This window comes from Robertkochia flava, assembly GCF_020166515.1.
Lineage (GTDB): Bacteria > Bacteroidota > Bacteroidia > Flavobacteriales > Flavobacteriaceae > Robertkochia > Robertkochia flava.
Map to the genome: position 1 here is coordinate 115,344 of NZ_JAINZT010000004.1, position 115,343 is coordinate 230,686.

Below are 115,343 nucleotides of genomic sequence, written 5' to 3' on the forward strand. Positions count from 1 at the left end.
GACATACGCATATAAGCCAGGGGAAAGATATTGATGGTAATAAAAGATTTCTAGGGGTGCCTTCCATAGCCCTGGATTACAATTATTATATCAATGAACGGTGGTCTGTGGGATGGCACAATGATTTTATTAATGAAAACTTTATTGTAGAACGGCATCTCGGTGGTAGTGAAGAAGGGAAGGAGCTCGAGCGGGAACGTCCTATTACCACATTGGCCATGGTTGGCTACGAATTTTTCGGACACTTTATATTTAATGCTGGTCTGGGAGGTGAATTTGCCAAGGGAGAGAATTTTTTTGTTACCCGCATCGGGTTTGAAGCCGCCTGGCATTTCAATGACCCCAGCTGGGAATTTGTTACCGGGATCAATTATGATATCATGTGGGATGCCTATGATACACTGAACTTTACTGCGGGGGTTGCCAAGCGATTTTGATATAAAAAAAGGGAGCTTTTAAGGCTCCCTTTTTTACGTCTTTACCATACTTTCCGGGCCAGGTCGGCATCCGATTTGACAATATAGGATTCGTATTCCTCCCACAGGGCCTGCGCCTTCTCCTGGTCACCGGCAATCTTAGACATGGAGGATAACCATTTCACGTCCTCGGGGCTGGTTTTCCAGTTCATTCCTTCAATTCCGTCTTTCATGTGCCATACAAATACCATATCGTATTCGCCGCTGCTCATTTCCATGACCATGGCCGGACCAGGTACTCCCGCATCTGCTCCTGCTTTCATAAAGTAATTTTCAATGATCTCTTTGGCCCTGTTTATTTTTCCGGGAGCGAAATCCACCTTGACGACCCAGTACCATTGAGGATTCTCATATTTTTCAGCTTTTATATCTTCCTGGGCATAGGCTCCGGAATATGCAAAGCACAGGCATACCATTGTGATGATTATCGTTTTCATGCGTGTGTGATTTAATTTTGGTTCTTGATTAGATTACATTTTGCGTCCCATATTGGAGGAAGAAGCGCGAAGGCATTTACGGTATTGGGCCATGATCTCCTCCGCCTTTTCAGGACTTCCGGCCAACTCATTCATGGCGTTTCTCCATTTGATCTGGTTCGGGCTGGTTTGCCAGTTCAGGCCTTCCACCCCGTCCTGCATTTTCCATACGATGAGCATATCGTATTCTCCGGCAGCCAGTGAGATCTCCATTACCGGGGTAGGAGTGCCGGCCTGGGCAGATGCTTTTTTGAAATAATTGTTGATAATGTCCCTGGCCTCACCCATCATTCCCGGATGGTAGTCTACATACACAAAACTGTACCATTCAGGATTGTCGTACTTTTTAGCTTCCTGGGCTTCGGCATTAGAAAATAAGAGCACAGTGAACAGGGCGGTTAATACTAAGCTTAATGATTTCATTGTTTCTGTAAATTGGTTTGTGATTAGAAATATTTTAAGCTATTAACCAGAAAGAGGTTGTTAAATTTACAAATAAAATACTATTAATCAGTAATTTACGACAGGCAATGTGAGGTGTTTTTATTGGAGAATTGCGGGTGTAAATGAAAAAGGAGGCCTTATGACCTCCTTGCTGCATCCTTTGTACAGAAATTATTCTTTAATGACCCGGAAGCCTGTAGTGGAACTGTTCCATTTCTTTTCGGCCATTTTATCGGCATGGTCATAGGCACTGAACCCAACCGACTTTCCGTCCTGGGTGTGTTCAGCAACATTGCCTCCAAGGTCATAGATCAGGGCATTGCCTATAGCTACAGCTTTAAACTCGCCAACGGGTTGGATCAAATTAAGATCCCGGGCCTTTATCCCTGCCAATAGCGTTTCTGCATCTTCAGGAGTCGGGTCGTATCCTGCCCACCAGGCAAGAGTATTTTCTTTTGGTGCCACCTGAAGTGCTTTTTTCCTAAGGGCTGAGGCTTCCCCTGCATTTGGCAGGCGGTAGATATCCCCGGTAAGGTCAGAAAGCCAGTTAAGATATGCTGTCGCATCCTCCATGCTGCATACAACAGGATGGTTTTCGGTTCCAGCTTTATAAGAGTGGCCGGGCCGGAAGGCTCCAAACTGGGCGTTGGTTACCTCAAAGACCCCAATGGCGATGCTGTCCTTTTTTACGGTAGTTACCTGTGGAATCAGCTTGTCGTTATGGGTAGTCCCCCAAAGTCCGCCAACGTGCTCTAACTTTGCCTTAGCAAGTAGCAAGGCTGCAGGGCTGTCTTCTTTCACGGCAGGGTTTTCTTCCGGAACTTTTTCGAAGAGATACGTATCTATCCAACGCAGCTCTTCTTTCATTTTTCGCAATTGGTGAGTGATCTTTGCCAGGCCGTGCCGCTGCCCCGGAAACCAAAGAAACCGGACAGGAGCCTGACCTATCTGTTGAAGCGCCCGATAATACTCCCACCCCTGGTCTCTGGGTACGGCACGGTCTTCACTTCCATGAAAGATAATGGTGGGTGTTTTTACCTTTTCCATTTCAAACAGGGGAGATTTCAGGATGTAGTTCTCATTATAGGTGTTCCCGTTGGTATTATCCCAGGGCGCACCACCGAAATAACTCTGGTCGAAACTGACGCCAAAACGACAGGTCCCGAAATCGGAAGTCCAGTTCACGTCCCCGGCCCCGGCAGCGGCTACCTTGAACATATCAGGGTACCTCACGGTAAGCATGGTCGTGAGGATAGCTCCGTTAGACCACCCCATGGTGCCAAGTTTATCCATATCGATCATTCCCTTTTCATTCAGGAATTCTATACCCTTGGTGATATCTGCGAGCTCCGGTTCATAGTAATTTCCTTTGATCGCTTCCACATACTCCAGGCCATGGTTGGCTGAGCCCTGGTAATTGGGCTTTAACACGAAGGCACCACGCTGTGCCAGAATATTGGGATAGGTACTCCAGCGTTCGCTCCAGGAATCGGTGTCTTCCCCGGCAGGTCCGCCATGGATGGAGAGGATAAGGGGATATTGCTTCCCGGATTCGTAGTTCGCAGGGTAATAAAGGATCCCCGTTACTTCCACATCGTTATACCCTTTCCAGGAGATGACTTCGCTTCGGGTCCGGGGTTTAGCCTTTAAATTCTCGTTAAGGCTAACGATCTCCTTTTCATCCCGGAAATCGGATCCTTTTAAGGTAGCTGAGTAGTATCTCGGCAGTTCGGAGGCGGTAGAATGGTTGTACACCACCCGTGTTCCGCTATGATCTGTTGCGAGAATATCCACATGGTCGTTTTTATCACCCAGGTCGATGGTACGTTTTTCCCATTGGTTGCCCTTTTTCCTGTACCAGGCCAGGGTGTATGCCGTACGGTTCGCCAAAGAGGCGATTACACCATCCCCGGTGATCTCGTACCCTCTTCCAAGACCATTGCTCCAGTCAAGGTCCACCTTGACGGCGTTTCCTTCTGGAAGGGAGGCGTAATAAAGTTCCTGTATGCCGGCACCGTTCCATTCGGGATCACTGGCATGGGATGAGGTAAAATAAAATCCTTTGGAATCCTGTTCAAACCGGAAGGAACCGGAAGGGAATTCCAGGTCTTCCAATATTTTTTTAGAAGCTCCTGTTTCCAGGTTCACCAGGTAGTACTCCGGATCCTGTCTGGCATCTGCCGCAAAACTGATGCCCACGGCCTGGGTGTACACCATCCATTTTCCATCCGGCGACACGGTAAAGGAAGTAACCGGTTTGGTGTTGGCAGTAAGCCTGGAAACCGACTTATCTTCGAGATTTAGGCTATACACCTTATCGGCCTTCCATCTCACAGTGTCTTCTACTACCAGCACGTCGTCTTTGGTTTTTTCTTCCTCAAGCTCGGTGAGGGTCTTACCATCGTCAGAAAGGAAGAACAGGGTATGCTCATCTTTCCATTGGATTGCAGAGGCATTGCTGTGAAAGGTGTGCACTTTTTCCGGTTCTCCTCCCATCAGGTCGAGTTTCCAGAGCACCTTGCCTTTATCTCTTGAAGAGAGGAAGTACAAATAGCGGTTATCCCTGGAGAATAAGGCAGAATGGTCATTCTCATCTGCGTTGGTGAGCTGCACCGTAACCGGTTTTCCGTTTTCTTCTTTATCCAGGTAGGTAAGATAAAGATCGGTTACAAATTTGTCTTTTTCCGGATCTTTCAACGCCCTTCGTTTGCTCCATACGATCTTATTGCCATCGTAGGAGAATTGGACATTGGTCATGTATTCGGTGAAGATCACATCCTCAGGAGTCCATTTTTCCGGGTTTTTAATGATCTCCTGGGCACGGGAAATGTACAGCCCTGTAAGCAGTAGCGCTGAAAGAAGAAGTAGTTGTTTCATGGGTGTTGAAATAGGTTTGCTCAAATTTTTCTTACAAAACTCTAAGATAATCTTTTCTTTGGGTTCTGCCCTCCTTCGCTAAATCTTAGGAGGATGAAAAGGTTATGGGGTGACAAGGGTGACAAAGGTGACAGGGGTGACAAGGGTTACTGGGAAACAGTTTGACCACTATCAATAAGGTCAGGCATTCTATTCGTCTGCTAAAGGGGTTTACCACTTTACGACTTCACTCCTTTACAATTTTACTCATCCCTCATTTTTAAATATTCACATATTCAAAAGCAGCATTCGGATCGTCTCTGAGGTCCAGGGTGGTTTCGTTTAGCAGAATGCCGTGTTCCAGGAAGGCTTTCAGGTTGGTCAGCCAAAAGGTCCACCCGTTACTGCAACCGCAATAGATCTTCATTTTACTTTCCTCATCTGTTGGAATTCCGCTTTGTTTCAGGATCAGGAGTGTTCCGGTCTCTTTAGGGTGAAGGGAGATGTCCAGAAGATTATCGCCTGCAAAGGAAAACTGAAGGTGGTCTTTTTCGTTGGCCGCCCTGATCACTCCCTTTTCCTCTCCGTCCCAGTTGTGCCACATCCAGAGGTATTCATCGCCCTCCTGTACCGGAGTCTGATGATTGATCCTCTTTCCTGCCCGGATGAAATCGGAAGCCCTGAGAAACCAAGAGGTCAGTCCATCCTCGGTAGACCAGCACCAATACAATTTTTCTACGGGGACTTTAATAAAGATCTTCCTGGTGAAATGATCGAAGCTGAGCGTATTCATAAATGGTTTGGTTGATGTTCTTTAAGTTACGAATTTGTTCTTAATTTCTATACAACTAATTATGTACCCTGATCGCAATGGGGCAGGGATGTTATACTTAAGATTATATCGATCTATCACTGAAATAAGGAGAGTTAAAAAGTTGCGTTCCTTCCGGCATTCAGGAGCGGGGAGCTGATCTTCTACAGATGAAATTTTCATTTTTCAGGAGTATTTAGCGAATACCCGGGTCCATGTCCCGGAACCATTCCCATCTCTTATGGACCCCTCTTTTACCAAAGGGATTACTGCAATAGGGATTCTATCTTTACCTGCAGCGGAAATCAGAAGGGTGAAACTTAATATTCCTGCGTTTTAGCAGTTCATCCATTATGGGCTGGCCTTCCTGATTTTTTTGTCAGCAATATATAGGAGAGATTAGTGTGTCTCAAAGATTTCCACATGGCCATCTATTAAAAAATAAGTACTATTTTTAGCCCAGCCCGAAATCGATGTGCGCATCAGTGAGGTCCTTAATATCCTTTTTTCTCGCTCATTCTTAAGGGTTTGTTGTAGCCAGTAATAAGGCAATTATAGATCATTTGAAATAATCCGGTAATGGTTATTGATAGTTATTATGAATTGATATTGTTGATGGGAGCTGTTTTATCCTTTCTCTTATCAATGTATCTGATATTTTATCCGGGCAAATTTTTTCCCAATAGAATTCTTGGAGTGCTTGTACTGTCATGGTCTGTTACTGTATTTGTTTTTATTTTACATACCACTGTCTTTTATGAGCGCTACCCTCATCTATATGCCCTACTGGACGTATTTACCCTGATGTTTTTCCCCTTGATGTATCTTTATCTGAGAAACTATCTGTACCGCGATATCAGGCATCCCAGGTTACAATACCTGCATTTTATCCCGGCCCTGTTGTACCTGATCATGCTGTCACCCTTTTTTTTTCAATCAGCAGGTGAGAAGCTGGAGATGATGAAGAACGGTTTTCCATCGTGGTACCTGAATGTACAATTAAGCTTTAATCTGGTAATTATATTACAGGGTATATTTTACAGTATATTTTGTTTGCGAACCATTCACCAGTTTAAATATTTTCGAAAAAACCATCTTTCCCCCTTTCAGCTTTCCACCCTGAAGTGGCTGCAACTTTTTGTTCTGATCAATATATTTCTTTGGATGGTAGGAACCACCGGAGCCATCCTTGAGATCGCCGGCATTAAATTGTTTTTGGATCTCTTTAAGGTGTTTTATTCCGGGTTAACCCTTTTCACGATCGTTCTGGGAATCTTTACCATTAAAAGACCAGAGTTGTTTTCTGAACCGGAAGACCTTAAAAAATTGGTGTCCGTGAGCAGGCCAACTGGTCAACGGGATATTTCCGAACAGAATATGAAGGATTATGAGGTGATCTCTGCTTTAATAGAAAGGGAAAAGCCATATCTTAAGAACGATCTCAAAATGCAGGATCTCGTCGAATCTACAGGAATTACCTACCGCAGGATTTCTGAGGTATTCAATAAGAATTTTAATAAAAGCTTTTATGAAGTGATGAATGAATACCGGTTAAATGAGGCAAAAATCCTGATGCAGGAGGGCTTTCATAAAAATCATACCCTGAGTTACCTTGCCGAAAAAGCAGGGTTTAATTCCAAAACCACCTTTAACAGGATCTTTAAAAAGTTTACCGGAATTACCCCAACCGACTACATAAAAGATCTGGACGATACGTCCGTTTAGAAGTATTCATTTTTTTTTTTGCTGTTATTCAAAAGCTCCCAATTTCATGCCCGTCCTGCATTGATTGATCAGCCTCATTCGAATCTTCCCTTTCACATGGGTGTTTTTTAAATACAAGGGGACATGTAGGCTGCTCTTATCGTTTCAGAGGTTTTTTGGTTTCGTTGGCAGATTTAATTCCCGATGATTTCCTTTTTTTACCGACTGCAACATCTGCAGGTTGATCCTTCAATCCGCTCCCTTTCTTATTGTCTTTTTCGCAAGTTTAATTCCCCGCTTTTATAAACTGATGCTTTTTAGAGGTCTCAGGAGTGGTTTTACCATCTTTCATAGGTGAAACCTTAATAGTCTTTTATTCAGGCTCTTATATGGGTGGTGCCATTAGTGGTATAGTGCCAATACATGCATTGACACACCAAATAGGGCAGTGAAACTTCACTTTAATCTCATATCTGTAATTATGCCACCATTAACCTAAATATGTGTTATCAAAAATTAATTAATTATGAAAATTAGATTTTTACCCACTTTAGTGCTGGCCTCCATGCTATCCTTGACCGGATGTATGAAGGGAGATATTGATGACCTGCAGAACCAGATTGATGATCTTACTTCAAAGGTCGATGAACTGGAGGCTACCCAACAGGAGGCTTTGCTCAAGGCGATTGCAGAATTAGAAAATAAATTGTCTTCGCTCAACTCCGATCTGGTAGCCGAGTTGGAATTGATCGAGCAGGAAATCGCAAATAATGCTGATGCCGTTTTTTACGGTAATGTATTGACTGAGGAAGATTATGCAGCCTTAGAAGCGCAGGGAGCAACGATCATTACCGGTAAGGTTATGGTTACTCAGGATGCACATGTACAAGCGCTTTCCAATGTGAAACTCATCGGAAAAAATCTCGAAATCAATGGAGGAATGGACATCACCTTTGATGCCCTTCAAAGTATTGGAGAGCATCTTCACATTAGTGGTTTAGTTAACGGTGCAGTAGTCAATCTTTCCAGGCTTTCCTCTGTAGGCGGGGATGTTGAGATTACACATAATGGCGGACTCACTTCTCTATCGGCAGATGAGCTTGTATTAGTAGGAGGGGCCTTACATACAGAAATGAACCCGGAGGTGACTTCGATGTCCTTTATGAAGCTCGACCAGGTAGGGTCGCTGTATATCAACGGATATTGGAATGCAGATCCCGAAGAAGTAGGGATTGGGGTGATGACCCGGCTGGAGCTATCTTCCTCAGATGTTAAAGGTAATGTGGACCTTTCCTATATCGGAGCTGTAGATAATATTTCCCTGGGAAATATTGGAGGTAGCTTTAAAGGTATCTACAACAAGATTGCAGGAATAAGCCTGGAGAGTACCAAAATACCGGGTGATTTTATTTTGGAGTTTAATCCCGGACTAACCACTGTGGATGCAGGTGCCCTGGAACGTATTGAAGGGAAGCTTAGCATAAGATTTAACGATAACAGCATCTATTGGTCAGCAACCGAGAAATCGGGACTATCAGCAATGCCGGCATTCCCGGCCCTGCAATATATTGGAGGCGATGTCGAGCTTTCGAACAATTCTGCCATGAAAACCATGGAAGCCTTTAATGCGGTGACGGAAGTGGCTGGAGACTATATTACTATTGGTTACAACGGTTCAGATATGGACTATGTGAATGTTTTTAATGCCTTGGTGGAAACAGGGGCGTCCCAGTTCAGTAATGCCGACGTGTCTATACACGCAAAAACGAATTGGTTCAAAGGTTTTGAGGCTTTACCAATCGCGAAGCACGTAAGGCTGGAGATATTGCTGCCTACGGAAGAAGGCGGTGGAGGTATTGGTCCGTTTGCTGTTAATGGGATCGCCCGGGTTGATGGGTTTGATGCTATGACAGAATTGTCAACCCTTACCATGCTTATTCAGGAGGTTACGGAATTTAATGCCTTCGGTGCCTTGAATAACTTCCAGAACTATCAAACGTATTTAAGGGTTTATATGCCGAATGATGAAAATGTTGGCTTGTGCTCTATGCGACCCATCCTGGAAAAAGTTAAGAACGGAGATTTCGATCTTACGTATAATGAGAATCGAAAGGCTTTCTTTTCTCATAATTGGTCAGAAATGGACAGGGATTTAGCGATCGATCAACTATTGGCCCCTTGTGGAATATAAATTCAACCAAACCTGGTTAAACAGGTTTCCCGGCACCCATCTGAAAAGGGTGTCGGGGAATTTATAAGATACCCTGCCTGGAATCAGGCAGATTCCGGCTAGCAAAGCCCACTGACTGAATAAATTTCACAATTACTACAGACTAATTCCTACTTAAATAATGAAAAGACAATTACACTGCCTTTTAGTGTTTCTGTTCTTGGGTGTATCGTATCTCCACGCCCAATCCCTAACAATTGAAGGCCATGTTAAAGACGATAATGGAGGGGCGCTACCCGGAGTAAATATTGTAATGGAAGGAGGTAACCAATGGGCGGTTACCGACATGGACGGCTATTACTCCATAGAGGTGCCCGATGGAAATGTGAAGTTAGTCTTTTCTTATATAGGCATGCAAACCCATGTGGAAGCGGTTAACAACAGAACCCTTGTCGATGTTGTTCTTACGGAAAGTTTTGAAGAGCTCGAATCTGTGATCGTGGTCGCCTATGGAACCTCTACCAAGGAGGCCTATACCGGAGCAGCTTCGGTGGTCGAGAACGAGGTGATCGAAAACCGGCCCGTATCCTCTTTCGAGAAATCCCTTCAGGGAACTACTCCCGGGTTAATGGTTTCCAGCAGTTCTGGTCAGCCCGGAGCAAGCGCTACCGTGAGAATTCGGGGTATTGGTTCTCTAAGTGCCAGCAGTGCTCCGCTTTATGTGCTTGATGGGATACCCATGTCCGGGTCTGTTACCGATATCAACCCGAATGATATTGAAAGCGTTACCGTGCTTAAAGATGCAGCAGCCTCCTCCCTGTATGGTTCCAGAGCAGCCAATGGGGTTATTCTCATTAACACGAAAACCGGTAAAGCGGGCTCTACAAGAATCAGTCTCACCAGCCAGCTGGGAGTCTCTGAACGTATTTCAGACGGATATGCTCTTATGAATTCCACCCAGTTTTATGAGCACACCTGGATGGGCTTATACAACCAGGCCCTGATAAACGGCGCTTCCAATGATGACGCCAGGGCTTACGCCCATGCCAATGTCCGGGAATTTGTGGGATATAACCCTTTCGGTGTCGAAAACCCGTTGGATACCAATGGAAAACTCATTAGCGGGACCCAGGTCCTCACCAATACCGACTGGCGGGATCAAGTATACAAAACCGGGATCACTCAGAATGTTAACCTCAATGTATCTGGTGGATCCGACCTTACTAAAGTATTTATGTCACTGGGGTATTTCAGGGATTCGGGGATTACCCTTGGTTCAGATTTTACCCGGTTGACCAATAAGATTAATGTTTCGCATAAGATCAATCATTTTCTGGAAGTAGGCCTTAATACACATCTTTCCTACTCAAAAACCAATGCACCCCCGAGCGGTTCCGGAGGAGCCAACCCGGTCCGGTCTGCAGAGGTGATCAATGCTGCCTCCCCCGTCTACAATGAATTTGGAGAATTTGAATGGGGCAATAAGGCCGTTTTTGACTTTAACCCGGTGGGACTGGCCGAATTGGATAAATACCGCTATGAGACCAAAAGAGCAGTGGTGAATGCCTTTTTTAATTTTAAGTTATCTCCTTCTTTCAACTTCAGAACTACCGCAGGTATTGATAACAGTCTGAACAGCGGGTTGAATTACTACAATCCGGAGCACGGAAACGGAGCTGGTGTAAATGGACGTACAACAACCTCCAATACCGATAACCTCGGGTGGAACATCTCCAATATTCTAACCTATTCCAAAAGAAGAGATCGCTCTTATTTTGAAGTATTATTAGGCCAGGAAGCCCTGGGCCAGGATTTCGCTTTGTTATCTGCCGGAGTAACCGATTTCGCAGTACCAAATCACCCCGAATTGGTATGGGGGGCAAAACCAGAGCAGCCGGCAAGTTTTGTTTCCTCATGGAATATGGTTTCCTACCTGTCGCAAATAAAATTTGATTACGACGATCGCTATTTTCTTTCCACCAGTGCCCGGGCAGATGGTAGCTCCCGGTTTGGGAGAAATAATAAATACGGGCTCTTCTATTCCTTTGGGTTGGGCTGGCAAATAACCAGGGAGCAGTGGATGCCGGAATTAGCCTGGTTAAACAATGCCAAACTTCGGTTGAGTTACGGGACCTCCGGGAATAATAATATCGGGAATTACGCATCATTAGGCCTTTATGGAAGTGGGGCCAATTACGGTGGGTACCCGGGGTTAACCCCCATCCAACTGGCTAATGAAGACCTGAGCTGGGAGAAGATCCAAAGTTTCAATGCAGGTTTTGAATTGCACCTCTTCTCCAGGTTGAACGCTTCTTTTGAGTTCTATAACAGAAATTCTGATGGCTTGTTGTTTGCAAAACCGCTATCTGCAGGATTAGGGTTTGGATCCGTGTTAACCAATCTTGGTGCTATGCGCAATACAGGATTTGAGGCAGCCCTTAACTACACCTTATTTGATTCTGAAACCTCTGTAAGTACATTGGGTTTTAATATTTCGGGGAATACCAATGAAATCCTGGAATTAACCACCGAAAGGATCCCTACAGGAACCAAACTTCTGGAGGTAGGCGGTAGTATTTATCAGTTTTATATGCGGGAGTGGGCCGGAGTCAATCCCGAAAATGGCAGGCCCATGTGGTATGTAAATGCCGAATCGGACGATCGCGATACAACAACCCTTCCCGATACGGCATATGAAGACCCCCTGGGTAGTGGGAAAATGGTGACCAGTGCTTACCGGGATGCCGAAAGAAAGCGATTGGGAACGGCCTTGCCTAAAGTTTTCGGTGGATTGAACTATTCCTATCAATATAAAAATTTGGAAATCGCCATGTATGCTTTTTACAGTCTGGGAGGAAAGGTGTACAACAATGATTATGCGACCAATATGCACGATGGTACCCAGCCGGGAAGTAATCTTGCCGTGGATGCACTAGATGCCTGGACCCCCAATAACCGGTATACGGATGTGCCCCGCTACAGTATCAATAATATGGACGAATCGAACCAAATGTCATCCCGGTTTATTGAAGATGCTTCCTACCTGCGACTTAAAAATATTTCAGTGTCCTATCATTTTCCCGATAAATGGACGAGTGCGCTGCACCTGAGTAGCTTTAAGGCATTTCTATCCGCAGAAAACCTCTTTACACTAACAAACTATAAAGGGTTTGACCCTGAAATAGCGATTAACGGAACAACGAGTAATACCATTCCCGGAACCCGGGTAGTTACCATAGGATTAAAGCTGGATTTATAGATAAATGAAACTGTTAGCAATGAAAAGAACAATAATTAACCTGTGTCTAACAGCATTCTTTAGTGTGTGCTTGACAGGGTGCAGCAATGATTTTTTAGACCTGGAACCCACAGATTCCCTTTTAGAAGATGAGGTGTTTGAATCTTATGTAACGGCCAGTTCGGCCCTTATTGGAGTATACGACCAATTAGGGAGCCCGGTTTTTGAAGGATTGTACAATCCCATCATGGGTGATATCATGGGAGAGGATCTCATGATTAATTCTGTAGATAACTGGAATTGGTTTGTCGAGGTCTACCAGATGAATATGCTGCCCAATTATTCCTACGTGGATAACCCCTGGAGGGCAGGATATAAACTCATTTACGATACGAATAAGATCATCGATAATGCCGCGTTTATTCCCGATGCCACTGCTGAAGAAGCAGACAGGCTGGAAGGAGAAGCCCGGGTGCTCAGGGCTTATGCCATGCTCAGATTGGCCCGTATGTATAGCCCTGCATACAGCAAAGATCCGGACGCGCCATCGATCCTGCTGAATACCGATTCGGAAACCACCGAAAATGCATTTGAAAGAGCGTCCCTCAGGGAGGTTTATGCGCAGATAGAAAGCGATCTGCTTATTGCTGTAAATCAACTGAGCGAACAGGGGGATAAAGGATTTTTTGATAAGAGGTCGGCCAGGGCTGTTCTCGCCAGGGTATATCTCGATATGCAGCAATGGGATAAAGCCAGGGATATGGCTAAGCTGGCTTATAAAGGATTGTCGCTGATGACCATCGGGCAGATGTACGAAGGTTTTCACACCCGCAATGCAGAAACCATATTTGCTATTGCCTACACCAGGGAAGATAACAATGTCTATTTGTCGCTCCCATCTTTCTACTGGCCGGTAGGAGGGTATAGTTCGATGCGGGCAAATAATGATTTTGTCAATATTTTTTCTAATGCCGATGCCAGGAAAAACTTCTTTTTAAGGATCGATGAGATCGATCCTGATCGGCACCTCATTGTCAAATTTGGTCACAATGCCCAGGTGGGTAATGCCGAGCGTATCAGTATTCGTGCGGCAGAAATGTTACTGATCGAAGCCGAGTGTGAAACCGAACTGGGAAATTTCACTGCCGCACAGGATGCATTATACCTGGTGCAAAGAAGGTCGAATCCGGGGGTGTTAAAATCGGTTGCAACCGGTCAGGAACTCCTGGAAGAAGTACTGCTGGAACGCAGAAAGGAACTGTTCGGAGAAGGATTCCGATGGTATGATATCAAGCGACGACAATTACCATTTGTGCGTACCGGCGATCATTGGGCCGTGCTGTCATTTATGGCATCAGACCCGGATTACTACCGACTGACATTCCCGATACCCCAATCGGAAATTGATGCCAATGAGGCACTGGATAATTCAGATCAGAATACCGGGTATTAAACAACAGGTACAATGAAAAATTATAAGATGATATTCAATAATCGGAAAGGTGAAGCAATCACAGCTGTCATACTGTTACTTTTCGTCTCCTTTTTCCAGGCGTGTTCCCCTGACGATGAGGAAGTGCAGAAACTAAATCCAAATGCAGGGCCAGGGTTTGAAAACATTGAAAACGATGGGTACGGGGTGCAGTTAAATGCCGTTCCCGTAAAGCCGCCCCTGGTGGGAACCTGGCGGATCTATATTGGAGAGAATGGACGATTTGAGGATATTCATGATCCCCGGACCATGTTTTATGGAGAACCGGGAGAATCCTATCAGCTCGGCTGGGAGGTAAGCGAAGGCGATCGTTATGAAGCCGCGACGATTACAGTATCCTTTAAAGCCATGAACCCTGTAATTATTTCTCCTGCAAAAGAAACTGATACCCTTAAAAACAATATTTCCTACTATCTCGAAGCGGAAGCACCTAAATTCGGCGCTACCGGGAAATGGGAGATCGTTAACAGCATTGGCGGGCGTATTGAAAATCAGGAGCACCATAAGGCGGAGTTTATTGGAGAAGAAAAGTCCAATTACAGCCTGAGGTGGACACTTTCTTATGGGTCAAAAAAGGTTTCAGAAGAAGTCTCTTTCATCACAGATGTGCTTAGAGCGGATGCCGGACCCGACCGGCTGGATATTAAAACGGCTAAATACGAAGCAGATAAATTTTACGGACTGGAGGCCTACCTCCCGGCGGGAGCCACCGGAGAATGGACCCTCCTTGAGAATAATGCGTCCGGATACATATATAATTCGGACAACCCCAATACCCTGATACGGGGAGTGGCCGACTCGATCTACAGTCTTTTATGGAAAGTCGATGTAGATGGGCATGCCGCAACCGATACTGTTAAGATCAGGTTCAGGGGCAAGTGGGGTATGTTCAAGGATCCGCGCGATAACCAGGTTTACCGCTTTACAGAAATTAACGGATTGGAGTGGATGGCCGATAATTATAATTATGCCGCTGCCCCCGGTAATGGTTCCTGGTATTACGGGCACGCTTATCGTGCAATTATTGGCGACGGATACGCCCTGGAAACCCAAGAAGACCGAAAACGTTATGGGCGACTTTACACCTATCATACAGCCCGGGATTTTGCCCCTGAAGGATGGCGACTGCCCACAGGGGAAGAGTACCAGGCACTCATCGTTTCACAAGGGGGCGCGCTCTATGCCAAACCTAAGCTCATTACAGGTGGTGAAACCGGACTCGAGATTAATTATCCCGGGTACCTGGAATTCTCCAGTTCTCAGGATCCTGCCTTTCGCAATGTGTTTACAGAACAGGATGGAACCGGCATGTTCTGGACTATGGATTATTACGAAGCTAACAACACGGCCCTTGGGCTTCTTATCAGGGACTCGCAATACGACGCAAATGTTGTAGTGATTGCAGGGTCGTTTTACGCCTTGCCTGTAAGATATGTCAGGGAAGTACAGAAATGATTTGGATACACACCGACCGGGGAATAAAAAATATACATATGAAGATCTTTAAAATAATCATAGCTCTTTTGTTTGGTATACTGCAACTCACAGCAGTATATGCACAGCAAGGAAAAGTTTCATCAGATGAATCGGTAAAAGGAAAGATCCGGATGAAAATAAAACCTGGAGCCCTCAAGTCTGCTCCCGGTTTAAAAATTAATACCGGGAAGGATAACGCGAAAAAAATTGGATTACAAAGGGTGGATGAGGCCAGTGCATCTGTGGGTATTAACCGCATTAAACGGGTGTTTCCTTTCTCTCCTAAATTTGAAGCCAGGCACAGAAAATATGGTCTCCATCTCTGGTATGAGGTTGAATTTGACAGTACGAGGAATGCCGAAGATATTATCAGGGAATATAAAAAAGTTACTGAGGTCGAAATCGTAAAACCCGTTTACAAAAAAAACAGGATCGATGGCCATCGCAAACCGGTTGTATTTAAAGGAAACCCTGAAGAAAAAAACCTGGCGGCAGTGTCATTGGATTACGCCACTGTAAATGATCCGCTGTTAAAGGATCAATGGCACTATAAAAATGATGGCAGGTTTGGTGAAAATGGATCCGATATACAATTGGATCTGGCCTGGGAATCACAAACCGGAAATTCCGAGATCATCGTGGCAGTGGTCGATACGGGGATAGACTTTGCCCATGAAGACCTTAAAGATAATATGTGGATCAACGAGGCTGAACTCTATGGGGAAGACGATGTGGATGATGACCAGAATGGATATGTGGATGATATTTACGGTGCCAATTTTGCAGTTCCCGGGGCCATCTTCCCGGAGGCACATGGAACACACGTCGCCGGAACCGTTGGTGCCGTAAACAATAATGGTTTGGGCGTTGCCGGGGTTGCCGGTGGCGATGGTACCGGTAATGGAGTAAGACTGATGTCTACACAGGTATTTGACAACCGAAACAATGGCGGAGGGAATTTCGCTGAAGCCATTGTATACGGAGCAGATAATGGGGCGGTTATTTCCCAAAATTCCTGGGGTTATAACCTGGATAACTTTTACGAGCCCGAAGTTCTTGACGCCATTCGGTATTTTGTGGCAGAAGCGGGTCAGTACCCCGGCAGTCCGATGAAGGGTGGGATCGTGTTTTTTGCCAGCGGGAATAACGGACTGGATACCATGAGGTACCCGGGAGCCTTTGAAGAGGTGGTCGCCGTAACGTCAACCGGGCCTGAAGGTTTTCCTGCGCCCTACGCCAATCATGGCGATTGGGTGGATATTGCAGCTCCTGGTGGAGATGAGGTGAATTACGGGGAAGAAGGTGGAGTATTAAGCACACTTCCCGGGAATCAATACGGTTATATGCAGGGAACCTCCATGGCATGTCCCCATGTTTCCGGGGTGGCTGCCCTGATCCTGGCTAAGTTTGGTGGAGAGAACTTTACTCCCGAAGACCTGAAACGAATTCTGCTGAATTCAACCAACCCTTTTATTTTTCAGCATAACAATAAATATGGAAAGGGGATTTTAAGTGCCGGTAAGGCCCTGGTCGATGATAACAGGATTCCTCCGGATGCCATCACAGACCTGGATGCCGGTGCTGTGTTTCACAATGAAGTGAGACTAACCTGGACCGTACCTCATGATGAGGATGGGTTTAGCCCCAGTGGCTATTACCTCGCGGTTGGAGAAGCCCCGATAACCGCATCGAATTTTGACAATAATCCGAGATATTTTATTTCAAACACCTTGGAGGAAGGCCAGACGATGAGCCTTAGTATTGGGGGCCTGATCAAGGAAACCGGGTATTGGTTTGCGGTTAAATCGGCCGATCAATTCGAGAATATATCGGAGATCTCCAATGTTCTTGGGGTAAGAACAACTTCCGAACCTCATTTTATGGCCTCTACCCGGAGTATCGAGGTTACTGTTAACACGGCCGAGAACCCTCTTGCCCAGGTTCCGGTTTCATTTTCAAATATATCTGAAGGGATCATTTACTGGGAAACCCTGGTATCGAATGAAACCTATTTCCGTGAGCCGGAACCGGTATCAGAAGCTACCGCTTCAGTAATGCATACGAAACCCGGCACGGTTGAAACAACAGTTGCCAGTGCTTCTGAAACCACTTTTGACGCTATTCGCTATGTGGATGCAGAAAACATTTCCACAGAAACCTTGTCGACCAACAAACACTGGGAAAATGATGCGACCGAATTCGTAGCCGGGTTATCCTATGAAAACCAAAACCCACCGGCCATTCTTGCGGGAACCGGAAATACGAACTCCGGACTAATCTTCGGAACCCGTTTTGATGTGCCTTATGATTATTCTTTTAACCTGACCCACCTGGAAGTGGCGCTGTTTCCCGAAACCAGTGAACACCCTATAACCATTGAGATCAAGAAGGGATCCAGGAAGGATATAATGCAGGCGGAAACAGTGTACATGCAGGAATACTATCCGGATACCATTAATCAGTTAAAGTATTACAGAATTCCTCTTTACCAGCCGCAAAAGTTCCAGGACAACGAGTCATTCTGGGTAGTGTTGCATTTTCCCAAGGAAATGCAGAATCCTATGCTGCTGCAATACGGCGGAGGAGCATATAACGAGCGCTTCATGTACTCCAAGGATAACGGCCGAACATTTAATCAGGCCTTAACCTTGTTATTCCAGCCCTTAACGCCCATGTGGAGAGCATTGAGCACGGGCGAGAACGGATCCTTTGTCTTTCTGGACCCCAATAAAGGAGAGATACCGTCAGAGACGGCACAGGATGTCAATATTACGGTAGATGCCAACAGTCTTACCAATGGGAATCACCTGGCCTCGGTAGGTATTTTAACCAATGATATTCATAAACCCATTGTAAATATAGAACTCAAGGTAAAAGTAGAAGGGCAGCAACCGGAAATAGATAATTCCAAAGTTTTTGAATTGGATGCGATTGCCAATGTCAATAATAACCTTGAGTTGGACATGGAAAATTCAGGTCTTGCCAGTTTGGAGGTGTATGGGTATACCATCGAGTCAACAGGAGTTGCAGAGACCTATACGGATACCCTTACTGTTGGCCCGGGCCAAACGGGTAAAGCGAACTTCGGGTATACCCCGTTAACCACGGGCATCCTTAATGAAAAGATCATGCTCCATACCAATCTCGGACCACTGCCTTTTTCGCTGCGCATTATAAGTTTAAAGGAGCCCTCAGCAGAGCTTAGCATTTTGGTCGATACGTTGAATGTTACCTATGGTTCTAAGGCAGATCTGGCACTTGTATTGGGGAATGGTGCTGACGGGGCACCCCTGGAATTTGACCTGGAGCATTATAGTCTTGTGAACAAAAATGCCCGCCTGCTGCCCGAAAAACTGAATTATACCATGACGACCTCGGATTCCCTCGGTGGGCCCGATCCCGGTTCATGGGATGATATAACAGGCTTTGGGACCTCCTTGACAAAGCAAGAGCTGGAGGAGGGCATTTCTCTGGGCCTTAAGTTTCCCTTCTTTAATGAATTGCTGGAGGAGGTGAAAATTTCCAGCCTTGGCCGTGTCATTCTATACTCCTATCCTGCAATGGTACCTGTGAGGATAGACAGGGAACCGCTTAACGTGAAAACAATTACCTATCATAGTTTTGGGAACCGGATGGTAATGACCATTCACTGTGACGTGATGGGGTCCAAGAATCAGGCATACGGACCCACTGGAAATACGGTGACTTACCAGGTGGTTCTTTTCCGGGATGGTACTGTAGAATACCGGTATAAGGATGTTGAATATATTACTGCGGAAAAAGACGTGGAAGTTTTTTTCCAGGGACTGGAAACAGCAGACCGGTATGCCTTTAGTGAATTTGGAGCAGAGGGAACCTTGAAGAATGGATTGGTGATTCGGTTTAGCCCGAAACGCAGTATTTCCATGATCACTGAAGCCGGTGAGCTTAACGGAGTGGTGATTCCAGGTAGTTCCAGAACGGTAGCGCTGAAAGCCGACCCTGCTGCATTCGGGTTTACAGCGGGTAACTATGAGAACGAAGTCCTGGTTTATACCAATACGGGTACTGCACTGTCGCGAATTCCGGTCTTTATAAATGTATCAGGAACTCCTGAGATCGAGGTGGCCGATAATTTAACCTATACAGATTCGGTCTTAGTAGGTGCATCTTCCACGGGTTATATACGAATCTCAAACTCCGGTGCTGCCCCGGTAAATTTGACGGCTGTCAATAGCAATAATCCTGTATTCTCTCCGGATAGCATGCGTTTTCCATTGGAGGTGCCGGCCCTGTCCAACCTGATGATTCCTGTTCACTTTACTCCGGAAGTAACGGGTGAAGATAGTGGGGTTATAGAGCTGTATTTTGACAATGGCGTAACTGAACAGGTAGCTCTTAAGGCCCAAGCGGGGAGGGATGTAACCTTTAGTCATGACCTGTCACTTCCCGTTGTGGTTAACCTCCGGGGAGGTGAATCCACCACGGTACCTTTTAACATTTCAAATACCGGAGCAAATATCGATTTGGATTATGTTTTTAAAAACAGCCTTCTGGGCTCTGTAACAGAAACAGATAGTGTCAGCGCCATTGGAATAAATAACAAGAACGCCATGCAAACCTATGGCTATACCAAGAAGGTAAGTGACTCTTCCGGAGTGTTCCATAAGTGGGATGCCCTGGATATGGATAAAGGCAAATTGAAACTGGAACCCGGAGCATATACCAGACTGGAGTTGCCCTTTGATTTTCCCTTTTACGGAGCGTATTATTCAACCGTTTGGATTTCTGTGAACGGCTATATTTCGGTTGCTGAGCCCCGTAATGAACCGATAAATCCGGAATTTGAGACCGGGGATGAATTTAATGGCATCATAGCGCCTTTCTGGACACAGTTAAAACTTCAGGCGAATGGAGATGGCTTGAATTACCGGCTGGAAGAGGAAAGCCTTGTGGTACAGTGGACCGGGTTAACAAGTCAGAATTCAAGTATGAACCCCGGGCTCGTTACTTTTCAAATGGAAATACGCTCAGATGGCACCATCAAATTCCATTATTTCGATATAGAAGGATGGGGTGGATTGTTAAAATACGGGATAAAAAGCCCGGATGGCACTGAATTTTTGGATGATCCAAAAACCATGATCATGACCTGGGCAAAAATCAAAGACCGTACTTCCCTGATTATTAACCCTCCGTCTCATGGAAAATTACCCGCCGGTAAACAGAGCGTATTTAATTTGAAATTGAATGCCGGGAATATGTATTATCCCGGAAGTTACCGGGATACCATTACTATGGTTACCAATAGTATAAGCCAGAAACAGTTGGAAATACCCGTAGAGGTGCATGTATCCGGAAGCCCGGTTATGGCAGTATCCGACTCCCTGGTTTGGGAAGAGGTAATTTTCAGGGAAAACCTGAAGTTAAAAAGAGAATTGGTTTTAACGAATAAGGGGTATGCTCCCTTGTCAGTAGAGAATATTAACTATGAAGGACTGGAAGGACTTGTACTTTACGATAAGGAAGGCAACAGGTTGGTAAGAAGCAGCTCAGGAGAATTGTTGGAGCCTATAGATTTGGATCCGTGGGAGCAAAGAGTGCTGCTGGTTGAAATTCCCGTATCAGAAAAACAAGACCAAATTGGATACATCACTTATTCAGGGAATTTTGGTACTGCACAATCAGTGGTTCAGGCAAAAATTGCAGATTCCCCGGTGTTTTTCTGGGATGCGCAGGACCAGGAATATGAGGTAGTAAGTACAGAAAAGAAAGTGTATTCCTTTACTGTTGAGAATCAATCTGAAACCGGGCTCGATTTCCAGCTGATTCCTGCAGCGATCCCTGTCATTGAGCAAACTCCGGGTAAAGTGCATATTTCTGATCAAATCGGGAATTACGATTTCCAGGATCGTGTAACGGTAGATTCCCTGGCCCTAGAACAAAAGCAGGTAGGAGACGGAGTGTTCACCCCTTTTGCGGTGGGAGCCAACGTGGCCTTTTCCAATAAGTTTACGGCACCTGAGGGTGGTTTTAATCTAACCCATATTAAGACCTACTCTTACCTTGACAGAATAGAGGAGATCGTTACCATTATGGTCTATGTGGGTGGTGCGCTTCCTCAGGACGGGCAAAAGGTGTACGAACAAGAATTTGTGATCGATAAAAAGGTCGATGAGCAATGGATCTATTTCCCGCTGGAGGAACCGTTCTTTATTCCCGAAGGAGAGTCTTTCTTCGTGATCATGACCCACCCTGTAAGCAATAAATACTTAGGTTTTGACTTCTCAGATGATGTAGAGATCTTACAAAACTGTTTTTCCGGGGTGCTCCAGGGGGAAGAAACGTATTACTGGTATCCCGGGTATACCCAGGGAGAAAGAATGGTCTGGAAAATAAGACCTCTTACGGCATCCGGAAAAAATCAGTGGTTAACCCTGGATACAGAGCAGGCAAAGCTCTCCGGAAATACCAGTGTCGCGGTAAATGCCGTGATCGATCCCGGCATTGCCGGTAAAGGAACACACAGTGCCAAAATCCTCATGCGCTCCAATGACTTGAACCGGGCTCGGGATGAAGTGAACATCACCATTCATGTTAACGGAGCCCCGGAATTTGAATATTATCCAAATATTTATGCGGATACGCTGGGCGTGGTTGAAACCGAAACCAAGGTGTTTAATTACCTGTTTAATGATCCTGAAGGCGATAAAATGACGGCTTAGGCTACAGCTGAAGTGCCTGGGTTAGCCTATGCATTTCGGCAAACAGGGAACAATACGGCTCAACTCGAGCTAAAACCCGGGTATGAAAGTGAAGGCTATTACCGCATACCGGTGGTGGTTTCCGATGCAGTTGGCAATAAATCTGTAGATACCGTTGTGGTAGCCGTGGCCGATAAGAACAGGCAACCCCAATTTAATCTCAGCTATGAAACGATCACCCTCAACCTGGCCGACTCCACAGAAACGTTTACCATAGATCCTTTCGATATGTTCTCTGATCCGGACGGTGATAACCTCCAGATCCTGGCAGGGAACTATACTCCTGAGATCGTAGATATGGCCATAGGAAGTGCTTTCATAGATCTCCACCCGTTGAAGGTAGGGGCAGGGCAGTTAGTATTTGGTGCTGACGATGGAAAGGAAAATGGATTTGTACTGCACCTGGTTTATGTAAACGTGATTAACGATGCAAAAAGTGCCGAGGGCGTTCCGGATGGAAATATGCCTGATCTCCCCGGAGAAATAGAGGTGCCCGCCCTATTTTATCCCAATCCTGTAAAAAATAATACGGCGAAATTATATTACAAATTAGAGGAAAGGGCTGATGTGAGTATTATGCTGTACAACTTCAGTGCCCAGTTGATCTACAGCAATACAATTGCACAGGTACCTCCCGGGGATCATACCGAACAAATAACGCTGGCAAATGCAACTCCCGGGTTTTATATATGCGTTTTAAAAGTCCGGGGGAAACCCGACCAAAGCTTTAAAATTATTGTCCAGTAATTTGATTAGTTGAGTTAATCAATTTGAAAACTCCGGGGTTTTAACAGTTCCCCGGGGCTTTTCTAAGCAAGCATACCTGTGCTTACACCTTTGAGAAGGTATAGCTGTGGATTAAATAAGGAAGATGAATTATGGTATGGAGAAGATTTGATCAAAAATGAAGATAGAAAAAGAACAGTCGGTTACGCCAGGTGTAACAGCCAGGGAGGGATTTCTCATTATCAGTGGGGTGGCAACGTATCATACCGGCTCGGCAAAGGTAAAAGGAGAGTTGTTGCTCACCTCAGAGGCCTTATTGTTTAAAATGCCCGGTAAGAAGCAACCCTTATTGTTGCTCACTGAAATTGATAAGGTCAAATTCTCCAGGAATGTTTTTTTTATCAAGAACGGATTTGTTCTTTTTACAGAAGATACGGTACATAAATTCCATATCAGGTATCCAAAAGACTGGGTTGAATTAATAGAATATCTCTTTGTAAAGCAATCCAATACAATGCAATAGCCTTCAGTTTCTTTTTAAAGCCCGTCTCCTGGCATTCCGACATGATCTCCACGATACCCTGACGGCAGCTATAGGATTGTGAAAAATAGGTTCTGGAATCCATAGCGATGTTTACATGATGTCCTCGATCGGCTCATGATTTTCTTTCTGACCTGCTGAACACTTTTTTTGGGCATTTGTCGAATAATAAACTCAGGGCAATAGGGCTGTAATATATTTATAGTCAGTAAAGTAGTACGCGCCCTGTGCGCAGGTACTTTTTTGGAAGGGAGTACAGGTCCATTAAGGGGATCCTTAATATGGAAGACCGGTTCAACTTCCACACGCTTTAAACCTAACCCCAGGTTCTTACCTCTATCCTTCTTGTCGGGTGTGTTAGTTTCAAATAAAATTCAGGAAGTGAATCGACTGAATTTTACTCGATGCTGATGTTGTATTCATGTTACGGTTTAATAATCCAAATACCAATGAGCAGGAAAATATCCAGAGAATTCTACCTTATATGTTGCATCATATTCTGGAATTCGATGGAAATAAAGGCGCAACAATTCGCCGGCGATAACCAGTGGGTGGCTCCTGAAGGAGTTTTCACCCTGGTGGCTACTGCAGGACAGGAATACTCACAGTTTTACCTTGTGGGAGCTTTAATCCAGGAATGGGAGCTCAATTTCCAGTTTACTCATTATTACGACGATCCCCGCGAACAGTCTTCTGCCTATACTGCAAGCTCCATTTACCTCAAACGCAGGATCTGGCAAAATGATCGGGAAACGGCTGGTTATGGAATCTTTGGTGGTACTGGTTTGATCCCCCAGCACCTGGACCGGGGAGAGGTGACCCAAAGTTTTGAATCCTGGTTCGTTATGGGTATTGCCACCTACAGCTTTTTTAAGGATCAATTGCTTTGGGACTTTTTACCCGGGGCCACAGTGAATTTTAATCATAAGGATTCTGATAACACGGCATGGGGCTTCACCTATAGTTCCAGGGCTGCCTTATATGGTGTCATTCCCCATTCAGCCATCGTGGCTGAGGTATTTGGTACTTCAGGAGAGGCGTATGCCCCTGTAAGTTACAGGGCAGGTATACGCTGGGAAAGTCAACATTGGATCATTGCCGGAACCTATTCAAGCGCTTTTGATAATTCCTTCGGCGTCGGATTTGAAATTGGGATCATGTACCTGACCCCACCGTTGTACGGAAAAAAACGAAATAAGCAAGCGTCAGATTAATCTATTATATATCTCTGAATAGTGCAGGATAACATAGGGGGTATAGGAGTACTTCAAGATTCCAGTTTATCCTTTATTATCCTCATTTAATCCATAAACCACTGTTTAACAGTTAGTTAGTATTAATATTTTTATACATTTGAATCTTAAGTCTTTACCCGATTCATTGTTATAACAAGTGTTCAATAAAAATAATTTTCAATAATTTCTTAAAAGGCTGTTCGGGGGAAAGTGCTCTCTACAACCAGATGATACCTCTTTAATTAATCAGAATCTCAAAAGCAACGTGAATTTATATCATTGTGGCAGAGTTTTTAATTCAATAAAAAAAATGAATAGAATCACGATTAAATTTAAGGTGTTTCTAATCTTATTTATTTGCGGTCTCATGGCCTTTGGTCAGGAGGAACAAACGTCGACCTTGATCAGAAATGCCAACGTTTTTGACGGGGTTAATGAAAAATTGCAGCAAGGAGTTGATGTACGCATTGAAGGGCATCTGATTAAGGAGATTGGAAAGAACCTGTCAGCGGGAAGTCAGACCACCGTCATCGATGCCGGAGGTAAAACGCTGATCCCGGGTTTAATCGATGTTCACTGGCATACCACCTACGCCTATACTCCGGCAACTGTTCTTTTAGCCAACCAGGGGGATATGCCTGAGGTGGCTATTCGGAGTATGACCGGGGCATTGGAGACCTTATTACGAGGGTTTACAACTGTAAGAGATCCGGGAGGGAATCCTTTTGCCATCAAAAAACTGATCGATGCCGGGGAATATCCGGGGCATCGGATCCTGCCCTCCGGTCCTTTTATGAGTCCAACCACCGGGCATGCAGATCACTACGGGATCCTGGAAACCCCAAGGGATAAACGTACCATGAACTATTGGGAAAAGAATATGATGTCTATGACTTCAGATGGGGTGGCTGAAGTCCGGTTAAGGACTCGTGATATCCTTAAATACGGAGCTACCCAGATCAAGATCACCACCGGAGGGGGGGTGTCTTCCGAATTTGATCCCCTGGATGTTAGCGAATATTCGGTAGACGAGATCAAGGCCGTTGTTGAAGAGGCCACCAATTACAATACCTATGTATTGTCGCATGTGATGACCGACAGGGGTGTCCGCACTTCTGTTGAAGCAGGAGTCATGTGTATTGAACATGGATTTTTCGCATCCGAGGAAACCCTGAAGCTGATGAAGGAAAAAGGGGCCTGGCTTAGCCCGCAGCCCATGAAGGAGGAAGATATGAACTGGACCAACCCCGTTAGTGCAGCCAAATATAAGCAGGTAGTCGACGCCGTGGATCAGTTGTATCCGAAAGCCAAGAAAATAGGAGTAAATATCGCCTTTGGCACCGATCAGCTTATGGATGCCTCAAAGGCCAAACAGCAAAGTGAATACCTGGTACGCCTTGGAGAATGGTTTACACCCTACGAGGTTTTAAAAATTGCGACCTCAGAAAATGCCCGGTTATTGGAAATGAGCGGGCCGCGCCATCCTTACCAGGATGGGCCACTCGGAGTAGTTAAAGAAGGCGCCTATGCCGATATGATTCTAGTAGATGGAAACCCCCTGGAGAACCTGGAATTGGTGGGAGATCCCGAAAAGACCTTTGTGGTGATCATGAAGGATGGAAAAATTTATAAAAATACCCTGGAATAATACACACTTAAAAATCAAATACAAATGAAAGTAATTAAAGTTTTAACCGTTCTGGCCCTACTCCTGCTTGTTCAAACCGGGTTTGGCCAGGAAGAGCAATCCTCCGTCTTAATTAAGAATGCGAATGTTTTTGATGGCGTGAATGAAAAACTGCAGCAAGGTGTGGATGTGCTCATTGAAGGTAATCTGGTCAAGCAGATCGGAAAGAATCTGTCTGCCGGAAGCGATGCCGTTGTAATTGATGCCGGCGGGAAAACCCTTATTCCGGGACTTATCGATATGCATTGGCACATGGCCCTGGCAGAACTACCGATGACCTTTGTGCTATCCGGAGATGCCTTTGAAGTCGGGATCCGCAGTACGCTTGCTTCTCCCAAGACCCTCATGCGGGGCTTTACCACAGTTCGGGATATGGGCGGAAGTGTTTTTAGTTTGAAGAAGCTTATAGACGAGGGATTGGTCGTCGGACCGCGCATATTGCCTTCCGGCCCCATGATCAGTCAGACCGGGGGGCATTTTGACTACCGCCTGATTAATCAAATTCCGGATAAGGAGGGTAATATGAATTACTGGGGAGAAGTTGGTATGACCGCTATAGCCGATGGGGTTCCGGAGGTACGCAAAAGAGCACGTGAAGCGTTTATGTTGGGAGCAACTCAGATCAAAATTGCCGGGGGTGGAGGTGTGGCCTCCAGCTATGACCCGATCGATGTACGCCAGTATTCTTTGGAGGAAATGCAGGCTATTGTAGACGTTGCCAACAGTTACAACAGCTATGTAGGGGCGCATATCTTTACGGATGATGCCATACAAATGGCTGTAAAGGCTGGCGTTAAGAGTATAGAACACGGGATGCTTATGGGCCGGGAAACCCTGCAGATGATGAAGGATAACGATGTATGGTTAAGTACCCAGCCCGTATTGAATGATGAGGATGCGGATAAGTTCCCCAACCCGGAGTCCAACAGGAAATTTGCCGAGGTTACAAAAGGAACCGATAATGTTTACACCCTGGCTAAAGAAGTTGGAGTAAAGATGGCCTTTGGAACAGACTTATTTATGGGTGCGGAAAATGCGGCTAAGCAAGGGAAACTACTCGCTAAGTTAACGCGTTGGTTCACTCCTTTTGAAGCCTTAAGGATGGCTACCTCAGAAAATGCTAAACTGTTGGAATTGTCAGGCCCACGCCATCCTTACCGGGAAGGCGCCCTGGGTGTGGTCATGGAGGGTGCTTATGCCGATATGATCCTAGTAGACGGGAATCCACTGGAAAATCTTGACCTGGTGGCTGATCCGGAAAAGAACTTTGTGGTGATCATGAAAGATGGAAAAATTTATAAGAATACCCTGAAATAATGTTTTGTTATAAAAATCAAGTACAAATGAAAGCAATTAAAGTTATAGCAGTTCTGGCACTGTTTGTGTTTGCCCAAACCGGGTTCAGCCAGGAAGAAAAGTCATCAACGCTGATCAGGAACGTCAATGTTTTTGATGGGGTGAATGAGAAATTACAGCAAGGAGTAGATGTGCTCATCGAAGGAAATTTGATTAAAGAGATCGGAAAAAATCTGTCAGCCGGAAGCGATGCCGTTGTAATTAACGGGGGTGGAAAGACCGTTATTCCTGGACTGATCGATGCCCATTGGCACACGACTTACGCCTATACTCCGGCACCGGTTCTTTTTCTGAATCAGGGCGATATGGCCGAGGTAGCCATACGTAGTATGACCGGGGCCGAACAAACCTTATTGCGCGGATTTACTACCGTTCGCGATCCCGGTGGAAATCCATTTGCCATTAAAAAGCTGATCGATGCCGGAGAATACCCAGGGCATCGTATACTTCCCTCCGGCCCATTTATGAGCCCAACCGCGGGGCATGCCGATTATTACGGAAGAAGCGAGGTACCCAGGGATAAATCCTATACGAATTATTGGGAGCAAAATATGATGGCCATGACCTCAGACGGTGTAGACGAAGTGAGGTTGAGAACCCGAGACATTTTAAAAATGGGAGCTACCCAGATAAAGATCACTACGGGTGGTGGAGTAGCCTCAGAATTTGATCCCCTGGATGTGAGTGAGTACTCCGTTGATGAAATAAAAGCGGTGGTAGAGGAGGCGACCAACTACAACACCTATGTAACTTCCCATGTTTACACAGATCGTGGTGTACGTACCTCTATAGAATCCGGTGTGAAATGCATCGAACACGGGTTTTTTGTAACTGAGGAAACCCTGAAATTAATGAAAGAAAAAGGCGACTGGCTTTCCTTACAGCCCGTTTTTGCAGAAGACATGACATGGGATAACCCTGTAAGTCAGGCCAAATTCGAAGGAATTGTAAAGGCAATTGATAAGGTGTTTCCACTGGTTAAAAAAATGGGAGTGAATCTTGCTGTAGGAACAGACCATCTTTTTGGCCCCACTACAGCCCTCCAGCAAAACGAATATGTGGTGCGATTAGGGAAATGGTTTACACCCTATGAAGCGCTTAAGATATACACCTCCGAAAATGCCCGGTTATTGGAAATGAGCGGGCCTCGTCATCCGTACCAGGATGGCCCGCTTGGGGTGGTGAAAGAAGGGGCTTATGCGGATCTGATTATCGTAGATGGGAACCCGCTGGAAAAACTCGACCTGGTGGCCGATCCCGAAAAGAACTTTGTGGTGATCATGAAAGATGGAAAAATTTATAAAAATACCCTTACCGGAACGGAATAAAATGAAAGCAGCAAGAAAAGCGATATCACTTCTTGGGGCATGTACCCTGATTCTGCTGACAGGTTGTAACCAAAAGCAGGAATCCACTACCCGGGAAGAGCAACCTGCACAAACGGTTGATCTGGACGATTTTACCTCTAAACAGATGAGAGGGGTAGAGCAGGTCTCCATTGAGGTGGATCTGGATGGAGCTGTAGACCGCTTATCTAAAGCTGTACAATTTAAAACCATTTCCAACCAGGATCGGAATGACTTTGATACCAAGGCTTTTGAAGATTATCATAGTTTTCTGGAAAAAGCCTATCCTAATGTACATAAAACCCTTAAAAAAGAGCTTATAGGAGATCCTCGTCCGTACAGCCTACTATACACCTGGGAAGGAAAAGATTCAAGTCTTGAACCGGCCCTTTTTTACGCCCACCAGGATGTGGTGCCGGTACCGGAAGATTCCAGGGACCAGTGGAAGCACGATCCTTTTTCGGGAGCAGTGGTTGATGGTTATATATGGGGTCGTGGGGTATTGGATGATAAGAACCAGATCCATGGTATTCTTGAAGCGGCCGAAATGAAAATAAAGGAAGGCTGGCAGCCCTCCCGTACTATTTATTTCGTGTTCGGTCAGGATGAGGAAGTTGGCGGTGCAGAAGGCGCGAAAAAAGTGGCGGATGTTCTTGAGGAACGAGGTATCAAAAGATTTGCCTACGTGATGGATGAATCGGCACCCATTACCCCTGGAATTTTCCCCGGTATTGAAGAAAATACGGCTCTGATAGGCATTGCTCAAAAGGGTTATTTAAGCCTGGAACTGGCTATAAACGGGGTTGGTGGCCACTCCTCGCAGCCTCCGGAAGAATCGAATATAGGTATTCTCGCTGAAGCCATTACGAAACTTGAAGACGCCCAGTTTCCCTACAGGATTCATCCCGCTGTTCGTTCCCAGTACCGGTATATGGGGCCGGAACTGGACAAGGAACTCCAGCCCGTATATGCAGCAGTAGCCTTCGGAAAGGATGATGAAATAACAGCCCTGGAGCAGAAGTTTATTGAAGAAATGGCAGGCAACCAGCTCACCCGGGCCATGCTTCATACCACGATTGCAGTGACCATGTTCAATGCCGGTATAAAAGATAATGTACTCCCCCCTAAGGCAACTGCGGTGGTAAACTTCAGGCCCATGCCCGGAGACACTCCCGAGAAGATCATCGAACATGTGAAAAAGGCCATAGATGACGACCGGATCACTGTAAAGGATATCTCTGCCTCCACGCCGGCAACCAATATTGCAGATCCGAATAGCGAGGCCTATAAAATACTCGAAAAAACCATTCGGCAGATCTGGGGGAACGACCTGCTCGTATCTCCCTTTTTTGTGATCGGAGGGTCAGATTCCAAACATTTTCAGGCCCGGTCGTTCGCACCGGATGTTTTCACCATTACCACTATTCAATTGGAAAATACCGAGGAATTCAAAGGTTTTCATGGGGTAAACGAGCGCATTTTGGTAGAGGAATACGGAAAGACCATAAGTTTCTTTTATCAGATCCTTGATAACCTGGAAGAATTAAAAAGCTAAAATATTTACAACATGAAAATCATATAGGCAAAACAAGGAAAGTCACTGTCAAAACTCAAAAGGTGGTTTGAACCATGGGAAGTGTTGAAAATGGCAACCAGTACCAATTACGAGCTTTTCAAAATGTGTGGCCCCAGAGATCCGTATCCCGGTGAGAACGGAGTCGTCAAATAGGGTGCGTTGGCAGATTTACTTTTAGTTGACGGTAATCCACTGAAAAATTTGGATTTGATAGCTGATCCAGAGAAGAATTTTGTGGTGATCATCAAAGATGGAAAAGTCTATAAAAACACTTTAAAGCAATAACAAAAAAGCAAAACATCATATCATGAGGTTAAGGATTCGTCTAATTTTAGTTCCAATTGCACTCTTTATGAATTTCGTTGCTCTTGGCCAGGAAGCAGAAAGGGTATCCATTGCCTTGAAAGATGTTTCCGAAGGCCTGGTAGGTTATATAGGGGTTGCAGCACAGGATATGAATACCGGTAAGCAGGTTTTTCTCAATGGGGATGAGCCGTTTCCAATGGCCAGTACCTACAAGATAGCGATTGCCGTGACTTTACTTAATAAAGTTGAATCGGGGGAACTCAAACTTACAGATATGATCGAGGTCCAAGATGAAGAATGGGTGTTGTCCGATATCATCGCGTCTAATTTCATACACCAGGGTGTTTCCTTGTCTTTGGCCAACATCATGGAGGTGATGATAACACATAGCGATAATACGGCCACCAATGTAGCCCTGAGACTGGCGGGCGGTCCTGATGCCGTCAACAAACACGTTGAGCAATTGGGTATTAAAGGAATGCATATCGACCGCACTACCAGTGACTATTCCCGTGATTTCTATGGTCAGGAACCTGGTCGTGAGAATATGGCTGAGGCGATAAAAAATCTGAGCGCTAACCCTGGCCTGGCCAATGATCCTCAACCGGAGTTTGAAGCAGATGCCAAGGATAAGTCTACACCCAGGGCCATGTTAAATCTTTTAACCTTCATTTATGAAGGTAAAGGCATGAATAAAGAAAATACTGCTTTTCTGCTTGGGGTCATGTCCCGCACAGTTACCGGAGCGAAACGCCTGCGTGGCTTACTCCCTGCTAATACCCCGGTAGCACATAAAACGGGCACACTGGGCGGTATTTCCAACGATGTAGGATTCATAACCCTGCCAGACGGGCACAGCTTTGCTATTGTGGTGTTTACCCGTGGCAGTGACACGCCTCTGGCTGATCGGGATCGTGCCATAGCTGAAGTATCGCGGACCTTGTATGACTATTTTCTACTGATGCCTGATTAGAAATGAAATAAATATGGAAAACGCCAACACACTGAAATTTTCAATCCGTTTATTGCACCGGAGACATGTTGTATGTTTTCTTCTGACTATTCTTGTTTCACTATCTTCAAATGCTCAGCAGTATGATATAGCCATCCTGAATGGCCGGGTGATGGATCCGGAAACCAATTTAGATACCATTCGAAATGTAGGTGTTCTGGACGGAAAAATCGCTTTGATTACAGAGGAGTCTATTTCCGGGAAAGAAACTATAGATGCCACTGGGCATGTTGTCTGTCCTAATTTTATCGATACCCATGGCCATAATGTGATAACCCCCTTTGGGCAGAAACTTCATCTGCGAAATGGGGTTACCACACCCCTTGAACTTGAGATGGGAGTGCTTCCTGTTGATTCATGGTATGACAGCTGGGAAGGTAAAGCTCAGACGAATTACGGTGCTGCATCGGGCTTGCAGGGGGCCCGCGAAATGGTGCTGAATCCAGAATACAAAACCATTAACGGGGCTACCCTTAATGATTTTCAATTTGCTGGAGACACGCATTTTTCAAAGGCGGTTGTACAAGAAGTGGCAACCGACGACCAGGTGAAAAAAATTCTGGATTTGGTCGAGGAAGGTCTTAAGCAAGGGGGGCTTGGGGTAGGATACACCCCTGGCTATATGGAATTTTCAGCAAGATCTGAAGAAGGTATTGGTGCGCAGAAACTCGCAGGCAAGTACGGTAGATTTGTCGCGATGCACGGGCGCTTTTCCGGGCAGCAACCCCCAAAAGACGGGTTACTTGGTACGTTGCAGCAGCTCGGTGCCGCTTCGGCTTATGGCGGGGGTCTTATCGTACAGCACCTGACCGCGCAAACCCTGGGAGAAACAAAGGAAGCCTTAGACCTCATAGATGCAGCATTGGAAAAAGGCATTCCCATTGTTGCCGAGATCTATGCCTATACCTTTGGTCAGACCATGGTAGCTGCCGATTACCTCAAGCCCGATAACTATCAGTACAGCATGGGACGTGACTATGGTGACATCGTGGAGATCGCTACGCAGAAACCACTTACTAAGGAACGGTATGAGGAGTTGGTGAAAAACAATCCTTTTCAGCTGGTGACATTTGAGAATGCAACCCAGGAAGATCTATACATGGCACTGGCACATCCTTCGACCATTATCGCTTCCGACTCCGCTCCCTATACAGTCATGTCTGATAAATCTACAGCTTATGATTGGGATACTCCCTACGAAGCCGTGGCTGGCCATCCCAGAGGGGCCGGTACCAACGCACGTATATTAAGATTGGTGCGCGAAGAAACCCTCATGCCACTGATGCTGGCGATATCTAAAATGACCTATATGCCAGCGAAATATCTCGAAGAGAATGGAGTTGCGCAAATGGCCAATAAGGACCGTATACAGGTCGGTATGGACGCAGACATTACCATCTTTAATCCGGAAACGGTAAAAGACAATGCGACACCTAACGCCAGTGCCCTGCCCTCCACTGGAATCCCTTATGTTATTGTTAACGGAATTATTGTAGTAAAAGACTCGAAAGTATTGGAAGGTGTATATCCCGGTCAGGCTATACGTAACCGGGTCATTAATTAATTATGTAACAAATTTATTATGAAAACACTCACACAGTTTATTGATACGAAAATCCTCCCGGGGTTTTTCCTACTTTGTCTATTCATTATGGTATTGCTAACAAGCTGTGGAGATGGAGATAAGTCAAATAATTCAACCACCGCCGGGGAGTTTTCTCCCGATACAGCATTTGACCTTGTGATACTGAATGGCCGTGTAATGGACCCGGAAACAAATATGGATACCATTCGAAACGTAGGTGTTCTGGACGGGAAAATCGCCTTGATTACAGCGGAATCTATTTCCGGGAAAGAAATCATTGACGCGACCGGACATGTGGTGGCTCCCGGATTTATTGATTTCCATAATCATATAGCAAATACCCCTTTTGGTCAGCGACTGGCCTTACGAGACGGTGTGACCACTCCTTTGGATATGGAAGGTGGGGGATACCCGATCGATATGTGGTATAATGCCCTGGAAGGGCGTTCGCAAACCAACTATGGTGCTACAGTTTCTACCGCTGGAATACGGGAAAAGATCGCAAACCCTGATTACAACACCAATTCCGGTTCCTTTGTTAAAGATGTTACAAATCCGGACACCAAAAGTAATCCCGATCTTCAGTTTGCAACTATTTTACCTACTGCCGAGCAGTTGGAACAAATGAGACAAATGTTTACTGAAGGTGTAGAACAGGGAGGTCTTGGTATAGGCGCTTTGCCAGGATATATGACCAATGGGACCACAAGTCAGGAAACGATCATGTGGCAGGAGGTGGCTGGAAAGCATGGCCTGGCTACCTACATTCATGGTCGGTTCTCCAGCCAAATGCCACCGACAACCGGTATTCTTGGAACCCAGGAATTTTTGGCCAATGTGGCTGTTTACGGGGGTGGTTTATTTGTTCACCATGTGCATCAGCAAACCCTGGATCTCACGCCGGCTGTTTTAGATTTTATCGAAGATGCCCAGGAACAAGGGCTAAAGGTGCTTGCAGAGATCTACCCCTACTACCAGGGTCAAACCATTGTATCAGCTGATTACTTAACGCCGGAAACCTATCAGCGCAACATGGGACGTGACTACGGTGATCTGTTGGAAATTTCTAACATGCAGCCATTGACCAAAGAACGATACGACAAAATGGTAAAAACTAGCCCCCAAGACCAGGTTATTTTCGGAGGAATCACCGAAGAAGGGATGCTTAGTGCATTAGCCGACCCGAGAACGGTAGTGGGAAGTGATGCGCCGCCGATGGTCATTCCCGCAACTGGGAAGTCAGCCATGGATTTTGATGTGCCCTTCGAATCGGTATCGGGGCACCCCCGGGCTGCCGGTACCCATGGTAAGGTATTGAAGCTAGTACGCGAAAAAGACCTGATGCCCTTGATGCGGGCCATTTCAAAAATGACCATCATGCAGGCAAAGTGGCTGGAAGAAAATGGTGTGAAAATGATGTCACAAAAAGGCAGGCTTCAGGTCGGGAAAGATGCAGATATAACGGTCTTTAATCCGGAAACGGTGACTGATAATTCCACATTTGAGCAGGGTGCATTGCCGTCAACAGGCATACCCTATGTAGTGGTCAATGGTGTCGTAGTGGTCAAAGATTCAAAGGTACTTAAGGATGTCTATCCCGGCAGACCCATAAAAAATGATGTGGTAAACAACAATCCATAATGATTTTAAAATTTGGAATGATAAATTTCGGAGTCATTGATTGCATTTATACCCTGATTGATTCCATTAACTGGATGTGAACAAAAAAGCGATGACTTTTACAAAATTTATAACATATAGCGTTCTCATAGTTGCTGTCTGATTTGTGACAGCGCTAAAGGAGCGTCACCAAAGAACCCCTGGGGCCTTAGTGGAAATTTCACTTCGTAGTTCCATTATCAATGAATAGCACCGCTTTTGAAATAGACCCTAAATCACATGAAAAACGCTTCTGCCAACTTTATCGTTGAAAATGGTATCCCGAGGGAAAACCTCGACCTGATGGCAGATCCTGAAAGGAATTATATGGTGATACTGAAAGATGGAAAAATAATACTAACTAAAAACCAAAACCTATGAAGAGGCCTGGGAATATTTTCTTTAATTCTTTGAAAACCTGTAAGGTTCGTGATAAGAAGGATGAATCTATCAATTTTAACCAAACGGGATTAAGCTGGATAAAAAAGAACTCGTTCTGGTGGTTGGCTGTACTATGCGTATTGTTCATCAGCACTGGCGTCACTGCCCAGGAGACAGAGCGCCAGGAGATCGAAGAGAAAAGCGCGGATGATCTGGCACGGGAACTTGCAAACCCGAATACTACCCTGGGTACCATGGCTTTCCCTATAGATTATATTCATTATAGTGGGGACCTTCCCGGTGCGGGTAGTAGAAATGGATTATTGATGAACTTTCAACCCAGCCTTCCTATTCCCTTATCCAGCAGTGTAAATCTTTTTGTCAGGCCGCTGATCCCCCTATACCTGTCCCAACCTACCTTCGGTCCGGAAGGATTTGAACAATCCGGGGTGAATCTGGGGAATATTAGTGCTGACGTTGCTGTGGGTAAGACATGGCCTTCTAAAATTATTGGAATTGTCGGGGTATTTGGCAGCTTTAGAACCGCCAGTGATGAAAGGTTACGCTCAAATTACACCATGCTCGGACCGGAGGCCATGGTGGCGAAAATTTTTGATTGGGGTGTGGTTGGATTGATGCTTAATCATTCCTGGAGCTTAAATAGTAAAGATCCTGATGTGTTGAATACCACGACACTTCCCGATAACTTGTGGACGAATACTACCGGCAGGGAAACAGCGAGTATCACGGCAGGACAATATTTCTATGTGTATAACCTGAGGAATGCCTGGCAGATAACAGGGCAACCTACTTTTTCCTACAATCATAACGCTGCAAAAGGAAATAAATTGACGTTTCCAATTGGAACAGGAGTAAATAAAGTGGTGAGATTTGGAAAGCTACCGGTGAAGTTAAGTCTCCAATACTGGTATTATATCGCTTCTCCGGATAATTTCGGACCCCAACATCAGGTAAGGTTCCAAATAGCGCCGGTGGTACCACTGCCCTGGTGATAAATATTGATTTGAGGTTCTTTCATTTTCATGTGAATATGGAACCGGATTAGATGATAAATTTTTTAATTCCATGATCAGAAATGATAAAGACATGTACAATTTAATCCTATCTAAATGCTTTAAGAAGGGTCTAAAGGCATTGACAAATTTTTATTCTGTAACGAAATCCTGGTACACGGTACTTCTTTTTTTTGGATTGGTTACAGCGGGATATACCCAGGAGCAATATTCAAAATTGAGAACTTCTCCGGAAGACAGTTTGGGTATTGCCGATTTTCCGGGAGCCCTTGAGATTCCCAATACAGGATTATACATAAAATTTGGCGGGTATTTTCGAATGGATGCAATCTATGACTTTAACGGATCCGGAAGCCGGAATCAATTACTGATGAGCCAGATCGCAGTCGATGGTACCCCGGAGGCGGCAAAAGGCCCCTTCTTTAACTTCCACGTCAGGGAGACCCGTTTTAACCTGGATCTGCGACGGAAAACACAGTCGGGAAGACCCTTAAAAGTGTTTATTGAATTCGACTTTTTTGACGAATCCCTTCCAGCGGGGGTGCCCCGCCTCAGGCATGCTTTTATCAAATACGGGAAGTGGACCCTGGGGCAAACCTGGACCAACCTTTCTGATCTCAGGATTTTTCCCTTTATAATGGATTTTTCGTCAGGAGATGCCCTTTTCGGGGGGCGGGCCGTACAGATCCGTTTTGAAGATGAACTGTCACCGCACTTTAATTTCGGACTTGCCCTTGAGATGCCGGGATTAAGTGGTATTGCCGATCTCTACCAGCTGGGAGGGGAAACCATGCCGGTGCTTCCCATTTTTTCAGCCCGGATCACTAACGAGCGTGAGGATGGGATGATCATCGCAGGTGGACAAATCCAGCAGTTGCGATGGGATGGCCTGGACCAGGGGCCGGATGCCCGGGGGATAGGTTGGGGAGTGGTGTTTAACGGACGACAGAAAATTACAGATCGTCTCTTTGCAACCTGGCATAGTTCGTATAACTACGGCCTGGTGAATCAAATTCTCATCTTTGGAGGTACCGACGAAAATGCCGTCTTGCTGCCTTCAGGCGAACTGGATATTCAGGATGCCATCACCACGGCTGTTGGAGCGGGGTACCAGATCAATTCCTGGTTAAGTACCAATATTGCTTATGCCTATTTGAAGAGAGGGAATTTGGATTTCAGGCCGGAAGAAACGCTAAAAACCGGCGGTATGGGACATTTTAATTTTATCTGGAAGATAGATAAGAATGCCCTGGGGGGCATTGAGTATGCCTGGGGAAAAATCAGAAACATTAGTGAAGCCTCCGGGAATGCCTCCAGAATTCAGGCCATGGTTAAATATACTTTTTAAGAATCATCTGGGGTTTGTTGGTGTTGCAAGGTCGTAAAAGGCTAATGATGATTTTGAACCCCATCTGATTAAGTGGTTAAGGTACAGATTTTAAAGGGGGGTATATTTAATGGATTGAAGAGGTATTGATTCCGTTTATCGGCAATATTATATAACCCGGGAATTAGTTTGTAATTTTTTTAGTCCCCGATAAAAAGTGATAAATAAATTTTTGTGATCAATGAGAATTTCAGTTTTGCCAAATGTATTGGTTATAGCAGTTTTTTTGTGTATACATCTAACTGAAGCCCGGGCACAGGAAACCACCCAGCCTGAGAAAGATACTATAAACCTCGACCAAAAAATCGTTCCCCATGGGGATATTCGGGAAAAAAAGAGACTTTCTACCGGAGAAGAGTTAACGAATGCTGATTTTCCCGGATCCTGGCCCATGTTCGGAACAGATTCCAGGATGAAGATCGGCGGTTACGTCAAAACCGATGTAATCTATGATATCAATGGTTCAACCGATGATACACAGTTTTTAATGTCTACCATTCCGGTAAGGGGAGAACCCGAATATGGCAATGAAGGATACATTAATCTTATGGCCCAGGAAACCCGGTTTAATATAGATGTAAGAAATGATAAGGGCAGTAAGATTCCTTTAAATCTTTTTATTGAGGGAGATTTCTTCTCTGAAGGGAACCGATTCAGGCTACGACATGCCTATGTGGTGGTTGGAGATTTTATCATCGGCCAAACATGGACAACCCTTTCTTTTTTAGAAGCATTGCCATTTATAATCGATTTTGCCTCCGGGGATGCATTATTTGGCGGAAGAAGCGCTCAGATCCGATATCAAAAGCAATTGAGTAAACATCTTAAATTGGCCTTGGGTATAGAGAAGTTGAGCTTTCTCGGAGTAGATAATCCAAATGATTTACCCGGTAAGGCCTCTGCCCAATTGCCCTTATTTGCCACGCGATTAGACTATAGCTGGGGTAACGGAATTTTGTTCTTAGGTTCCAGTATTGGTCAAATCCGTTGGGATGGTGGGGCTGGTGGTCCTCGTTCCAATACAGCACAATTGTCATTTGTTATTGCAGGACGGCAATATTTGGGTGAGAATTCTTATGTTACCTGGAATTTGAGTAAGAGTAAGGGAGGGGGTGAAAATATTATGGCTTTTGCAGGGAGCCAGGCCAATGCGGTACTTACTGCAGATGGAAAACTTGAAACTATGCCGGCTACTTCTATTCTATTCGGGGCGATGCACAAATGGTCTCCGAAATGGTCCTCAAATTTTTCCTATGCCTATGGCTGGCTGGATGTGCCGGAAACCCGGGAAGGCTTCGCTTTGCAGGATGGAGGGATTGCGCACCTGAACTTAATTTACAGGTATTCCAAAAATATTTCTGCCGGTGTGGAGTTTATCTACGGAGAACAACGTACTTCCAATGAAGCCTATGGAAATGCAAGAAGGGTGCAGATGATGATGAAGTTTGAGCTTTAGACTGTGCCATCCAGGGGGCTTCTCAGCTACGCTTAAAGACTTCAACTAAAGAAAATACGATGGATAACAGGGAATGTCAAAAGCTTAAGGCATGTTATTCACCTTGATCGAATTTTTTATCGTCTCATATACCTTATTCTCCATATGGTAGATAACAGACTTCCATTTAGACCAGTATAAACCAATAAAAAGTAAATACAAGGCATCACCAATGTATTCAATGGAGAAAAATTCTAAGGTCATTCGACCAAAATAGAAGCGAAAAGCAATTAATAACAAGGTTATTAAAAGATCAATGGTTCTGCGCTGTAATTTCAATGTATTCGTGCTTTGATCAACTTTTACGGAATAGATGAAGCGATATCCTTTCCCAAGGAAAACACCCAGGAAAAGAAAGAGAATATAATACAAGGGGGTCATATACCTGTAAGCATCGTATAAAACGATCAGGGCCATGATCAGGATCAGGATTCTCAGGGTAATATCCAGTCGCTGAATTTTTTTGTCGGCAATACTTTTTAAGACGGATCTTTTTTTACTCATGATAAAAAGTTGACAGGTTCATATGTAAATCAGCAGCTGTACCCTTATCTTAAAAATACGAATAATTACCTCATAGAAGAAAGATTTGTAATTTACATAAATTGCAGATTAACAGTTAAATACGATTAATCTTTAAAAGGCTGAATTTTGGAAATCATCTGTTTAATTGCCTATGTACTGCTGCTGGTCTATACAGTACTCAGGATCCTGCTGGATACCGATTCTACCCCCAAAACCCTTGCCTACCTGTTGTTGGTTTTTCTTATTCCCGGCATTGGCATCATTGTTTATTTCGCTTTCGGAATTAATTACCGGCACCGAAAGACAGATTCCAGGGCGTATGAGGCGCAGCGTGCTATCGATACCGATTTTTTAAAGGAGATTGATGACACTACTTTGGAGTTATTGGAATCGCACCGAAATCTTATAGGCCATTTTGAACCGTTGGTTCATTTTCTCCGTGGTTTGGGGCAGGAATTTCTGGCTCCTGTGCGGTTAAGCCTGCTGGTGAACGGAGAAGAAAAATTTCCGGAAGTTCTGAGAGTGCTCGAAAAAGCGGAATATTTCATACATATGGAATATTATGCCTGGGAAAACGATGTTCGGGGGAACCAGATCAAGGAGGTGCTTTTAAATAAAGTTAAGGAAGGAGTGAAAATAAGGGTGCTCTATGATGACTTCGCCAGCAGCAAGATCAAAAAGAACATCGTAAGGGAATTGGAAAAGGCCGGGGTTCTCATCCATCCGAAGATCAGGGTAAAGCTCAGGCAATTTGCCAACCGCCTTAATCATAGGGATCACCGAAAAATTATTATTGTAGACGGTAAAGCAGGCTTTGTAGGGGGGATCAATATATCAGACCGGTATGATAATTCGATCGATACGGGGCTTTACTGGCGGGATACCCACGTTAAAGTCGAAGGTGCACTGGTGAATAGTCTGCAAAGGCATTTTATTGTTAGCTGGAATAGCAGTGCGCCTGAAGGATTATCTTTTAGTGAGGTATTATTCCCCGGGATAAAGACCGATTCTCAGTACGGTATTGCAACGGTCGGTCAAATGGTTGCCGGAGGCCCGATATACCCTGTGTCTAATATTATGCTCAGCTATATGCGAATTTTTACCCTGGCAAGGGAACGCTTATACATTACCAACCCCTATTTTATACCTAATGAAAGTATTATCAATGCCTTATGTCAGGCTGCTATTTCCGGGGTGGATGTACGGATCATGGTTCCCGAAAAATCGGATTCGGCTATTGTCGGGGCTGCTTCCCGCTATTATTTTAAAGAATTATTAAATGCAGGAGTGCGTATTTTTCTTTATAAAAAAGGATTTGTTCACGCCAAGACCGTCGTCGCCGATACAGGATTAAGTGTGGTGGGGACGGCAAACATGGATATTCGCAGTTTCGACCTGAATTTTGAAATAATGTCGGTGCTCTACGGGAAGGAATTTGCGCTGCAAATGGAAACGATGTTTTTGAATGATCTTGAAGATTGTTCTGAGGTCATCCCCGAAGAGTGGTACTCGATGGGAATCGGTAAAAGACTGGTATATGCCGTAGCCAGGTTAATTTCCGCATTTCTCTAAAGACATTACATCTTTTAAAGCTTATTCCGAGCTCTTAATGTGGCCACACATCATTGAATATTTTCTCATGTGGGAGGTAGCATGCCTGTCATTTCCTGAAATGATCATCATGGTAACCCCATTGGTATGTACCCGGGAGAGTCAGGTTTAGTCAGCTCAATTTGCCATAGGAAACAAACTGCCTGGAATATATGTTTAAAGGGTACGTAAGTCCGTATTAAAGATCGGGGAGCCGACATCCGGGATGTTACAGGGGGTGGAAGATTGCAATCCTGATCTAAATGATTTTTTAAAAAGCCAGTGTCATGAATCCCATGTTCACATGATCTATCAAAAGAAGTCTTATTGGGTTTAATTAGAGTTTTCAGTAATCTGTTATACCCACTTTCTGAACAGTAATGAAAGCGATGCATGCCAATGGTTTAAAATTTATTAGAATACCGCATTGCTTTGCTATATGGTTAAAGAGGGTTAATTGACTGATAATAAATATTTAACAGGAGATACAGGGGGGGGCTGTGAATTTTTAACTAGCTTTACATGGATACCCTAACTATTACCTGTTATTTATGGATTGATGAAATTTTTATAAACTTAAAATCAGTAAAAAAATGGGAGTGAATTATCAGGTAAACATGGCAGGGTTCGACATTTCAAGAGCCTACAGACAATTTCAAAGGGCCGACAAGGCTTTCTGGAAGGAACACGACGGAACTGCGGAAAGGCATCTTAAAAAGGCGCTCGAGTTATTGGCTACAGCATATGACCATATGGTAAAAGCGGAAGAAGATGCTATTGTCAAGGCAGGTAATGAAATCGGGAAAGGAAATGATGAACTCGACAAATGTATTAATGCCCTGGCTAATGGTAAAGAAGACCACGCAGAAACCCAATATGAGAAGGCCTTAGAACACTATAGTAAAGCTCTGGATTTGGTTGAATAAGGGCTTAATAAGTGTGTTTTAAATAAAAAAGAACAGCTTTAATTATTGTTTAAAAGTTAATAAGACCTGTCAGGACAAAATGTTGATGAGCGTTTTGTTCTGACGGGTTTTTTTAATGAATTGTTTAGAGCAACGAGTACGCGTTTTTCTATATCCATGGAAGGTAAAGGCAAAAGCAGTTTCAGATGAATTTATACTTACCAAATTGGAACCTCAAAGGGGGTATTGGGGAAAGTATCATCATGGCCATTATTAATGGAAAGGACATTGCTTCTCAAATGGGAGGTGTGCTTTTTTAGAATTCTGAAGATGTTGACGCGGTTACCCGGGAAAAGCCCTCTTCCCTACGTACCTGAACTTCACATTAGAAACTAAAAAAAGGGGGCCTCAGGCCCCCTTTGAAAATTATAGCTGTTGTGCTGCAATACGGTCGTAGAGTTGTCTGCCTAATTCCGAAAGGAAGGGAATACCCACTTCGTCGTACTCGTATTTATTGTCGTTGTAGATGCCATCTTCATTGACGTGGATGGTGGCAGTAAGAATAAACTCAACTTCGTTCTTTTCATCTCTTATATAGGAACAATCGGTGAGGTAGCCATAGGCATAACCTACTTTATTGTAGATCTTTATGTGCTCCGGGATGGGATCTTTACGGTCTCCAAACATAAAGAATTTTACATAGCTGTCGTAGTATTCTTCCCTGTCATAACCCTGGGTATAGGGAGGCGCATGCATGGCGTTGAGCACAAAATCCCGGTCTTCCGGGGTAAGGGCAAAGGCTTCTTCCTCCGGGAAATTTTCCGGGAAGATCACCCGTTTCATCAGGTTATGAAGACTTTGAACAGGAAGGTAGTTTTTCCGGGAAAAATCCATAGGTTCCATGATCAGGCTATCTCCGTCATAATATCCCTTTCCTTTCATGACCTTCTCTATTTCCAGGGGTGTTACAGGAGAACTGGTGGTGCCCGGCCATTCGGCTACCGTGCTGTCATTTAAATAAAAGATCAGCGGCCTGGTCCGGAGTTCATCTGCATTATCGGTAGAAAGCCGGTGCGCAATACGTGCAGGGCCGATGTATTTTTGTTCAAGTTGATTATTGATATAGTCCTTTCCGAGGAATTCAAATAACCGGTTATACGCCTCATTGTCACTCACGGCAAAGATCTTGCTTACCTCTGCTCTTAATGTGGTTTCCACACTGTCTCCTTCAACAAAGAAACGGGAGGTGCTATTTATGCTATCGTTATTCGCGATCTTTTCCAGGGCGAGCAGGGCTATGGGGAACTTTACCGAGCTGGCAGGGTAAAAATATTGGTTGGATTGAACCTGGAAGGAATCGTCCTTAAAAATCACGGAATCGCCTTTGCGTTCAATTTGCGAAAAAAGGATTTGTACTTCGTAGGCTTCGGGATCCTTCATGACCTGCCGGATCTGTGGAGCATCTACCGACAAAGCCGACGCCAAAGCAGATTGATCTTCGGTGCGTTTACACGAAAAGCTTAAAGGCAGCAACAGGAGCAGTGCTGCCCTGAAAGATAGAGTCATATAGTAAAAAATTTAAGTTGGTAAGATGGATGTATTCATGAAACAGCAGCCGTTTATTTTCCGGAGCCTTTGGCCTGGTAATCGGCCCATTTGGTATGAAGGAAAATGTCATCGCCAAAGTAACGGGCAATTTGAAGAAATTCATCGGCTTCCCTGTACCCGGGTACAGGAGATAACAATTCCTGTTTTTCATTCATAAAGACTTCCGAGGGATAACTGAGCCTTCCCTGGAGCAGGGCATATGCCAGTTCGTGAAAACCTCTTTTTCCCTGGGCCTGAAAAGTGAAAACCTTCTCCTTGTATTCGACCGCTTCCCTGGATTCGGCATCGAATTTTACCATATAAAAGTTTTCATTCATATAGGCAGCTACCTCAGGATCGCTGAAGGTGGTGGCATCCATTTTTTTACACCATCCGCACCAGTCTGTATAGACGTCAACAAAGATCTTTTTGGGTTTACTATCGGTGGTTGACCTTTCAATGGCTTCTTCCCAGCTCATCCAGGATATCTCCTGGGCCTGAATGCCAAAGGTGAGGAATACAAAGACGACGGTGATTACATATGGTAATTTCATGTGGGGTAATTTTTGCTAAAGATAATAAAAAAGGAAATGGCCCCGAAGGGCCATTGTATACTGGTGAGGTATGTTATTTTTGTGCGGAAGCTTCCACTTTCTTCTTAACCGTAAAGTCCACCTGAACCTGGTTCCTGAGCAGGTCTTCAAAACGTTCCCGTTTCCTGATCAGATGGGCTTTGCCATTGTACCATAATACCTCTGCAGGCCGGTACCTCGAATTGTAGTTGCTCGCCATGGAGAAGCAATAGGCTCCGGCATTGCGGAAACACAGCAGATCGCCTTCGTTGATCTCTGCGATTCTGCGATTATTGGCAAAGGTGTCGGTTTCACAGATATAACCAACCACCGAATAAAAGCGCTCTTTTCCCTCCGGATTCGAGAGATTAAATATATGATGGTAGGAATTGTAGAACATCGGACGGATCAGGTGATTGAATCCTGAGTCTACCTGGGCGAACACGGTGGAGGTGGTTTGTTTTACCACGTTAACCTTGGTAATAAAATACCCGGCTTCACTCACTAGGAACTTGCCCGGTTCGAATGCCAGGGTTAATTCTTTTCCGGTTTCCTTGCAAAAGGCATTGAACTTTTCAGTGAGCTTGGTACCCAGTTCCTCGATATCTGTTTCAATGTCGTTGGGTTTGTAGGGAACCTTGAATCCGCTTCCGAAATCCAGAAATTCCAGGTTGTCAAAATGTTTGGCCGTATCGAAAAGGATCTCTGAGGCATAAAGGAAAACTTCGATATCCAGGATGTCACTTCCTGTGTGCATGTGAATGCCGTTAATGTGCATCCCTGTGTTCTCTACAATGCGCAGCAGGTGAGGCATCTGATGGATGCTGATCCCGAATTTGGAATCGATATGTCCTACCGAGATGTTTGCATTTCCTCCAGCCATGACGTGTGGATTGATCCGAATACACACGGGTACTTTCGGGTGTTTACTTCCGAATTGCTCAAGGATGGAAAGGTTGTCAATATTGATCTGTACCCCTTTTTTAGCTACCATCTCAATTTCCTCCATGGATACCCCGTTTGGAGTGTAAATGATGGAATCCGGTGAAAACCCGGCCAACAGCCCCATCTCCACCTCCTGTATGGAAACCGTGTCCAGTCCGCTTCCCAGGGAATTCATGAGTTTGAGAATGGAAATATTGGAAAGGGCCTTGGCAGCATAGTTCAAACGCAGTTTGGATACTCCGCTAAAGGCGCTGGTTAATCGGTGATATTGAGATGCTATCTTGTCTGCATCATAAACGTAAACAGGGCTTCCGTGCTCCTGAGCAATGTTGAGTAAATCGCTGTTATTCATTTTTGAACTATTATCTTGACGCTAAAATAGTATGGTTAAATGAGCTTTTGAAAAAATATTTTCAATAACATAATAATAAAACAAATTGTTACAAATACAACAATTTGAAGACTGTATATCATGAGTTTTATTGTTAGCTTTGTAAGTATCAGATTATGAATGATATACTCCCTCTTTTTCCGTTGCAGATCGTAGTTTTTCCCGAAGACCGGCTGCCTTTGCATGTATTTGAAGATCGCTACCGGGAGCTCGTCAGGGATTGCCGTGACGGGAAAGGCACTTTTGGGATCCCTACCTATATTGACGGGGGGTTGGGGTTCGGGAGTGAGGTCACTATAGACAGCGTGGTTAAGGAGTACGATACCGGGAAGTTCGATATTATTTGCGAAGCGACCCGGGCATTTCGAATCCTTGAATTTCACAATCCTCAACCCGGAAAATTATATTCAGGAGGTGTGGTGGAGTACCTGGACAATATTGAGGATGGGCAGGACAGTCAGCGTCAGCGGGTAGTGCGCTTAATTCGCACTTTGTATAAGGAGATCGGGGTGAGTTACAAGGTGGTTCCTGCATCCAGGTTCAGGTCATTTCAATACGCCCACAAGGTCGGATTTAATCTCAAGGAAGAATACCAAATGCTTCAGATGACCAGTGAGGCCGAGCGCTTGCTCTATCTGGAAACCCACCTCGAGCGTATTCTCCCCATCATAAGACAGGTCAATTCCACTAAAAAGCTCATAGGAATGAACGGGCATTTCAGGAATTACGATCCTTTGGATTTCAAGGATTTTAAGCTGCATTGATCTGAGATAGGTTAGAAGACGGGGTGCAGTTTGCTCATTACCCGTGTAGCGGGGTAATCAGGTGTCGGGTAACAGTGTGATTTTTAGAAGCCAATGGTCCCCGATCTTTCACTATACTTTAAATTATTCTTTCCCTGTACGCATTCAGGAATGCAGACGGCAACTGCATGGGGGTAGATCCACATGAGCGGGAAAATTCGCAGGTGCATTCAAGTGCTGGGAAACCGTCTTTTCCGTTCAGACCAGGATGACGTTTCAGTCTATTATCCTTCTTCGTTCTTCATTCTTTTCTCCCGCTAATATGAATCAGGAAATAATTGGTATTATAAACTTGCTTTTGTTACTTTTGTTTCCGCTTAAAATTTACAAGAAATCGTTATGAATTTACACGAATATCAAGGAAAAGAAATTTTAGCAAGTTTCGGAGTTCGCATACAGCGTGGAATCGTGGCAGGGAATGCCAAGGATGCTGTGGCGGCTGCCAAGCAACTTACCGAAGAAACCGGTACCGGATGGCACGTGATCAAAGCACAGATCCATGCAGGAGGCCGTGGTAAAGGTGGTGGAGTGAAACTGGCTAAAAATCTTCAGGAGGTTGAACAGATCGCAGATACTATCATAGGAATGGACCTGGTAACCCCGCAAACTTCCAAAGAAGGGAAGCGCGTACACCAGGTGTTGGTTGCCGAGGATGTGTATTACCCGGGAGACAGTGAGCCATCTGAGTTTTATATGTCTGTGCTTCTCGACAGAAGCAAGGGCAGAAACATGATCATGTATTCAACCGAAGGAGGAATGGATATCGAGGAGGTTGCCGAGAAAACCCCTCACCTGATCTTCCACGAGGAAGTAGACCCTTCCATCGGGTTAATGCCATTCCAGGCGAGAAGGATCGCTTTTAATCTTGGTCTTAGCGGTAACGCGTTCAAGGAGATGGTGAAATTCGTGACAGCTTTATACAAGGCTTATGAGTCTTCTGATTCTTCACTTTTTGAGATCAACCCGGTACTGAAGACTTCAGACGATAAGATCCTGGCTGTCGATGCAAAAGTGACCCTTGACGACAACGCGCTTTACCGTCATAAGAACTATGCCGAGATGCGTGACCTCAGGGAGGAAGATCCTATTGAGGTAGAGGCCAAAGAAGCCGGGCTTAACTTTGTGAACCTGGACGGAAACGTAGGGTGTATGGTAAACGGTGCAGGTCTTGCCATGGCGACCATGGACCTGATCAAAATGGCAGGAGGAGAACCTGCGAACTTCCTTGATGTTGGAGGTACAGCAGATGCCAGACGTGTGGAAACGGCTTTCCGCATCATCCTGAAAGATCCTAACGTAAAGGCCATCCTTGTGAACATCTTCGGAGGTATCGTAAGATGTGACCGTGTAGCCCAGGGTATCGTTGATGCCTATAAGAACATGGGGGATGCCATCCAGGTGCCTATTATTGTTCGTCTTCAGGGAACCAACGCTGAGATCGCTAAAGAACTTATCGATAATTCCGGGCTTGCAGTGCATTCTGCTATCGAGTTCCAGGAGGCTGCAGATAAAGTTCAGGAGGTATTGAAATAAATCCTTTTACATATATAATAAAACCCGGCTAATGGCCGGGTTTTTTTGTTAAGCCAACATCAAGAGGGACGTCCTGAAATGGCAAGGGTTAACCTAAGTTTAAGAGGACTCCCTTTGGTTTTACTACAACTTTCCTAAGCTTTCACGGTTTTTTTGTTCGATGGAATCCGGAGCATTCGCTGCGAGGTCTCTCATGATAAAACCAGGTCTGCTATCCTTTAGCTTTACGTCTTCCGGAGCTTGCAGGATGCCATGATTCGCCAATGGATAAAATCGCTGTATTAAGACGGGGTTAAATCGGGTTATCAGATGGTTAAACCTGTGTTTTGCAGTTGGATAGGTGTTCGTTAAGATCGTAGATTTGAACTGTAATTAAAATCATCAATCATCAAAAAACGAACATTATGAAAATTTACAAAATTGTATTCGCCGCTGTGTTGTTGTTCAGTACCGTGTCTGTTTTCGCTGAAACCGGGAAACCAGATCCGGTAAAGGGCCAGGCTGTGACGGAGATCACCTCCTTTTTGAAAAATCCGGCCATTTCGGCGCATGGAGAGGATATGCTGGCTCAGGTATATCTGATGCTAAACAGGGAGGGCGAGATCGTCGTGCTTCAGGTGGAGGCAGAAAATGAGCTTATGGAGGCCTATATCAAGAATCGGCTGAACTATAAGAAATTACAATCGAAGGAATTGTTGCCCGGCAGGGAATATGTGGTTCCTGTCCGGATCAAGGCTTCTGTTTGATTCTGTTAGTTAGTGAGTGGGATTGGCCCGGGACTTTGTTCCGGGCTTTTCTATTTTCCGGGTTTCTTATCCATGGGGCCCCGCATATGAATGATCAGCCCGTTAAGAAAATTACGCAGTACCTGGTCTCCGCATTTCATGTATTTGGGATGGTCTTCCTTTCGGAAAAAATTATTGATCTCTCCCTTGGATATGTTAAAGTCGACGAGCTTAAGTATCTCGACGAAATCCGTATCCCTCAATTTGAGTGCAACCCTCAGTTTTTTAAGAACATCATTATTTGTCATGATCGGTAATTTAATTTTTTTAAAATGAGCCTGGTTATCCCTTCATGGGGTATTTCTCCACATGGCCAGGACCGTAATCCCGGTGCAAGTTACTTAATTTCTTAGCGACAGGATTTGTCCCTTGTGATTTAAAAATGCTTAGCGATCCTGATCCGGGTTTTGCCCGGTCATCCATAGTATGGCTTTCGGGAATTCCCTGCTCCAGAAGGCTTCATTGTGTTTGGCATCTATGCGTATTTCACTGTACAGTTGCTCTGTGTCGAAACCCCGGGATCTGAGGAGTTCCGTCATTCGTTCAAGATCGGTAACAGCACTGCCGGGTTCCAGAGCTCCAGTGGCCATGTAGATCTTACTATCTGCCGGAGCCTCCGTGTTCTCGGTTAACCCGAATATCTTTTCTGAATACCAGTAGCTGGGAGAAAAAATGATGGCTTTCGAGAATACCTCGGGATAAGTAAAGAGCATATAATGAGAGATGAGTCCGCCAAGAGAGCTGCCTGCAATAATGGTGTTTTCCCTGTCTGGCAGCGCCGGATATCGGCGCTCTATCTCTGGCTTGAGTGTGTTCACGATGATTTCGCTATACAATTTTCCATTCCCACCTTTGTACTCAGGGTGGCTGTAAGGGGTGAGCTCATCAATGCGTTTCTCATTGCCGTGTTCGATACCTACGATGATATATTCCAGGTTCAGGCTGTCTATGGTCTCATCTACTTCCCACTCTCCTGCATAGGATAATTCCTTAAAGAACAGATTCTGCGCATCGTGCATATAGATCACCGGATATTTCTTTCCGGGGTCGTTGGTTGTTTCGGGGATGAGGATCCAGATGTTCTTTTGGGTGTTTAATTCAGGCGCTTCGATGCTAATCTTCTCTATGTTAGGGGCTTGCGTATAAGAAAGGATTGGTGCCAAAAGAAGTATAAACCATAGTTTTTTGTAAGAAAAAGCATCCATTTGTCGATATTATTTTAAAAATCCTGCTCAAATATCTAATTTTTATTTTCAATGTTGAGGTTATGCACAGTAAAGAGGAAAAATTAAGTCTTCTCTCCGATCTTATCGATCTGGTTCGGTCAGACCATGCGGTTAATGAACGCGAGTATCGTTTTATCCGGGCAGTAGCCAGGCAGATGCATGTGGAAGAGGAAGAGCTTGGTAAACTTTTCTCCTCTCAGCGTCCGCGTTTTGTGGTACCGGTTACTGAACCGGAGCGTATCCTGCATTTTCAACGCTTATTATTGGTTATGAATATCGACCGGGGTAAAAATGCCAATGAGATATATGCATTAAAGGATGTGAGTCTGCGGATGGGACTCAATCCGGTTGCCGTTGATCAGGTTTTGCGGGTTATGGATTCCTATCCCGACAGGATCGTTCCTCCTAAGGTCATGATCGAAATTTTCCGGGTACATTACAATTAACTTCCTGATCCCGTTCCTGCAGCCATCAAAACCGCTAACAAGGGAATAAAAAGCAGCAGTATCAATTCTGTGCGAACAATGAGAATTACGGAGCGAGGTACCGGGGTAATCTCATCATTTTTCAATGATTTCTTTTGCTTTTGATAAAAGATGGTAGGGTAAATGGAGAGGATCCCTACAATAATGAACAATGCGATCTTCATTAAGAAAACGGTGTTTCCGTTGTAATATTCCGAGGGCTTTCCCACCCCGAACCACAGGGTCAGCCCAAAGGCGACAACCAGGATGGCTGAGATCCCATATACCAGGTCGGTGAAGCTGATCTGTCGAATGGCCTTTCCGGACATCTCCCTGCCGATCATAAATTGCTGGGCGATGACACAGCCCACCATGATAATGAGGAATAAAAGATGGAGGTAACGGAACAGGAGGTAGGTGTTCATAAGCGGTTAGGATTTACATCAGGTTAAAAAAGTATTGGCTAGATTTTTTATGACTTCGAGATCTTTCGGGTTCTCAATACTGGATTCTGCATCTTCTAAAAGGGTTTTCGCCTCCGATCGGATACAGTCCTTATAGTGTTCTTCTGCTTGTGTTTGAAACAACAGGTATTTTAGCATAAGAAATAACTTCTGCATGATGCTTACGTCGTGTTTGCAGTAGAGTCTCAGGGAGGCCATCACGTTATACAGCAGGTTGCTGAAGGAGACCGTTGTAAGTTTTATTTGTGGCTGATCATCCTTAAAGAGAAAATTCTGGTCTTCCTTTTTCATTCGGATAGCAAATAGTTCCGTGAGGTAATCAATGGCATTCAGTGCTGTCCCGGGATCGTTTATTCCCGGTGACATGGCTTTAACGGCAATTTCGGTGATTTGCTTAAAGGCCAGGACATAGTTGTCTTCCAGCAATTCATTCTTCGAATATAAGATGCTGTTGCGAATGGTTTTCAGGCTTTCTTCTTCCAGTGGATTTTCACTGCGCAACAAGGGGATGCCCTTTAGTACAAAGCTGCCCTTTGGGACAATGATCTCAAGGCGGGTCTCCTGTTTTTCGGCTATGGTCAGTAGAGACTCCGACATGATGTCCTGGTAATAGCCGGTTTTGTTCGCGTGGTATTCGTGCCATTGCGCCGTATCCGGGAATTCAGCGTGCTTTTCCGACTCAGAGATCAGTTCGTTTAATCGCTTTTTAGAAGTTTTATGAATGGTGTCCAGAATAGTATTTACCTGGATGGATTGAGAAATGGAATGGATGAAATAGACAAACACTCCAAGGCAAATAATGGTCAGGATAATGGCTACCAGGATGGGAAATCCGGGAGTGCGGTCCTTGGTTCCTGACGTCTCTATGGATATGAGCATAAAAATGCAGTAAATAAGACTGGCCAGGAAGGTGCCCAGCACCAATTGATGTTTGCGGTTGGAGATCAATCCCGGAAGTAACCTGGGAGAGAAATTGTTCGAGGCCTGGTTCAAAAGGATCATTACCATGGAAAAACTGAAAACCATCAGGGAGATCAGTCCGCTGATGAACGTGCTGAGTATCGTTCTTGCGGTTTGCGCATCTTCAATGATCAGGATGGGCACGGCCTTTTCCAGGTAGGCAGAAATACCGAATTGTTCCAGGTAAAGTACGATAAAGGTGAGCAGAAATCCCAGCAGGGATATCAGGGTGGGGTAGAAAGCGATCTTACTTTCAAGATTATTCAGGAAATGAACAAGTTTGTTATAAAGTAATTTCATTTGCGATCATCCGGCTAAAGCCCTGTTAAGTTACATAATTAGTTGACGTATATCACATGCCTGTACGGTTTTTAATAATCGACTGACTTTTCTTCAATAGTAAAGATAGTGACATTTTGACGCTATAATGTAGTTTCGTTATGTCAAAGTGGCATTTACACCGTGATGGAATCAAATTTGCTTTTTTAGGAGTGAGAGCAATTAAAAACGGATGTTAAACCTAAAAACACACCATATTATGAACATGATCAGAAGAAACCCAAGTGCGTTACCTTCATTATTTGAAGAATTCTTTAAACCCGATTGGTTTGGAGGTATGGAAGGTATGAATACGAATGTTCCTGCAGTGAACATTTTGGAAAAAGAAACCGGATTTGAACTGGAGTTAGCTGCTCCGGGATTGAAGAAGGAAGATTTTAATATTGAAGTCGATAAAAATGTGCTGACCATTTCCAATGAACAGCAAGCAGAGCGATCAGACGAAGATAAGGACAGGAAGTACAGCAGACGTGAATTCTATTTTTCTTCTTTCCGCAGATCTTTTAATCTTCCCGAAACCGTAAACAGTGATGCGATCAAGGCGGCATATAATGATGGAATTCTCAGAATTGAAATTCCCAAAAAAGAAGAAGCACTTCCAAAGCCAAAACGCATGATCCAAATTGGATAAGAGCACGTATAGTTAAGTTCTAATTAGTTTGAGTTAGTTAGTTAATGAAAAACGCCTCCGGTTGGAGGCGTTTTTTTATTCGGATATGCGTTCCTGCAGGGTTTTGATCTCGTCTCTCAGTTTTGCAGCTTCCATGAAATCCAGGTCCTTGGCAGCTTTTTCCATCGCCTTTCTTTTTTCCCGAACCAGTTTCTCGAGCTGTTCCTTATTCATATAATCCACCTCGGGCTCGGCGGCTTTCCGGGCAGCCTCTTTCTCCTGTTGATAGGTGGCAATGGAATTTTTTGCCAGGGCGCTGTCCAGGTTTTTCTTCAGTGCCTGTGGGGTGATTCCGTGTTCTTTATTATAATTCATTTGTTTCTCCCTGCGGTAGTTGGTCTCCTCAATGGTCTTCTGCATGCTGTCCGTGATCTTGTCGGCATACATGATGGCCATCCCGTTTACATTTCTTGCGGCCCGACCTACGGTCTGGGTGAGGGAGCGGTTACTCCTTAAAAACCCTTCCTTGTCGGCATCCAGGATGGCGACCAGGGATACTTCAGGGAGGTCAAGGCCTTCCCTGAGCAGGTTAACCCCGATAAGTACATCGAAAAGTCCTCTGCGGAGGTCCTGCATGATCTCCACGCGTTCCAGGGTGTCTACATCCGAATGGATATAACGACATCGGATCTGTATCCTGGTGAGGTACTTGGTGAGCTCTTCGGCCATGCGTTTGGTGAGGGTGGTCACCAGGGTGCGTTCATCCTTTTCAACCCGCTGTTGGATCTCTTCGATAAGATCGTCGATCTGGTGTTTGCTGGGGCGCACCTCGATCACGGGATCCAGCAGGCCCGTGGGCCGGATCACCTGTTCCACGTAAACCCCGCCGCTGTGCTCCAGTTCATAATCTGCGGGGGTGGCACTTACATAGATCACCTGGTTTTGAAGGGCCTCGAATTCTTCAAATTTCAGCGGGCGGTTATCCATGGCTGCGGGCAAGCGAAAACCGTATTCCACGAGGTTTTCTTTCCGGCTTCGGTCGCCTCCGTACATGGCATGGACCTGGGGTATGGTTACGTGACTCTCGTCCACCACCATCAGGTAATCGTCGGGAAAATAATCCAGCAAGCAGAAAGGTCGCGTGCCGGGAGCCCTGCCGTCGAGATATCGGGAATAGTTCTCAATTCCCGAACAATAGCCTAATTCCCGTATCATCTCCAGGTCAAAATTAGTCCGCTCCTCCAGCCTTTTGGCTTCCAGGGGTTTTCCGATCTCCTTAAAATAATCGATCTGCTTCACCAGGTCATCCTGAATCTCTCTGATCGCGTTTTGAAGTACTTCCGGGGAGGTCACGAACATGTTGGCAGGGTAGATGTTCAGACGTTCATATTTTTCGAGTACCTTATTGGTGTTGGGGTCAAAGGCTTCGATCTCTTCGATCTCATCCCCGAAGAAATGGATGCGAAAGGCATCATCTGCATAGCCCGGGTAAATGTCCACAACATCGCCCTTTACCCTGAAATTCCCATGGTTGAATTCTGCCGTGGTTCGCGAGTAAAGGCTTTGCACAAGGCGGTGCAAAAGCTTGGTTCTGGAGATCACCTGGTCCCTTTCCAGTGAGATCACGTTCTTCTGGAATTCAATGGGGTTACCAATACCGTAAAGGCAGGAGACAGAAGCGACCACGATCACATCCCTTCTTCCTGATAGCAAAGAGGAAGTGGTACTTAGCCGGAGTTTTTCGATCTCCTCGTTGATGGACAGGTCTTTTTCAATATAGGTCCCTGTGACGGGGATATAGGCTTCCGGCTGGTAGTAATCATAGTAGGAAACAAAATATTCCACAGCATTATCCGGGAAGAACTGCTTGAATTCAGAATAGAGCTGGGCCGCCAGGGTCTTGTTGTGTGCAAGCACCAGGGTAGGGCGCTGCACGGTTTCCACAACATTGGCTACGGTAAAGGTTTTTCCCGAACCGGTAACCCCGAGCAGGGTCTGGTATTGATCCCCGGCCTCGATCCCTGCGGCAAGTTGCCTGATCGCTTCAGGCTGATCGCCCGTGGGGTTATATTCTGATCTGATCTTGAATCGCATAGTGCAAATCTAACAAAACTACGCGCGCTCAGGAATTAAGGAGATCTTAAATTCCTTATCGCCTGAGGGAGAAATGTCCCTTTCTTTCCGTGCCGTCTTCAAAGACCGCCCTGTACCAGTAATCGGAGGGGACCAGGGGGCTTCCGTTGAATTCTCCGTTCCATCCCGGATGAAGCGCATCCATACGGATCAGTAGTTTTCCATAACGGTCGAAAATAGTAACGTTTAAAAGTTCAGGTTGGGAGGCTCCGATGATCAGCGGTTTCCAAAGGTCGTTTATACCGTCGCCGTTTGGTGTGAAAAAAGCAGGGAATGCAATGGGATTTAGGTCAAAGGGAATGATACCGCAGGCGAGATCTTCCTTAATGTAAAGGGTGTAGCTGTCCTGCTCCGGTACGGTAAAGCTGGTACTGGGTGTGAAGGGGCCTCCGGGAGCATTGATCGCAAAGGTGTAATCTCCGGTGCCATTTACCGTAAAATCGATGGTGATTCCGGCAGGCGTTTCTGAAAAGTTTACAGCCGTGAGTTCCGGAACATCGGTAAATACGACCTCAATAGACTGGCTGCCGGTACATACCAGGGGAGGCGTTTCCAGGTCTACGGTATCGGTAACCTCCAGCAGATAACTTCCCGTTTCCTCAATGGAAAAATCCGGAGCCTCGCTGAGCAGTTCAACTCCCGTTCCCGTGATCGAATACCAGGCATACGAATACCCGGGAATGGGGTCCTGAATAAGCCGCAGGGGCTGTTTGCCGCAAACACCAACGGTGTCTGGAATGTCAAGTTGTGGATTCAGGTTAACCATTACGCCGGTTACAGGGTCTGTGTAAGGGCCGCACCCGGCTGAGGTGGCAAATGACTCGGTTATGCAACCGGTAGCCTCGCCTGCTTCATTGAAAGGGGTAATGGTTACGTAGATCGTGCTGTTGGGTAAGAAATCAAGAACACTTGCACTGGGGCTGTAGTACACGGCATTGTCCAGGATGTCAGAAATACCGGGGGTATATCCCATACTCACAATATAACCCGAGGCTTCGGGTACTTCTTCCCAATTGACCCTGGTGGTAAGCGGTACATTGGTGTCTCCGTCTGCAGGTGCGAGTAATAGCGTACATGCCGGAACCGGACGGCTTGAGCGGGTAGTAAAGAAGGTCTCTGTGCAACCTGAAGAGGTTCCAAGGGAGTTGTAAGGGGTGATACGCACATAAACCGCCGTTTCTGCAGGCAGGGGGCTGGTAATGGTATACCTGGTGGTGTTTCCCGCATCTTCCATATCGAGGTAATCGTTTCCGCCTGGCGTACTTCCGGCGGATATAAAATATCCGGATGCCCCATAGGCATAATCCCACTCGAGGGTGGGAGTGCGGCTAACGTCTATAGCACCGTTTGCGGGGGAGTTAAGCTGGGTGCAGTCAGGAGGGTCGGATACCGGAATGGTGGTGAACGTCTGGGGTGGACAGGTGTTTACGGCCTGGTTGAAATAAAAGGGGGAGATGGTGACATAGATGGTGGTTTGCGGAGGCAGCCCCGAAGCCAGGGTATAGGAAGTTACCGCCCCGACCATTTCATTGTCCAGGATATCATTGATTCCCGGACGGGTGCTTATGCTTAACAAGTACCCGTTCACGCCCTGAACCTCCGTCCAGGAAATGATGGCGTCAAGGCGTACATCGGTCGCCCCGTTTAAAGGTGTGATCAGGGTAGGGCATTCCAACTGCGCGTATCCCGGCAGAAAGATGAGAAGCAGGAGGATGGTCGGTAACCTGTTCAAAAGCAAAGGGTTAGTTTTGCTTCAATTTAACCATTTTAACAGGAATGCCCTATTTCCCCCGATGAATTATCACAGGGTGAGGATGATGTTCGGATGTACTGTGGATATGACTTTACAGGTCTCTTTTTTTAAGCAGCCAGTAGGAGGCATAGACAAATACGGCTGTCCAGGCCAGGACGATAATGATCTCAAAAAAATGTACTCCGTAGTCCTTGTTGAATTCTTCCCCAAGCTGATTGGCGACCGATTTTACCGCTCCCATCCGGGTAGCAGGTTCCTTGATAAGACTGCTCATGGCTTCCAACGGCAGAAACTGATGAACTGCATTGGCTACAGACTTATTGGTTTGCCAAAGCAGAAGTCCGTAAAACAGGCCTTCAAATGCCTGCCATAACACCAGGAAACCCAGGGCAAAGGCCGAACGTTTCACCAGGATGCCGAGAAAAAGGCAAAAGGAGAAGAATCCCAGAAGCTTCACAAAGAAGGCGATCAGGTATTCCAGATCAGAAAAAATGATCCCGATCTCGTTGTAATCAGAGAAGACAAGTCCGAGAATCAGGGAGACCACAAAAACAAATACCGTAGAGATCAGTGCAAAAACGATTACGGTCAGGAATTTACTCAAAACAAACTCCTTCTTGCTCAGTCCGTCGATCAGGTTTTGTTTAATGGTCTTATTGCTGTATTCGTTAGACATCATGGAAACGATAACAATCGCCAGGAACAGTTTGAACCAGGCGGTAAAGTAGGTGTTAAAGTGCCAGATATAAGGGAAGTTGAAAATACCCTGGTCGGCCAGGTGAAACTCAATGGGCCCGATATCAAATTTAATCGCTGCAATAAGGGCTATAGAGGTGAGCAGGAAAAAGTAAGAGATGATGAGGATCTTGCTGGAACGGTTGTTCCAGAGTTTTATGGCTTCTATTTCGAGGAGTCGTATCATGATTTGTTTCCGGTGGATTTTAATTACTGGTTGTTGGTAAGGGTAAGGAATTGTTCTTCAAGGCTTTCTTTTCGTTTCACCAGGTGAGAAAGTACAAGCCCTTTTTCGAAAATCATTTTGTTCAGTTCCGAGGCTTCCATGGGTTCGTTGAGGAAGGCAGTGATCATTCCGTTGTTCTGAACGATACGATTAAATGCGGGGTGATCCTGCAGCAGCGATAACAATGCTTCCTGCTTGCTGCTGCTCAACTGGAAGTATCCATGGCTGGCGATCATCTCGTCAACTCTTCCGGAATACAGTTTTTCTCCTTTCCGGAGAATAACCACGTGAGAACAGACTTTTTCCACCTCATCCAAAAGGTGAGAGGCCAGAAGAATCGTAGTACCCCTGGAAGCAATTTCCTTGATCAGTTCCCTGATCTGGTGAATTCCCTGTGGGTCCAGTCCGTTGGTAGGTTCGTCCAGGATGAGGATCTCCGGGTCATTAAGCAGGGCAGAGGCGATGGCCAGACGTTGCTTCATCCCGAGGGAGTACGTCCTGAACTTGTCGTCCTTACGGTCCAGCAATCCTACAAGCTCAAGTTTTTCCCAGATCTTACTGGTGGGAACTTCCTTGATTTTGCATACCAGTTTCAGGTTCTGCTCGGCAGTCATATAAGGATAAAAGTTGGGGCGCTCAATAATGGCCCCCACCTTTTTTAAAGCTTCGTGGGTAGAAACGGTGCCGTCAAACCAGTAGAATTCTCCACTGGTTTTATTCACCACGTTCAGCACAATGCCCAGGGTGGTGGATTTCCCGCTCCCATTGGGGCCAAGAATACCATAGACATTTCCTTTTTCAATGGTGAAAGACAGATCTTTGACCGCGGTCAGGGGGCCAAATTTTTTAGTTAGATTATTTATGGTTAGTATAGTGCTCAAAGTACAAAGGGTATTGTTTGGTTCTGTTAATTCGACGAGGAACAATTCGTTTTGTTACAATATAAGTTAAATTAGAGAAAATTAAAGGTAGGAAGATGAGTCAGAAACTGATGTCAAAGAAAAAACCCAGCTATCCGGTGAATGAGATGCTCCTGGGGTATCTGGAGCGGTATAACCGGACCACCAAAATCCCTATTTTCTATGACGATCTCCTTCGTTTTTCCGGTGCGGTGGTGGTGTATGATGAGAATGATAAGGATACCCTGTGGATCCGGGTGTATTATTCCGAATTCGAACGCCCCGAGATCGATTACAACCTGAAAAAGGTGTATACCCTGATTTTCTCTGATGGAAATGAAGAGGTGTTTCAATACCTGAATATTGATGCTATCGACTTTTGCACCTTTGGGAATTCCAAACCTTTCCGGATAAAGATCCGGAATATTCTCAACGACAACTATACCTACCTCTATGTAAAAAAAGCAGATGCCTCCCGGGTATACGGGCTGGAGCTGGAACACATCCTTTCTCCTAACCGGATCAATTTTGCGGTATACAAGGATACGCTTATCGAAGAGCATATTTCCGGAATACCCGGAGATGAGTTTATTAAGGAGGCGCTTCCCAATTGCACGGACATTCAAAAAAGCCAGATCGCTAAAGAGTTTGTAAAGTTCAATGAGCGATGTATGATCCGGTTATTGGGAGATATGAGGTCCTATAATTACGTGATTATTCCCATGCACGATTTCGACAATGTGATCTTTCGCATCCGGGCCATTGATTTTGACCAGCAATCCTATGAGGGGAATTTTAAGGTGTACAAGCCCCAGTTTTTCAAGGAGAATTACAGTATGGTGAAAATGGTGGAGGAGAAATTAAAGCCGGCTTCCATAGAGCAATACAGGAAAGAGGAGCGGTCGGTTATTGCCAAAAGGATCATTACCTCTAAAAAACGGCTTCGCGCCCTGATGCGCTGCATGATCAAGGACCGGATCAGTCCTCCCGATCATCTCGAAGAGCTCAAAATGCAGCTTTATGAATATACCCTGGATATGAAATTCAAAAGGTGCAGAACAATGGGGCAGGTGGTGCGCACTGCCCTGGATTTTGTAAAACGCAACTATGAGGACGTAAGTATGAACCGGTTTATTCAGGGATAGGTATGTATTATTTTTACTACATTTAGAAAAAAATATCGCATGAAAAATACGATCATCCTGCTTCTTTTATGCCTTGGTTGGGCAGTACATGCCCAATCGCCCGAACAGGTCGTCGCCAGTTATATTCAGGCTATAGGCGGAAAGGAAAATCTTAAGAAGGTGAAGACCATCACTGCCGATATCGAGGTGGTGTCAAACGGTCTTGCTATGGATGGGCGAATTGCATATAGCTTTCCCGATAAACAATATACCGAAATGATTGTAAGGGGAGAAAAGATCATTACCGTTGTTAACGGTGATAAAGGGTGGATGGTGAATCCCATGACCGGGTCGTCCAATGCCTTTCCGATGTCGGAGCAACAGATCCAGTCGACGCGGAGATCGCCCTCTGCAGACCATTTGCTGGACCCCTCCGGCTACAGCCTGGAAGATCTGGGAGAAAGACAGGTAAAAGGAAAGAATTACAGGGTGCTTAAAGTGATCTTTAGTGGCGGGACACAATCCCGGCAGAACAGGTATTTTAATCCGGAAACCAAGCTCATAGATTATGTGGAGATGGATTCGCCGGCAGGGGGTAGTATCTTAATGGCTTATAAGGAATATACAGAGGTGAACGGGATGCGATTTCCGGGATTAATCCTGAGTTATACAGGTAGTGATATGGACTCTCCTTCGATGTCGATGCGAATGAAAAACATGAAGGTAAATGCCCCGGTGGATGCAGGGCTATTTGAAAAACCCTGATATCAGAAAGAAAATATAAAGGCTGTCCGCAAGGACAGCCTTTTTTTATGGTTAACTCTTTTGTTCCTTGTTGAAATAGACCAGGTAATAATACATTTGCTTCTCTTCATCCCATCCTTTTTCCACAAACTTATTTGCTGATTCGGGGTTGATAAAGTCCATTTTGATCTGAATGTTGGTGTCGAGCTGTATCACATTCTTGATCTTTTTCCTGGCGTCTGAAACGGCCTTGTTGGCGATCGGGAAGTTACTCACATCCTCGATGCTGTATTTGGGGCCTTTTTCGGTTTTGTAGTTTTTGAATTCCGGGATCAGGTTCGGGTTCTCCATCACCTCGTTCAGGAAGTTCGTCTCCTCGAATTCGTCATTGCTGGCAAAGTGATTCACTGCCCGGTTCAGAAACATGACCTCCTCCTTCTTATCTTCAGCCGGAAGAACCACGTCTTTGGCAAAGTCCTGGCAAAATTTCAGATACTTCTTGGTGTAGTAGTTCTCATCGGTAGTGGCTTCTACCTGCAGGAACTTTTCCAGCCAGTATTTGGTGTCGTACTTATTGCTGTCTACAGAGAGGATCTTGAATCCGTTTTCCTGGTCTTTGTTAAGGATGATGGCACCCTTGTCCAGCTTGTTGACATTGATCCCCTGCCTGATGATGATCTCCAGGTTATTTCCTTCTTCCTCAAATTCGAGGAAATCGTGTTTTAATTCTGATTTGAAGATACCGACAGCATCCGTTTTTTCGTTGTCCAATACCACATCCCTGAGGTAGCAAACATACAATTCCCCGCTTTTTATATGCGGATGATTGGATTGCTCGAACAGGTGGGTCGCTATTCGCTTGGAATTGGCATGTGCCGAAGACGGATCGTTAAAGATGGCGGAGCAGATCTTATAAAGCTCATTGAATTCGACATCCACCTCATTGGCAAAATGAAGGTAGTTTTCCTCCTTTTCCCGAAAAGGTTTAAAGAAATACTCCTTCAGGATGGCAGTGATCTCATCATTAAGGCGATAGGGTTCTTCTGAATAAAAAACCTGTTCACTTTTACTTTTATTTCCAATCTTATGAATGGATAGGTTCTCTATATGGGTAGGATATAGGTTTATCATAGCGTTATTCAGATAAATTTAAGGCTGTTGCCTCCGGTTATGGTTAGTTCCAGTTTTCGTCAAAATCAAAGTCTCCGTAATCATCTGATCCCAGTTCGAATCCGTTGTCTTCAAAGTCGGGATTTCCGGTGAACTCCGATTCAAAAGATTTGGTGGGAGGACTGTCAGGCAGTTGTCCGTGGGCAAACATAAGGTTGGGATATGGATTCCCATCGATTTTCTCTGAAATATCGGCCAGTTCCACATAAAAGGTCCACATACTGAGAAAATCATAAACATAGATCAGGTTTCTGCGGTCTGCGTTCAGGATATCCTCCAGTCGTACCTCACTCATTAGTCTGACCCTGTCTTCACCCTCGCTCATGTCGAACAGGGCGATCTCTTCTCCTTGTTCCCACTCTTCATTACTGATATAAAAGGAAGCCATTTCTGTTCCGTCAAACCCGAAGGATTGCGCGATGGAATTGTGAAAGTCTTCCATGGAGCTGCCGGATTCGACCTCCAGGTCTCTGAAAACATCCTCTTCGGCATCCAGTATAATTCTGAACTTATAGATCATTCTAAAAATAGTTTTTTGGGCAGGCAAGTTACAAAGATTTGCGCTGTTTTTTAGCTGATATCGATTCTAAAACCAGGTAGAACTGTATTCCGAACAGCACCGATGCCAGGACCAGGTGTATCGGCTGACTTCCAAAAGGAAAATCGGCGTAATACATGGCCATTCCGCTTGCGATCTCCAGGACGAGGAGGATAAGTACCCATTTGATTTTAACGAAATGCAGCCTGAACTTCCGGTTCAGGTAAAAAAGGTACAAATTGATGGCGAGTACGGCGATAGAGAAGCTCCGGTGCACATAAAAATTCAGTTTCGGATGCTCCAGCCAGCTGTTTTTTGCGAGGTCGCCCAGGAGTTTAGCCTGTTCATCGATAAATTGTCTTACCTGTGTTCCCAGGATAACCTGGATCAGGGTAAGTGCCAGAGCCGCCCACAGCAAATAATGGAAGGGCTTATGGTAGGACTGAACAGCCCCCGGGGGTTTCAGTAAATGGAGAATCCTGAGGATAAAGGCTACAATAATGAGCGCCATAACCATGTGCAGGGTGATGCGAACCGGCGCCAGAACGGAGTACACCACAGTGGCTCCAAGCCAGGCCTGGAATCCCATGCCGAATACCGTTAGCCAGCTTAAAAGGGTTACCTGCTTGTTTCTTTTCCACCACCCCAGAGACCAGAAGGCCATGAGTAAGGTGGCCAGTCCTGCAAGTGCACCCAGGAGCCTGTTGATGTATTCCACCCAGGTATGGGAAGCGTTAAAAATAGCGTAATCATGCCTGGTGTATACCTCCCAGTTGTTCGGGTCAAAATTATTTTCGGTAGTGAAATCCCGGGTCGCAGTAAGCAGGCGCTCCTCGCGGATGATCACCTGGCCTTTTTTAAAATCCCTTCCGGGCTCCCACAGCAATTGCGACTCCTGGGTAGGGGGGATGTAGTACCCGAAACACTTGGGCCAGTCGGGGCAGCCCATCCCGCTTCCGGTCATCCGTACTACTGCCCCGGCAATAATAACGAGGTAAACCAGTACCAGAGATGCCTTGGCGATGCTTCTGAGATTTAACTTCATAGCTGTATTTTTTAAATGTAAGGGAAGGGTGCAGCATTCACTTGCCTGCCGAACCTCGCTTATTTTTTATCCTGATTTTCTTTTGGAGTTAGTCCGAGCTTTTTGCCCTTTTCGATCATAAAGGCCCTGGCCGCTTCATATTCGTTGGGGATCTCCCCCTCAAGGATGGCCTCTTTTATCGCATCTTTAATGATCCCGATCTCTTTGGAAGGCCGAAGGTCAAAAAAATCCATGATCTCCTGTCCGTCTACCGGCGGTTGAAAATTCCGGACATGATCCCGTTCCTCCACTTCCCTGATTTTATCCCTGACAATCCTGAAATTATTGTGATATTTTTTATAGCGCCTGGGATTCTTGGTGGTAATATCTGCTTCACAGAGCGTCATGAGATCTTCAATATGGTCTCCGGCATCGAAGATCAGCCTTCTCACGGCAGAGTCGGTAACCAGGTCCTGGGCCAGGACAATGGGCCTTGAACTCAGCAGCACCATTTTCTGAACGAATTTCATCTTTTCATTCAATGGGAGCCGCAACCTCCTGAATAACCGGGACACCATTTTAGAGCCTACAAATTCATGGCCGTGAAAGGTCCAGCCGATCTCTTTGTCGAATCGTTTTGTCGGCGCCTTTCCTATATCGTGTAACAGGGCTGCCCAGCGCAGCCAGAGGTCGTCCGTATTCTCCGAAATATTGTCCACCACTTCCAGGGTGTGCCAGAAGTTGTCCTTGTGTCGTTGTCCTTCTTTCTCCTCGATGCCACTAAGATTAGTGAGCTCCGGGAGGATCATTTCCAGAAGTCCGGTTTTATAGAGCAGGGAGAAACCGATGGAAGGCTTGTCGCTGAGCAGGATCTTGTTGAGTTCATCAACGATTCTTTCCCTGCTGATAATTTTTAATCGCTTTCGGTTTCTCCTGATCGCTTCGAACGATTCTTTTTCAATCCGGAAATTGAGTTGGGATGCGAACCGGATGGCCCTTAGCATGCGCAAGGGGTCGTCCGAATAGGTCAGGTCGGGATCCAGTGGGGTGCGGATGATCTTGTGCCTGAGGTCTTCCCGGCCGTTAAAGGGATCGAGAAGTTCTCCGTAATTTTCCTTCTTCAGGGAGAGAGCAAGAGCGTTTATGGTAAAATCCCTCCTGTTCTGGTCATCTTCCAGGCTGCCATCTTCCACAACAGGTTTACGGCTGTCAAAATGATAACTCTCTTTTCTGGCGCCCACGAATTCAAGTTCCAGGTCATCAGTTTTAATCATGGCCGTGCCAAAATTTTTAAAAACAGAAACCTTTGGTTGCTCCTTCAGGGCCTTGGCAACGCCTTTAGCGAGGGCAATGCCACTGCCTACCGCTACAATGTCGATATCTTTTGGTGTCCCTCTTTCCAGAAGAAAGTCCCGGACAAACCCTCCGATAACGTAGCTTTCCACACCCATTTCCCCGGCCACCGCGGCGATGGTTTCAAAAACGGGATTCTCTATGGCATTTTTGTAATTCATGTACCCTTTGAAAAATTATTGAGCAGGTCGGGTAATGGATACCCGGGTTGTTGTTATCGGTACGGGCCCTAGCGGCGTATGATCTTTACCAATCCGTTATTGCTGAGCTTGATAATGCTGGAGGGACGACCGTTTTTCTTTTCGCGGTGCAAATTTACTATATAGTCCACACCTTTAAAAATTTCAGGATCTATTTCTGCAAAGGTTCCGGGAGTAGGGGTTCCGCTGAAATTAGCGGAAGTGGATACGAGGGGTCTTTTGAACCGGCTGATCAGGCGTTGACAAAATTCATCTGAAGCGACCCGAATGGCCAGGGAGTTGTCTTCATGGATCAGGTTTGGAGCCACATTCATGGGCTGGTCATAGATGATCGTAACGGGTTTATCGCTGTACTCGATCAGGTCATAGGCCGGTTCAGGCACTTCGTAAACAAAGCGTTCCAGCATCCTGGTATTGGCCACCAGGCAGATCAAAGCCTTGCGGTCCGGTCTTTTTTTCAGGTCATATACCTTTTGAACTGCCGCCTCATTAGTGGCGTCGCAGCCAATGCCCCATAGTGTATCGGTGGGGTAAAGGATCAATCCCCCTTTGTTAAGTACGTCCAGGCATTTCTCGATCTCTTCTTTCATCCTTACAGGTCGAGATAGTTAAACACCTTTTCGGCAAAAGTATCATTGATCTCCCGGCATTCGTCAAGAACCCCGGAGTATGCAGTGGCCTCTGAAAGTTTTTCCCGGAAATTATCCAGGGTCGCAATAGGGGTCTTGTATTTAAAGTCGTAGAATTTAGAGGTAGTGGGGATGGAAACCACTTTTTTACCTAACAGGATAGACCAGTACATGCCGTGATAGCTGTCGGTAACCACGGTGTCGCAGGATTTTATGAAAGCGATAACCTCTTCAAAGGGGTCCTGGTTGGTTTTATAAGGAAGCGACTTTACCTTTTCCATTACGCCGGGACGCTGGAGGTTTTTTTTGTGCAGCAGGATCCCGAATTCATTATCGATCGGTTCTGCTTTATCAAAGATCCCGTGTTTGCAGCTTACGCAGGGCACCCATTCATTGTTCATGCTGAAATCCCTGGTGCCAAAGAGGCCGAAATGATCAGGAGAAACATTGTAATGGCTTACTTTTTTTGTGTTCAGGGCATTGTGGCCGGCCCCCCAAACCACCGTCTTTTTCCCCCGGGCCTTCAGCGATTCGAACAACCGCATCTGCTTGTGAAATGCAGAAAGGTTGAGCAAACCACCACCGCCGATGATCAGCGACCTGCGGATCACTAAATCGGCCCATTCTTGCCTTAAGGTGTCATCTTTGGACTGATATTGAAAGATATCCAGCACCTTGTCCTTCAGGGGCTCGTAGTAATGATGGGGAGCACAGTAAAAATCGCCCGCATTATATGGGTCGTAGCGGTGTATGTTGATCACATCATCATTGAGAAGTTCGGTAGCCTTACGAACTTTCCTGATGGTGGTATATCTAACGATTTTTCTTTTAAGGAACCCTGGTTTATCCTTCATGTTTTTTAATTTAACGGCTCTGGAGCTTGCTCCAAAGCTAATACAAAAAAATATATTATATTTGCCGCCCCAATCAACTGGTTTGTAGTAAGTTAATACAAAGCAACATGAACAAGATCTCGACAACGCTGTTAATCTCTACATATAATTGGCCGGAGGCCTTATCCATCGTTCTTAAAAGCGTGCTCAGCCAGACGGTAATACCGGATGAGGTGATCATCGCTGATGATGGTTCCGATGAAAGAACCCGCAATGTGATCGATGGGTTTCGCAAGGATTTTCCGATAGACCTGAAGCATGTATGGCATGAAGATAAAGGATTCCGAAAATCAAAGATTCTCAACCGGGCCATTGCATCTGCCACCTCAGAATACATTGTTCAGGTAGATGGAGATTGTTTTTTGCACTCCAGTTTTGTGGAAGACCATATCGAAAATGCCAGCCGTGACCGCTATTTGTACGGGACCCGGGTGCGCATAAAGGAAACTGCGGTCCCCAGGGTTTTAAATGCCCAGGAGCTCAATATGCATTTCTTTAAACCCGGCTTAAAAAAACGCCCCAGGAATATCAGGATACCTGTGATCTCTGCTTTGTTTAAACCCCATGCCGGGATATCTCCCAAATTCAGAGGGTGTAATACCTCTTTCTGGAGGGCCGATTTTATAACCGTGAACGGGTATAATGAAGATCTTGAAGGCTGGGGAAGGGAAGATTCTGAATTAATGATCCGTATGCACAACCTGGGCCTGAAGGCCAAGAGGTTAAAGTTTAATGGTATCGTTTACCACCTGGATCACCATGAAAATTCCAGGGATCGTTTTGAATTGAACGACAGTATACAGGATAAAACAAAAAAGGAGCAACTGGTAAGTTGTACTAACGGGATTGATAAGTATCTGTAAGCGTTACAGGTTTTTTAGAAAGGTTTCGAGCTGCTTCGAGAATAGCTCAGGCACGAACTCCTGGTAAAGTCTCAGACTTGCCTTTCTGAGTACTTTGGTAGTGTGGCCTTCAAATAATTCCGGTTTGTAATCCCTAAGGTGCACACTTTGGTTAGCGGTATCTTCAAAAATAGCCCAGTCTCCTTTTGGGATCCATGGCGAAAAAATCGAAAAAGTAGGGACGTCCAGGCCTTTGGCCATATTCACAGCTCCCCCTTCATTTCCAATCAGGGCTTTACATTGAGACAGCAAGGCAATGAAGCCTCTCAGGGAGTCGGCAAATAGGTCGAGCTTTATTTTTTCCCGGGTTTCCGGACGGCACAGGTCGTAGATGGCTCTGACCTGATCCAGTTGTTTGGGGATGTAGTTAAATAGAAGGTGGTCGCTTGAGTTTGCTGCGATCTGATCCAGCAATGCAGCCATATAGGTTGCCGGGTAACTTTTGTTTTCTCCGCTCCCAAGGATGGAGATCATGATCGGGTGCTGCCCTTCAAGTCCGTGTTGCCTCATAAGGGCAATGGCTTTCTCCTTCTCCTCCCTTTTCAGATAGATCATGGGTTTATGGATGAGCGTATCCATGGTTTTGTCTCCCATCAGCGGCATGATAAGTTGCAGCCTGTTCTCTATGGCCAGCCCGAGTCCGTACCGGCTTTTCTTCCATCGTTTTATCGGGTGGGAATAGGAAAAGGCGCTGTACCGTTTGTAGTACCCGAATCGTTTGGGGATGTTGCTCAACCAGGAAATGAGGGAGGTTTCGATCTTGGTATAGGCATCTATCAATACATCGTATTGTTCCTTATCCAGGGTCCTGATGTACTGATAAAATCGAATTTTATTCTTTCGCAATGCCGGATCAAAACTTATAATGCGGTCTATGGATGGGTGGTGTTCGATTACTGCGGTGGTATGCCGGTGAACCATATAATGCACTTCAGCATTCGGAAATTCCCTTTTCAGGTTATCGCAGAGGATGGAGCTGGTGAGTACGTCACCTATCATTTTTTGTTGGATAACGAGGAATTTCAAAGGCTGGGAATTTTTTTGTTAAAATTAAACAATCTTTTAGAAGAAGGGTACAATCTTTAAGTAGTAATTTTGCTTCCAGTCTGCTACAACTGAAAATTAATTGAGAGCATGAAAATATTGGTTACCGGAGCAGCCGGTTTTATCGGGTCACATACTGCAGAATACTTCGCGGGTCAGGGACATAAGGTATATGGTTTGGATAATTTTTCCAGGTATTACAATCCTGAACTCAAGCGACTCAACCGCAGGGATGTGGAAGATAAAGGAGTGGAGTTTATTGAGATTGATCTTATGGAGGATCTGGATACGCACATGCCGGCCGATTTTGACCTGATCTTTCATTTTGCTGCTCAACCCGGTATTTCTGCCACTACCAGCCTGGAGGAATATGTGCGCAATAATATTTTTGCCACCCAGCGTTTATTGGACTGGACAAAAAAATACAATCCCGGATTAAAGCTTTTTGTCAATATTGCGACCTCTTCGATTTATGGAAAAGAGGCCACGCTTCCGGAAACAGCAGTTCCCTGCCCGATCTCCTTCTACGGAACTTCCAAGCTTGCCGGGGAGCAATTGGTTATGGGGGAACAACGCACCGGTAAATTAAAGGCGTGTTCGCTGCGGCTGTATTCGGTTTACGGCCCCCGGGAACGTCCTGAGAAGCTCTATACCAAGCTTATTAAAAGTATTTTTGAGGATGAGGAGTTTCCTCTTTTTGAGGGTAGTGAACATCACTCCAGGAGTTTTACCTATGTAGGGGATATTGTTAAGGCGATGGCTGCGGTACCCGGCAGGGAAGATGCCTTGAACGGGGAAATCGTCAATATTGGGTCTGATGTTGAATACACCACGGGTCAGGGAATTGCCCTGATCGAAAAGATCATAGGGAAAAAGGCCAGGATCCGAAAAACCCCTCCGCGACCGGGAGACCAGTTAAGAACAACTGCCCTGATCGATAAAGCCAGGAATATTTTGGAATATCAGCCGGAAACCGCCTTTGAAGATGGTCTGAGAGCCCAGGTAAACTGGTACAGCGAAAAGTTTCTTTAGGAGGTAGCCCGCAGTCTTTTCAATTCCCGGTATCGCTCGTAAACGCCAAGGGCATTGAGGTAGCAGATAATGGCTCCATTTCTTCCGTCGAGAAATCCGAGGCGGAAGATGAAATTGTAAAAGAACCTCCAAAAAGGTCGGAACCATTGGTTAAAAAGGTACCACTTCTTTCCTTCCCTGTAAGATTCAATGGCTCTCAGGCGGCCATATTTCAGCATCTTTCCTTTATAGTCGTGGTAATCCTTAAAGGAATAGTGAATAAGTTTCTCTTTCAAAAATCCGGCATCACCTTCAAAACTAAGGGTTTCATGGACGATGCGGTCCTGAAGGAAGCTGCACTCACTCTTGCGGAAAAGGCGGTGAACTTTATCGGTTTGCCAGCCACTGAACCTTAGTCGCTGGTTTTTAAACATAAAGGTGCGGTAGTTCCAGTATGCGGGAAACGGATCTTTCAGCGTGGTGGTTTCACAGATCTCCATGGCCAGGGCAGGAGGTACCTGTTCATCTGCATCCAGGAAGTACACCCATTCATGAGATGCCAGGGAAAGAGCATAACTTTTCTGCTCGGTATAGTTCCTGAAAGCGTGCTGAACCGCTGTAATGTTTTCCTGCTCGCTTATCCATTCCCAGGTTCCGTCTTCGCTGAAGGAATCCACTACAATGATCTCATCGGCAAAAGCCAGGCTTTCTATACATTGTTGTATATAGCCGTTTTCGTTGTAGGTAATAATTACTGCGGATATAGGTTGCTTTTCGGTCAAGGAAAAATATATATTGGGGTGCAAAGATAAGGGGATTCCATGAAAAAACCTCCCGGGATTGGGAGGCTTTTGATATTCATAGGGTCTGCGGTAAATTCAGACGGCTACATTGTATTCGCGCAGGGCGTCGTTAAGCGAAGTTTTCTTATTGGTGCTTTCTTTTCGCTGACCAATGATCAGGGCGCAGGGCACCTGATATTCTCCGGCAGGAAACTTTTTGGTATAGCTACCCGGAATGACCACAGATCTGGCCGGAACCTTTCCTTTGGTTTCAACCGGCTGGTCTCCGGTAATATCGATGATCTTTGTTGAGGCGGTAAGTACAACATTGGCACCCAGAACCGCTTCCTTCTCTACATGGACCCCTTCTACCACGATACAACGGGACCCGACAAATACATTGTCTTCGATAATTACAGGTGCTGCCTGCAGGGGTTCCAGCACCCCGCCTATTCCAACCCCACCACTAAGGTGAACGTTTTTACCGATCTGTGCACAGCTTCCCACCGTGGCCCAGGTGTCTACCATGGTGCCCTCATCCACATAGGCTCCGATGTTGATATAGCTCGGCATCATGATCACCCCGGAAGACACATAAGCTCCGTGCCTGGCAATCGCGTGAGGTACTACACGGATGCCCTTCTTTTTATAGCCGGTCTTAAGGGGGATCTTATCGTGAAATTCGAGGGGGCCGGCCTCCATGGTCTGCATTTTCTGAATCGGAAAATAAAGAACCACCGCCTTCTTTACCCATTCGTTAACCTGCCAGCCGTCGGAAACCGGCTCAGCCACACGCAGCTGGCCTTCGTCGAGCAGGGCGATCACCTCTCTGATGGTTTGTTGTGTATGTTGATCATTCAGAAGATCCCGGTTTTCCCAGGCTTGCTCTATTATTTTTCTGATTTCGTTCATGTGTTATTATTTTAACGCAAAGATACAGGCTTCGGGATTATTGTCACCTTACATTTACAGATGTAACAATTTAAGCTGTAATTTTGGTAAAAAATCAAATGGGACGCATTCTTGCAATCGATTACGGGAAAAAGCGAACGGGCCTGGCGGTAACCGACGAGTTGCAAATGATTGCATCCGGGCTTACCACTGTACCCACCAATGAACTGATGGGGTACCTCACCCGGTATTGCAGGGATGAAAAGGTGGATGTACTGGTGGTCGGAGAGCCCAAACGCATGCATGATGAACCTTCGGACATTGAGGCCGATATTGCAAAATTCCTGAAAAAGCTGCAGAAGGTTTTACCGGGGTTGCAGGTAGAACGAGTAGATGAACGGTTTACCTCCAGGATGGCATTTCAGACGCTGATAGATAGCGGATTAGGACGAAAAAAACGAAAGGATAAAGCCCTGCTGGATGAGGTGAGTGCCACCATTATCCTACAAAGTTACTTAGAAGCTAAGGGGTAATTTTAAGTATTTTCCCCGTAATTTTTGCTGATTTACGTGCGTGGTATTGAAATATTTTTAACTTTGTTAGTTGATAATTAGATCTTTACCCAAAGATTAACCTACATATGTCTAACTTTTAAACAGTAGTGAATGAAAAAAATAACTACCCTTCTCATTTACTTGTTGCTCTTACCATTTGCCTTTTCCGCCCCAACGGTGAATTGTGAAGAGTCTCTGCCCCAGCCAATTAACGTGTTGGCAAACCCCGCTATGGAACCTGCTCCGGAGTGGTCTCTGGACTACCGTTTGCTATTGCTATCTGAAACTATAACGCAAAAAGATGCGGTTAAAGTATACCCCAATCCCGTAAACCGAAAAGACGAACTCAATATCAGTCTCAGGGGAGCCGGAAAGAAATACCTTAGTTTTTATGATATCACCGGTAAAATGGTCAAGCAGGTGGTTACTGAAAAAAATGCAGTAGCCCTCAGTGTGGCCGACCTCGGTGTTGGCGTTTACATTCTCAATGTAAAGTCAGCATCCCTTCAGACTACCAAGAAGGTGATCATCAGGTAGGCACCTTATTTTTAAGATAAGCTTTGTAAACCCCACGGTAATAATTAGGGAATATCTTTGTATTTTTGCTGGCCTAAAAGCCTAGAGAATATGATATTACCTATTGTTGCTTACGGAGACCCCGTATTGCGCAAAGAAGGCCAGGACATCACAGCCGATTACCCGGAACTGGATACCCTGATTTCCAATATGTTTGAGACTATGTACAACGCCCAGGGGGTTGGATTAGCAGCTCCTCAGATCGGTTTGCCCATCCGTCTCTTTATAATTGATGCAACCCCTTTTGCCGATGATGAGGATCTGTCTGAAGAAGAACAGGCAGCTCTTAAGGATTTTAAGAAGGTATTTATTAATGCCCGAATCCTTGAGGAGAACGGAACTCCGTGGACCTTTAACGAAGGGTGTCTGAGTATCCCCGATATCCGGGAAGATGTAAGCAGAAAGGAAATTGTGCGCCTGGAGTATTTCGATGAGCACTTTACCCGTCATGAAGAAGAGTTTTCAGGACTGGCTGCAAGGGTGATTCAGCACGAATACGATCATATTGACGGCATTTTGTTTACAGATAAATTGTCGAGCCTGCGTAAGCGCCTTTTAAAAGGAAAGCTTGCTAATATCTCCAAGGGTAAGGTAAGGGTCGATTATAAGATGCGCTTTCCGGCAGCTAAAAAAGCCAGGTAATCGTTTTGAAAACTATGATAAAGCAATGATATTTGCGTTCGCAAAAATAAGATAAGCATATGGGGTTAGATAAGATCTTAGCTATTTCCGGTAAACCCGGATTGTACCAGTTAAAAGCTCAAACCAGGTCAGGGTTTGTAGCCGAATCGTTGATCGATGGAAAAAGGATCTCGGTAGGATTGAGGAATAATGTCAGTCTGCTTTCCGAGATCGCAATTTATACCCTTACCGAAGAGGTGCCACTCAGAGAAGTATTCAAGAAGATCTCTGAAAAGGAAAACGGGGGAAAAACCGCTGTTGGACATAAGGAAAGCAAGGATAAGCTGGAGGAGTATTTTTTCGGTATTCTTCCTGATTATGATGAGGACCGGGTGTATCCAAGCGATATTAAAAAAGTATTGCAATGGTATAACCTGCTTCAGCAGAACGGGATCACCGATTTTTCAGAAGAAGAACAGGAAGAGGTCGCCGACGAAGATAAGTCAGCAGAATAAGCCTTTGCTATAAAGTATACTTAAAAGAACCTTCCTGCGGGAAGGTTTTTTTTTGCTTAACTTTAAAACCAATCCGATGCCATGCCTCGGAAAAGCCCTAACTCAGGAATCCGACAGATCCCCCTGATCAGAAGTATTTCAAATGTGCACAGTTAGCTATATTGTTACCGGCAAGGGGTATATACTTACCTCTAACCGTGATGAAGACCCCGGCAGGAAAGCCCTTCCGCCAGAGCCCTGGACATGGGACGGGGAGGAGGTGTTTAAGGCGCCCCGGGATACGCAAAAGAACGGTACCTGGTGTGCTGCAGATCACAGTGGCAGAACCGCCTGTGTGCTGAACGGGGCTTTTGAAAAGCAAAATTGGTCACCACCCTATGCGGTAAGTAGGGGACTGCTGATCCCTCATGCTTTTCGTGCCAGAAGTTTTTTTGAATTCTCACATCAGCAGGATTTTACGGGGATGGCGCCTTTTACCCTGATCCTGGTAGATGACCTTTTGCAGGTGGTCCGGTGGGACGGAAAAAGGCGCAGTATCACATTCCTGAGTAAAAACAAGGCTCACTTATGGTCTTCTTCTACCTTGTATACGCGGGAAGAGCACCTGGATAAACTGGAAACCTTCAGGGATTTTTTAAATGCGGGTAATGACGTTGATGCGGAGAAGATCCTCGAGCTCCACGGTTTGGGTACCCCCACTAACTTTATTCTTGACCAGCCTGGTGTGAAAACGGTGAGTATAACCCAGGTGAAGGTAAGTGATAACGGAAGTTTCTCTATGGACTACTTTGAGACCGGACGCAGGCATGTTCCGGCAGGTTAAACTTTGAGGGCTCCAAATCGCATCAAGCCGGTTCCAGGGTCGATCAGTACGAAAGGTACCCCGGGATTTCAAAGACAGAGACCGGGGATTCCCGCCGTTTTCTGAAGCAAAAATCCGTTATTTGCAGTATAAGGATATCAGGAATAATCCCCTGAATGTTTAACCGTATCAGGATATGAAAAATAAAAGAGCAGAACAATTAAAGGCATTCGACAGGCTGTTGACCATTATGGACGAATTGCGAGAGCAATGTCCGTGGGACAGAAAACAGACCCTGCAATCGTTACGGCATCTTACCATTGAAGAGACGTATGAGCTGGGTGATGCCATTCTCGATAACGACCTGGAGGAAGTTAAAAAGGAATTAGGCGATCTTTTACTTCACATTGTTTTCTATGCTAAGATCGGAAGTGAAACGGAGGCTTTTGATATTGCCGATGTTGCCAATGGGATCTGCGATAAGCTTATCGACAGGCACCCTCATATTTATGGGGATGTGGAGGTTGCCGATGAGGAAGAAGTAAAACAGAATTGGGAGAAGCTCAAGCTCAGGGAAGGTAAGAAAAGTGTCCTCGAAGGTGTTCCTAAAAGTTTACCGGCCTTGGTGAAGGCCAGTCGTATCCAGGATAAAGTGGCCGGGGTTGGTTTCGATTGGGAGAAACCCGAGCAGGTATGGGAAAAACTGGAAGAGGAGTTACAGGAGTTCAGGGAAGAGGTGAATTCCGGAACCCGGGATCGCATTGAAGAAGAATTTGGAGATGTGATGTTTTCCATGATCAACTACGCCCGTTTCCTGAAGGTTAACCCGGAGGATGCCCTGGAACGCACCAACAAGAAGTTTATAAAACGGTTTCGCTATCTGGAGGAAAAGGCTTCCCAGACGGGGAAATCCCTCCAGGATATGACCCTGGCCGAGATGGATGTGTTTTGGGAAGAGGCCAAGAAGTTATAAGGGGTAATTCGCGTATCTTTGCCTCGCAAAAAAATCAGCAGAATGCTAAAGAATTACACCAGGGAGTTCGCATATAACCTTCGCCTGGCCTCCCCGGTAATCCTGGGGATGCTGGGGCATACTTTTGTAGGGTTTGCAGACAATGTGATGGTGGGGCAATTGGGGACCGCACAACTGGCGGCTGTTTCCCTGGGGAACAGTTTTATTTTTATAGCCATGTCGCTTGGAATCGGATTTACTACGGCGATCACCCCATTGGTAGCTGAGGCCGATGCCGCCGGAAATGTGACAGAAGGGAAAAATGCCTTTAAACACGGACTGGTACTTTCTACAGCGCTTGGAATTGCACTTTTCCTGGTGGTCCTGCTCAGTAAACCCCTGATGGATCTGATGAATCAGCCCGTGGAAGTGGTGTCTCTCGCCCTGCCGTATCTGGACATTGTGGCCGTTTCCCTCATCCCGCTTATCGTATTCCAGGCCCTGAAGCAGTTCTCTGACGGGTTGTCGCAAACCAAGTATCCGATGTATGCGACCGTAATTGCCAATGTGGTGAATATCCTGCTGAACTATTTGCTCATCTTTGGGAAATTTGGTTTTCCGGAGTTAGGCATTATCGGGGCCGGTATCGGAACCCTGGTTTCCCGGATCATCATGGTTCTTTTTCTATGGCGGTTGCTTCAAACCAGGAAACGTATACGGAAGTACCTGTCTGACATCCGCTATTTTGCCCTGAACAGGGGGGTGATGAAGAAAGTATTTGACCTGGGTTTTCCATCTGCCCTGCAAATGTTCTTTGAAGTGGGCATATTTACGGCTGCCGTTTGGTTAAGCGGGGTGCTCGGTAAAAATCCGCAGGCGGCCAACCAGATCGCCCTGAACCTGTCCAGTATGACCTATATGGTGGGAGTAGGTCTCAGTGTGGCGGCCATGGTTCGCGTAGGGAATCAAAAAGGGTTGAAGGATTACCTGGAGCTGAGGCGTATTGCGATCTCGGTGTTTGTGCTTACCTTCTTTCTCGAAGTTATTTTTGCCTCCTGTTTTATCATTTTCAGGGATTGGCTTCCTACTCTTTATCTCGATCAGCATGATATGGCGAATATGAAGGATAACCTGGAGGTGATCTCAGTGGCTTCCCAGCTTTTATTAATCGCGGCCTTCTTCCAGATTTCAGATGGTTTCCAGGTGGTTTTTCTCGGTGCACTCCGGGGCCTTCAGGATGTTAAGATCCCTACATGGATCACTTTTGTGGCCTATTGGGTTATTGGCTTTCCCATCTCTTATTACCTGGGTCTTCACACTTCTCTTGGCAATATGGGAATCTGGATCGGTCTGTTGTCCGGGTTAACGGTGGCAGCGGTATTTTTGTATTTTAGATTTAATAATTTAACGCGGAGCCTGATTACCGAAGCCGGGGTTGAGGCGAAACAAACAGAATAAACACTATGGAATTTCCGAAATTTTTACTGGGGGATAACACCGATTATCCCGATGCGATCTTTATCGTACATACCGATTATCCCCGCTTTATCATCAATCTTGAAAATGATGAGGTGGAATGGCTGGAAGAGTTTTCCCCGGAGGATGAAAAAGAGCTTTCCAGTGAAATGAATACCCTTATCGAGGAGGCTACCCGTTTTTACGACCGGGAAGTGAGCCGGTATGAGAAAGAATAACCAAAGGAAAAACCTCAATCACCATGTTAGATCAATTGATTTCCTGGGATAAGGAAGTGTTTCTTTTTCTGAACGGATGGGGAACGCCGGCCTGGGATCCATTCTGGCTGTTCATTACCGATAAATGGTCGTCCATTCCGCTCTATGCTGCGTTACTGGTGATCAATTTTTACTTCCTGGGTAAGAAAAAGGGGATAATAGTTCTGGTGTGCGTAGCCCTGATGATCGCAGCTACAGATCAGCTGGCCAATGTTTTTAAATATGGTTTTGAGCGGCTGCGCCCATGTTACGATCCCGATTTGCAGGATATGGTCCGCCTGGTAAAAGCGAGTTGCGGCGGTAAATTCGGGTATTTTTCGGCCCACTCAGCCAACAGTTTTGCCCTGGCCGTGTTCTTTTCCCTCGGGTTCAGAAAGTACCTGCGCGTTTTACCGGTATTCCTTTTGACCTGGGCTGCCATGGTTGCCTACAGCAGGATCTATATCGGGGTGCATTTTCCCCTGGATGTGCTCACCGGATTTGGGGTGGGGCTCATCAACGGAAGTGTCTTTTACAGGCTGTACCTGTGGCTTTCTGTAAAATTCAGGGCTTCCTGAACAGATGGCTGTTTAAGGGGTGGAGAAAGATCAGCAGAAAGATCAGTCCGAATGCCAGTTCGTACACCTCCCATTTTCGGTCAGGAGGAATAATGCTCACCAGAAGCGTACTGGCCAGAAAAGCGATGGTATGATGCCATTGCACTACGGGTACTGCAAAACGATCGAACAGGTCTTTAACCCATTGTTTTCTCCGGTACAGGATCGGTACAATGATGAGGTAGATCACCATCACCAGCATGAGTAGCTGACTAAAGATGATCTTGTTCACTTTTTTTCCGCCAACCACCAGGTTGTGCAGGTTGGTTTCCTTCTGGGCGTTGTTTTCAAGAAAGTATTCCCCAGACTCGATATCAAATATCCGTTGACCCCAGGAGATCTCCTCGCCGGCTCCGAAAAGGAATAGCAGGGCAAATCCTAAAACACCCACTTTCCAGGTCAGGGAATTGTATTTTCCCAGGGTAGCAAGACGGTAAAAACACAAAAGGGAAATGAGAAAAAGGAAAACCGCGGTGCCGTACTCCACACTTCCATCTTCCCTGGCGATCCCCTTATTAAAAAATTCGCCATCAGTGAATCCGTAATATACACTTATGCCCATGACTACAGCTAAGAATACATAGGCGATTTTATCAATTTTGGTAAGCATAGGTTTATTTCTTTTTTACCAGGTAATATTTGCTGACCAGTCGGTCCTTATAATTTCGGTCTCCCGGAGATGCGGTGTAATTGATGTCAAAAGTTTCCAGCAACTCAAGAGTATATTCAGCTTCAAAGATACGTTTAAATTCGGCTTCCTTTGAAGGGCCTACTAAAATGGTGAACGAAGTTTCTTCCGGTATTTGGTGGGGCAATTTCCCCTCTATATCGGGAGCAGCATGGCCCAGGTGCCAGATCATCTCGGGAGCGGGCTCTCCGAAAGCGTACCTGATCTGGTTCCGTTCGGGATAAGAAGCGATATTGTTAAAGTCCGGATTGGTGTATAAGGCCCTGCTCAGGGGCAGTCCAAAACTCAGGATACAGGCGATCAGGGCAAGACTGAGATAGAAAAGTGTCTTGATGTTTTTGCGCATCATCGCTTTAACGAATAAGATTCCCAGGATGAAAAGTGAAATTGCTGAAAGCCAGAACCACAGTTGCAGTCCTTCCAGTTGGTCACCAAACAAAATGTATCCGGCCAGAGGGAAGCCCAATCCGAGAGCGCTCAGGATACCGAAATGAATATATACGGGCAACTTCTCCCAGGGGTTATTCACAGTCTTAAAGGCTGCGATTAGGTATTCCACATAAAAGGCGGTATTCATGGCCATGGGAATAAGGACCGGAAGGAGGTATCTTGATTTTTTTTCGGGAATAACAGAGAGCAGCACTACGGCCGCCAGTGTCCAGATCAGGCTAAAGGTATATACCTTTTTATCACTTACCCTGTTTTTCAGATAGGGGTATAAAAGGGCGGTGAAGGCAGGGATGGTCCATAGTCCGCTTTGGGTGAAAAAGCTCCAGTAGTACCAGAATGGACGCACATTATAGCTCGACCAGTTGGTCGTTTCTTCCCTGGTGATCTCTAAGAAGGCTTCAGGGTCGGCAAAGCGTACATATACAAACCAACTCACCCCGATGGCAAGTCCGGTAGCCAGAAAAATAAGAAATGGAATTACCTTTTTCCTGGAGATGTCCTTTCGGTAAACCACCAGAAGTGCGATCATAAACGGCAACCATAGGGCATAAAGGGAAACCGGCCCCTTACTGAGAAAGGATGCAGCAAAGAACAGGGCTGCCATAAGCGCATTGGTCCAGGTGTTTTTACCTGTTAAGAACATTTTACAAAGAAAAAAGAGCGCACCCGTCATAAACGCGTGGGTGTAAATATCCCATTGTCCGTTACGCCCTGCAAAGACGATATAGAACGAAGTGACCAGGATTAACCCGCTATATAGGGCGAATAAGGCATTCTTTCTTAAGAAATGAGTGATTTTATAAAGGAAGGCACTGAGCAAAATTGCGCTTAATGCGGCGGTTAATCGCAACCCAAACAGGTGATGAACCCCGAAGATCTTTGCGGAGACAGCGGTGAGCCAGGTGGGTAAAGGAGGTTTTTCATACCTGGGGAAATCATTCATGGTGGTGAGCACCCAGTTTCCCTGTGAAAGCATTTCACGAGCGGTTACAAAATTCCGGGCTTCCATGATGTTTACATATAAAACATCCAGGTTAACCAGGAAGATCAGGGATGCAAACAACAGTAAGAATCTGAAGGGATATTTTTCAATCTGTGCTATCATCTTGTTTTTTTAGCAATATGATGTTTCGGATATAAATTACAGACCCCAGGGAATGACCGGCAAGGAGTACCGGATCTTTTCTGAAAATAGCGTAAATAAAAATGAGCAGGGCTCCGCTAAGGCTTAAGATCCAGAATCCCATTGGCAGCGAGGATTTTTTATTTTTCTCGGAATAGATCCATTGATACACGAACCTCAGGGTAAAGATAATCTGGGCGATGCTTCCCAAGAGCAAGAGCCATAAGGGGATCGCTTCATTTCGAAAGAGCTCGTGAAGGTCGTAATTATTGTTGTTGTACCCGTAGAGGATGATCAGAAACGGAAACAGGATAAGAAACCAACGCATCAATGCCGGTGTACGTTGCCATTCTCCCTGTAATTGCAGGTTTCTGATATAAATGAAATACGTGAGTGACTGCCCCAGCATAATGGCGAAATCGTCTCTTAGCCATCCGTAGACAAACAAAAGGAATGAGGCCAGAAGGCTGAGTTTCCAGAACAGGGTAGGGGTAAGAACCTTTTTATTTTTCTCTGAGAGGAACCATTGCAGGATCAACCTACCTGAAAAAAGGATCTGGGCGGTAAAGCCAACGACGTAGATCAGCCAGGAATCCATGTTTAACTCTTCTTAGCGATTTCGTAATTGATATATTTCTTTTTCATCCACAGATAGGCAAAGCAGTCGGCAAGGGGACCCAGCAAACGATTCCATAATCCAAATTTTGCGGTACCGGCAATTCTTGGAAAGTGCTGTACGGGTACCTGCTTTATCCTCCCGTTCTGTAACAGGATCATTGCGGGCAAAAATCGGTGGAGTCCTTCAAACATGGGAATACGTTTGGCGTAGTCTGTGCGGATAACCTTAAGCGGGCATCCCGTGTCATCCATCCCGTCATGGGTAAAAGCCCTGCGAATGCCATTGGCAATGAGGGACGACATGTTTTTGACAAAGGAATCCTTTCGGTTGGCACGTAACCCGGTAACCAGTTCGTGATCTTCGATCGCTTCGAGTAAGAGGTTGAAATCCTCCGGAGCGGTTTGCAGGTCTGCATCAATGTAACCGGTGAGCGGGGTTTCCACATGGTCAAAACCAGCTTTTATGGCCGCACTCAGTCCACGGTTTTCCTTAAAAAGCAGGAATTCGAAATTTTCATGGCGGTTACAGATCTGCTCGATGAGCTCCTGGCTGTTGTCTTTCGAACCGTCGTTCACAAAAAGTATCCTGGTTTTCCTGTGAGCGATTCGGGCGTAATCAGCAAGTTTTTCTTCCACCCGCAGCAGATTTTCCTCTTCATTATATACAGGAACAATGATAGTGAATTCGTATTTCATTTGGGGTATTTAAAATCTGTGCAAAGGTATGGCATTTCAGCGTATTAACGTTCCAACTCCAGCAAATAATATGCGGCGGTAACGGGTGAGGTTTTGTTCTCTTCCACCAGCCGGAGCTGTTCCTCCAGCGCTTCTTTGATCTTGGGATTCCTGTAGAACCGGAGTTTTAATTGTTCATCTATGGTTTGTAAAAGCCAGTGTTTGTTTTGCTCGAGTCGCTTCCGGGAAAACCAGCCACTGGCCCTGGTTTCAGAGGCAAAACTCCCGATGAGGTCCCATACTTGCTGAATGCCTTCATCTTCCAGGGCAGATGCGGTAAGCACTTCAGGTATCCATTGGTTTTCCTTCGGCGGGAAGAGGTGCAGGGCCCGTTTAAATTCCACCCTGGCTTTTTGGGCATTTTTAAGGTTGCTGCCATCCGCTTTGTTAATAACGATGGCATCTGCCATCTCCATGATCCCTCTTTTAATACCCTGGAGCTCATCGCCGGCACCGGCAAGTTTGAGCAGGAGGAAGAAATCTACCATGGAATGTACCGCGGTTTCACTTTGTCCTACCCCTACCGTTTCTATAATAATCACATCATAACCTGCAGCCTCACATAGAATAACCGCCTCCCTGGTCTTTCTGGCAACTCCTCCAAGGGAATCCCCGGCAGGGGATGGCCTTATAAATGCTCGGTTGTCCTGTACCAGCTCTTGCATCCTGGTCTTGTCGCCAAGGATGCTCCCTCCGGATACGCCGCTGGTGGGATCTACCGCCAGGACAGCTACCCTGTGTCCTGCACCGGTGAGGTGTTTCCCCAGGCGCTCGATAAAAGTGCTTTTTCCCACTCCCGGAACTCCGGTTATCCCCAGTCTTAAGGAGTCCTGTTTGGTGCCGATACAATGTTCTATGATGGCCCTGGCCTGGGATTGATGGACAGGGCTTTTGCTTTCGATAAGAGTAATGCCCTGGCTCAGGGCCACCCGGTCTCCCTCTTTTATCTTCCGGGCAATGGACAAGGGGTCAGCGCCTTTTTTCCGCAGGGCGCGGATACGGGAGATCGCTTCCTCGTTGGTGTTAAAATCTTTTTCAGGTTCTTTGGTGCTTTCAGTCATGACAGGTAAGAAGAATTAACCAGGGATTTTGATAAAATTTACGACAAATTTAATAATTCGTGCAAGGAGTATTGCTCCCTTTCCCTTATCTTCAGGAAAAACTAAATATATGGAAACTTTGTATCAGGCCATTGCTACCGCAACCGGGGGCAGGGCAGGACATGTAAAATCTGATGACGGACTTATTGATATGAAACTCGAACTTCCCTCAGACCTGGGAGGTAAGGGCGGTAAGTTCACTAACCCGGAACAATTGTTTGCAGCGGGATATTCTGCCTGTTTTGGCAGTGCACTGGAGGCAGCAGCTAAAAAACACAAAGTAAAACTCAATGATGTGGAGGTCACAGCCACCATCGGCATAGGAAAGCACCCGGAGGAGGAGGGCTTTCTCTTAAACGCTGTTTTGGATGTATATCTGCCGGGGATCGATATGGATACGGCAGAGACCCTTGTGGAGGAGGCGCACGAGTTGTGTCCCTATTCCAGGGCTACACGCGATAATATTGATGTGACCTTGAATTTACTGGAGGACTGAAATATTGCGGAACGTCGCGTAGCGGCATTTTACCTTTCTGCAAACGTCAACACCGTTTGATTCTTATAGAGCTTTCCTTTCTCGAGTAGTGAAGAGGGGAAAGCTTTTATATTCGGGGCATTCGGAAAATTCTGTGTTTCAAGGCAAATAGCCGGAAATTTTTCCGGTGGCAGGTTACGGAATGGCCCCGTTCCGAGCTCCTCCGGGGTAAAAATGACCACCCCGGGCTGGTTGGTTCTCAGCTTCATTTCCAGGCCGGTACCCGGAGCGTATAAAATGGCCTGTGGTTCCTGCTTTCCAAGAACGAAAGTGTGGTCCAGGACTGTATTTTCAAGGGTTATTCCCAGTCTTTTTTCTGTAGTATGATCAAATGGGGTTTGGCTAATATCCAGGAATCCCCCATCCGGTACCTGCATGGTATCCGTAGACAGGATCCGGTCTGCGTTTAATTTCAGCGAGTGGTCGCAGATACTTCCCCCACCATCGAGGTTGTAGTAATTGTGGTTGGTCAGGTTTAAATACGTAGCACGGTCACTGCTGGCCAGGAAATCGATGTGGAGAGAGTTTCCAACCAGGGAATACCGGGCCTCGGCCACCACGTTGCCGGGATATCCTCCCTCCATATGCGAACTGTGAATTTCATAGGTAATGGAGGGATGGTCTCCTTCATCAATAGCCTTTACTTTCCATTCCCGAAAGGCGAGCGTTTGCCTGCCTCCATGCAAATGAACTGTTCCCGACGATTCCAGCAGGTATTTCCTGTTGTCTATTTCGAACGCATGGTTGCCTATTCTCCCGGCATACCGACCACAGGTGGCTCCCATAAAAAATGGATTTTCCTGATATCGGTCCGCGTCGCTGTATCCGTAGATCACATTTACCGTTTTTCCCGAGGCCGTCCTCACGAATAAAGCAGTCATACTGGCGCCTGTGGAGCAAGTATGAAGTTCTAAATGACTATTTTTAATGATGCTGTCTTTCAAGAGGATCAGATAATTTTAATAAAGATGCAATTTTTTTGCAACGCGGCTTTATTTACCTCGTCTTTATAGTGTACAACAAATTTAAGTAACCAGTCAGAAATAATCCGGAATGTTTCAAACCGATCTGATAGAGAAGTGTCGCAGGAACGATCGCAGAGCTCAGATGAAGCTTTACGATAAGTATTGCGAAGCAATGTATACCATTTCGGTACGGTATCTCGGCAACCCGGATGATGCCAGGGATATCACTCAGGAAGCCTTTATCAAGGCTTTTCGTAAGCTGGAGCAGTATAGGGGAGAGGTTACTTTTGGAGCCTGGTTGAAACGCATCGTGATCAATAAGTGTATCGATCACTTAAAATCCAAAGCCCTGCAGGTGCAATCCCTTGATGAAGGGTTTCTGCAAGTAGCGGCTGAGGAAGAGGGGCACTGGGAAGTGGAAGACTCCATTTCCGTGGACCAGGTCAAAGAGGCGATGGAATCCCTTCCGGAGCGGTACAGGTATGTGCTGATGCTTTACCTGATCGAGGGATATGATCACCAGGAAATTGCTGAAATTCTTGGGATTACAGAGAATACTTCCCGGACACAGCTTATGAGAGGAAAAAGAAAATTACAGGACCATTTAAAACATTTGTATCATGGCACAGGATATTAGAGATCTGCTGAGCACTCAGGAAAGCTCTTCCCGTCAGAAAATGCCCGAAGGGCACCGCAAGCAATTCCGGGAGCTTCTGGATAAGGAATTCCCGAAGGAGAACAATGGGGTTGCTGTGTTCTGGCTTCGTATAGCCGCCGGATTTATCCTGGTGCTCGCTGTGGGTATATTTGTGTATGTCCGGCAGCAGGAAAGCATTTCCGAAACTACCCCAAAAGTAGTGGAGACTACAACAGGAGAAGAGGCTTCAGATAAAACAGAAAATGAGATCACCCTGGGCGACCTTTCCCCCGACCTGAGTAAGATCGAGCGCTTTTACCTGGCCAATATCAATATGGAACTGGCGTCCCTGGAGATGAACGAGCAAACCAAACAACTGGTTTCCGGATATATGAACCGCTTATCAAAGCTTAATGATGATTACAAAGCCCTTACTGAAGAGCTCAATAATATAGGCCCCAACCAGCAAACAGTGGATGCGCTTATCGATAACCTGCAACTGAGACTTGATTTGTTGTACAGACTAAAAGATCAGTTAAAAGAACTTAAACAAGAAGACAATGAAACGTATAGTATGCAAACAGCTTAACCTTTTCCTGGTATCTGTCCTTCTGCTTTCAACGGCGGTGATGGGGCAAACCCAGACCAAGCGGTACAGTGAGAAATTTAATGTGGACGACGATGTCGAGATCGCGGTGAATACCTCCCATTCCGACCTGGTATTTGAAAGCTGGAACCGCAACCAGGTAGAGATCGAGGCCATTATTGAGATCGAAGGTGTTTCTGAGGAAGAAGCAGAGAAAATTTTTCGCGCCTGGAACTTTCAGGCGGTAGGAAACAGCAATAAGATTACCGTTAAAACAGGTAACGCTATTCACGGATCCCGGAATGACGATATGATCATAGCCTTCAGGAGTCCTAATACCGATTTTGATTTCAATTATGAAGTAGAGGTACCCGATGTGGCCGCCATTATGGAGTCTTTGCCCGAAGATTTCGTTATGCCTCCAATGCCCCCAATGCCTCCGTTGCCTGAGAATTTTCAAAATTTTGATTTTGATTACCAGGCCTATCAAAAGGATGGGGAAGCCTATCTGAATGAATGGAAGAAGCAGTTTAAAAACAACTTCGATGAAGAGTTTATCCGGCAGTACGAGGAGTGGGGAAAACAGGTGGAAGAGCTGTATAAGCAGCATGAAAAGGCCGCCGGGAAGGATAAAGACCGTCAGAAAATGATAGAAGAACGGGAGAAAATGATGGAAGAACGGGAGAAAATGAAGGAAGAACGTGAGAAGATACGTGAAGAGATCAGAAAAGAACAGGAAATGAATCGTGCAGAAACCAGGATCATGATGGAGAAGATACGGGAAGAATCCCGAAGGGCTAACCGTGCAGCACGCGAAGCAATGGAAGTCTATAAGATCAGGGTAGCTCCCGGTTCTGATGCCAAGATCTTCTTTTATGAACAGGATGGAATGCCTAAAAACCTGAAGATTAAGAAGACCATAAAGATAAAGGCTCCCAAGGGTGCCCGGCTGGACCTCGATGTGCGTTATGGCGAAATCAAACTGGCCGAGAATTATAATACCATTCATGCAACCTTGTCTTATGCAAGGTTGCATGCCCCTATGGTAGAGGGGAAAAATACCGTGATCAATGCAGCCTATTCCCCCATGCGGGTAGACTACTGGAAGGAGGGCACCTTAAATGTGAGCTATGCAAAAGTGCTTGAACTGGAAAGGGTGCAAAATATCAGATTGACCTCCGAATCCTCTAATGTCGCCATGAGGGAGCTACAGGGAAATGCCATTATAAACGGGAGCTTCGGGGATCTCGTTATCGGTAAATTAAGTGACAATTTTAGCTCGCTTGACCTGGTTCTTGAAAATTCAGATGCCTCGCTTACCCTTCCTGATACGTCATTTGATTTTTATGCACGCACCACTTTTTCACGGATGAAAACACCGGGAAGCCTGAAGCTGGACGTGAATGAAATGCAAAACAGCAAGCAGCTTAAAGGGTATAACAAGGCAAAGGGCAGCGGTAAGACCATCCATATCATCGCCAACTACAGCAACCTGAACCTACAGGGGATTTAATGTACATCTTCTTTCAGGAGTTCCGGATAGGTCTTCTGAAACTTTTTTAACCGGGGTACGGAAACATTTCTGACATAAGGATTGTCAGGATTTCTTTTTTCGTAATCCTGGTGGTAATCTTCAGCCTTCCAGAATTTTTCAAATTCCCTGACTTCTGTAACAATAGGGTTTTCGAAGTAATTTCCCTCTTCAAGTTTTATGATATAATCCTGAATGGTTTTGCGCTCCTCGGGAGTTTGGTAAAAAGCTATCGACCGGTATTGCGCTCCCTTGTCAGGGCCTTGTCTGTTCAGGGTAGTGGGGTCATGCGATCCGAAAAAAACCTGAACGAGGGTGCCAAAGCTCACCACCTCAGGATCGTAATAGACCATCACCGATTCGGCATGCGAGGTGCGTCCATAGCTCACTTGTTCATAGGTGGGATTCTTTTCGCTTCCGCCGGAGTATCCCGAAACCACTTCCTTTACTCCCCTTACACTTTCAAAAATGGCTTCCACGCACCAGAAACAACCACTGGCAAAATAGGCTGTTTCGTATTCTGAAAGATCCTGAGGTGATGGCTTATGGGCCGTCTGTACCCTGGCCGATGCCGACTCGTCTTCCGATTTTTTTGTTGCCGATTGACACGAGGTGAAACTCAGGAAACTGAAAATACTCAGCATTAAGGATAAGGTTTTCATAGGATTGATTTTTGATATCGGTCTGCAAGTATTTACTTTCCTTACAGATCCTGAGAAAGAAGTTAAGGATAATGGACTGCTTATCGAAGCAAAAGGCATAAAAAAACACCTGTGGCCCTCGAGGGCCACAGGTGTTTTTCAGACTCATCGTACAAATGGCTTAATCCAGTTTCTGGGTTAATTTAAACCCGATAAAGAGACCGATTCCTGCAAATGTGAAGATAGATCCCGGGAAGGCGACGTCGCCTTTTACATTGAGGGTGAAATGCAAAATCCCTGCAACAATAATCCCTACACCAATTCCAATCAGAATCATGGCCAGGTTCAGGATTAATACTTTCCAGGTTGGAGAAGATGATCTGTTATTGCTATAAAAAATAGAGGCATCCGTGCCCTTATCTATAAGCGCCAGACGCTCTTTGTGTCTGGAAGAAATAAACAGGTAGCATATTCCGAAAAGAACTCCGAACATGATGGGTACAATAATAACTTCAGATCCCATAATAATTGATTTAAGATTTTAAATGATAATTGATTAATGATTAATTTCCCTCATAGGACGACAGGGCAGGAGGAGCGGTTACAATTATTTTGTAAAAATATTTTCCCAAATTGTGTAACCACCATAACCGGACTGGCGTCTAAATCAACACATGACCAACCAAAACGAACTACTGCTCATCAATAAGGTTCTTGCAGGAGATACCGATGCCTTTGGAGTCCTGGTAGACAGGTACCAGGAAATGGCGTATACTATTGCTGTGCGGTTACTTCAGGATCCGGATGAGGCTGCTGATATTGTGCAGGAGTCTTTTATAAAAAGTTTTGAGGTACTGGATAGCTTCAGGGGAGATGCCAAATTCTCTACATGGATCTATCGTATTGTATACCGGAAATCCCTGGACAGGCTTAAAGCCATTAAACGGCGCAAAACTGATGCCTTTGAGGAAATAGGCGAAGGTAGTTTTACAGCCGAAGGAGGGGAGGATGCGGTCCAGCTGATGGTGGCAGCAGAGCAGGAGGAGATGGTAAAAAAGGCGGTCTCCGCTTTAAACCCGGATGAGCAGACCCTGATCCTGCTCTATTATTATGAGGAGCTCCCGATCCGTGAGATCGCTGAAGTCCTGGATATGGGAATGGAAAATGTTAAGGTCAGATTGTTTCGTACGCGAAAAAAGTTATATACCCTTTTAAAAGGGCATGTCGAACATAGCACTGGTTAATTATGAGGACACAGGAAGAAGAGCAGATGGATGATCTTGTAAGAAAGATGGTAAGGGATACCGGTCTGGAAAAACCTGTTCCGGATCTGAAGAAGAATATCATGGAGGGAATACGGAACAGCTACTCCAGGAGCTCCTACACATCCCTGATCCCTAAACGGGGCTGGGCGGTTCTGATGGCTGCCCTGGTTGTATTTGTAGCATTCGTTTGGTACAATCCCTTTGGGTTTAAAGGAATGGCCTTCGAGATCTTTCCTCAAAATTTGGGAGGGCTTTTCGGGGAACCTTCCAGGGTCACCCTATACGCAGTAGTTGTTCTGGGGTTCATGATGGCCATACAGGTTGTGCTCTTAAAACGAAAATTAGATCTCAGGTTTGGGAAAAAACAATAAAAAAGGGCCTATCAGGGCCCTTTTCTTGTATATGGTCTGTTATTGTTATTCCGGGATGCGAATCGATTGACCCAGGAACAGGGCGTTGAGAAATAATTTATTGGTTCCGTACCACGACCCCCTGAAATTCGGGTTGTCTGCAAAAAGAACAACTCTTCCCTTTCCAACCCGGGAAGCCACCACAGATGCAGATGGTTTAAGGAAGGTGTTCAGGTTTTGCTCCGTAATGAACCCGTCAATATGGGGTTCCTGGGTGTATTTAGCAATGGTCGAAAATGGATTCTCTGAAGGGGCGAGCCATACCGAATTGTTCTTGTATACCGGTATCCGCGCTTCACTGTACCCGAAGGCGACCGGGTGAGTAAGGTCGAGCTCTGCCTCGAAAATAGCGCCACCGACCTCTTTTTTACCCAGGGCTTCTGCCGCGGTGATATAGGGCAATCGTACGGTGGAAGCCGAATCCTTCTTTTTGTTTTCTGTAAGATCCTCGTCAACAATGTCATTTTTAATCAGCCATGAAACGGACTCTCCGATGGCAATCAGGGTATTTCCTTCCGATATCCAGTTCTTTATCCTGGCTCTTCCCACACTGTCAATAGTACTGTAGTTCCCCGATACCATGACCATGGTTGTATAATCCCCGAGAGAGGCCCGTGAAAAATTGCGAACAGGGATCTTGGTGATGGGCATCCTGACCCTTTGGTCCAGGAGGTGCCACACTTCCCCGGCCTCATAGGAGCTTACACCATCACCAACCAGCATAAAGGGTTTTGGTTGGGTTAAAGGTTCTACGTAGCGACTGCCAAGGTCGATCCCTTTTCCTCTGTGGTATCCTGTAGGAACCGGAAATACGGGTACTTTAAACGCTTGAGCTCCCTTGCGGATGAGTTCGAAGAGTTGGTCCTGGTCTATCTCCTGTTTGCTAACGGGAATAACCAGGGTTCCCGGAGGGAAACGGGTTTCCCTTCCTTCAGTAAGGGTAGTAAATCCTTTGAAGGCCGATTCGACACGAACCTTGTTTTCCTGGAGAAAATGTAAAAAAGCGGGACTGTTATAATCTTGCCAGTCGATCAGATAAGCATAGGCAGAAGGGAGGAGCTCCGGAGCTTTTACTACCAACTCACTTTCGGTGATACGTTCTCCCCGGTTGATCCGGCCGGTAACAGGTTCATAGTTGGCATTGTAAAAATTGGCCAGGGACCAGGCCGAGGCGTCGTAATATACGCTGTCCCGGTATTCGCTATATGTTTCAAAAACCGATTGGACCATTCTGTATTGCTCCTGGGCTGTAGGTACAAGGAAGCTTCCATCATCCTGGGCATACACCTCGATCCTGTGGATCAGAAGTTTATCCAGGAAAGCCTTCAGCCGGTTCTGGTCGTTTTTTATCGTAAACTTGTAAGCATTGATGCCACTTTTACGGGCTTTTTGTATTCCCGATTCAAAAAAGCGCCTTTGGTTATCCTGAAGATACTCCCGGTTTTCCACTGCAGCTTTAACTGTGGTCATGCTGGATACGTATTGGTTTCTTATGGTAAAAGGAAAGGTGACCTGACCCATATCGGTTTGCTGAACATGACCCCGGGAACTGGCCTGTTCGAAAAGCAGTGCAAGTCCGCCCTGCAGATCCGGATAAGAAGAGCCATACCCCGGGTAGGTGCCGTCGAAAACCTCTCCCGTAAAATAGAGGGAACCTATGGAGTCCAGGGAAGCCGCAAAATAATTTCCGAAAAGTGTGTTGAGGTCTTCATAGTTCTCAGCAGGCATAATAGGATCCTTAGCACCGTTGGCCTTCATAGGCTCAAAGAAATAGGTGCTCTCTGTACCCATTTCATGAAAATCGGTAACTACATTGGGGTACCATTTGTGGTACCAGTCCAGTTTGCCCCGGCTTTCCGGGTGAATGGCCAGTAGCCAATCTCGATTCAGGTCAAACCAGTAGTGGTTGGTGCGGCCGCGGGGCCAGGCCTCCTGGTGCTCAATATCCTGCGGGTCTGCAACCAGCGGATCTCCCTTAAAGCTGTTTGCCCAGTGGGTATGGCGATCCCGACCGTCCGGATTGATGGTAGGATCGACAAAGATCACCGCATGTTCCCGAAATTTCCTTACCTCCGGATGCTCTGATGCGATCAGGGTGTAGGCCGCAAGGAGTGCAGCTTCTGAGCTGGAGGGTTCGTTACCGTGCACATTGTAACCCAGGTTGATAAACACAGGTCTGTTACCGGTTGTTTCCGCCTCCCCTTTGATGGCCTTCAGATGCCTGGTGCGCAGATCTTCCAGGGTATTCAGTTGCTCTGGAGTGCTTATACTGAGCATGACCAGGGGACGTCCTTCATAGGTCTTCCCGTATTCTTCCAGAGTTGCGCGATCCGAAAGTGCGGCCAGGGTTTTAAAGTAGGCTACGATCAGGTCATGCCGGGTGTGGCGCTCGCCTATACCGTAACCCAAAAAGGATTCCGGAGAAGGGATATTTTCGTTATACGGCTGGTATTTTTCAAGGAAGTAATCCTGTGCACTTCCAAACCTTAAAGACAGGAAAAGCGCCAGGAGGGGTAGTAGTATATTTCTCATAGGGCTATTTATGTTTTCCCCTACAAGATATGGATTTCCATTCAGTCTGTAAATGCCGCCACAGGGATAATAACCTATGCGAGTCCGGTCATCCGGTTCGTCTTTTCGAAGACAGAAAAATAGATCGCAGAAAGCATTGTGAACAGGAAATACACGATCATGATCAGGTTGCCGTAAGGGAGAAATGCTTCAATGCCAAACCAACTGCCTGAAAGGAGTATATAGGATATGCCGGCCAGGGAGCGCAACCCTTCTATCCACGGGGCTATGGGGTGACCGTCCATGAGACTGGAATACCCGAAAATTCCGGTAAACACAAAAAATCCAAATAGAAGGAGGCCGTCAAAACCGATCTCTGCATAATTGTAGAACATAAAAAGCATGAGAACCGTACTGAAAAGTAACTGGAAAATAGCATAGCCTTTAAGAGCAGGAGTGGCTTCAGGATCGTATTTCTCAAAATGGTACACGTCTTTGATGGTATCGTAGGGGTACAGTTCCCTGACATCCTGTGGCCTCCATCCTGTAGGCATTACCCAGATCCTCAATTTGTCGAACCAGTTTCGGGTATTCCAGGCATCCTTTAACAGTCGCCAGAAATGCTGGAAGTTTATGATTACCGGGTTCCAGGTGGCGGCCGGTTTTAACACTCCGTAAACAGGAGGTACCTCATCCAGTTCTTCCTGGAAGGTTCCGAACATGCGATCCCAGACAGAAAAGATCTGGCCCAGGTTCTTGTCAATATATTCCGGATTAATGGCATGGTGCACCCGGTGTTGGGAGGGAGTCACTATAATGTATTCGAGCCAACCCAGTTTCCCGATATGGCGCGTGTGGTACCAGAATTGAAGGAATAGTTGCAGGGGGGCAAGAATGGCGATCACCTTGGCCGGAACGCCTAATAGTGCTGCCGGAATAAGCAAAAGCGGAAAATACCCGATAATATTGGAGATGGATTGTCTCAGGGCACATGCCAGGTTAAATTCTTCACTGCTGTGGTGAATAACATGCTGGTTCCAGAAGATATTTACTTTATGACTTAGCCTGTGATTCCAGTATCCGGCAAAGTCTATGGCAATGAAACCAACCGTATAAACGATCCAGGAGGATCTGATCTCAAAAACCGCCAGGTGCTCCAGAAGAAATGGGTAGGAAACCAGTACCACAGCCAGTCCGAGCGAATCCTTGATAATATTGGTCAGGCCAGAGCTCAGGCTGGAAACAGTATCCATAACCGTATGGGTTTGCTTTCCCGTAAAATGACCGTAAAGAATCTCCGTCAGCACCAGCCCTATAAAGAGTGGAATTGCGTATAATAAAGCGTTGGCATAGGTTTCCATGGGTGATAACTCGTATTAGTTCTTGTAAAAATACACGATTTTACCCGAATATGTAAGTCTGGTTTCAGGTGGTGGCGTTACAATTGTGTGTTACCGCGGGTTGGGGTTCTCTGAAATTGATCCTGAAGTGTACTCCCTGAACTGCCGGTTCCCGGGTAATGGTACCCCTTAATTGGCGCACCAGGTTATTGATGAGACGCAGTCCAAGGGAATTCGGTCTTTTGTTTGTGTTTTCTTCCTGAAATCCTACGCCGTTATCCCTGAGATGTAGCAGGTAATTCTCCTTCTCATCCTTATGAAGGGTAATGGTGATCTCCCCGGGTGTTTCCTCTGGAAGACCATGCTTCAGGGTATTGGTGATGAATTCGTTGATCAGTAATCCAAGTGGTACAGCCGTGTCCATTCCAAGTTTGATGTCTGGCATGCTCACGTTAAGGGTAATATTATTTTCAGGGCCTTTAATGGATTTAACCAGGTGGGTAGACAGTTGTTCCACATATTCCTGGTATTGGATTCTTGAAATATCATCGTAGGCGTAAAGCATTTCATGGATCAAAGCCATAGATATAACCCTGTGCTGACTATTCTTAAATAATTCCCGTGTATTCTGATCATCAACGTTCCTGGCCTGAAGACTGAGCAGACTCGATACGGTCTGCAGGTTGTTTTTAACCCGATGGTGGATTTCCTTAAGGAGGATCTCGTCCTGGGCATTTCTCTTGGCGAGCTCCTTATGGGAGGCTTTCAGGGCGGAGTGTGTTGCTTCGAGATTTGAATAGTAAAGCGCACTGCAGGTCATGGCAAAGCCTGTAAGGAGAAAGCCCACAGGGATGATCCAGGGCGTCTCAAAATAAAAGAAACTGACTCCGGCCATCACACATACCGCGATGACCAGAAGGTAATTGAGGATTATGATGGGTCTTAATGTTAGGCGCTCCCGGATGACATTCTGGCTGAGGTTCTTTTCGGGCAGGGCTGCCTTGGTGTTGTTTTTTCCCTCCGGACTATCATAATATGGTTCGGGAAGGGTATTCTGTTCGTCTTCGAGGTCGGAAAAGGAGTAGGAAGCGTAGAAAAGTACCAGGCTCAGAAACAGGAAACACAACGGAAGTATCCAATGGGTGTTGAAATACAGGTAAATTACCCCGGCCATTCCCATAGTCAGCACCGCTAAAATATAGCTAATGATAAGGGTAGGCTTCAGATGTCTCAAGGTCAGGTTAGTGTCCTCTTTCGGGGTCATAGTTCAGTTCATTTCCATGGTTAGCGCGACCTGGTTCTGGTCTCGCATTGGGGGCAACTGCAGACTATTGTGCAGTAAGTTGTAAGATAACCGGCGGCATTAACCGAATGGGATGTTTTCGCGTTAAATATATTTAAAATTTTTAAAAGAAAAGCGGCAACTTCATGGGAAGCTGCCGCTTTTTAACAATTATCTTCAGGATATCCTGATCTATGGTTTGTGATCAACAAGAACCCATTCCCCGGAATTGAGCAGGGGCAGTGCTTGTTTGAACTTCATGGTTTTGTTTTCACCGTTCACCACATTCTTTATGGTCACTTTCTCATTCCTCCCGATCTTGGGTTGTTCCCTGACAATGGTCTCGGTTACCTGTGGCCTTTGTTGGGTTTGACTGGCGGTGCGGTTTTGGGCGGCCATTTCATCGGTGTTTGGAATTTCTTCTTTCGAAGTTTTATAGTCTTCCTTCCTTTTTACTTCTCTGGCTTCCCGGATATTACTGGTGTCTTCGGTTGGGAGCTCTCCTTTGAAAAGGAAAGAAACCACTTCGCGGTTCACCTTGTCTATCATGGTTTTAAAGAGTTCGAAGGCTTCAAACTTGTAAATAAGAAGCGGATCTTTTTGCTCGTGAACAGCGAGTTGCACCGACTGTTTCAGCTCATCCATTTTTCTCAGGTGCGTCTTCCAGGAGTCGTCAATAATGGCCAGGGTAATGTTCTTCTCAAAGTCGTTGATCAGTTTCTTACCCTCAGACTCGTAAGCTTCCTTCAGGTCGGTTACCACTTTCAGGGTTTTGACCCCGTCGGTAAACGGAACCACGATTCGCTGAAAACGGTCGGCCTGGTTCTCAAAAACATTTTTGATCACCGGGAAGGCCGTTTGGGCATTCCGTTCCATTTTTTCCTGGTAATGGCGGTAAGTTTCCTTATAGATCCTGGAGGCGATCTCCATATAGGTCATCGACTTGAATTCCTCTTCATTGATGGGGGAGGTTACCGAAAAATGCTTGATGAGCTCGAATTCAAAATTTTTGAAGTCATTCGCTTCCTTGTTGGTTTCTGCGATAGCTTCACAGGTATCGAAGATCATATTGGCGATGTCCAGTTTAAGACGGTCTCCCTGCAGGGCGTGTTTTCTACGCTTGTAGACCACCTCGCGCTGCGCGTTCATGACGTCGTCGTACTCCAGAAGGCGTTTACGGATACCAAAGTTGTTTTCCTCCACTTTTTTCTGAGCCCGTTCTATAGACTTGGTCATCATACTGTGCTGGATAACCTCTCCTTCTTCAAGTCCCATGCGGTCCATGATCTTAGCCACCCGGTCGGAACCGAAGAGGCGCATGAGGTTATCTTCCAGGGATACGTAGAATTGAGAGCTACCAGGGTCTCCCTGACGTCCGGAACGACCTCTTAACTGTCTGTCGACACGTCTTGAATCGTGACGTTCTGTACCTATGATCGCCAGTCCTCCGGCATCCTTAACCTCTTTGGAGAGTTTAATATCGGTACCACGACCTGCCATGTTGGTGGCTATGGTTACCACACCCGGGTTTCCTGCTTCGGCAACAATGTCGGCCTCTTTTTTATGGAGCTTCGCGTTAAGTACGTTGTGATCGATCTTCCTGATGGAGAGCATTTTTGAAAGCAGCTCCGATACCTCTACGTTCGTAGTACCCACAAGTACCGGACGTCCCTGGTTCACCAGTTTTACGATATCGTCAATTACGGCATTGTATTTCTCTCTCTTGGTCTTATAGATCAGATCTTCCTTGTCTGCCCTGGCGATGGGTCGGTTCGTTGGAATTTCAACCACATCCAGTTCATAGATCTCCCAGAATTCTCCTGCCTCGGTAATGGCTGTACCGGTCATCCCCGAGAGCTTGCTGTACATTCTGAAATAGTTCTGCAGGGTAATGGTGGCAAAGGTCTGCGTAGCAGCTTCGATCTTTACGTTCTCCTTGGCTTCAATGGCCTGGTGCAGCCCGTCTGAGTAACGGCGCCCTTCCATGATACGTCCGGTTTGCTCATCTACGATCATCACCTTGTTTTCCATCACCACATATTCGATGTCTTTCTCGAAAAGGGTGTAGGCTTTAAGAAGTTGGTTCAGGGTGTGGATGCGTTCGCTCTTAACAGAAAAGTCCTTGAAGAGATCTTCCTTAAGTTCGGCTTCTTTTTCGGCTTCCAACCCTTGTTTGTCAATGCGGGCGATCTCCGTACCGATGTCCGGCATTACAAAGAAATTCGGATCGGTATCCCCGGAAAGGTATTCAATCCCCTTATCGGTGAGCTCGATCTGGTTATTCTTTTCGTCAATAACAAACCACAATGCCTCGTCAACCTTGGGCATTTCACGGTTGTTATCCTGCATATAGTGGTTCTCTGTTTTCTGAAGAAGTTGTCTTACCCCTTCTTCACTCAGGAACTTGATAAGCGCCTTGTTCTTGGGTAATCCGCGGTATACCCTCAGCAACTGGAAGCCACCTTCTTTGGTGTCGCCACTTGCGATCAGTTTTTTGGCCTCCGCCAGTACTCCTGTAAGGTACTGCCTTTGTCGGGCTACGATATCTGAAATCTTTGGTTTGAGCTCGTTGAACTCGTGAAGGTCTCCTTTAGGAACCGGACCGGATATGATCAGTGGTGTACGTGCGTCGTCAATAAGTACCGAATCGACCTCATCCACGATGGCGTAATTGTGTTTGCGTTGTACCAGATCTTTAGTGGTATGCGCCATATTATCCCTCAGGTAATCAAAACCAAACTCGTTATTGGTACCATAGGTGATGTCTGCCAGGTAGGCCTTTCTTCTGCTGATGGAATTGGGCTGGTGATTGTCTATACAATCTACCGAGAGCCCGTGAAATTCAAAGATGGGGCCCATCCAGGCACTGTCTCTTCGTGCGAGGTAGTCGTTAACCGTAACCAGGTGCACTCCGTTTCCTGTAAGCGCGTTCAGATACACCGGAAGGGTAGCCACAAGGGTTTTTCCTTCTCCGGTCTGCATCTCAGCGATCTTACCCTGGTGCATGGTGATCCCTCCGATAAGCTGTACATCGTAATGTACCATATCCCAGGTCACTTCCTTTCCGGCGGCATTCCATGAATTACTCCATGTGGCCTTGTCGTCTTCAAGGGCTACGTAATCCCTGCTCCCTGAAAGCTCCCGGTCAAAAGAGGACGCGGTAACGGTAATGGTCTCGTTATTGGTAAAACGCTTGGCAGTTTCTTTTACCACTGCGAACGCCTCGGGAAGAATCTCGTCAAGAACCTTTTCCGTGGCTTCATAGGCCTGCTCTTCCAGCTGGTCGATCTCGTTGTAGATCGATTCGTTCTTGTCGATATCCACAGAGGTTTCGGCCTCTGTTTTCAATTTGGCAATTTCCTCGTCAAAGGAGGCTCTTGCCTCTTTTATTTTGTCTTTAAATTCCTGTGTCTTTTTTCTGAGCTCATCGTGGGACAGCGACTCCAGTGATGCTTCGAAAGATTTGATCTTTTCTACGATCGGCATCAACGCCTTTACATCCTTCTTTGCTTTGTCTCCCACAAAGATCTTAATAACGGAATTGAGTAAACTCATGCTTATGATTCTTGTTAGGCCTCAAAATTAAACAAAAAAAAAGCCTCCATAGAGACTTTTAACTTTATAATATTAAGGCGTGTGTTAATATTCGTCCTCGTTCCAGAGGTAATCTTCTTCGGTTGGGTAATCCGGCCAGATCTCCTCAATTGACTCGTACATATCTCCTTCATCTTCCATTGCCTGCAGGTTTTCAACAACCTCCAATGGGGCTCCGGTTCTAATAGCATAATCAATTAATTCGTCCTTTGTTGCTGGCCAGGGGGCATCATCCAAATACGATGCCAATTCTAATGTCCAATACATATGCTATCTGGTTTAATGATTTTGTGCAAAAATAAATTTTTAAGTTAAAAAGTCAAGTAAAATCTATATTATTTACAAATTATTTCTAAGAACGTAAAAAACGGCAGATTTTAGTGGTAATTCCTTAACCTTTAGTCAATTAATTCTGAAATAAATTAAGACTTTTTCTCTGGTATCCAGGGAACTTCTTCTGCGTTATGGTCCTTAGTCAACTTCCGTGCCAATACGAACAGGTAATCAGAGAGGCGGTTCAGGTACCTGATCACGACCTTTTCAAACGGCTCATTTTCATAGAGATGAGTGGCTCTTCGTTCGGCTCGGCGGCATACAGTTCGGGCCAGGTGACAATATGACACAATAGGGTGCCCTCCGGGCAGTATAAAGTGCGTCATCATCGGAAGGTCTTCCTCCATCCGGTCGATGGCCTTTTCCAGGAAAATAATATCCTGTTCCCCGATTCTTTCAATGTTGAGACGGTCTTTTCCGCTTTTCAGCTTTTCCTTCTCCGGGGGAGTGGCCATAATGGCACCTATGGTAAAAAGCTTATGCTGCACCTCGACCAGGGTGTCCCGGATCTCGGGATCGATTTCCTGATCCCTGAGCATACCTATCCAGGCATTGAGCTCGTCCACTGTTCCGTAACTCTCGATACGAATGTGATGTTTGGGTACCCGGTCGCCCCCGTAGAGGGCCGTGGTACCTAAATCTCCTGTTTTCGTGTAGATCTTCATTTCAAGCAATTTTTCATTTTGGACAGGGGTAGCCGTTGTTTGCCTTCCCGATTCGGTTCACTCCGTTAAAAAAGCAACTCCCGAATCAACTGCCACTGTATTGTGAGGCTAAAATAATGATCCGAAGCAGGAAATCATGGATTTCACTGACTTTTTTATAAAATAGTGAATTATAGACGAATAGTGAAATTTTCTTTGGCTTGTTCTTTCCTTTTGAAGGCAAAACCTACCCGGAAACAATCGATGGTGAGATGAAGCTCATGGCTTTTACTGAGTGCTTCCCAAAACGGATCGCTTCCTGCTTTGACGACCATCAGCAAAGTGTCGTTGTCCAGGTATTTCAATAACTCATCCACGGCAGTTCGGTGAGGGTCCAGTCCATTTACAAATACCATTCCGGGATTTTCTATGGGTTGATGATCTGAGCAGGGCAGGAGGATGAGCTGTGGTTTCCGGCTTCCGAAGAAATGATGCAGGGTGTTGTTTATCGCTTTGACGTATTTTTCAGGCAGCGTTTTTATTTGGGGAATATGCCCGATCACAGGGTGCTCCTGTTTCTCTTCTTTCAGGTAAAGCCCCCGGGTAACCAGGTCGTATACGAAGGGAGAATGTACTCCGTGCGCATTGGTTGATCTGCTGATGTATTTGAGGTATTCGAGTAATCCCTTCATGCTGCAGGCATCATTCATCTCCTTCCATTTTCATGGAAAGTTCAAACCATCTTTCGGTTTTACTGTCGATCGCATCTATGATCTCCTGGAGCAGTATCGATTGTTTGTCGATAGCGTCTCCTTCAAGTTCTCCGGTGGCAAATCGATTCTCGGCCTCTTTTTTATCCCTTTCCAATTGTTTGATCTCCCTTTCCAGCTTTTTAAATTCCTTCTGTTCGGTATAGGAAAGTGTACTGTTGGAGTCTTTTTTCCAGGTTTTCCTTGGTTCTGCAGGGGTGTCTTCCTCCTTTGTTGCAGGGGTGCTGCTTTCGTAGATTCTGTAATCGGAATAGTTGCCCGGGAAATCTTCAATGATCCCTTCACCCCGGAATACAAATAAGTGATCTACGATCTTATCCATAAAATACCGGTCGTGGGAAACCACCAGAAGGCAACCCGGAAAATCGAGCAGGAAGCTCTCTAATACGTTAAGGGTGATGATGTCCAGGTCATTGGTGGGTTCGTCCAGGATGAGAAAGTTGGGATTCTGAATGAGGACGGTACAGAGGTAAAGTCTTTTTTGTTCTCCGCCACTGAGCTTTTCCACATAGTCGTATTGCTTCTTGCGATCGAACATGAAGCGTTCCAGCAGCTGAGCTGCAGAGATCTGCCGGCCTTTGGTCAATGGGATATAATCGCCAAACTCCCGAATGACCTCAATGACCTTTTGCCCGGGTTTAATATTGATCCCTGACTGGGTGTAATACCCGAATTTCACGGTATCCCCGATCACCACCTTGCCCGAATCGGGGGCCAGGTGACCCGTAAGGATATTGAGAAAGGTGGATTTTCCGGTGCCGTTCTTCCCGATAATACCGATACGTTCTCCCTTTTTAAAGGTGTAGTCAAATTTATCCAGTATGGTTTTATCCCCGAATGATTTTCCTACATTGTGCAGTTCGATGATCTTGCTTCCCAGGCGTTCCATGTTGATCTCCAGCTGAACCCGGTGATCTTTTCTTCTCTGGTTCGCTTTTTCCTTGATCTTGTAGAAGTCGTCGATCCTGGATTTCGATTTTGTAGTTCTGGCTTTGGGCTGCCTGCGCATCCAGTCCAGTTCTTTACTGTAGAGGTTCTTCGCTTTTTCAACGGAAGCTTTTTCAGCCTGTATCCTCGCCTCTTTTTTTTCCAGATAGTAGCTGTAATTCCCTTTGTATTGGTAAAGCTGGCCGTTTTCCAGTTCAATGATCTCGTTGCACACCCGTTCCAGGAAATACCGGTCGTGGGTTACCATGAACAGGGTGATGTTCTCCCGGGCAAAGTAAGCCTCCAGCCATTCGATCATTTCCAGGTCAAGGTGGTTGGTGGGTTCGTCCATAATAAGCAGATCCGGGGTATTGAGCAAAATACTGGCCAGAGCCAGCCGCTTCTTTTGGCCACCAGATAGCGAGCCAACCTTCTGTTCGAGATTGTCAAGTTTGAACAGAAAGAGCATTTGTTTATACTGGGTTTCAAAGTCCCAGGCGTTGTGCGCTTCCATTTTCTCAAAGGCCTGCTGGTATTTTTCCTGGTCTTCCGGGGTTAGCAGGGCCTGTTCGTACTCGTGAATGATCTGAAGGGTCTTGTTGTCAGAGGCAAAAATGGTTTCTTCCACCGTTATCTGAGGGTCCAGGTCCGGTTCCTGGGGCAAAAAGGCAATATGGATTCCGTTTCGGGATACTACCTGTCCCGCATCCGGCTCTTCCTTCCCTGTAATGATATTGAGGAGGGAGGTTTTTCCCGTTCCGTTTTTGGCTATAAAAGCGATCTTCTGATCCCTGTTGATACCAAAGGAAATGTCTGTAAAAAGTACCCGCTCGCCATAAGACCTGGCAATATGTTCTACCGATAGATAATTCAAAGTCTGGATTTTTTGCAAAAGTAACCCAAAAGGCAATTATAACGCACTTATTTTTCCTTTTTACGGGCTATGGCAAAAAGTGCTATGAACCCGGAAAAGAGGGTGGCTATCCTCGCGATGTAGTCTCCGTATTGTACATAAATGGTCTTCTTGTTGTTGATGCTGATGCTGCCTTTTATAACGCCTTTCTCTCCATATCCGAGTGTTTTCTTTACCTGTCCTTTTTCGTCGATCAGGGCCGAGATCCCTGTATTAGCGCTTCGGGCTATACTTCTTCGGGTTTCCACAGCCCGAAGCCTGGCATAACTCAGGTGTTGTTGGTGTCCCTGGGTACGGTCCCACCAGGCGTCATTGGTTATGATGCTCAGAAAATTGGCACCGTTCTTCACGTAATCGGTGACATATTCTCCGTAAACCGATTCATAGCAAATAATGGGTGCTGCCCTGAAGGTTCCTCCCGACGAGGTAAATACACTGCGCTCGTCCTGGGTGGCTCTGGAAAGGACGGTACCTCCAAGGTCGATCATAATATTGCCCAGAATAGGCTCGAGGGTTTCCTTAAAGGGAAAATTTTCTACTCCCACCACCAGTTTTGACTTGATGTAGGTTTGTACTTCTCCCTGCCGGTTCAGGTTTACAGCTGCGTTGTACACCTCGAACCAGTCACCATTAGGGGTGCGATTGGCAGAAGGCGAAGGCCGTTCTTCCTGGCGGTATAACCTGTAGAAGTCGGCGCCGGTAATAAGTTCCAGGCTGTCGTACCTGGAAAGGAATACCTGGAGGATATACTTTTCTCTGCTGTTGGGAAAGGCGTCCATATTGCTGTTCCCGGCCAGCATGGTCTCCGGGGCGATGATATAATCAGTCTCTTCATCTGTATAGGGTTGGGCCATTGCTACCAATTCCCTGGCCACCTCCGTATTGGGTTGGTCGTATTTTTCGGTATAGGGGTCGGTATTGGGTTGAATGATCACTACTTCTGCCTGTTGGTTGCTTTCCTCATAATTTGACCAAATAAACAGGGAGATGATAATGGGCAGGGCGATCTTCAGTACCTGTTTGGCGATGCCTGTGCTGAGCTGAGCTGATAGTCTGCTTTGACGGAACTTCTCAATGGTCTTAAACATGCCAATATTTACAGCCCAGATCCAGAGTGCTCCACCGAAACTTCCCGTATACTCATACCATTGAATCCAAAGGGTGTGTTCCGAAAAAACGTTTCCGAGATTCAGCCAGGGCCATGAAAAATCCCAGTTCAGATGAAACTTTTCAAAGGCAATCCACAGGGCCGGAAGGAATATCAGGTGAATTTTGGCGGGTAATCTTCGGGCCACAAGATGAAATGCAAGGAAAATGAGTGCCATCAGCAAGGTGTTGACCAGAAGGGCAAAGAACATTCCGAAGGGCGTGGAATACCAGATCCACCAGGTGGTGATACTGTTCCATATGAGCAAAGCCAGGTAGGCGTAACCGAATACCTTCAGGGTTTTGTTTTTGTCTTCACCCAGTCGAATGTTGCGCTCCAGTATGAGCAGGGGTACAAATCCAAAGAAAACCAGGAGCGGGAACCCGTAGGTTGGCCAGGCTCCGGCCAGAAGCAGCCCGGATAATGCCGCAAGCAGTAGTCTTTTTCTCATAAGTTCGTTTTGGAGTGCTAATATCAACATTTTCTTTGAAGTAGCACGGTTCTTTGGCTCAAGCCGGGCTAAAGGCTCAAAATTTGAAGGTACTTCCTTTATTAAAGAAGGTATAAAGTATTATTTTTACTTAAACTTCCTGATACATGAAAAGACATATTCCGAACCTGATCACCTTGCTGAACCTTTTTAGCGGTTGCATTGCCGTGGTACTGGCTGTGCAAAATCAACTGGAGCTTGCTGCCTTGTTCGTTTTTCTCGGGATCTTCTTTGACTTTTTCGACGGTCTTGCTGCCCGGACCCTAAAGGTGCAGAGTGAAATTGGGTTGCAGCTGGACTCTCTGGCCGATATGGTTACCAGTGGGGTGGTGCCGGGTATTGCCATGTATCAGATGCTGAGGATGTCGCAGGGAGGTTTTGTACACGATTGGAGTGGGAGCGAGGTTAACGGATCCATGGTATGGGTTGGCGAGCACCTGGTTCCTCTTGCCCTGGCAGGGTTTCTTATTACCCTTTCTTCGGCTTACCGACTGGCTAAATTTAATATTGACGACGACCAGAAAACTTCTTTTAAAGGATTGCCAACCCCTGCAAACGCCCTTTTCATTCTTTCGCTGCCCCTGATCATGTTGTACCAGGGGAATGATATGATCAACCAGTGGCTGCTGAATCCCTGGGTGTTGCTGGTCATAACCTTATTGAGTACTTATATGCTGAATGCTCCTGTGCGGCTGTTTGCCCTGAAGTTTAAGTCGTGGGGTATGAAAGGCAACGGCATACGCTACACCTTCCTCCTGCTGGCGTTGGTTATGGCGGTGACCATGAAGTACCTGGCCATTCCGGTGATCATTGTGAGCTATGTCCTTCTTTCTCTCGTAGAGAATATGCTCAGGAAAGGGCAGGCGGATTAAAATTCAAGTTTCTTCTTACGCAGTTCGAAGTTTTGACCCAGGTAAACCTTTCTTACCATTTCGTCTGCTGCGAGTTCTTCAGGTTCCCCATATTTCAGAATGCTTCCTTCAAACATCAGGTAAGATCGTTCGGTAATGGCCAGTGTTTCCTGTACATTGTGATCGGTGATCAGGATACCGATGTTCTTGTTTTTTAGCTGGGCCACGATGCGTTGGATGTCTTCCACGGCAACCGGGTCCACCCCGGCGAAGGGTTCGTCCAGCAGAATGAATTTTGGGTCGGTAGCCAGGGCTCGTGCAATTTCTGTTCTTCTGCGTTCCCCTCCCGAAAGCAGGTCTCCGCGGTTTTTCCGGATATGCCCGATATTGAACTCGTCCAACAGCGACTCTACCTTCATTTCCTGTTCTTTCTTGGAAAGTTTGGTGAGTTGTAGAACGCTACGGATGTTATCTTCTACACTAAGTTTACGGAACACAGAGGCTTCCTGTGCAAGATATCCGATGCCATTCTGAGCTCTCTTGTACATGGGGAATTGGGTGATCTCCATACTGTCGAGAAAGATCTTTCCGCCATTGGGTTTGATGAGTCCCACGATCATGTAGAAGGACGTGGTCTTTCCGGCTCCATTGGGCCCCAGCAGACCAACGATCTCTCCCCGGTTTACTTCCAGGGAGATGCCCTTAACGACCTTTCGTCCTTTATAGGACTTCATGATATTTTCAGCTCTTAACTTCACGGCAATGGTATTTTATCACTATTGTGGGTAAATAGTAAACTGGTCAAATTTAACCAAATCCCCCGGAAGGGGTCCGGCTTTTAAGAATTAATTATCGTCTTTGGCGGCTTCCAGGGCATCCCAGTATTCGTAGGCCCTTCTCAGGTGGGGGATCATTATCGTGCCTCCCACCAGGGTAGCTACTCCCAGTGCTTCCTCTACCTCCTTCCAGGTAAATCCTACCTTGTGGCAGGCCTCCAGGTGGTATTTTACACAGTCGTCGCAGCGCAAAACGGCAGATGCCACAAGGCCCAGCAGTTCCTTGGTTTTCCTGTCAAGAGCGCCCTCCATAAAGGCATTAGTGTCTAAATTGAAGATCCGCTTTATGATCTTATTATTGTCCTTTAATATGCGATCGTTCATCCTTGAACTATAGCTGTTGAATTCTTCTACAGGATTTGACATTACTTTGTTTTTCTAAGTTTCTTTTCTTGTCTCCTTACCACCACCCTTGAAATATGGATACTGATCTCGTAAAGAATCAGTACCGGGATGGATACCACGATCTGGCTTGCGACATCAGGGGGGGTGATGATGGCCGATACAATAAGCACCAGTACCAGGGCAAACTTGCGGTATTTCCTTAAAAACTCAGGAGTTACCAGGCCTACTTTGGTCAGGAAATATATGATTATGGGGAGCTCAAAGATGAGTCCGCAAGCGATAACCGCTGCCCTTACAATAGAAATGTAGGAGGAGAGGTCAATATCGTTAAACACCTCATCACTCACCCGGTAATTGGCCAGGAAGTTGATGGAAAGAGGAGATACCACATAATACCCGAACAGCACTCCGGAAAAGAACAAAAGGGAGGCGATCAGAATAAATCCTCTTGCGTTTTTCCGTTCGTTGTCATAAAGTCCGGGACTGATAAACTTCCACATCTCATAAAGTACGTAGGGAAATGCGACGATAAAGCCTGCCCAGATGGAAGTCCAGATATGGGCAGAGAATTGCCCGGCCATTTGCCGGCTCTGAATCCGAAATTGGGGGCCTTCACAAAAGGACTGGTCCAGTCCGAGCGATTGGGCGATATTACAAAATAGCCGGTATGTGGGGAATTCTGCTTTCTTGGGGCCAAAGAGCACGGTATCAAATATGAAATCCTTAGCCAGAAAGGCTGCAAAGGCTACAATAACCACAGCCAAGGTAGATCGAATCAGATGCCATCTCAGTTCTTCCAGGTGATCCAGAAATGACATTTCCTGGGTGCTGTTGTGTTCTGCCATTAAATTATTCCTTCTTTGATTAGGTCGTGAAGATGTATTACACCTGCATATTTACCGTCCTGCTCTACCAGAAGTTGTGAGATGCCATTAGCTTCCATGGTTTCCAGGGCGTCAACGGCCATCATTTCTGCTTCGACGGCTTTTGGGGCAGATGTCATGATGTCTGCTGCGCGCAGACCATTGATGTTTTCGTATTTTTTTAGCATGCGCCGGATGTCACCGTCCGTAATAATACCGATAATGTTTCCGTCTTCCACTACGGCAGCCACTCCCAGCATTTTCTCGGAGATCTCCACAATCACCTCCCGGATATCAGCATCTTTACTAACCTGGGGCTTCTGGTTAACCGAGGAAATGTCCTCCACTCTTAAATAGAGCTTTTTACCCAGGGCACCTCCGGGGTGGTATTTGGCAAAATCCTTACTGCTGAATCCTCTGAGGTTGAGCAGGCATATTGAGAGGGCATCGCCAATGACCAGTTGGGCGGTCGTACTGGTGGTGGGGGCCAGGTTGTTCGGGCAGGCTTCCTTTTCGACATAGGCGTTCAATACAAAATCGGCCTGTTGCCCGAGGAAGGATTCCTTATTGGCTGTGATCGCGATCAGCTTATTGGGTCCGTTCTTGATCAGGGGAACCAGCACCTTGATCTCCGGGGTGTTTCCGCTTTTGGAGATGCAGATCACCACATCGTCCTCCAGAATCGTACCCAGATCCCCGTGAATTGCATCGGCAGCATGCATAAAAATAGCCGGAGTTCCCGTAGAGTTCAGGGTAGCTACTATCTTTGTGGCAATGATAGCGCTTTTTCCGATACCGGTAATGATGACCCTACCTTTAGATCGGTAGATGGTCTCTACGGCATTGGCAAAGTCATCGTCGATGAAGGAAGAGAGCTCCAGGATGGCTTTCGCCTCGGTTTCCACGGCTTCTTTCGCATCGGCTATGATGGAATTTTTGTCGATCAAGATTTTAATTTTTTAAAATTTCAATAAGAAAAAGATTGCTTATCTTTAGTAGTGCAAATGTAAATAAAATAGTAAAACGGAAGGATGAGTACAGCTGAAATTGACTTGAACGCTGCGCTGAAGAAGTATTTTGGATTTAGTCAGTTTAAAGGGCTGCAGGAAGAGGTTATCAGAAATATTATTAACGATCACAACACCTTTGTGATCATGCCTACCGGTGGAGGGAAATCCCTCTGCTATCAATTGCCGGCCCTGGTGAAAGAAGGGACAGCCATCGTTATTTCACCCCTGATTGCTTTAATGAAGAACCAGGTAGATGCCATCAGAGGCATTTCTGCCCAGGAAGGTATTGCCCACGTATTGAATTCTTCATTGAATAAAAGCGAGGTCAAACGGGTGATGGTTGATATCCGCAAGGGAGTTACCAAGCTTCTCTATGTAGCTCCTGAATCCCTGACCAAAGATGAATATGTCGAGTTTTTCAGGACAGTGAAGATCTCTTTTGTTGCCGTAGATGAGGCCCATTGTATCTCGGAATGGGGGCATGATTTCCGGCCGGAATACCGCAATATAAGAACCATCATTCAACGTCTGGGAGACGATATTCCCATTATCGGTTTAACTGCCACGGCCACCCCTAAGGTGCAGGAAGATATCCTGAAAAACCTGGGGATGACCGATGCCAGGGTGTTTAAAGCCTCCTTTAACCGTCCTAACCTCTTTTACGAAGTGCGTTCCAAAACCAAAAATGTCGATGCAGATATTATTCGTTTTGTAAAACAACGTGAAGGGAAATCAGGGATCATTTATTGCCTTAGCCGTAAGCGGGTCGAGGAATTGGCGCAGACCCTGCAGGTAAACGGTATCAAAGCCGTTCCCTACCACGCCGGGCTGGATGCCAAGACCAGGTCCAGGCACCAGGATATGTTTCTGATGGAGGAGATCGACGTGGTGGTGGCTACTATTGCATTTGGTATGGGAATCGATAAACCGGATGTTCGGTTTGTGATTCATCACGATATCCCCAAAAGTATCGAAAGTTATTACCAGGAAACTGGAAGAGCCGGTCGCGATGGAGGCGAGGGGCATTGCCTGGCCTTTTATTCCTATAAGGATATCGAAAAACTGGAGAAGTTCATGAGCGGCAAGCCCGTGGCAGAACAGGAGATCGGTCATGCCCTGTTGCAGGATATGGTGGCCTATGCAGAAACTTCCATGTCCAGAAGGAAATACATTCTTCATTATTTCGGGGAAGAATTCGATGAGGTAAACGGGGAGGGAGCAGAGCTGGACGACAATGTGAAAAATCCTAAAAAGAAGCACGAGGCCAAAGAAGATGTGGCTAAGTTGTTGAAGGTGATCAAAGAGACCAAGGAGAAATACAAGGCGAAGGAAATTGTAAATACCCTGATCGGAAAGACCAATGCGTTGATGAAATCCCATAAAACCGATGAGCGTGAAATTTTTGGGTCCGGTTCAGACCAGGAAGATTCCTATTGGAGGGCCCTGATACGCCAGGTGCTGGTAGCGGGTCTTATTCGTAAAGAAATAGAACAATACGGGGTGCTGCATCTCACAAAAAAGGGAAAGGAGTTTATAAAATCTCCAGTTTCCTTTATGATGACGGAAGACCACAAGTATGAAGATCTCGGAGACGAAGGGGTGGTGACAGCAAAACAGGGCGGCGGAGCTGCAGACGAGCGATTGCTTAAGATGCTTAAGGACCTCAGGAAATCCCAGGCTAAAAAGCTGGAAGTGCCTCCGTTTGTGGTATTCCAGGATCCCTCTCTTGAAGATATGGCCCTGAAATATCCCGTTACCCTTGAGGAACTGATCAATATTCACGGAGTCGGGGAAGGGAAGGCGAAAAAATTTGGAAAACCCTTTGTGAAACTCATCGCTGAATATGTGGATGAAAACAATATTGAAAGGCCTGATGATATGGTGGTTAAATCTACCGGTTCAAATTCTGCCTTGAAATTGTATGTCATTCAGAATATTGACCGCAAACTGCCATTGGATGATATTGCCTCCTCCAAGGGATTGAAAATGGATGACCTGATCAAGGAGATGGAACAGATCGTGTACATGGGGACTAAGCTCAATATCGATTACTGGATAGATGAGTTGTTCGATGAAGACCAGCAGGAGGAGCTGCATGACTATTTCCTGGATGCAGAAAACGATAAAATATCGGTAGCCATGGAGGAATTCGATGGCGATTATGAAGAAGATGAATTGCGGTTGTACCGTATTAAATTTATCAGTGAAGTAGCGAATTAACCAACCAACTAATTCGATTATATGCTGAAAAAGGAAGGTCTGTATCGACCTTCCTTTTTTTTAGATATAAACTTTTTTCAGGGCATCGGTAAAGAGGCCTACTTCTTCCAGGGTTCCCGTGCTTATGCGGCACCAATCGGTATAGGGCGGGAAGGGCCGGCCTATTTGAACCCCTTGATCCATCATGGATCTGTGCAGTTCATGAATGGGTCTTCCGGAATGAAAGAAAACGAAATTGGTTTGAGATGGCAGGTATTCCAGGTTGAGTTCGTCCAGGGTGGCGCAGATCATGTCTTTGGCCTCCTTGTTTTTCTGCAGGCTGAAGTCGTAAAATTCTGTATCGGCCAGGGCAGCCTTGGCTCCTTGTATGGCAGGTACATTGCTGTATGCCATAACGTTGTTTCGTACCTTCTCTGCCAGTTCAGGGGTGGTGACCAGGTAGCCGATTCTCAGTCCGGCCATACCGTAAACCTTCGAGAAAGTACGGGAAACGATCACCTGTTTCCCCTCTTTTACCATACTCACCAGGGATGGATAATCCGGGTCGTCAATGAAATCGTAATAGGCCTCATCGCTGAATAAAATTGTTTTTCGGGCTATTTCTTCACTGTATTTCAATAAGATTTCCTTGGGCAGTAAGTTCGAGGTAGGATTGTTTGGATTGCACAGAAATACCAGGCCGGTCTTCTCGCTTACGGCGTTACTGATAGCGGCCATGTCGTATTCCTTTTTCTCGTTCAGAGGCACCCATTTAACCTCTGCTCCCCATTGTTTGGCATAGGTCATCATGGCCAGAAAAGTGGGTCTTCCGGCAATGATCTCCCCGCCATTGGCAGCAAAGGTAATACCGCAGGCCTTAAGTGCTTCGGTAGAGCCTCCTGTAATAATGATCTGTTCCCGGGCTACCCCTTCTTTCTCGGCCAGCATTTCGGCGAGTTCATCGGCATAGCTGTACGGATAACGACAGGCAATGTCAAGCGAATCCCGGATGGCATTTCTCACGATCTCCGAAGGTCCGTAGGGGTTTTCATTAGAACTGAGTTTGATCATCTTATCCAGCGGACGCGGATGGAATTTTTGCCGCTCTTCCTTGCTGAGGGCATAAAGGGAACCAAAACCACCCATCAGGGCCATACTTCCGCTCATGGCGGTGTTCCGAATCCAGTCTCTTCTGTTCATATGATTTTTTTTATGGTTGATGTATTTCTAAAGATACGGTTTTTAGAGAATCAGGGATATAAGGATATTCAGATTCGTGGGCAGGCAGGTGGTAGATGTCGGGGATAGCTGCCAACCTCAGGGATCAGCAGGGTATAAAAAAGGGAGCACCGATGGTGTTCCCTTTGTGAGTTGAAATCGTATGTGCTGGTATTTTAATTGGAGATCTGGTAATACCGGTCAATGCAGTCTTCTTCGTCATTGTAGAATTCCTTGATAAACCGGAAGGTGGAATCCAGGATACGAACCGATGCTACATTATTCTTGTTGACGTAGGCCACGATCTTACTCAGCTTCATTTCTTCAAAGCCGTGGCGTATCAATCCGTTGGTGATCTCCTTGCCATACCCTTTTTGCCATTCTTCCTTCAGAAGCCGGAAACCGATTTCGTATTCTTGTTTTTCATTTTTAACCAGGGCACAGGTACCCAGAAACCGATGATCTTCCACGCTGGAAATAGCCCATACCCAAAAATCATTCCCCGGTTTTTTGTAGAACTTCATGACCCGTTCCAGGTCCTTGGAGTTTTCTTCCAGGGTGTAGGTTTTCCCTCCCACATAGCGCATTACCGCATGGTCATTCTGCATGCGGTGAAACAAGGGAAGATCACTCTTCCTTAATTCTCTCGCGTATAATCTTTCGGTTTTAAATAACATGTTCTAAAGTTAAAATAAATTCCGGTGAATCCTAATGAAAACAACTATATAACGCTGCTGTTCAGTATTTTAACAGTCATGTTTTCGGTATCCGCTTCTACGGGAATTCCCATAGGGAGGGTGGTGTTTTCATCTATGTGACCTATCGGGAATCCGTAGGCTACAGGAATCTCCAGGTCGCCCAAAGTATTTTGAAGCACTTCCTTCAGGGAAAAGGAGTTTGAATTTCTGGACTTGTTGCAACCAGCAAAAATACCCATGATGATAGCGCTGGCCTTATCAAAGGTGGCAGATTGTCTTAACTGGGTTAGCATGCGGTCTACCCGGTAGGGTTCTTCTTCGATCTCCTCTAGGAATACGATCTTATTGGTGTAGTCGGGTTCATAAGGGGTTCCCGTCATGGCTGCGAGAAGGGAGAGGTTGCCCCCTGCCAGTATTCCGGTTGCCTTACCGGGTTTAAGGAGGTATGGCTGGTATTCTTCGGGTTTTTCTTCTTCCTCTTCATGATAGGGGTATGGGGATAGAATGATCTCTGACTGATCCCCGTTGATGATCCGAAGAAAATGTTCTTTGTTGTAATCTGTATCGAGGGTGGTGCCTACAGGACCGTGAAAGCAAACCAGTCCGGTTTGCCGGTTCATTTCATTTAAAAGGGCAGTGACATCACTAAAACCTGTAAAAATCTTTGGGTGATTCCGGATGAGTTCCCAGTTGATTCCCGGAAGGATACGGGTGCACCCATACCCGCCACGAACACAGAGGATGCCGTCTACATCATCATTTTCAAACATGTGATGCAGGTCTGCAAGGCGTTCTTCATCGGTATTGCTCAGGTAGCCGTAATTGCCGGTGATCCGGTCGGTGTGATATACTTTAAACCCCAGTTCTTCCACATACCCGATGGCTTCCTCAAGCTTTTCCGGAGACACGGCATATCCCGGGGCAATGAGTCCAAGGGTGTCTCCGGGTTCCAGTCGTTTAGCCAGGGTGGCATGCATGAACGGTTGCTCTGTTGCGGTTTGCTCCATGGCAAGGAGGGTTCCCACAGGAAGGAGGGAAACCGCTGGAACAGTAATACTTTTCTTAATGAAATTTCTTCTTTTCATAAATGTTCTGGTCTGTTTGGGTTCTAAATGTATTATGAATTTTTAAAAATATGCCGGTTTTCCCTATCTAAATCCAGGCAAGACTACAGTTGGTCCCGGAAAATCTACAGTTCGGTTATCCTTCTTTTTAAATACGAGTTTTAAGGGGCAACTTTGAACTGTCAATCAAAAAATGAACCGTTATGTTACGTTTAATCTGTTACCTTGCTATGGCGATCGCCAATCTTCTTTCTGCAGAAGAGACAGGTGTGGAGGGATCCGAGGGGGAGAAGATGACGGAATATAAGGTCGTCCCGGAAAAAGGAATAAAAGCAAATGCGGATCAATATCGCGATTATTGGTGCTGTCGCGATCAAAGAACAAAATCTAACCAGGATGAATACTAGGGTTTTTATAAAGGAATTTATCAGGGCATTTCTGATCGGGATCGCCGTTTTTATTTTCGTGCTGGGGCTGAACTGGTATTACGTAGAGGATTTTTCATTAACCCTGAACCGGGAATTGTTCAGTCGTTTTATCCGGAATCAGGTGTTTTCCCTGCTGATCTACTTCGGCAACATGATCCTGATCCGGTATTTGATGCAAAAATACGGAAACAGGTTGTTTGCTGCCAGGAACATGGTTAGGGCAGTGCTGGCTTCAGTGGTGGTAACCATTGTAATGATCTTTCTGGCCAATGTGATCTTCCAGGTAGGGCTGTCGGGAAAAAGTTTCACTGAATTTCTGGAGCAGGAAAAGATTTCCTACTACAGGAACAGCCTGATCCTTTCCATGGTGATCACCTTGTTTTTCTATCTGTTTTACTTCTATAAGCATAAGAAGGAACAGCAGGTGGCAAAACAACAGGTCATTGCGGGAACCGCCACTGCCCAGTTCGATGCATTGAAGAACCAGCTGGATCCGCATTTTCTCTTTAACAGCCTTAATGTTTTAAGCAGTCTCATTGAGGAGAATCCGGATGCGGCACAAAACTTTACCACTGCGCTCTCTAAGATCTATCGCTATGTGCTGGAGCAGAAAAATAAGGAACTGGTGCCTCTGGATGAGGAGCTGAGCTTTGCACGCACCTATATCCGTTTATTGAAAATGCGGTTTGAAGACAGTATTCATTTTGAGGTTCCCGACAGGGCCACAGATCCAGAATATAAGGTGGTGCCGCTCTCATTGCAGTTGTTGCTGGAGAATGCTGTAAAGCACAACAGGGCGGATGCAGAATCGCCTCTGGTGATCCGGATCATTGAAAATAATGGTAGCCTTGAAGTTAGAAACAATTTACAAACTAAGCAGGTGTTGAAAAAAGGCAGTGGATTGGGTCTTAAAAATATAGCCGACCGTTATGCCCTCCTGACCAATAAACAAATGTTCGTGGATAAAACAGAAGGCGAATTCGCAGTAAGAATTCCTTTATTGTCTAAAAAAATATCAAATATGGAATTGCAGAAAGAACACATTGAAGATAAAAGATACCGGAGGGCAAAAGAACGGGTGGAAGCTCTTAAAGGTTTTTACGGAAACCTGATCGCCTTTTGTATCGTGATTCCGGCGCTTGCCTGGATTAATTACAGAACCACGAGTTTTCCCTGGATATTTTTCCCGACCCTGGGGTGGGGATTCGGGTTGCTGATGCACGGGATGGAAGCCTATGGTTATAACCCGCTCTGGGGAAAGCGCTGGGAGGAGCGTAAAATAAGAGAATATATGGAAGAAGAACAAAACAATAAAAACCTGTACCAATGAAAGAACTAACTAAAGACGAACGTTATCAGCGGGCTAAAGACCGGGTTTATGAACTGAAAAAGTTCTACGGCAACCTCACCTCCTATATTTTTGTGGTGATCCTGCTGGCATCCATTAATTATTTTACGAATGGTTTCAGTTATCCGTGGTTTCTTTGGGTGGCTGGTTTCTGGGGGCTCGGTCTAATATTTCATGCGGCGAAGATTTATGGATTTGGACTGTTCTTTGGAAAGGATTGGGAAGATCGTAAGATCAGGCAATTTATGGAGGAAGAGGAGCACGCCGGCCGAAATCGCGGTTGGGAATAAAATATAAAGGTTATGGAATACAGATCGGAATCGTCCCACGGATCAGCTTATCAAACTGCTAAAAAGCGAGTGAATGAGCTCAAAGGATTCTATTGGCACCTTGCCATTTTTACGATCTTTCATGCTTTTCTGGTCCTGAACTATTTTTTGGGATTGGCATGGAATGAAGGATTTGGAATAGCGACCGTACTTTTAAGTTTTATAGGCTGGGGAGCCGGACTGGCTTTTCACGCCTTAAAGGTGTTCGGATTTGGAGGTTGTTTTTTAAAGAATTGGGAGGAACGCAAGATCAGGGAATTTATGGAAAATGACCTCTCGAATCATGATGAATCTAAATAAAAGTAAACCCGAATCATATGCGTGCAATTATTATTGAAGATGAGGCCCCGGCAGCCAGGAGGTTGACCAGAATGCTGGAGAAGTTTCAAATTGAGGTGACCACTTCGCTTTCTTCGGTCAGGGATGCCGTTCAATACTTCAAAGCGAATTCGGCTCCTGATCTCATATTTCTGGATATCCAGCTCTCCGATGGGTTGTCGTTTGAGATCTTTGAGAAGGTTGAGGTCTCCAGCGCCGTGATCTTTACCACGGCGTATGACGAATACGCCCTTCAGGCCTTTAAACTCAACAGCATTGATTACCTTCTCAAACCTATCGACCAGGAAGAGCTGGAGCAGGCCGTTAAAAAATACCGGCATTTTAAACCCGGAGAGCGGATGCTTCAGGTAGATTTTGAAGACATACGAAACCTCCTTGTTAATCCTGTGGACCGGGTGTATAAAAAGCGGTTCGTGGCCAAAGTGGGGCAGCATCTTAAACTAATTCCCGTAACCGATATCGAATGCATATACAGTGAGAACAAAGGTACTTATGCACATACGGAAGACGGGAGAAACTATCTGCTCGATCAGAGTCTCGATCAACTGGAAGAAGAGCTGGATCCCGAAAAGTTCTTCAGGGTGAGCCGTAAGTTCTTTATCCATATAGAGGCAGTAAGTGATATTGTGAGTTATACCAATTCCAGGCTGCAGGTAAAATTAAAGGGCTTTCGCGAATCTGAGGTGATCGTAAGCCGGGAAAGAGTGAAGGATTTTAAGGATTGGCTGGCCTGATCCTCGAATAGGATCAGGAATTCTTAGGAGATTTTTCCACCCGGTTATCGTCAAATGCCGAAGGGAGCAGGCTCGGGATCATTTTTACGAACAGGGGCAGCAGTACAGCCCCGCCCGGGAGGGCGAAAATAGCCAGGGAAGGTATGGTTTTGAAGATATCCAGCAATTGGGTCCTTAGCCGTTCCCTCTCTTCCTTGTTCAGGTCCTGGGTAGCTGATTTACTGATCAGGGCTAGCAATTCCTTACTTTCGCTCAGTTCCTTCTTTAGTCGGCGCCCGTTTCTGAGGATCAGTTTTTTTACCATGACCTGGGAGTTGTCATAAAGCAGGCGGAACGGGTTGGTGTCTTTAAGGAATCCTAGCTGGTCACGGTGTTTCCGGAAAAAAGTGACCGCGTGATCCATGGAAGTTTCTATCCCTTCCGGGCTGAGTTGCAATTCGTCTCCTAATTCCCGAAGCACGTCTTTTCGAATGGCCGACGCAGGGTGGTCCTCCAGGGCTGCCAGGCACGCCAGGTCAAAGAAATAATGATTCTC

Annotated in this window: 105 protein-coding genes (2 of these 105 cut by a window edge); 55 read left to right on the forward strand and 50 right to left on the reverse strand. The window is 45.8% G+C overall.

From position 1 onward, the window contains the following. Positions 1 to 437: the 3' portion of a hypothetical protein gene (locus K7R11_RS05515; protein WP_224489316.1), read on the forward strand. The gene continues 145 nt to the left of window position 1, outside the view; only the last 437 of its 582 coding nucleotides appear in the window; the start codon falls outside the window, past its left edge; its stop codon occupies positions 435 to 437. A 41-nt stretch (positions 438 to 478) separates the two neighbouring features. Here the strand turns inward: K7R11_RS05515 and K7R11_RS05520 are convergent, their stop codons facing one another. The 4 genes from K7R11_RS05520 to K7R11_RS05535 form a co-directional block, all read right to left on the reverse strand. Beyond that, positions 479 to 913 (reverse strand): hypothetical protein, encoded by a 435-nt coding sequence (locus K7R11_RS05520; protein WP_224489318.1) that lies wholly within the window; start codon positions 911 to 913, stop codon positions 479 to 481. Positions 914 to 946: 33 nt separating this feature from the next. Beyond that, complete coding sequence (locus K7R11_RS05525) at positions 947 to 1,375, reverse strand: hypothetical protein (RefSeq protein WP_224489320.1); 429 nt, start codon at positions 1,373 to 1,375, stop codon at positions 947 to 949. Positions 1,376 to 1,567: 192 nt separating this feature from the next. Continuing rightward, positions 1,568 to 4,273: a prolyl oligopeptidase family serine peptidase gene (locus tag K7R11_RS05530; RefSeq protein WP_224489322.1), complete on the reverse strand. Its 2,706-nt coding sequence runs from the start codon at positions 4,271 to 4,273 to the stop codon at positions 1,568 to 1,570. A gap of 259 nt (positions 4,274 to 4,532) precedes the next feature. After that, a complete protein-coding gene (locus K7R11_RS05535) occupies positions 4,533 to 5,045 on the reverse strand; it encodes an SRPBCC family protein (RefSeq protein ID WP_224489324.1) in 513 nt (170 codons plus the stop codon). A 663-nt stretch (positions 5,046 to 5,708) separates the two neighbouring features. Here K7R11_RS05535 and K7R11_RS05540 point away from each other — a divergent pair. The 21 genes from K7R11_RS05540 (at position 5,709) to K7R11_RS05635 (ending at position 39,173) form a co-directional block, all read left to right on the forward strand. Then, on the forward strand, positions 5,709 to 6,788 hold the full coding sequence (locus tag K7R11_RS05540; protein ID WP_224489325.1) for a helix-turn-helix domain-containing protein: 1,080 nt from the start codon (positions 5,709 to 5,711) through the stop codon (positions 6,786 to 6,788). A gap of 505 nt (positions 6,789 to 7,293) precedes the next feature. Then, positions 7,294 to 8,958 (forward strand): hypothetical protein, encoded by a 1,665-nt coding sequence (locus K7R11_RS05545; RefSeq protein WP_224489326.1) that lies wholly within the window; start codon positions 7,294 to 7,296, stop codon positions 8,956 to 8,958. A 160-nt stretch (positions 8,959 to 9,118) separates the two neighbouring features. Continuing rightward, positions 9,119 to 12,196 carry a SusC/RagA family TonB-linked outer membrane protein gene (locus K7R11_RS05550; RefSeq protein WP_224489327.1) on the forward strand — a complete coding sequence of 1,026 codons (3,078 nt, stop codon included), beginning with the start codon at positions 9,119 to 9,121 and terminating at the stop codon, positions 12,194 to 12,196. 19 nt (positions 12,197 to 12,215) lie between these two features. Beyond that, complete coding sequence (locus K7R11_RS05555; protein ID WP_224489328.1) at positions 12,216 to 13,628, forward strand: RagB/SusD family nutrient uptake outer membrane protein; 1,413 nt, start codon at positions 12,216 to 12,218, stop codon at positions 13,626 to 13,628. A 12-nt stretch (positions 13,629 to 13,640) separates the two neighbouring features. Then, on the forward strand, positions 13,641 to 15,122 hold the full coding sequence (locus tag K7R11_RS05560; RefSeq protein ID WP_224489329.1) for an FISUMP domain-containing protein: 1,482 nt from the start codon (positions 13,641 to 13,643) through the stop codon (positions 15,120 to 15,122). A gap of 38 nt (positions 15,123 to 15,160) precedes the next feature. Next, positions 15,161 to 21,847 carry a S8 family serine peptidase gene (locus K7R11_RS05565; RefSeq protein WP_224489331.1) on the forward strand — a complete coding sequence of 2,229 codons (6,687 nt, stop codon included), beginning with the start codon at positions 15,161 to 15,163 and terminating at the stop codon, positions 21,845 to 21,847. A gap of 12 nt (positions 21,848 to 21,859) precedes the next feature. Continuing rightward, a complete protein-coding gene (locus K7R11_RS15085; RefSeq protein ID WP_224489333.1) occupies positions 21,860 to 22,633 on the forward strand; it encodes a T9SS type A sorting domain-containing protein in 774 nt (257 codons plus the stop codon). A 157-nt stretch (positions 22,634 to 22,790) separates the two neighbouring features. After that, positions 22,791 to 23,135: a hypothetical protein gene (locus K7R11_RS05575; protein ID WP_224489335.1), complete on the forward strand. Its 345-nt coding sequence runs from the start codon at positions 22,791 to 22,793 to the stop codon at positions 23,133 to 23,135. Between the two features lie 467 nt (positions 23,136 to 23,602). Further along, positions 23,603 to 24,367 (forward strand): hypothetical protein, encoded by a 765-nt coding sequence (locus K7R11_RS05580; RefSeq protein WP_224489336.1) that lies wholly within the window; start codon positions 23,603 to 23,605, stop codon positions 24,365 to 24,367. Between the two features lie 331 nt (positions 24,368 to 24,698). After that, a complete protein-coding gene (locus K7R11_RS05585; RefSeq protein WP_224489337.1) occupies positions 24,699 to 26,036 on the forward strand; it encodes a metal-dependent hydrolase family protein in 1,338 nt (445 codons plus the stop codon). A 24-nt stretch (positions 26,037 to 26,060) separates the two neighbouring features. Beyond that, positions 26,061 to 27,392: a metal-dependent hydrolase family protein gene (locus K7R11_RS05590; protein ID WP_224489338.1), complete on the forward strand. Its 1,332-nt coding sequence runs from the start codon at positions 26,061 to 26,063 to the stop codon at positions 27,390 to 27,392. Between the two features lie 26 nt (positions 27,393 to 27,418). Further along, entirely contained in the window at positions 27,419 to 28,759 is a 1,341-nt protein-coding gene (locus K7R11_RS05595) for a metal-dependent hydrolase family protein (protein WP_224489339.1), read from the forward strand. 1 nt (position 28,760) lies between these two features. Continuing rightward, positions 28,761 to 30,332 carry a M20 family peptidase gene (locus K7R11_RS05600; RefSeq protein ID WP_224489340.1) on the forward strand — a complete coding sequence of 524 codons (1,572 nt, stop codon included), beginning with the start codon at positions 28,761 to 28,763 and terminating at the stop codon, positions 30,330 to 30,332. Between the two features lie 180 nt (positions 30,333 to 30,512). After that, positions 30,513 to 30,638, forward strand: a complete 126-nt coding sequence (locus K7R11_RS15015; RefSeq protein WP_262899784.1) for a hypothetical protein — start codon at positions 30,513 to 30,515, stop codon at positions 30,636 to 30,638. A gap of 22 nt (positions 30,639 to 30,660) precedes the next feature. After that, positions 30,661 to 31,632: a class A beta-lactamase gene (bla, locus tag K7R11_RS05605; RefSeq protein ID WP_224489341.1), complete on the forward strand. Its 972-nt coding sequence runs from the start codon at positions 30,661 to 30,663 to the stop codon at positions 31,630 to 31,632. A gap of 13 nt (positions 31,633 to 31,645) precedes the next feature. Next, positions 31,646 to 33,235, forward strand: coding sequence for an amidohydrolase family protein (locus tag K7R11_RS05610; protein ID WP_224489342.1), 1,590 nt, complete (start codon positions 31,646 to 31,648; stop codon positions 33,233 to 33,235). Positions 33,236 to 33,253: 18 nt separating this feature from the next. Continuing rightward, positions 33,254 to 34,897, forward strand: a complete 1,644-nt coding sequence (locus K7R11_RS05615; RefSeq protein ID WP_224489344.1) for an amidohydrolase family protein — start codon at positions 33,254 to 33,256, stop codon at positions 34,895 to 34,897. A gap of 258 nt (positions 34,898 to 35,155) precedes the next feature. Then, on the forward strand, positions 35,156 to 35,296 hold the full coding sequence (locus tag K7R11_RS05620; RefSeq protein ID WP_224489346.1) for a hypothetical protein: 141 nt from the start codon (positions 35,156 to 35,158) through the stop codon (positions 35,294 to 35,296). Next, positions 35,293 to 36,309: a hypothetical protein gene (locus K7R11_RS05625; RefSeq protein WP_224489348.1), complete on the forward strand. Its 1,017-nt coding sequence runs from the start codon at positions 35,293 to 35,295 to the stop codon at positions 36,307 to 36,309. The genes K7R11_RS05620 and K7R11_RS05625 overlap by 4 nt, the downstream gene beginning before the upstream one ends. 142 nt (positions 36,310 to 36,451) lie before the next feature. Beyond that, positions 36,452 to 37,678, forward strand: a complete 1,227-nt coding sequence (locus tag K7R11_RS05630; RefSeq protein WP_224489350.1) for a DcaP family trimeric outer membrane transporter — start codon at positions 36,452 to 36,454, stop codon at positions 37,676 to 37,678. 220 nt (positions 37,679 to 37,898) lie between these two features. Beyond that, positions 37,899 to 39,173, forward strand: a complete 1,275-nt coding sequence (locus tag K7R11_RS05635; RefSeq protein WP_224489352.1) for a DcaP family trimeric outer membrane transporter — start codon at positions 37,899 to 37,901, stop codon at positions 39,171 to 39,173. Between the two features lie 84 nt (positions 39,174 to 39,257). Here the strand turns inward: K7R11_RS05635 and K7R11_RS05640 are convergent, their stop codons facing one another. Then, the gene (locus K7R11_RS05640; protein WP_224489354.1) at positions 39,258 to 39,716 is read right to left on the reverse strand and encodes a hypothetical protein; all 459 of its coding nucleotides are present in this window, start codon (positions 39,714 to 39,716) and stop codon (positions 39,258 to 39,260) included. 147 nt (positions 39,717 to 39,863) lie between these two features. On the opposite strand from K7R11_RS05640, the gene cls reads away from it, so the two are divergent. Together cls and K7R11_RS05650 are read left to right on the forward strand one after the other, a co-directional pair. Continuing rightward, positions 39,864 to 41,309 carry a cardiolipin synthase gene (gene cls, locus K7R11_RS05645; protein WP_224489356.1) on the forward strand — a complete coding sequence of 482 codons (1,446 nt, stop codon included), beginning with the start codon at positions 39,864 to 39,866 and terminating at the stop codon, positions 41,307 to 41,309. A 611-nt stretch (positions 41,310 to 41,920) separates the two neighbouring features. Beyond that, positions 41,921 to 42,253 carry a hypothetical protein gene (locus K7R11_RS05650; RefSeq protein ID WP_224489357.1) on the forward strand — a complete coding sequence of 111 codons (333 nt, stop codon included), beginning with the start codon at positions 41,921 to 41,923 and terminating at the stop codon, positions 42,251 to 42,253. Between the two features lie 405 nt (positions 42,254 to 42,658). Here the strand turns inward: K7R11_RS05650 and K7R11_RS05655 are convergent, their stop codons facing one another. From K7R11_RS05655 to lysA, 3 genes are all read right to left on the reverse strand, one after another. Further along, a complete protein-coding gene (locus K7R11_RS05655) occupies positions 42,659 to 43,798 on the reverse strand; it encodes a serine hydrolase (protein WP_224489358.1) in 1,140 nt (379 codons plus the stop codon). A gap of 53 nt (positions 43,799 to 43,851) precedes the next feature. Then, complete coding sequence (locus K7R11_RS05660; protein ID WP_224489359.1) at positions 43,852 to 44,373, reverse strand: thioredoxin family protein; 522 nt, start codon at positions 44,371 to 44,373, stop codon at positions 43,852 to 43,854. A gap of 73 nt (positions 44,374 to 44,446) precedes the next feature. Beyond that, positions 44,447 to 45,688, reverse strand: coding sequence for a diaminopimelate decarboxylase (lysA, locus tag K7R11_RS05665; RefSeq protein ID WP_224489360.1), 1,242 nt, complete (start codon positions 45,686 to 45,688; stop codon positions 44,447 to 44,449). 155 nt (positions 45,689 to 45,843) lie between these two features. On the opposite strand from lysA, the gene K7R11_RS05670 reads away from it, so the two are divergent. The 3 genes from K7R11_RS05670 (at position 45,844) to K7R11_RS05680 (ending at position 48,809) form a co-directional block, all read left to right on the forward strand. Continuing rightward, positions 45,844 to 46,491 carry an LON peptidase substrate-binding domain-containing protein gene (locus tag K7R11_RS05670; RefSeq protein WP_224489361.1) on the forward strand — a complete coding sequence of 216 codons (648 nt, stop codon included), beginning with the start codon at positions 45,844 to 45,846 and terminating at the stop codon, positions 46,489 to 46,491. A 378-nt stretch (positions 46,492 to 46,869) separates the two neighbouring features. Continuing rightward, positions 46,870 to 48,063, forward strand: a complete 1,194-nt coding sequence (gene sucC, locus K7R11_RS05675; protein WP_224489362.1) for an ADP-forming succinate--CoA ligase subunit beta — start codon at positions 46,870 to 46,872, stop codon at positions 48,061 to 48,063. A gap of 404 nt (positions 48,064 to 48,467) precedes the next feature. Beyond that, positions 48,468 to 48,809, forward strand: a complete 342-nt coding sequence (locus K7R11_RS05680; protein ID WP_224489364.1) for a hypothetical protein — start codon at positions 48,468 to 48,470, stop codon at positions 48,807 to 48,809. Between the two features lie 50 nt (positions 48,810 to 48,859). On the opposite strand, the gene K7R11_RS05685 is transcribed toward K7R11_RS05680, so the two are convergent. Together K7R11_RS05685 and K7R11_RS05690 are read right to left on the reverse strand one after the other, a co-directional pair. Beyond that, the gene (locus tag K7R11_RS05685; RefSeq protein ID WP_224489365.1) at positions 48,860 to 49,096 is read right to left on the reverse strand and encodes a DUF1456 family protein; all 237 of its coding nucleotides are present in this window, start codon (positions 49,094 to 49,096) and stop codon (positions 48,860 to 48,862) included. A gap of 138 nt (positions 49,097 to 49,234) precedes the next feature. Continuing rightward, entirely contained in the window at positions 49,235 to 50,053 is an 819-nt protein-coding gene (locus K7R11_RS05690; RefSeq protein ID WP_224489366.1) for an alpha/beta hydrolase, read from the reverse strand. A 62-nt stretch (positions 50,054 to 50,115) separates the two neighbouring features. Between K7R11_RS05690 and K7R11_RS05695 the strand changes: the two genes are divergently transcribed. Further along, positions 50,116 to 50,520, forward strand: coding sequence for a TerB family tellurite resistance protein (locus tag K7R11_RS05695; protein ID WP_224489367.1), 405 nt, complete (start codon positions 50,116 to 50,118; stop codon positions 50,518 to 50,520). Here K7R11_RS05695 and K7R11_RS05700 read toward each other — a convergent pair. Beyond that, positions 50,517 to 50,963, reverse strand: coding sequence for a DUF2214 family protein (locus tag K7R11_RS05700; protein ID WP_224489368.1), 447 nt, complete (start codon positions 50,961 to 50,963; stop codon positions 50,517 to 50,519). The two genes, K7R11_RS05695 and K7R11_RS05700, sit on opposite strands and share 4 nt — an antisense overlap. A gap of 18 nt (positions 50,964 to 50,981) precedes the next feature. Next, entirely contained in the window at positions 50,982 to 52,262 is a 1,281-nt protein-coding gene (locus tag K7R11_RS05705; RefSeq protein WP_224489369.1) for a DUF2254 domain-containing protein, read from the reverse strand. Between the two features lie 238 nt (positions 52,263 to 52,500). Here K7R11_RS05705 and K7R11_RS05710 point away from each other — a divergent pair, with 238 nt between their 5' ends. Then, positions 52,501 to 52,932: an Hsp20/alpha crystallin family protein gene (locus K7R11_RS05710; protein WP_224489371.1), complete on the forward strand. Its 432-nt coding sequence runs from the start codon at positions 52,501 to 52,503 to the stop codon at positions 52,930 to 52,932. A gap of 75 nt (positions 52,933 to 53,007) precedes the next feature. Here K7R11_RS05710 and uvrB read toward each other — a convergent pair whose 3' ends face one another. The 4 genes from uvrB to K7R11_RS05730 all read right to left on the reverse strand — a co-directional run bounded on the left by uvrB (position 53,008) and on the right by K7R11_RS05730 (position 58,639). Further along, complete coding sequence (uvrB, locus tag K7R11_RS05715; RefSeq protein ID WP_224489373.1) at positions 53,008 to 55,005, reverse strand: excinuclease ABC subunit UvrB; 1,998 nt, start codon at positions 55,003 to 55,005, stop codon at positions 53,008 to 53,010. Positions 55,006 to 55,060: 55 nt separating this feature from the next. Further along, positions 55,061 to 56,776 (reverse strand): T9SS type B sorting domain-containing protein, encoded by a 1,716-nt coding sequence (locus K7R11_RS05720; RefSeq protein ID WP_224489375.1) that lies wholly within the window; start codon positions 56,774 to 56,776, stop codon positions 55,061 to 55,063. Positions 56,777 to 56,888: 112 nt separating this feature from the next. After that, the gene (locus K7R11_RS05725) at positions 56,889 to 57,719 is read right to left on the reverse strand and encodes an ABC transporter permease (RefSeq protein WP_224489377.1); all 831 of its coding nucleotides are present in this window, start codon (positions 57,717 to 57,719) and stop codon (positions 56,889 to 56,891) included. A 23-nt stretch (positions 57,720 to 57,742) separates the two neighbouring features. Continuing rightward, positions 57,743 to 58,639 (reverse strand): ABC transporter ATP-binding protein, encoded by an 897-nt coding sequence (locus tag K7R11_RS05730; protein WP_224489379.1) that lies wholly within the window; start codon positions 58,637 to 58,639, stop codon positions 57,743 to 57,745. A 95-nt stretch (positions 58,640 to 58,734) separates the two neighbouring features. Between K7R11_RS05730 and K7R11_RS05735 the strand changes: the two genes are divergently transcribed. Next, positions 58,735 to 59,802, forward strand: a complete 1,068-nt coding sequence (locus K7R11_RS05735) for a hypothetical protein (protein WP_224489382.1) — start codon at positions 58,735 to 58,737, stop codon at positions 59,800 to 59,802. Positions 59,803 to 59,841: 39 nt separating this feature from the next. Further along, positions 59,842 to 60,546, forward strand: coding sequence for a LolA family protein (locus tag K7R11_RS05740; protein ID WP_224489384.1), 705 nt, complete (start codon positions 59,842 to 59,844; stop codon positions 60,544 to 60,546). 51 nt (positions 60,547 to 60,597) lie between these two features. Here K7R11_RS05740 and K7R11_RS05745 read toward each other — a convergent pair whose 3' ends face one another. From K7R11_RS05745 to K7R11_RS05770, 6 genes are all read right to left on the reverse strand, one after another. Beyond that, a complete protein-coding gene (locus tag K7R11_RS05745) occupies positions 60,598 to 61,656 on the reverse strand; it encodes a nucleoid-associated protein (protein WP_224489387.1) in 1,059 nt (352 codons plus the stop codon). A gap of 43 nt (positions 61,657 to 61,699) precedes the next feature. Further along, positions 61,700 to 62,215: a plasmid pRiA4b ORF-3 family protein gene (locus K7R11_RS05750; RefSeq protein WP_224489389.1), complete on the reverse strand. Its 516-nt coding sequence runs from the start codon at positions 62,213 to 62,215 to the stop codon at positions 61,700 to 61,702. Between the two features lie 28 nt (positions 62,216 to 62,243). Beyond that, positions 62,244 to 63,278, reverse strand: a complete 1,035-nt coding sequence (locus tag K7R11_RS05755) for a COX15/CtaA family protein (RefSeq protein WP_224489391.1) — start codon at positions 63,276 to 63,278, stop codon at positions 62,244 to 62,246. 59 nt (positions 63,279 to 63,337) lie between these two features. Further along, the gene (locus K7R11_RS05760; RefSeq protein WP_224489392.1) at positions 63,338 to 64,771 is read right to left on the reverse strand and encodes a CCA tRNA nucleotidyltransferase; all 1,434 of its coding nucleotides are present in this window, start codon (positions 64,769 to 64,771) and stop codon (positions 63,338 to 63,340) included. Positions 64,772 to 64,839: 68 nt separating this feature from the next. Further along, entirely contained in the window at positions 64,840 to 65,400 is a 561-nt protein-coding gene (locus K7R11_RS05765; protein WP_224489394.1) for an L-threonylcarbamoyladenylate synthase, read from the reverse strand. Between the two features lie 2 nt (positions 65,401 to 65,402). Further along, a complete protein-coding gene (locus K7R11_RS05770) occupies positions 65,403 to 66,293 on the reverse strand; it encodes a polysaccharide pyruvyl transferase family protein (RefSeq protein ID WP_224489395.1) in 891 nt (296 codons plus the stop codon). 107 nt (positions 66,294 to 66,400) lie between these two features. On the opposite strand from K7R11_RS05770, the gene K7R11_RS05775 reads away from it, so the two are divergent. Continuing rightward, positions 66,401 to 67,195, forward strand: a complete 795-nt coding sequence (locus K7R11_RS05775) for a glycosyltransferase family 2 protein (protein ID WP_224489396.1) — start codon at positions 66,401 to 66,403, stop codon at positions 67,193 to 67,195. A gap of 3 nt (positions 67,196 to 67,198) precedes the next feature. On the opposite strand, the gene K7R11_RS05780 is transcribed toward K7R11_RS05775, so the two are convergent. Continuing rightward, positions 67,199 to 68,260: a glycosyltransferase family 9 protein gene (locus K7R11_RS05780; RefSeq protein WP_224489397.1), complete on the reverse strand. Its 1,062-nt coding sequence runs from the start codon at positions 68,258 to 68,260 to the stop codon at positions 67,199 to 67,201. Between the two features lie 108 nt (positions 68,261 to 68,368). Between K7R11_RS05780 and K7R11_RS05785 the strand changes: the two genes are divergently transcribed. Further along, a complete protein-coding gene (locus K7R11_RS05785; protein ID WP_224489398.1) occupies positions 68,369 to 69,310 on the forward strand; it encodes an NAD-dependent epimerase/dehydratase family protein in 942 nt (313 codons plus the stop codon). Here K7R11_RS05785 and K7R11_RS05790 read toward each other — a convergent pair. Both K7R11_RS05790 and K7R11_RS05795 read right to left on the reverse strand, forming a co-directional pair. Continuing rightward, positions 69,307 to 70,071 (reverse strand): glycosyltransferase family 2 protein, encoded by a 765-nt coding sequence (locus tag K7R11_RS05790; RefSeq protein WP_224489399.1) that lies wholly within the window; start codon positions 70,069 to 70,071, stop codon positions 69,307 to 69,309. The two genes, K7R11_RS05785 and K7R11_RS05790, sit on opposite strands and share 4 nt — an antisense overlap. Before the next feature lie 96 nt (positions 70,072 to 70,167). Further along, positions 70,168 to 70,983, reverse strand: coding sequence for a 2,3,4,5-tetrahydropyridine-2,6-dicarboxylate N-succinyltransferase (locus K7R11_RS05795; protein WP_224489401.1), 816 nt, complete (start codon positions 70,981 to 70,983; stop codon positions 70,168 to 70,170). Positions 70,984 to 71,081: 98 nt separating this feature from the next. Between K7R11_RS05795 and ruvX the strand changes: the two genes are divergently transcribed. The 9 genes from ruvX to K7R11_RS05840 all read left to right on the forward strand — a co-directional run bounded on the left by ruvX (position 71,082) and on the right by K7R11_RS05840 (position 77,272). Further along, positions 71,082 to 71,495: a Holliday junction resolvase RuvX gene (ruvX, locus tag K7R11_RS05800; protein WP_224489403.1), complete on the forward strand. Its 414-nt coding sequence runs from the start codon at positions 71,082 to 71,084 to the stop codon at positions 71,493 to 71,495. Positions 71,496 to 71,627: 132 nt separating this feature from the next. After that, the gene (locus tag K7R11_RS05805) at positions 71,628 to 72,053 is read left to right on the forward strand and encodes a T9SS type A sorting domain-containing protein (protein ID WP_224489404.1); all 426 of its coding nucleotides are present in this window, start codon (positions 71,628 to 71,630) and stop codon (positions 72,051 to 72,053) included. 90 nt (positions 72,054 to 72,143) lie between these two features. Then, positions 72,144 to 72,734, forward strand: coding sequence for a peptide deformylase (def, locus tag K7R11_RS05810; RefSeq protein WP_224489405.1), 591 nt, complete (start codon positions 72,144 to 72,146; stop codon positions 72,732 to 72,734). A 59-nt stretch (positions 72,735 to 72,793) separates the two neighbouring features. Next, positions 72,794 to 73,228, forward strand: coding sequence for a DUF5606 family protein (locus K7R11_RS05815; protein WP_224489406.1), 435 nt, complete (start codon positions 72,794 to 72,796; stop codon positions 73,226 to 73,228). Between the two features lie 142 nt (positions 73,229 to 73,370). Beyond that, on the forward strand, positions 73,371 to 74,051 hold the full coding sequence (locus tag K7R11_RS05820; protein ID WP_224489407.1) for an NRDE family protein: 681 nt from the start codon (positions 73,371 to 73,373) through the stop codon (positions 74,049 to 74,051). A gap of 175 nt (positions 74,052 to 74,226) precedes the next feature. Then, on the forward strand, positions 74,227 to 75,003 hold the full coding sequence (gene mazG, locus K7R11_RS05825; protein WP_224489408.1) for a nucleoside triphosphate pyrophosphohydrolase: 777 nt from the start codon (positions 74,227 to 74,229) through the stop codon (positions 75,001 to 75,003). A 42-nt stretch (positions 75,004 to 75,045) separates the two neighbouring features. Next, complete coding sequence (locus K7R11_RS05830; RefSeq protein ID WP_224489409.1) at positions 75,046 to 76,440, forward strand: MATE family efflux transporter; 1,395 nt, start codon at positions 75,046 to 75,048, stop codon at positions 76,438 to 76,440. Between the two features lie 5 nt (positions 76,441 to 76,445). Beyond that, positions 76,446 to 76,676, forward strand: a complete 231-nt coding sequence (locus K7R11_RS05835) for a hypothetical protein (RefSeq protein WP_224489410.1) — start codon at positions 76,446 to 76,448, stop codon at positions 76,674 to 76,676. A gap of 23 nt (positions 76,677 to 76,699) precedes the next feature. Then, positions 76,700 to 77,272, forward strand: coding sequence for a phosphatase PAP2 family protein (locus K7R11_RS05840; protein WP_224489411.1), 573 nt, complete (start codon positions 76,700 to 76,702; stop codon positions 77,270 to 77,272). Here K7R11_RS05840 and K7R11_RS05845 read toward each other — a convergent pair. The 5 genes from K7R11_RS05845 to meaB are packed head-to-tail and all read right to left on the reverse strand — an operon-like array spanning position 77,259 to position 81,986. Beyond that, positions 77,259 to 77,921: a hypothetical protein gene (locus tag K7R11_RS05845; protein ID WP_224489412.1), complete on the reverse strand. Its 663-nt coding sequence runs from the start codon at positions 77,919 to 77,921 to the stop codon at positions 77,259 to 77,261. The genes K7R11_RS05840 and K7R11_RS05845 overlap by 14 nt on opposite strands. Positions 77,922 to 77,925: 4 nt before the next feature. After that, positions 77,926 to 79,554 carry an ArnT family glycosyltransferase gene (locus K7R11_RS05850; protein ID WP_224489413.1) on the reverse strand — a complete coding sequence of 543 codons (1,629 nt, stop codon included), beginning with the start codon at positions 79,552 to 79,554 and terminating at the stop codon, positions 77,926 to 77,928. After that, the gene (locus tag K7R11_RS05855) at positions 79,538 to 80,170 is read right to left on the reverse strand and encodes a lipid-A-disaccharide synthase N-terminal domain-containing protein (RefSeq protein WP_224489414.1); all 633 of its coding nucleotides are present in this window, start codon (positions 80,168 to 80,170) and stop codon (positions 79,538 to 79,540) included. The genes K7R11_RS05850 and K7R11_RS05855 overlap by 17 nt, the downstream gene beginning before the upstream one ends. Before the next feature lie 2 nt (positions 80,171 to 80,172). Beyond that, complete coding sequence (locus tag K7R11_RS05860; protein WP_224489415.1) at positions 80,173 to 80,886, reverse strand: glycosyltransferase family 2 protein; 714 nt, start codon at positions 80,884 to 80,886, stop codon at positions 80,173 to 80,175. Between the two features lie 44 nt (positions 80,887 to 80,930). After that, positions 80,931 to 81,986 carry a methylmalonyl Co-A mutase-associated GTPase MeaB gene (gene meaB, locus K7R11_RS05865; protein WP_224489416.1) on the reverse strand — a complete coding sequence of 352 codons (1,056 nt, stop codon included), beginning with the start codon at positions 81,984 to 81,986 and terminating at the stop codon, positions 80,931 to 80,933. A gap of 109 nt (positions 81,987 to 82,095) precedes the next feature. On the opposite strand from meaB, the gene K7R11_RS05870 reads away from it, so the two are divergent. Beyond that, positions 82,096 to 82,521: an organic hydroperoxide resistance protein gene (locus tag K7R11_RS05870; RefSeq protein ID WP_224489417.1), complete on the forward strand. Its 426-nt coding sequence runs from the start codon at positions 82,096 to 82,098 to the stop codon at positions 82,519 to 82,521. Positions 82,522 to 82,550: 29 nt separating this feature from the next. On the opposite strand, the gene K7R11_RS05875 is transcribed toward K7R11_RS05870, so the two are convergent. After that, positions 82,551 to 83,504: an aldose epimerase family protein gene (locus K7R11_RS05875; protein ID WP_224489418.1), complete on the reverse strand. Its 954-nt coding sequence runs from the start codon at positions 83,502 to 83,504 to the stop codon at positions 82,551 to 82,553. Between the two features lie 109 nt (positions 83,505 to 83,613). Between K7R11_RS05875 and K7R11_RS05880 the strand changes: the two genes are divergently transcribed. The 3 genes from K7R11_RS05880 to K7R11_RS05890 are packed head-to-tail and all read left to right on the forward strand — an operon-like array spanning position 83,614 to position 86,261. Continuing rightward, on the forward strand, positions 83,614 to 84,162 hold the full coding sequence (locus K7R11_RS05880) for an RNA polymerase sigma factor (RefSeq protein ID WP_224489420.1): 549 nt from the start codon (positions 83,614 to 83,616) through the stop codon (positions 84,160 to 84,162). Then, on the forward strand, positions 84,146 to 84,751 hold the full coding sequence (locus tag K7R11_RS05885) for a hypothetical protein (RefSeq protein ID WP_224489422.1): 606 nt from the start codon (positions 84,146 to 84,148) through the stop codon (positions 84,749 to 84,751). The genes K7R11_RS05880 and K7R11_RS05885 overlap by 17 nt, the downstream gene beginning before the upstream one ends. Then, positions 84,723 to 86,261, forward strand: coding sequence for a hypothetical protein (locus K7R11_RS05890; protein ID WP_224489425.1), 1,539 nt, complete (start codon positions 84,723 to 84,725; stop codon positions 86,259 to 86,261). The genes K7R11_RS05885 and K7R11_RS05890 overlap by 29 nt, the downstream gene beginning before the upstream one ends. Here K7R11_RS05890 and msrA read toward each other — a convergent pair. Both msrA and K7R11_RS05900 read right to left on the reverse strand, forming a co-directional pair. Further along, the gene (gene msrA / locus K7R11_RS05895; protein ID WP_224489428.1) at positions 86,258 to 86,941 is read right to left on the reverse strand and encodes a peptide-methionine (S)-S-oxide reductase MsrA; all 684 of its coding nucleotides are present in this window, start codon (positions 86,939 to 86,941) and stop codon (positions 86,258 to 86,260) included. The two genes, K7R11_RS05890 and msrA, sit on opposite strands and share 4 nt — an antisense overlap. Before the next feature lie 160 nt (positions 86,942 to 87,101). After that, positions 87,102 to 87,443: a DUF6249 domain-containing protein gene (locus tag K7R11_RS05900; RefSeq protein WP_224489430.1), complete on the reverse strand. Its 342-nt coding sequence runs from the start codon at positions 87,441 to 87,443 to the stop codon at positions 87,102 to 87,104. A 151-nt stretch (positions 87,444 to 87,594) separates the two neighbouring features. On the opposite strand from K7R11_RS05900, the gene K7R11_RS05905 reads away from it, so the two are divergent. Continuing rightward, a complete protein-coding gene (locus K7R11_RS05905) occupies positions 87,595 to 88,164 on the forward strand; it encodes an RNA polymerase sigma factor (RefSeq protein WP_224489432.1) in 570 nt (189 codons plus the stop codon). 2 nt (positions 88,165 to 88,166) lie between these two features. Next, the gene (locus tag K7R11_RS05910; RefSeq protein WP_224489434.1) at positions 88,167 to 88,556 is read left to right on the forward strand and encodes a hypothetical protein; all 390 of its coding nucleotides are present in this window, start codon (positions 88,167 to 88,169) and stop codon (positions 88,554 to 88,556) included. 45 nt (positions 88,557 to 88,601) lie between these two features. Here the strand turns inward: K7R11_RS05910 and K7R11_RS05915 are convergent, their stop codons facing one another. The 9 genes from K7R11_RS05915 to lnt all read right to left on the reverse strand — a co-directional run bounded on the left by K7R11_RS05915 (position 88,602) and on the right by lnt (position 102,507). Further along, positions 88,602 to 91,127 carry a M14 family zinc carboxypeptidase gene (locus tag K7R11_RS05915; RefSeq protein ID WP_224489435.1) on the reverse strand — a complete coding sequence of 842 codons (2,526 nt, stop codon included), beginning with the start codon at positions 91,125 to 91,127 and terminating at the stop codon, positions 88,602 to 88,604. Between the two features lie 74 nt (positions 91,128 to 91,201). Beyond that, positions 91,202 to 92,467, reverse strand: coding sequence for a sterol desaturase family protein (locus tag K7R11_RS05920; protein WP_224489438.1), 1,266 nt, complete (start codon positions 92,465 to 92,467; stop codon positions 91,202 to 91,204). Positions 92,468 to 92,531: 64 nt separating this feature from the next. After that, the gene (locus K7R11_RS05925) at positions 92,532 to 93,710 is read right to left on the reverse strand and encodes a sensor histidine kinase (RefSeq protein ID WP_224489440.1); all 1,179 of its coding nucleotides are present in this window, start codon (positions 93,708 to 93,710) and stop codon (positions 92,532 to 92,534) included. 210 nt (positions 93,711 to 93,920) lie between these two features. After that, positions 93,921 to 97,283, reverse strand: coding sequence for a preprotein translocase subunit SecA (secA, locus tag K7R11_RS05930; protein WP_224489442.1), 3,363 nt, complete (start codon positions 97,281 to 97,283; stop codon positions 93,921 to 93,923). Positions 97,284 to 97,367: 84 nt separating this feature from the next. Continuing rightward, entirely contained in the window at positions 97,368 to 97,589 is a 222-nt protein-coding gene (locus tag K7R11_RS05935; protein ID WP_008612884.1) for a DUF2795 domain-containing protein, read from the reverse strand. A 155-nt stretch (positions 97,590 to 97,744) separates the two neighbouring features. Continuing rightward, on the reverse strand, positions 97,745 to 98,320 hold the full coding sequence (locus K7R11_RS05940) for a cob(I)yrinic acid a,c-diamide adenosyltransferase (protein ID WP_224489445.1): 576 nt from the start codon (positions 98,318 to 98,320) through the stop codon (positions 97,745 to 97,747). 170 nt (positions 98,321 to 98,490) lie between these two features. Continuing rightward, positions 98,491 to 99,009 carry a hypothetical protein gene (locus tag K7R11_RS05945; RefSeq protein ID WP_224489447.1) on the reverse strand — a complete coding sequence of 173 codons (519 nt, stop codon included), beginning with the start codon at positions 99,007 to 99,009 and terminating at the stop codon, positions 98,491 to 98,493. Beyond that, a complete protein-coding gene (locus tag K7R11_RS05950) occupies positions 99,002 to 100,870 on the reverse strand; it encodes an ABC-F family ATP-binding cassette domain-containing protein (protein WP_224489448.1) in 1,869 nt (622 codons plus the stop codon). The genes K7R11_RS05945 and K7R11_RS05950 overlap by 8 nt, the downstream gene beginning before the upstream one ends. 47 nt (positions 100,871 to 100,917) lie before the next feature. Then, a complete protein-coding gene (gene lnt, locus K7R11_RS05955; RefSeq protein WP_224489449.1) occupies positions 100,918 to 102,507 on the reverse strand; it encodes an apolipoprotein N-acyltransferase in 1,590 nt (529 codons plus the stop codon). Positions 102,508 to 102,653: 146 nt separating this feature from the next. On the opposite strand from lnt, the gene K7R11_RS05960 reads away from it, so the two are divergent. Continuing rightward, positions 102,654 to 103,418, forward strand: a complete 765-nt coding sequence (locus tag K7R11_RS05960; RefSeq protein WP_224489450.1) for a CDP-alcohol phosphatidyltransferase family protein — start codon at positions 102,654 to 102,656, stop codon at positions 103,416 to 103,418. Here the strand turns inward: K7R11_RS05960 and lptB are convergent. The 4 genes from lptB to K7R11_RS05980 all read right to left on the reverse strand — a co-directional run bounded on the left by lptB (position 103,415) and on the right by K7R11_RS05980 (position 106,388). Next, entirely contained in the window at positions 103,415 to 104,155 is a 741-nt protein-coding gene (gene lptB / locus K7R11_RS05965) for an LPS export ABC transporter ATP-binding protein (protein ID WP_224489451.1), read from the reverse strand. The genes K7R11_RS05960 and lptB overlap by 4 nt on opposite strands. Positions 104,156 to 104,242: 87 nt before the next feature. Beyond that, complete coding sequence (locus tag K7R11_RS05970) at positions 104,243 to 104,599, reverse strand: carboxymuconolactone decarboxylase family protein (RefSeq protein WP_224489452.1); 357 nt, start codon at positions 104,597 to 104,599, stop codon at positions 104,243 to 104,245. Next, entirely contained in the window at positions 104,599 to 105,423 is an 825-nt protein-coding gene (tatC, locus tag K7R11_RS05975) for a twin-arginine translocase subunit TatC (protein ID WP_224489453.1), read from the reverse strand. The genes K7R11_RS05970 and tatC overlap by 1 nt, the downstream gene beginning before the upstream one ends. Continuing rightward, positions 105,423 to 106,388: a KpsF/GutQ family sugar-phosphate isomerase gene (locus tag K7R11_RS05980; protein ID WP_224489455.1), complete on the reverse strand. Its 966-nt coding sequence runs from the start codon at positions 106,386 to 106,388 to the stop codon at positions 105,423 to 105,425. Before K7R11_RS05980 ends, tatC begins: the two co-directional genes overlap by 1 nt. An 84-nt stretch (positions 106,389 to 106,472) precedes the next feature. Between K7R11_RS05980 and recQ the strand changes: the two genes are divergently transcribed. Beyond that, on the forward strand, positions 106,473 to 108,671 hold the full coding sequence (recQ, locus tag K7R11_RS05985; RefSeq protein ID WP_224489457.1) for a DNA helicase RecQ: 2,199 nt from the start codon (positions 106,473 to 106,475) through the stop codon (positions 108,669 to 108,671). Positions 108,672 to 108,731: 60 nt separating this feature from the next. Here the strand turns inward: recQ and K7R11_RS05990 are convergent, their stop codons facing one another. From K7R11_RS05990 to K7R11_RS06000, 3 genes are all read right to left on the reverse strand, one after another. Next, complete coding sequence (locus K7R11_RS05990; RefSeq protein ID WP_224489459.1) at positions 108,732 to 109,850, reverse strand: pyridoxal phosphate-dependent aminotransferase; 1,119 nt, start codon at positions 109,848 to 109,850, stop codon at positions 108,732 to 108,734. A 194-nt stretch (positions 109,851 to 110,044) separates the two neighbouring features. Next, positions 110,045 to 110,545, reverse strand: a complete 501-nt coding sequence (locus K7R11_RS05995; RefSeq protein WP_224489461.1) for a GNAT family N-acetyltransferase — start codon at positions 110,543 to 110,545, stop codon at positions 110,045 to 110,047. A 44-nt stretch (positions 110,546 to 110,589) separates the two neighbouring features. Next, positions 110,590 to 111,651 carry a S66 peptidase family protein gene (locus K7R11_RS06000; RefSeq protein WP_224489464.1) on the reverse strand — a complete coding sequence of 354 codons (1,062 nt, stop codon included), beginning with the start codon at positions 111,649 to 111,651 and terminating at the stop codon, positions 110,590 to 110,592. A 182-nt stretch (positions 111,652 to 111,833) separates the two neighbouring features. Between K7R11_RS06000 and K7R11_RS06005 the strand changes: the two genes are divergently transcribed. The 5 genes from K7R11_RS06005 to K7R11_RS06025 are packed head-to-tail and all read left to right on the forward strand — an operon-like array spanning position 111,834 to position 114,808. Next, on the forward strand, positions 111,834 to 112,037 hold the full coding sequence (locus tag K7R11_RS06005) for a hypothetical protein (RefSeq protein ID WP_224489466.1): 204 nt from the start codon (positions 111,834 to 111,836) through the stop codon (positions 112,035 to 112,037). Continuing rightward, complete coding sequence (locus K7R11_RS06010; protein WP_224489468.1) at positions 112,027 to 113,388, forward strand: 2TM domain-containing protein; 1,362 nt, start codon at positions 112,027 to 112,029, stop codon at positions 113,386 to 113,388. The genes K7R11_RS06005 and K7R11_RS06010 overlap by 11 nt, the downstream gene beginning before the upstream one ends. Then, positions 113,385 to 113,696 (forward strand): 2TM domain-containing protein, encoded by a 312-nt coding sequence (locus tag K7R11_RS06015; protein ID WP_224489470.1) that lies wholly within the window; start codon positions 113,385 to 113,387, stop codon positions 113,694 to 113,696. Before K7R11_RS06010 ends, K7R11_RS06015 begins: the two co-directional genes overlap by 4 nt. Before the next feature lie 12 nt (positions 113,697 to 113,708). After that, the gene (locus K7R11_RS06020; RefSeq protein WP_224489471.1) at positions 113,709 to 114,035 is read left to right on the forward strand and encodes a 2TM domain-containing protein; all 327 of its coding nucleotides are present in this window, start codon (positions 113,709 to 113,711) and stop codon (positions 114,033 to 114,035) included. Between the two features lie 17 nt (positions 114,036 to 114,052). Continuing rightward, on the forward strand, positions 114,053 to 114,808 hold the full coding sequence (locus K7R11_RS06025; protein WP_224489472.1) for a LytR/AlgR family response regulator transcription factor: 756 nt from the start codon (positions 114,053 to 114,055) through the stop codon (positions 114,806 to 114,808). Positions 114,809 to 114,821: 13 nt separating this feature from the next. Here K7R11_RS06025 and K7R11_RS06030 read toward each other — a convergent pair whose 3' ends face one another. Next, positions 114,822 to 115,343 carry the 3' end of an LETM1-related biofilm-associated protein gene (locus K7R11_RS06030; protein ID WP_224489473.1) on the reverse strand. The gene runs 687 nt beyond the window's last position, so only the last 522 of its 1,209 coding nucleotides appear in the window; its start codon lies off the right edge, out of view; its stop codon occupies positions 114,822 to 114,824.

Excerpts from the sequence above, each read along its gene's own strand:
- K7R11_RS05520 (WP_224489318.1), bottom strand. The coding sequence starts at position 913 with ATGAAAACGATAATCATCACAATGGTATGCCTGTGCTTTGCATATTCC.
- K7R11_RS05525 (WP_224489320.1), bottom strand. The coding sequence starts at position 1,375 with ATGAAATCATTAAGCTTAGTATTAACCGCCCTGTTCACTGTGCTCTTA.
- K7R11_RS05530 (WP_224489322.1), bottom strand. The coding sequence starts at position 4,273 with ATGAAACAACTACTTCTTCTTTCAGCGCTACTGCTTACAGGGCTGTAC.
- K7R11_RS05535 (WP_224489324.1), bottom strand. The coding sequence starts at position 5,045 with ATGAATACGCTCAGCTTCGATCATTTCACCAGGAAGATCTTTATTAAA.
- K7R11_RS05540 (WP_224489325.1), top strand. The coding sequence starts at position 5,709 with ATGTATCTGATATTTTATCCGGGCAAATTTTTTCCCAATAGAATTCTT.
- K7R11_RS05545 (WP_224489326.1), top strand. The coding sequence starts at position 7,294 with ATGAAAATTAGATTTTTACCCACTTTAGTGCTGGCCTCCATGCTATCC.
- K7R11_RS05550 (WP_224489327.1), top strand. The coding sequence starts at position 9,119 with ATGAAAAGACAATTACACTGCCTTTTAGTGTTTCTGTTCTTGGGTGTA.
- K7R11_RS05555 (WP_224489328.1), top strand. The coding sequence starts at position 12,216 with ATGAAAAGAACAATAATTAACCTGTGTCTAACAGCATTCTTTAGTGTG.
- K7R11_RS05560 (WP_224489329.1), top strand. The coding sequence starts at position 13,641 with ATGAAAAATTATAAGATGATATTCAATAATCGGAAAGGTGAAGCAATC.
- K7R11_RS05565 (WP_224489331.1), top strand. The coding sequence starts at position 15,161 with ATGAAGATCTTTAAAATAATCATAGCTCTTTTGTTTGGTATACTGCAA.
- K7R11_RS05575 (WP_224489335.1), top strand. The coding sequence starts at position 22,791 with ATGAAGATAGAAAAAGAACAGTCGGTTACGCCAGGTGTAACAGCCAGG.
- K7R11_RS05580 (WP_224489336.1), top strand. The coding sequence starts at position 23,603 with ATGAGCAGGAAAATATCCAGAGAATTCTACCTTATATGTTGCATCATA.
- K7R11_RS05585 (WP_224489337.1), top strand. The coding sequence starts at position 24,699 with ATGAATAGAATCACGATTAAATTTAAGGTGTTTCTAATCTTATTTATT.
- K7R11_RS05590 (WP_224489338.1), top strand. The coding sequence starts at position 26,061 with ATGAAAGTAATTAAAGTTTTAACCGTTCTGGCCCTACTCCTGCTTGTT.
- K7R11_RS05595 (WP_224489339.1), top strand. The coding sequence starts at position 27,419 with ATGAAAGCAATTAAAGTTATAGCAGTTCTGGCACTGTTTGTGTTTGCC.
- K7R11_RS05600 (WP_224489340.1), top strand. The coding sequence starts at position 28,761 with ATGAAAGCAGCAAGAAAAGCGATATCACTTCTTGGGGCATGTACCCTG.
- bla (WP_224489341.1), top strand. The coding sequence starts at position 30,661 with ATGAGGTTAAGGATTCGTCTAATTTTAGTTCCAATTGCACTCTTTATG.
- K7R11_RS05610 (WP_224489342.1), top strand. The coding sequence starts at position 31,646 with ATGGAAAACGCCAACACACTGAAATTTTCAATCCGTTTATTGCACCGG.
- K7R11_RS05615 (WP_224489344.1), top strand. The coding sequence starts at position 33,254 with ATGAAAACACTCACACAGTTTATTGATACGAAAATCCTCCCGGGGTTT.
- K7R11_RS05620 (WP_224489346.1), top strand. The coding sequence starts at position 35,156 with ATGAAAAACGCTTCTGCCAACTTTATCGTTGAAAATGGTATCCCGAGG.
- K7R11_RS05625 (WP_224489348.1), top strand. The coding sequence starts at position 35,293 with ATGAAGAGGCCTGGGAATATTTTCTTTAATTCTTTGAAAACCTGTAAG.
- K7R11_RS05635 (WP_224489352.1), top strand. The coding sequence starts at position 37,899 with ATGAGAATTTCAGTTTTGCCAAATGTATTGGTTATAGCAGTTTTTTTG.
- K7R11_RS05640 (WP_224489354.1), bottom strand. The coding sequence starts at position 39,716 with ATGAGTAAAAAAAGATCCGTCTTAAAAAGTATTGCCGACAAAAAAATT.
- K7R11_RS05650 (WP_224489357.1), top strand. The coding sequence starts at position 41,921 with ATGGGAGTGAATTATCAGGTAAACATGGCAGGGTTCGACATTTCAAGA.
- K7R11_RS05655 (WP_224489358.1), bottom strand. The coding sequence starts at position 43,798 with ATGACTCTATCTTTCAGGGCAGCACTGCTCCTGTTGCTGCCTTTAAGC.
- K7R11_RS05660 (WP_224489359.1), bottom strand. The coding sequence starts at position 44,373 with ATGAAATTACCATATGTAATCACCGTCGTCTTTGTATTCCTCACCTTT.
- lysA (WP_224489360.1), bottom strand. The coding sequence starts at position 45,688 with ATGAATAACAGCGATTTACTCAACATTGCTCAGGAGCACGGAAGCCCT.
- K7R11_RS05670 (WP_224489361.1), top strand. The coding sequence starts at position 45,844 with ATGAATGATATACTCCCTCTTTTTCCGTTGCAGATCGTAGTTTTTCCC.
- sucC (WP_224489362.1), top strand. The coding sequence starts at position 46,870 with ATGAATTTACACGAATATCAAGGAAAAGAAATTTTAGCAAGTTTCGGA.
- K7R11_RS05680 (WP_224489364.1), top strand. The coding sequence starts at position 48,468 with ATGAAAATTTACAAAATTGTATTCGCCGCTGTGTTGTTGTTCAGTACC.
- K7R11_RS05685 (WP_224489365.1), bottom strand. The coding sequence starts at position 49,096 with ATGACAAATAATGATGTTCTTAAAAAACTGAGGGTTGCACTCAAATTG.
- K7R11_RS05690 (WP_224489366.1), bottom strand. The coding sequence starts at position 50,053 with ATGGATGCTTTTTCTTACAAAAAACTATGGTTTATACTTCTTTTGGCA.
- K7R11_RS05695 (WP_224489367.1), top strand. The coding sequence starts at position 50,116 with ATGCACAGTAAAGAGGAAAAATTAAGTCTTCTCTCCGATCTTATCGAT.
- K7R11_RS05700 (WP_224489368.1), bottom strand. The coding sequence starts at position 50,963 with ATGAACACCTACCTCCTGTTCCGTTACCTCCATCTTTTATTCCTCATT.
- K7R11_RS05705 (WP_224489369.1), bottom strand. The coding sequence starts at position 52,262 with ATGAAATTACTTTATAACAAACTTGTTCATTTCCTGAATAATCTTGAA.
- K7R11_RS05710 (WP_224489371.1), top strand. The coding sequence starts at position 52,501 with ATGAACATGATCAGAAGAAACCCAAGTGCGTTACCTTCATTATTTGAA.
- uvrB (WP_224489373.1), bottom strand. The coding sequence starts at position 55,005 with ATGCGATTCAAGATCAGATCAGAATATAACCCCACGGGCGATCAGCCT.
- K7R11_RS05725 (WP_224489377.1), bottom strand. The coding sequence starts at position 57,719 with ATGATACGACTCCTCGAAATAGAAGCCATAAAACTCTGGAACAACCGT.
- K7R11_RS05735 (WP_224489382.1), top strand. The coding sequence starts at position 58,735 with ATGAGTCAGAAACTGATGTCAAAGAAAAAACCCAGCTATCCGGTGAAT.
- K7R11_RS05740 (WP_224489384.1), top strand. The coding sequence starts at position 59,842 with ATGAAAAATACGATCATCCTGCTTCTTTTATGCCTTGGTTGGGCAGTA.
- K7R11_RS05745 (WP_224489387.1), bottom strand. The coding sequence starts at position 61,656 with ATGATAAACCTATATCCTACCCATATAGAGAACCTATCCATTCATAAG.
- K7R11_RS05750 (WP_224489389.1), bottom strand. The coding sequence starts at position 62,215 with ATGATCTATAAGTTCAGAATTATACTGGATGCCGAAGAGGATGTTTTC.
- K7R11_RS05755 (WP_224489391.1), bottom strand. The coding sequence starts at position 63,278 with ATGAAGTTAAATCTCAGAAGCATCGCCAAGGCATCTCTGGTACTGGTT.
- K7R11_RS05760 (WP_224489392.1), bottom strand. The coding sequence starts at position 64,771 with ATGAATTACAAAAATGCCATAGAGAATCCCGTTTTTGAAACCATCGCC.
- K7R11_RS05765 (WP_224489394.1), bottom strand. The coding sequence starts at position 65,400 with ATGAAAGAAGAGATCGAGAAATGCCTGGACGTACTTAACAAAGGGGGA.
- K7R11_RS05770 (WP_224489395.1), bottom strand. The coding sequence starts at position 66,293 with ATGAAGGATAAACCAGGGTTCCTTAAAAGAAAAATCGTTAGATATACC.
- K7R11_RS05775 (WP_224489396.1), top strand. The coding sequence starts at position 66,401 with ATGAACAAGATCTCGACAACGCTGTTAATCTCTACATATAATTGGCCG.
- K7R11_RS05785 (WP_224489398.1), top strand. The coding sequence starts at position 68,369 with ATGAAAATATTGGTTACCGGAGCAGCCGGTTTTATCGGGTCACATACT.
- K7R11_RS05795 (WP_224489401.1), bottom strand. The coding sequence starts at position 70,983 with ATGAACGAAATCAGAAAAATAATAGAGCAAGCCTGGGAAAACCGGGAT.
- ruvX (WP_224489403.1), top strand. The coding sequence starts at position 71,082 with ATGGGACGCATTCTTGCAATCGATTACGGGAAAAAGCGAACGGGCCTG.
- K7R11_RS05805 (WP_224489404.1), top strand. The coding sequence starts at position 71,628 with ATGAAAAAAATAACTACCCTTCTCATTTACTTGTTGCTCTTACCATTT.
- def (WP_224489405.1), top strand. The coding sequence starts at position 72,144 with ATGATATTACCTATTGTTGCTTACGGAGACCCCGTATTGCGCAAAGAA.
- K7R11_RS05815 (WP_224489406.1), top strand. The coding sequence starts at position 72,794 with ATGGGGTTAGATAAGATCTTAGCTATTTCCGGTAAACCCGGATTGTAC.
- K7R11_RS05820 (WP_224489407.1), top strand. The coding sequence starts at position 73,371 with ATGTGCACAGTTAGCTATATTGTTACCGGCAAGGGGTATATACTTACC.
- mazG (WP_224489408.1), top strand. The coding sequence starts at position 74,227 with ATGAAAAATAAAAGAGCAGAACAATTAAAGGCATTCGACAGGCTGTTG.
- K7R11_RS05830 (WP_224489409.1), top strand. The coding sequence starts at position 75,046 with ATGCTAAAGAATTACACCAGGGAGTTCGCATATAACCTTCGCCTGGCC.
- K7R11_RS05835 (WP_224489410.1), top strand. The coding sequence starts at position 76,446 with ATGGAATTTCCGAAATTTTTACTGGGGGATAACACCGATTATCCCGAT.
- K7R11_RS05840 (WP_224489411.1), top strand. The coding sequence starts at position 76,700 with ATGTTAGATCAATTGATTTCCTGGGATAAGGAAGTGTTTCTTTTTCTG.
- K7R11_RS05845 (WP_224489412.1), bottom strand. The coding sequence starts at position 77,921 with ATGCTTACCAAAATTGATAAAATCGCCTATGTATTCTTAGCTGTAGTC.
- K7R11_RS05850 (WP_224489413.1), bottom strand. The coding sequence starts at position 79,554 with ATGATAGCACAGATTGAAAAATATCCCTTCAGATTCTTACTGTTGTTT.
- K7R11_RS05855 (WP_224489414.1), bottom strand. The coding sequence starts at position 80,170 with ATGGATTCCTGGCTGATCTACGTCGTTGGCTTTACCGCCCAGATCCTT.
- K7R11_RS05860 (WP_224489415.1), bottom strand. The coding sequence starts at position 80,886 with ATGAAATACGAATTCACTATCATTGTTCCTGTATATAATGAAGAGGAA.
- meaB (WP_224489416.1), bottom strand. The coding sequence starts at position 81,986 with ATGACTGAAAGCACCAAAGAACCTGAAAAAGATTTTAACACCAACGAG.
- K7R11_RS05870 (WP_224489417.1), top strand. The coding sequence starts at position 82,096 with ATGGAAACTTTGTATCAGGCCATTGCTACCGCAACCGGGGGCAGGGCA.
- K7R11_RS05880 (WP_224489420.1), top strand. The coding sequence starts at position 83,614 with ATGTTTCAAACCGATCTGATAGAGAAGTGTCGCAGGAACGATCGCAGA.
- K7R11_RS05885 (WP_224489422.1), top strand. The coding sequence starts at position 84,146 with ATGGCACAGGATATTAGAGATCTGCTGAGCACTCAGGAAAGCTCTTCC.
- K7R11_RS05890 (WP_224489425.1), top strand. The coding sequence starts at position 84,723 with ATGAAACGTATAGTATGCAAACAGCTTAACCTTTTCCTGGTATCTGTC.
- msrA (WP_224489428.1), bottom strand. The coding sequence starts at position 86,941 with ATGAAAACCTTATCCTTAATGCTGAGTATTTTCAGTTTCCTGAGTTTC.
- K7R11_RS05900 (WP_224489430.1), bottom strand. The coding sequence starts at position 87,443 with ATGGGATCTGAAGTTATTATTGTACCCATCATGTTCGGAGTTCTTTTC.
- K7R11_RS05905 (WP_224489432.1), top strand. The coding sequence starts at position 87,595 with ATGACCAACCAAAACGAACTACTGCTCATCAATAAGGTTCTTGCAGGA.
- K7R11_RS05910 (WP_224489434.1), top strand. The coding sequence starts at position 88,167 with ATGAGGACACAGGAAGAAGAGCAGATGGATGATCTTGTAAGAAAGATG.
- K7R11_RS05915 (WP_224489435.1), bottom strand. The coding sequence starts at position 91,127 with ATGAGAAATATACTACTACCCCTCCTGGCGCTTTTCCTGTCTTTAAGG.
- K7R11_RS05920 (WP_224489438.1), bottom strand. The coding sequence starts at position 92,467 with ATGGAAACCTATGCCAACGCTTTATTATACGCAATTCCACTCTTTATA.
- K7R11_RS05925 (WP_224489440.1), bottom strand. The coding sequence starts at position 93,710 with ATGACCCCGAAAGAGGACACTAACCTGACCTTGAGACATCTGAAGCCT.
- secA (WP_224489442.1), bottom strand. The coding sequence starts at position 97,283 with ATGAGTTTACTCAATTCCGTTATTAAGATCTTTGTGGGAGACAAAGCA.
- K7R11_RS05935 (WP_008612884.1), bottom strand. The coding sequence starts at position 97,589 with ATGTATTGGACATTAGAATTGGCATCGTATTTGGATGATGCCCCCTGG.
- K7R11_RS05940 (WP_224489445.1), bottom strand. The coding sequence starts at position 98,320 with ATGAAGATCTACACGAAAACAGGAGATTTAGGTACCACGGCCCTCTAC.
- K7R11_RS05945 (WP_224489447.1), bottom strand. The coding sequence starts at position 99,009 with ATGAATGATGCCTGCAGCATGAAGGGATTACTCGAATACCTCAAATAC.
- lnt (WP_224489449.1), bottom strand. The coding sequence starts at position 102,507 with ATGAGAAAAAGACTACTGCTTGCGGCATTATCCGGGCTGCTTCTGGCC.
- K7R11_RS05960 (WP_224489450.1), top strand. The coding sequence starts at position 102,654 with ATGAAAAGACATATTCCGAACCTGATCACCTTGCTGAACCTTTTTAGC.
- K7R11_RS05970 (WP_224489452.1), bottom strand. The coding sequence starts at position 104,599 with ATGTCAAATCCTGTAGAAGAATTCAACAGCTATAGTTCAAGGATGAAC.
- tatC (WP_224489453.1), bottom strand. The coding sequence starts at position 105,423 with ATGGCAGAACACAACAGCACCCAGGAAATGTCATTTCTGGATCACCTG.
- recQ (WP_224489457.1), top strand. The coding sequence starts at position 106,473 with ATGAGTACAGCTGAAATTGACTTGAACGCTGCGCTGAAGAAGTATTTT.
- K7R11_RS05990 (WP_224489459.1), bottom strand. The coding sequence starts at position 109,850 with ATGAACAGAAGAGACTGGATTCGGAACACCGCCATGAGCGGAAGTATG.
- K7R11_RS05995 (WP_224489461.1), bottom strand. The coding sequence starts at position 110,545 with ATGTTATTTAAAACCGAAAGATTATACGCGAGAGAATTAAGGAAGAGT.
- K7R11_RS06000 (WP_224489464.1), bottom strand. The coding sequence starts at position 111,651 with ATGAAAAGAAGAAATTTCATTAAGAAAAGTATTACTGTTCCAGCGGTT.
- K7R11_RS06005 (WP_224489466.1), top strand. The coding sequence starts at position 111,834 with ATGTTACGTTTAATCTGTTACCTTGCTATGGCGATCGCCAATCTTCTT.
- K7R11_RS06010 (WP_224489468.1), top strand. The coding sequence starts at position 112,027 with ATGAATACTAGGGTTTTTATAAAGGAATTTATCAGGGCATTTCTGATC.
- K7R11_RS06015 (WP_224489470.1), top strand. The coding sequence starts at position 113,385 with ATGAAAGAACTAACTAAAGACGAACGTTATCAGCGGGCTAAAGACCGG.
- K7R11_RS06020 (WP_224489471.1), top strand. The coding sequence starts at position 113,709 with ATGGAATACAGATCGGAATCGTCCCACGGATCAGCTTATCAAACTGCT.
- K7R11_RS06025 (WP_224489472.1), top strand. The coding sequence starts at position 114,053 with ATGCGTGCAATTATTATTGAAGATGAGGCCCCGGCAGCCAGGAGGTTG.